A 112020-nucleotide genomic window follows, 5' to 3' on the forward strand; every position below is an offset into this window, starting at 1 on the left:
AACGCCCATTCCTCCTCGCTCGTGTCGGTCGGATAGCAATATCGCCGCAGCTCAGTACACATCCCATATATTTGGGATCAACTCGGTCCGTAACACGCTCTAGGGCGCTTCCCCTGGACACCGGTTCAGGGGAAGCGCCCTGGACTAGTGTTGTCAGAGCATCTTCACCCGATCAGGCGAGTCCAGCTGATCGGGATCTGCTCCAGACCGTGATCCGCTCACACGGCTTCGCGGATCATGGTCCAGGCCATCGTTTGGTCGCGTGATCCACGCCTTCGGTGGGTCCACCTCAAGCGATCACGCTTTAGGACGTTCCCCGCAAACCCGCTTCGCGGCTTTGCGGGGACCCCATGGGATCCCCTCGCCGGCCCGAGGCGCCGCTTCGCGTCAGGGCACGACCTCGATGCTGATGCCCTCGACGATGGTCACCTGCACCCGGTCGCCGGGCCGCAGCCGGCGGGCGAAGTCGCGCATCTTCTGGTCGCGCAGCGACACGGTCTGGGTCTGGCCCTGCGGCCCGGTGACGGTGACCGCGTTGTTGCGCCGGTCGACCGCGTTCACCGTGACCGGCAGGCGCAGGCTGCGCACATAGGTGGCGCCCGGCAGCGCCCCGGGCGGCGCGACGGCCGCGCCCTCGCCCGCCACGGGCGGCAGGCCCGGCGCATCGGGCGGGGTCAGCGCCACCGCCACGGATTGCGTCACCCGCGTCACCACCCGGTCGCCGGCCTTGACCTGCGGCAGGTTGCGCACGCGCTGGCCGAGGAAGAGCGTGGTGAGCGTGCCGTCCTCGCTGCGGAGGATGACCGACCGTTCGCGCTGGTCGACCGCCTCGATCACCGAGACCGCCTCGGCGGAGCGGGAGACGGCGGCCGGCGCAGGCGGCCGCTGCGCCGCCGCCGGCCCGGCCGGGACCGGCAGGGCGAGGACGGCAAGGGCCAAGGGGGCAAGGGCCAAGGATGGGCGCAGGATCGGCATGGGCTCTCCTCCTCGTTGCGGCCCACCGCGATCCCGGCAGCGCCAGGCGGCAATCTGGCAGCCCGCGGCGGGCGGCGCCATATCGTTCCGGCCGGACCGCCTGCCGACGGCCCCGCTTGACCCGCCCCGCCGCCGCCGCCAAGGCTCGGCGGCTCCCGCAAGGTCCCCCCATGCCCCGGCGCATCCTCGTCCTGCTCGCCCATCCGGCGCATCGCCGCTCCCGCGCCAATGCGGCGCTGCGCCGCGCCGCGGGCGAGGTGGAGGGCGCGACCCTGCACGACCTCTACGAGACCTATCCCGACTTCCTGATCGACGTGGACCGCGAGCAGGCGCTGCTGCGCGAGCACGACGTCATCGTCCTGCAACACCCGATCTACTGGTATTCCTGCCCCGCCATCCTGAAGGAATGGCTCGACCTCGTCCTCGAGCACGGCTTCGCCTATGGCCATGCCGGCACCGCCCTGGCCGGGAAGGCGCTGCTCTCGGCCGTCACCGCGGGCGGCACGGAGACGGCCTATGGGCCGGCCGGGCTGAACCGCCACAGCCTCGCCGATTTCCTGCGGCCCTTCGAGGCGACGGCGCATCTCTGCCGCATGCGCTGGCTGCCGCCCTTCATCGTGCATGGCACGCATCTGCTCGATGCCGCGGCGCTGGCCCGGCAGGCCGGTGCCTACCAGGCGCTGCTGCGGGAGCTGCGGGAGGCGCCGGCGGCGCCACGGCCGGCGCCCCCGGCGGCCGCGGCGGGGAGGGCCTGAGCGTGGACGGCGGCTTGCTCGCCCAGGCTTTCGTCTATCTCTGCGCCGCCGTGCTGGCGGTGCCGATCGCCAGGCGGCTCGGCCTCGGCGCGGTCCTCGGCTACCTGCTCGCCGGCGTCCTCATCGGGCCCTTCGGCCTGCGGCTGGCCGGCGACGCCGCCGCGGCGCTGCATTTCGCCGAGTTCGGCGTGGTGATGATGCTCTTCCTCGTCGGGCTCGAGCTGCAGCCCGCCCGGCTCTGGGCGCTGCGCGGGCCGGTGCTCGGCGCCGGCGGGCTGCAGGTGGGGCTGACGACGCTCGCCATCGCCGGACTCGGCCTCGCCCTCGGCGCGGAGTGGCGCGTGGCGCTGGCCGCCGGCCTCATCCTCGCCATGTCCTCGACCGCGATCGCGCTGCAGATCCTCGCCGAGCGCGGGCTGCTGCGCACGGCGGGCGGGGAGACCGCCTTCGCCGTGCTGCTCTTCCAGGACGTCGCGGTGATCCCGATCCTGACCGTGCTGCCGCTGCTTGCCACGCTGCCGGCGACCGCGGGCGCGGCGCCGCACGACGCGGCCTGGATCAGCGGCCTGCCGGGCTGGGGCCAGGCGCTCGCCGTGCTCGGCGCCGTCGCCTTCGTCGTCGGCGGCGGCCGGCTGCTGACCCGGCCGGCCTTCCGCCTGATCGCCGAGACGCGGCTGCGCGAGATCTTCACCGCCTCCGCCCTGCTGCTGGTGATCGGCATCGCGCTGCTGATGCAGGCGGTCGGGCTCTCCCCGGCGCTCGGCGCCTTCCTCGCCGGGGTGGTGCTGGCGGACAGCGAGTTCCAGCACGAGCTGGAGGGCGATATCGAGCCCTTCAAGGGGCTGCTGCTCGGCCTGTTCTTCCTCTCGGTCGGCGCCGGCATCGACTTCGCCCAGGTCGCCGCGGCGCCGTTCGCCGTCGCCGGGCTGGTGCTGCTGCTGGTGCTCGCCAAGGCGGCGGTGCTGGCCGGCCTGGGCCTCGCCGCGCGTCGGCCGCGGCCGGAGGTGCTGCTGGTGACGCTGCTGCTCGCCCAGGGCGGCGAGTTCGCCTTCGTGCTGCTGGCCTTCGCGGTGCAGAACGGCGTGCTGCCCGAGGCGGAGGCGGGCCTGCTGGTCGCGGTGGTCGCCCTCTCCATGCCGGTGACGCCGCTGCTGATGCTGGCCTATGGCCGGCTCGCCGACCGGCTGGCGGCGCGCGACCTGCCGCCCGAGCCGGATGCGATCGAGCCGCAGGGCAGCGTGGTCATCGCCGGCTTCGGCCGCTTCGGCCAGATCGTCGGGCGGCTGCTGCTGGCGCATGGCCATCCGGTGACGGTGCTCGACCACGACATGGACACGATCGAGCAGCTCCGCCGCTTCGGCTTCCGCGTCTTCTACGGCGATGCCACGCGGCTCGACCTGCTGCAGGCGGCGGGCGCGGCGGAGGCGGCGGTGATCGTGGTGGCGACCGATGCGCGCGAGGCGACGGATGCCATCCTCGACACGGCGCGGCGGCATTTCCCCCGGGCGCGGGTGCTGGCGCGGGCCTTCGACCGCGGCCATGCCTATGCGCTCATGGAGGCGGGCGCGCATCTGGTGGTGCGCGAGACCTTCGCCGCCGCGCTCGAGACCGGCGTCGAGGCGCTGCGCTGCCTCGGCATGCCGGCCTATGAGGCCGAGCGGGCCGGCCGGCTCTTCCGCCGCCACGACAGGCGGGCGATGGAGCGCCTGGCGCCGGTGCGCGACGATGCCCGGCGCTACGGCCTGGCGGTGCGCGAGGCCTCGCAGCGCCTCCTCGAGGTGCTGGAGCGCGACCGGGCGCGTGGCCAGGCGGCGCCGGACGAGGGCTGGGACGCCACCGCCCTGCGGGAGGAGGCGCGGCAGCAGGCGGGCGGGCAGGATGCGGCGACTTCGGGTTGAACTGGGACGGATCGCCATGCCGCTGATCTTTCATGCCCTTGAATGGTTTTGCGCCCTGCCTGATTTTGCAAGGTGAGTGCGCCACCAGGGATGCCCGGCATGAAGGCCTTCCCCGCTGCGGGATTGACACGAAACGACGAGATCGAGCCACGCATGACCGAGGCCCCCGCCGAGCGCCTGGCCGTTCTGCATCGCCATCGCCTGCCCGGAGCGGAGGAGGGGGAGTTGCATCGCCTGGCGGCCCTGGCCGCCGATGTGCTGGATGCCGGGATCGCGGTGATCGCCGTGCTGGAGGCCGAGCGGCAATGGCCGGTCGCCCGCGTCGGGCTGCGCGGCGAGGCCATGCCCTGGCCGGCGGTGGTCTCGGGCCTGGCGCTCGCGGCGGCGCCGGGCCAGGTGCTGGTCGTGCCCGATGCCGCGCGGGACCCGCGCTTCGCCGGCGAGGCGCCGGGCGAGGGCCTGCCGGCGATCCGCTTCCTCGCCGGCGTGCCGCTGCGCCCGCCGGGCGGCCCGGCCTTCGGCACGCTCTGCATCGCCGATGCGCGGCCACGGCCGGCCGGCCTCTCCGAGCCGGAGCGGCGGCGGCTGCTGGCGCTGGCCGCGCTGACGACGGATGCGATGGAGCTGCGGCTGCAGGCGCGCCGGGCGCAGGAGGCGGCCGAGGCGGAGGCGAGGCTGCGCCAGGCGCAGGAGGCGGCCGGGGTGGTGGCCTTCGAGGCGACCTCCGGCAGCAGCCCCACGCATGCCCCGCTCGGCGCGCTGCGGCGGCTGCTCGGCCTGAGCGAGACGGTGCCGCTCACGCTGCGCGGCGAGGCGGTGAGCGCGCATCCGGAGGAGCGGCCGCGGCTCGAGATGGTGGCCTCCCGGCTCGCCGCCGAGGGGGGCAGCCTGCTGGAGGAGTTCCGGGTGACCACCCGCGACGGCGCCACCCTCTGGGCGCAGGTGCAGGCCGAGACGCAATTCGGCGCGCAGGACGATCCCGCCGCCTGGCGCCTTTCCGGCCTGCTGCGCGACGTGACGGAGCGGCGCCGGGCGGATGAGCGGCAGCTCTTCATGACGCGGGAGCTCGACCATCGCGCCAAGAACGCGCTCGCCGTCGTGCTGGCGGCGCTGCGCCTGACCCCGGCGGCGGATCCCCGCAGCTACGCCGTCGCCGTCGAGGGCCGGGTCGCGGCGCTGGCCCGGGCGCACACGCTGCTGACCGAGAAGCGCTGGGCCGGGGTGGAGCTGCGCGACCTGGTCGCCGGCGAGCTGCGCGCCTTCCTCGGCCCGGTCGAGGCGGTGCCGCCGCCGCGGGCGGGCCTCGACGGGCCGCCGGTGCTGCTGCTGCCGCAGGCGGCGCAGCCCCTCTCCATGGCGCTGCATGAGCTGACGACCAATGCGGTCAAGCATGGCGCGCTCTCGGTCCCGGGCGGGCGCATCGCCGTCGGCTGGGCGCTGGAGCCGGGCCGCACCGGGGTGCGGCTGCTCTGGGTGGAGACCGGCGGCCCGCCGCTCGCCGGCCCGCCGTCGCGCCTGCGCTTCGGCTCGCGCGTCATGCGGGGCACGGTGATGGACCAGCTCGGCGGCCAGCTCCTGCTGCGCTGGCCGCAGAGCGGGCTGGTCTGCGAGATGGTGCTGCCCGCCGGGCGCGTCCTGGCGGAGCCGGGCGCGGCCGGGCGGCTGGGGCCCTGATCCCTGGTGCGCGAAGTCCCGACCTGCGGCCCGCGGGGCCGAGCGCCCGGATGGGCGCCGCGCGTCGCGCCGGACGGCGCGACGGCCCAGGCAAGCCGGAGGGTTGCGCCCGGCGTCTGAGGGGCGCGCCCTCAGGGCGGGATGTCGACCTCGAGCAGCGGCGCGTGCTGCTGCGCGCCGTAGACATCCGTGTCGCCGATCTCGCCCGCCGGCACCAGGCGCGGCAGCGTCGCCTTGAAGGCGCGGCCGGCGGGATAGGGGGTGAAGAGCACATCCGCCTCGGCGACGCCGTAGAGCCGGGCGAAGAGCGCCGGGCCGAGCACCCCGCTCGCCCGCACCCGCTCGAAGGTCGCGTCGTCGGCGAAGACCACGTCGATGGTCAGCTCGAAGGGCCCGGCATTCTTGCTCTTGCAGACCTGGGCGATGTCCCGGATCAGCGCCATGCCTTCCTCCCCTGCCCGGCCCTGCGCATCGCTACACCCGCTCGTGCTCGATCGGGAACAGCGCGCAGGGGTCCTCGGTCTCGATCACATGCGCCATGCTGAAGCGGTAGACCTCGCCGGCCATGAGGTCGCTCGGCGAGAAGGGGATCGCCATGTTGCCCTCCTTGCAGAGCCGACCGGGGAAGTCGCAATGCAGCATCGAGGTGCGGGCGAGCGCGATGACGGCGGCGGCGATCTCGGCATCCTCGCCGACCACGTCGATCAGGAAGCCGATCTCGTGGCCGGGGGCGTCGCGCCGCGGCTCGCGCGCGCCCATCACCCCGTCCAGCCCGTAGCGGTGGATGGTCAGGCGCCAGGCCTCGGGGCCGATCTCGAGATCCCGCGCCTTCTCGGCGACCAGCGCCCGCACCCGGTCGAGGAAGCCGGGCAGCTGGCCGATCAGCCCCGGGTCGCGCGTGCCGGCGAAGCTGACGGCGCGGTGGCCGAGCCGCTCCGCCGCCTCGAGCTTCACCGTATAGGTCGCGGCCGGCTGCCAGCGCATGCCGGTGACGAGCGTCGCCCGTGGCGAGACCGCCTCGAAGCGGCAGTCGCTGGTGTCGAGCACGCCGCCCGGCTCGACATGGCGGATCGGCGAGGCGTTCTCGTGCAGCGAATGGTTGGCGACCGAGAGCGGCGTGCAGGCGCGCTCGCCCATCGGCTCGCAGATGACGCCGTCCTCGCGCACCGTCACCATCAGGCAGTCCGGCCCCTTCGGCAGCGCCGGCGCGGCGCCGCATTCCAGCATCTTGCCGGCATACCAGGCCTGGGCCGGGGGAAGCTGCGCCCGCAGCGCATGCGCGGCGAAGGGCGCCGGGTCGGAGCTGCGGCCGCCGAGCACCACCTGCGCCCCCTCGTCGAGCGCCCGCATATAGGGCTCCGGCCCGCAGAGGCCGACGATGCGGGTGGCGCGCTCGATGGTCGCCGCGGCCAGCGGCGGCATGCGGCCGAGCGGCCGGATGCGGCCCTCGCGCCGGCCCGCCTCGATGCGCGCCTTCGGCTGCTCGCTGTGGATCAGCGCCATCGGGAAATGCAGCCCCTCCTCGCGCGCGATGTCGCGGACCATCTGCGCGACGAGCTGCAGATGCGGCTCGCCGCCGGCGCCGCCGCAGGTGCCGATCAGCATGGGCAGCCGGTGCGCCACGGCGGCGCGCAGCATCAGCCGCAGGTCGCGCTTCATGGCGCGCAGCGAGACGAAGGGCTGGCCGCTGCCGAGGTAGTAGGGGCCGGGATCGCTGCTGCCGCCGTCGCAGCCGAGCATGTCGACGCCGCGCGCCAGCGCCGCCTGCAGCGCCGCCTCGGGATAGCCGTAGCCGAGGATGCCGCTGACCGAGACCATGCGGGTTTCGCGCATCGCCGCGTCTCCTTCCCCTCCCGCCCCCCGGTCTGCCGCCGGGGCCGGCGGGCCAGGATGCGTCGCCCCAGGGGCGAGCGATAGCCCCTTCATTTCCTAGCTTCCTCATTATTCCCTCGCCCTCTAGACTCGCCCGATGCGGGACGGGTCCTCTCTCGCCCACGCCCAGTGGCGGCTGGGCATCCTCATTGCGCAGATCGCGCGGCGATGGCGCGCGCGGCTCGACCAGAGGATCGCCGAGTACGGGCTCACCGAGGCGCGCTGGCTGGCGCTGCTGGCGATCTCCCGCGACGGCGAGGGCATGACCCAGAAGGACCTCGCCGGCCGGCTGCTGATCGAGGGCCCCACCCTGGTCCGCACCCTCGACTGGCTGGAGGGCGAGGGGCTGGTCGAGCGCCGCGAGGCGCCGCATGACCGCCGCGCCAAGACCCTGCACCTGACCGCCGAGGCGCGGCCGCTGATCCACCGCATCGAGGCGGCGGCGACCGGGGTGCGGGCGGAGATCCTGGCCGGCATCCCGGAGGCGGACCTCGCCGCCTGCCTGCGGGTGCTGGAGCAGGTGGCCCAGGGCCTCGCCATCGCCAGCCCGCCGCCGCCGCCCGAGGCCCTGCCGGCCAGCCGGACCGCCTGATGCCCGCCGGCGTTGGGCGGCAGGCCGGATGACGATCGCCCGGCTGCGCCAGGCCTGGGCCGATCTGCGCGACGCCTTCTGGGTGCGGCCGGCGGCCATGACGCTCGCCGCCGCGCTGCTCGCCGGGCTGCTGGTGCGGGCCGAGGGGGCGCCGCTGCCCGACTGGATGGCGGGCCTGGTCTATACCGGCGGCGCGGCCGGGGCGCGCGACATGCTCGGCACGGTGGCGGCGGCGACGATCGGCGTGGCCGGCACCGTCTTCTCCATCACCGTCGCGGCGCTCACCCTCGCCTCCAACCAGATGGGCCCGCGGCTGCTGCGCAACTTCACCCGCAATGCCGGCAACCAGTATGCGCTCGGGGCGCTGCTCGCCACCTTCGCCTATGCCCTGGTCGTGCTGCGCTCGGTGCGGGACGTGGCGGAGGGCGCCTTCGTGCCGCAGCTCGCCATCTCCGGCGCCCTGCTGCTCGCCTTCCTCTGCATCGGGGTGCTGATCTGGTTCCTGCATCACGTCGCCACCTCGATCAATGTCGACCATGTCGTGGCGCTGGTGCAGGGCGATCTCTCGCGGGCCCTGGCGCGCCTGCCGCGCCGCGCGGCGGGGGAGGACCGCCCGCCGGACGAGGCGCCGCCGCCGCCGGCGGAAGCGGCGCCGCTGCTGGCGCCGGCGGGCGGCTATCTCCGCGTCCTCGACGACGCGGCGCTGGCCGAATGGGCGGCCGCGCGGGACGCGGTGCTGCACCTGCGCCTCAGGGCGGGCGATTTCATCTTCCCGGGCAGCACGGTCGGGCATGTCGCCCCGCCGGCGGCGCGGGAGGAGGCGCAGGCGGCGCTCGACCAGGCCCTTGCCATCGGCAACCGCCAGAGCGCCGAGCAGGACCTGGAATTCGTGGTGCGGCAGCTCGTCGAGATCGGGCTGCGGGCCCTCTCGCCGAGCACCAACGACCCCTTCACCGCCATCGCCGTCCTCGACCGGCTGGGCGCGGCGCTCTGCGAGCTGGTGGACCACACCCTGCCCTCCGGCTGCATCCGGCATGACGGGACGCCCCGGCTCTGGCGCCGCAGCACCGACTATCCCGGGCTGCTGGACGCCATGTTCCACCCGCTGCGGCAGGACGGCGCGGGCGCGGCGCCGGTGATGATCCGCCTGCTGGAGGTGCTGGCCGAGGTCGCCGCGGTGGAGGGCGACCCGGCGCGGCGGGCGGCGCTCGCCCGGCATGTCGAGCTGGCCCAGGCGGCGGCGAGTGCGGCCGCGGCGCCGGATGCGGCGGCCCGCGCGACGCTCGCGGATCGCCACCGCGCCGCCCGCGCGGCGCTGGCCTCGCCGCCGGGGCCCCGGCCCTCATCCCGGCCCTGACGGCGCGCCCAGCCTTGACGAGGCCGGGGCCGCGGCCCGATCTGGCGCCGCAACCCGGATGCCGCCATGACCGCCGACGCCGCCATCGCCCGCCTCGTCGCCCATCCCCGCTTCCGCGCGGCGGTCGCCACCCTGGCGCGCGAGCATGACCGCACCGTCGCCGACATCGTCACCCTGACCGAGATCCCCGCCCCGCCCTTCGGCGAGGCCGCGCGCGCCGCCGCCTATCTCGGGATGCTCCGCGCACATGGGCTGGAGGAGGTCGAGCAGGACGCGGTCGGCAACGTCATGGGCCGCCGCCGCGGCACCGGCAACGGCCGCGCCGTGGTGGTGGCGGCGCATCTCGACACCGTCTTCCCGGCCGGCACCGATGTGCGGGTGCGGCGGGAGGGGACGCGCCTCTTCGCGCCCGGGGTCGGGGACGACACCCGCAGCCTCGCCGTCAACCTCGCCTTCCTGCGCGCCATGGACGCCGCCGGGCTGCGCACCCGGGCCGACCTGCTCCTCCTCGGCGATGTCGGCGAGGAGGGCGCCGGCGACCTCCGCGGCGTGCGGCATTTCTTCACCGAGGGGCGGCACCGCGGCCAGGTGGACGCCTTCCTCACCGTCGACAGCCCGGAGGTCGACCGCATCGTCATCGGCGGCATCGGCAGCAAGCGCTGGCGCGTCGCCTTCCGCGGCCCCGGCGGCCACAGCTTCGGCGCCTTCGGCCTGGTCAACCCGAGCTATGCCCTGGCCCGGGCGGCGCTGGCCCTCGCCGCCCTGCCCGCCCCGGCCGGGTCCCAGACCACGCATTGCGTCAGCCGGATCGGCGGCGGCACCTCGGTGAACGCCATCCCCGACGAGGTCTGGATGGAGGTCGACCTGCGCAGCCGCTCGGCCGAGGCGCTGGCGCGGCTGGAGGCCGGCTTCCTCGACAGCCTGCAGGCGGCCGTGGCGGCCGAGAACGCGGCCCGCTCGACCCGCGAGGGCGGCATCACCCTCGCCCTGACGCCGATCGGCGACCGCCCGGCCGGCGAGACCCCGCCAGACGCCCCGATCGTCCGCCTCGCCACCGCCGCCGTCGCGGCGCAGGGCTTCGTCCCGCGGCACGAATATTCCTCGACCGATGCCAACATCCCGATGAGCCTCGGCATCCCGGCGATCAAGATCGGCTCCGGCGGCCGCGGCGGCCGGGCGCACTCGCTCGAGGAATGGATCGACGTGGAGCCGGGCGAGAGCCTGCGCGGCATGGCGGCCAGTCTCGCCACGATCCTCGCCGTGGCCGGCGTCGAGCTGGAGTGATACCGAGCCCCCGCACGGGCGCCACGGGCCATGCCGGAGGCATGCCCCCCCGCACGCCGTGGCGCGACGCCGGGCCGCGCCCGCCATCTTCCGGCCATCCCGGCGCGGCACACCCTGCCCCGCCCGAGGAGTAGAAGAGGAGCAGACCGCTTGGCCCCGGCCAGCCTGGACCCGCCCGACGCCCGCCCGCCCGACGCCCGCCTGCCCGCCGCCGAGCCCCCCACCGCCCGGGACTGGGCCGCGCTCGGCATCGCCATCCTCGCCTCCCAGGCCGGGCAGGTGCTGCTGAAACTCGGCGCCCTGGGCCTGCCGCCGCTGGAGGGGGCGCCGCTGGCCAGCCTTCTGGCGCAGATCCTGCGGGTGGAGACGCTGCTCGGCCTCGGCTGCTACGGCAGCGGCACGCTGTTCTACGTGGTGGCGCTGCGGCGCATCCCGATGTCGGTCGCCGCCCCCTGCACCGCCATCTCCTATGTCTCGGCGACGCTGTTCGGCGTGCTGCTGTTCGGCGAGGCGCTGTCGCCGCTGAAGCTCGGCGGGCTGGCCCTGGTCTGCCTCGGCGTCCTGCTGCTCGCCGATTTCGCCGCCCGGCGGCCGGCGCGGGCGGACCTCACCGCGCCAGCGCCAGCAGTCTCCGCATCGCGGTAGGCAGGGCGGCCTCGGCCTCGGCCAGCGGCCGCATCTCCATCCCCTCGGGGAGGGGCGCGGGCGCGGCCGCAGGCGGCAGGGTGGCGGCGAGCAGCGCCATCTCCAGCTCGAAATGCGTGAAGCCATGCCGGGCGAGGCCGGGCAGGCGGCGCCAGGCAAGGCCGGGCAGCGGCGCGAAGGGCAGCGCCTCCGCCGCCTCCCAGGTCGCCTCCCGCCAGGGAGTGCCGGGGATCTCCAGCATGCCGCCGAGCAGCCCGCGCGGCGGCCGGCGCCGCAGCAGCACCCGCCCCGCCGCATCGGCGAGCAGGAAATGCACCCCGTGCCGCAGGGGCCGCGCCCGCTTCGGCGCCTTGCGCGGCAGCGTCTCCTGCACCCCCTGGCGTTGCGCCGCGCAGGCGCCGCGCCAGGGGCAGAGGGCGCAGACCGGGCTGCGCGGCGTGCAGAGCGTGGCGCCGAGATCGAACAGCGCCTGGGCGAAGTCGCCGGGCCGGGCGCGGGCCGCGGCATCCGCCATGAAGCCCTCGGCCAGGGCGACGAGGCGCGGCTTCGCCGCCGGCAGCGGCGTCGCCTCGGCCGCCAGCCGCGCCACCACGCGCTCGACATTGCCATCCACCGGCACCACCGGCTGGTCGAAGGCGATGGCGGCGATCGCCGCGGCGGTATAGGCGCCGATCCCGGGCAGCTTCCGCAGCGCCGCCGCCTCGCCCGGGAAGCCGCCGCGGGCGGCGACGATCCGGGCGCAGGCGTGCAGGTTGCGAGCCCGGGCGTAGTAGCCGAGCCCGGCCCATTCCTCCATCACCGCCGCCTCGGGCGCCGCGGCCAGCGCCTCGACATCGGGGAAGCGGGCGAGGAAGCGGGCGAAGCGCGGCCCGACGGCGGCGACGGTGGTCTGCTGCAGCATCACCTCCGACAGCCAGACCTGATAGGGTTCGGGCCGGCCGCCCTCCGGCGCGCGGAAGGGCAGCAGGCGGCGATGGCGGTCGTACCAGGCGAGCAGCGGCGCGGCGGGCGCCAAAGGGGCGGAGGCCGCGGGGGCGGGGGATGCGGGCATATGGGGCAGGATAGAGCGGATCGCCGGAGGGCGGGCACGCCCGGAGGCGCGAAGCCGCTCGACCAAGGCACCGCGGATCGCCGGAGGGCGGGCACGCCCGGAGGCGCGAAGCCGCTCGACCAGGGCACCGCGGATCGCCGGAAGGCGGGCACGCCCGGAGGCGCGAAGCCGCCCGGCCAGGGCGCCGCGGATCGCCGGAAGGCGGGCGCGCCCGGGGGGGCGCAGCCGCCCGGCCAGGACGCCCCGGCGCCGCCCGGGGCGCCGGCGGCCAGGATGCCGGGCGACGGGGCGCGGCGCGATGCCTTCACCGCCGCCCGCTCCCCCTACGGGCCGCGGCCGCTCGGCGCCCTGATCCCGGCGCTGACCCGCCCGGCCTTCCGCAAGCGCAGCCCGGCCGGGGCGCAGCTCATGGCCGACTGGACCGAGGCGGTGGGCCCGGCGCTGGCGGCGGTGACCACCCCGCACCGCTTCGCCGCCGGCACGCTGACCATCGCCTGCGTCGGGCCGGTGGCGATGGAGCTGACGCATCTGGCGCCGCAGCTCGTGGCCCGCATCAACGCGCATCTCGGCCGGGTGCTGGTCGAGCGGCTGCGCTTCATCCAGCAGCAGCCGGCCGCGGGCCAGGCCGCCCGCCGGGCGCCCCCCGCCGCGCCGCTGCCCGCGGCGGTGGAACAGGCCGTCGCGGCGGTGCCGGGCGAGGAATTGCGCGCGGCGCTGGCAAAGCTCGGCCGGGGCGTTTATCGACATCGTCCCTGACCGCGCCTGCGGTCGGAGTCGAGACCGAACCGCCGCGTGATCGCCTGGGGCAGGACCGCCGCAGCGCGGGAATCACGCGACCGACCACTGACTTGGAGCATGGGCCGCGGGCCGCCGCGGACCCATGGGACCGGATCATGCTCCAGAACGGAGGCCGCATGCGCCTGCCCCGCCGAAGCCTGCTCGCCGCCACCGCGCTCGCGCCCCTCGCCGCCCGGGCCCAAGGGGGCAATCCGGGGGGCGACCCGCGCCTCGCCGACCGCGGCATCGGCCGGCCGGACGCCCCGGTGACGGTGATCGAGTTCTTCTCCCTCACCTGCAGCCATTGCGCCGCCTTCAGCCGCGAGACCTTCCCGCGGGTGAAGGCGGAGCTGATCGAGACCGGCGCCATCCGCATGGTCTGGCGCGACTTCCCGCTCGACCAGCTGGCGCTCGCCGCCGCCGCCGTCGCCCGCTCCCTGCCGGCCGAGCGCTACGAAGGCTTCGTCAGCGCCCTCTTCGCCACCCAGGACCGCTGGGCCTTCACCCGCGGCGACCCGCTGGCGGAGCTGGCCAAGATGGCGGCGCTGGCCGGCATGCCGCGCGCCCAGTTCGACCAGGCGGTGCAGGACGACCGGCTGAAGCGGGCGATCATGGAGGAGCGGGCGACGGCGGAGAAGGCGTTCAACGTCCAGGCCACGCCGAGCTTCTCCTTCCAGGGCAGGCGCACGGTGAACCAGTCGGGCAGCATGAGCTTCGAGCGCTTCCAGGATTTCGTGCGCGAGGTGAAGCCGGCGTGAGCGGGGAGAGCGGCGGCCCTTCCCCGGACGACGCGCCGGCCCCGGAGGGCGCCGCCGCGGGGGTGGCGCTGCGCGCGACGCTGGCCCGGCTGCGCATCGCTGGCTTCAAGAGCTTCGCCGAGCCGACCACGGTCGAGGTGCTGCCGGGGCTGACGGGCATCGTCGGGCCGAATGGCTGCGGCAAGTCGAACGTGGTCGAGGCGCTGCGCTGGGCGATGGGCGAGACCTCGGCCCGCTCGATGCGCGGCGGCGAGATGGAGGACGTCATCTTCGCCGGCACCGCGACCCGGCCGGGCCGCAACCTGGCCGAGGTGACGCTCTACCTGGAGGAGGCGACCGGCCTCGCCCCGCCGCCGAATGCCGAGGCCGAGGATCTCGAGATCATCCGCCGCATCGCCCGCGGCGAGGGCAGCTCCTTCCGGGTGAACGGCCGCGAGGTGCGGGCGCGCGACGTCCAGACCATGTTCGCCGATATCGGCTCCGGCGCCCGCGCCTCGGCCATGGTCAGCCAGGGCAAGGTCGCCGCCATGATCGGCGCCAAGCCGGAGGAACGCCGGCAGGTGCTGGAGGAGGCGGCCGGCATCAGCGGGCTGCGCGCCCGCCGGCACGAGGCCGAGCTGAAGCTGCGCCAGGCCGAGACCAACCTGACCCGCGCCGAGGACCTGCTCGGTCAGCTCGACACCCAGCGCAACGGGCTGCAGCGCCAGGCGCGGCAGGCCAATCGCTACCGCAACCTCTCCGGCCTGGTGCGCCAGGCCGAGGCGGAATGGCTGGCGCTGCTGGCCGCCCGCGCCGAGGCGGCGCTGGCGCATGCCCGGGCCGGATTCGAGACCGCCGCCGCGACCACCCGCCGCGCCGAGGCCGAGGCCGAGGCGGCGGCGATCCGCAGCTTCGAGGCGGAGAAGGCCCTGCCCGCGCCGCGCGAGGCCGAGGCGCTGGCGCGCACCGCGCTGGAGCGCCGCCGGGTCGAGAGCGAAGGGCTGGAGGCCGAGGAGCGCCGCGCCCGCGCCGGGCTGGAGGCGGCTGCGGCGCGGCTCGCCCAGATCGAGCGCGACCTGGCGCATGCCCGGGGCGTCGAGGCGGATGCCGCCGCCGCCGAGGCGCGGCTCGCTGCCGAGCGGGCGGCGCTGGACGATTCCGCCCGCACCCTGCCCGGCCGGCTCGCCGCGGCCGAAGCGGCCTTGCAGGAGGCCGCCGAGGCCGCTCGCGCCGCCGAGCGCAGCGCCAACCTCGCCACCGAGGAGGCGGCGGCGCTGGCCGCCCGGGTGAATGCCGCCGCCGCCGCCCTGGACGCGGCGGGGCAGCGCGCCCGGCGCCTCGGTGGCCAGCGCGAGGCGATCGCCGCCGAGCATGCCGCGGCGCTGGCTGCGCGGGTGGCGCCGGAGCGCCTCGCCGCCGCCCAGGCCGCGGTCACGGCCGCCGAGCAGGGCTTCGCCGCGGCGCGCGCGGCGCTCGCCGAGGCCGAGGCAGCGCGGGCCGCGGCGCAGGAGGCGCATGCCGCCGCCCGGCGCGACGCGGGCGCCGCCGAGGCCGAGGCCGGCCGGGCCCATGCCGCCCTCGCCGAGGCCGGGCAGCGGGCCGGCCGCATCGCCGCGCAGCACGCCGCCATCGCCCGCGACCATGCGGCGGCCGAGGCGGCGCTGGTCCCCGGCAGCCGGTTGCAGGCGGCCGAGGCGGCCGCCGCGGCGGCCGAGGCCGAGCTCGAGAGCCGTCGCGCCGCGCTGGAGGCGGCCGAGGCTGCCCGCGCCGCGGCGCAGGAGGCGCATGCCGCCGCCCGCCGCCGCATCGCCGATGCCGAGGCACTGCGCGAGCGCGCCGCCGCCGAGGCCGCCACCACGGCGCAGCGCGCCGCCCAGCTCCGCGAGCAGCATGCCCGCCTCGCCGAACAGCGCGAGGCCGCGCGGGCCGCCGGCATCCCGGCCGAGCGGGTCGCGGCGGCGCAGCAGGAGGCGCAGGCGGCCGAGGCGGCCCTCGCCGCGGCCCTGCAGGCGGTGACCGAGGCCGAGGCCGGCCGCGCCGCCGCCGCTGGGGCGCATGGCATGGCCCGCGCCGCCGCCGCCGAGGCGGAAGGCGCCGAGGCGCGGGCGCTCGCCGAGGCGCAGGCGCTCGGCGAGACGCTGGCCGCCAATGCCGCCGCCGGCAGCGCCGCGCCGCCGGTGCTCGATGCCATCCGCGTGCCGCCCGGGCTGGAAGCGGCGCTCGGCGCCGCGTTGGGCGAGGCGCTCGACAGCCCGCTCGACCCGGCCGCCGCCCGGCATTGGCGCGCCCTCGCCCCCTTCGCCGCGCCGCCCGCCCTGCCGGCAGGCCTGCAGCCCCTGGCCGCGATGGTCGAGGCGCCGCCGGCCCTGGCGCGCGCCCTGTCGCAGATCGGCCTGCTGCCGGAGGGCACGGCGGGGGAAGCGTTGCAGGTCGCCCTCGCCCCTGGCCAGGCGCTGGTCGCGCGCGACGGCGCGGTCTGGCGCTGGGACGGGCATACCGCCCGGGCCGATGCGCCGAATCCCGGCGCGACGCGCCTCGCCCTGCGCAACCGCCTGCACGCCGCCGAGGCCCGGCTGGCGGGCAGCCGCGCCGCCACCGAGGCTGCCCGCGCCGCCCGGCAGCGGGCCGAGCGGGAGGAGGCCGAGGCCACCGCCGCCGAGGCCGCGCAGCGCGAGACGCGCCGCGCCGCCGAGGCCCGCCTTGCCGCCGCGCGCGCCGAGGCGAGCCGCCTGGCCGCCGCCGCCGCCGAGGCGGAGAGCCGCCTCTCGGCGCTGGAGCCGCAGCTCGCCCGGCTGGCCGGCGAGCATGCCGAGGCCGAGGCCGCCGCCGAGATGGCCGCCGCCGCGCTCCGGGCCCTGCCCGCCCCCGAGGCGGCGATCGCCGAATACGACGCGGCCGCCCGCGCCGAGACCGCCGCCGCCGCCGCCGAGGCCGAGGCGCGCGATGCCCGGGCCGAGGCGGAGATGGGGTTGCAGCGCGCCCGCAGCGCCGCCGCTGCCCTCGCCGCCAGCGCCGCCCAGGCGGAAAGCCGGCGCGGCGCCCTGGCGCCGCAGCTCGAGCGGCTCGGCACCGAGGCTGCCGAGGCCGAGGCGGCGTTGCAGGCGGCCCAAGAGGCCCTCGCTGCCCTGCCCGAGCTAGCCGCGCTGCGCGCCGCCGCCGCCGCAACCGAGGCTGAGGATGCGGCGGCCATCGCCGCCGAGGCCGCGGCGCGCGAGGCCCGCACCGGCGCCGAGGCGGCGCTGGAGACGGCGCGCGAGGCGTCGGCGCGGCTCGTGGCCGAGGCCGCCCAGGCAGAAAGCCGCATCGAGGCGCTGGCGCCACAGCTCGCCCGCATCGCCGCCGAGGCCGAGGAGGCCGAGGCGGCACGGGCCGAGGCGGCGGCGAGCCAAGCCGCCCTACCGGCGCTGGAGGCGATCCGCGCCGGGGTGGAGGAGGCCCGCGGCGCGCTCTCCGCCGCCCGTGCCGGCGAGGTCGGCGCGCTCGAGGCGGTGGCCGGGCTGCGGGCGGAGCGCGACCGGATCGCTGCCCGTCGCACCGCCACCGAGGCCGAGCAGGCGGGCTGGACGACCCGGCGCGAGGATGCCGCGACCAGGCGCGAGGCGCTGGAGGCGCGCGCCGCCGAGGCGCGGGCCGAGCATGACGGCCTCGCCGCGCTGCCCGAGGCCGCCGCCGCCCGGCATCGCCAGGCCGGGACGGCGCTGGCCGAGGTGGAGGCGGCGCATGCCGCCGCCGCCGCCGCGCTGGCCGCCGCCGAGACCGAGCGGCGCGAGGCGGCCGAGGCACGGCGGACGGCGGATGCCGCCTTCGCCACGGCGCGCGAGGCGCAGCTCCGCGCCGAGGGCGCCGCCGAGCAGGCGGCGACCGCCGCCGAGGCGGTGCGCGAGCGGGTGATCGAGCGGCTCGGCGAGGATGCCGCCCTGCCGGAGCCCGGCGAGCTCTCGGATGCCGCCGAGGAGCGGGCGCGCCGCAAGCTGGAGCGGCTGGCGCGGGAGCGGGAGGAGATGGGCCCGGTCAACCTCCGCGCCGATGTGGAGATGGCCGAGATCGAGGGCCGGATCGGCGAGATCACCCGCGAGCGCGAGGAGATCGGCGCCGCCATCGCCAAGCTGCGCGGCTCGATCGGGCATATCAACCGCGAGGGCCGCGAGCGGCTGCGGACCATCTTCGACCGGGTGAACCGCGAGTTCATCGACCTCTTCACCCGGCTCTTCGGCGGCGGCAGGGCGCATCTGGCGCTGGTCGGGTCGGAGGACCCGCTGGAGGCGGGGCTCGAGATCTATGCCGAGCCGCCGGGCAAGCGGCTCGCCGCCCTCTCCCTGCTCTCGGGCGGCGAGCAGGCGCTGACCGCGCTCTCCCTCATCTTCGCCGTCTTCCGCTGCCATCCGGCGCCGGTCTGCGTGCTGGACGAGGTGGATGCGCCGCTCGACGACGCCAATGTCGAGCGGCTCTGCGACCTGCTCGACGGCATGGCGATCGAGAGCGGCACCCGCTTCCTGGTGGTGACGCACCATCCGCTGACCATGGCGCGCATGCACCGGCTCTACGGGGTGACGATGCAGGAGCGCGGGGTGAGCCGCTTGCTGAGCGTCGATCTCGGCCGGGCGGTGGAGATGGTGGACGGGGCGGCGCCCGGGGGCGCGCCGGGCGGGGCGGTGCAGGCGGCGGAGTGAGCGGCGGGCGCGGCCCGTCGCGGCATCGTCACCGCCCGCCCCTTGATCCCGGGCCGCTCCGGGCGATTGCTGCCTTATGCCAGTCCCAGGGCTCTTCCGACTCGTCGAACGCCTGATCGATCCCGTCGCCCCGCCCGGCACCCCAGCCGGGCGGCTGCTCGGCACGCCGGTGCCCGAGACGGCGCCGCCGCGCGCCCTGCTCGGCTTCTACTGGCATTTCCTGCGCCAGACCCGGGCATTGTTCCTCGCCCTCTTCGGCGCCGGGCTGCTGGTGGCGCTGCTGGATGCCGCCATCCCGACCATGATCGGCCGGCTGGTCGGGCTGCTGAGCACGCATCGGCCGGAGACGCTCTGGGCCGAGGCCGGGCCGATGCTGCTCGGCATGGCAGCGATCGTGCTGCTCGGCCGGCCGGCGGCCCTGCTGCTGCAGACGCTGATCACCCAGCAGGGCATCAACGGCAACGTCACCAGCCTGATCCGCTGGCAGAGCCACTGGCAGGTGGTGCGCCAGGGCCTGCCCTTCTTCCAGGAGGATTTCGCCGGCCGCATCGCCAACCGCGTCATGCAGGCCGGGCCGGCGCTGCGCGAGAGCGTGGTGCAGGTGATCAACGCCGTCTGGTACATCCTGGTCTACGGCACCGCGGCGCTGCTGCTGCTGGGCAGCGCCGACTGGCGCCTCGCCCTGCCGATCGCCGCCTGGTTCCCGCTCTACGCCCTGTTGCTGCGCTACCTGGTGCCGCGGATGCGCGAGCGCTCGCGCCGCGCCTCGGAGCAGCGCAGCCTGCTGACCGGGCGCATCGTCGACAGCTACACCAACATCCAGACGGTCAAGCTGTTCGCCCGGGCGCGGGAGGAGGACGCCTTCATCCGCGATGGCATCCTCGGCCTGAACCAGGCCTTCCAGCGGCAGATGCGCCTCGTCACCTTCAACGGCTTCGCCCTGGCCACGCTGAACGCCGCCATGATCACCGCCATGGCGGCGATCGCGGTCTGGCTCTGGACGCGCGGGGCGATCGAGGTGGCGGCCGTCGCCACGGCCCTGCCGATGGCCTGGCAGATCGCCAACATCTCGGGCTGGGTCGCCTTCAACGTCACCGCCATCTTCGAGAATCTCGGCGTGGTGCAGGAGAGCATGGGCTCGATCGCGGTGCCGCCCACCGCGCCCGACCCGCCCGGGGCGGTGCCGCTCCGCGTCCGGCGCGGCGAGATCCGCTTCGAGGGGGTGCGCTTCGCCTATGGGCGGGAGGCGGGGGTGATCCAGGGCCTCGACCTCCGCATCGCGCCGGGCGAGCGGGTCGGGCTGGTCGGGCATTCCGGCGCCGGCAAATCGACGCTGGTGAGCCTGCTGCTCGGCTTCTTCCGGCCGGAGGGGGGGCGCATCCTGGTGGACGGGCAGGACATCGCCGGCGTCACGCTGGAGAGCCTGCGGGCGGCGATCGGGGTGGTGACGCAGGACACCGCGCTGCTGCACCGCTCCATCCGCGACAACATCCGCTACGGCCGGCCGGAGGCGGACCAGGCGGCGGTGGAGGCGGCGGCGGCGCGGGCGCATGCCGATGGCTTCATCCGCGCCCTGCAGGACTGGCGCGGCCGCTCGGGCTACGAGGCGCATGCCGGCGAGCGCGGGGTGAAGCTCTCGGGCGGCCAGCGGCAGCGCATCGCCATCGCCCGGGTGCTGCTGAAGGACGCGCCGATCCTGGTGCTGGACGAGGCGACGAGCGCCCTCGATTCCGAGGTGGAGGCGGCGATCCAGGAGCAGCTCGACACGCTGATGCAGGGCAAGACGGTGCTCGCCATCGCGCACCGGCTCTCCACCCTCTCGCGCATGGACCGGCTGGTGGTGCTGGAGCATGGGCGGATCGTCGAGGAGGGCACCCATGCGGCGCTGCTGCGGCGCGACGGCACCTATGCCCGGCTGTGGCGACAGCAGAGCGGGGCCTTCGCGGGGGCGTAGGCGCCCTGCCCGGCAGCGGGCCGGGCCGGCAGCCGCCGCGCCGCGCGCGTTGCGCCGGCCGGCGGTTCCGCGCATTCTGCCGTAGCAACGACTTCGGGAGCAACCTCCAGGATGAACCGCCGCCGCCTGCTCGCACGCGGCGCCGCCGGCGCCGCCGGCGCCGCGACGCTTGCCACGCCCAACCTCGCCTCGGCGCAGCCGCGCCTGCGCTGGCGCTGCCCGGGCAGCTTCCCGAAATCCCTCGACACCCTCTGGGGCACCCAGGAATACATCGCCCGGCGCGTCTCGGAGATGACCGACGGCGCCTTCCAGATCCAGGCCTTCGGCCCGGGCGAGCTGGTGCCGGCGCTGCAGGTGCTGGACGCGGTCGGCGCCGGCACGGTCGAGTGCGGCTTCACCAGCGGCTACTACTACCTGGGCAAGGACCCCTCCCTCGCCATCGTCACCTGCATCCCCTTCGGCCTTTCCTCCCGCCAGCACTGGGCCTGGCTGACCCATGGCGGGGCGCGCGAGCTCTATGCCGAGGTCTATCGCGACCAGGGCGTGGTCGGCATCCCGGCCGGCAACACGGCGGCGCAGATGGGCGGCTGGTTCAGGAAGGAGATCAAGTCGGTCGAGGACCTGAAGGGGCTGAAATTCCGCATCGCCGGCTATGGCGGCAACGTGCTCGGCAAGCTCGGCGTCGTCACCCAGCAGATCGGCGGCCCGGACATCTACCCGGCGCTGGAGCGTGGGGTGATCGACGGCGCCGAATGGGTCGGGCCCTATGACGACGAGAAGCTCGGCTTCAACCGCGTCGCCCAGTTCTACTACTACCCCGGCTGGTGGGAGTACTCGCCCTCCATCGACATGATGGTGAACGCCAAGGCTTATGAGGAGCTGCCGGCGCAGTACAAGGCGGTGCTGAACGCCGCCTGCACCGAGAGCTGGCACTGGATGGCGGCGCGCTACGACGTGCTGAACCCGGCGGCGCTGCGGCGGCTGCTCGCCTCCGGCACCCAGCTTCGCGGCTTCCCGCGCGACGTGCTGCAGGCCTGCTACAAGGCGACGCAGGAGCTCTATGCCGAGCTCGGCGAGCAGAACCCGCGCTTCAAGCGGCTGCATGCGAAGTGGGACGCCTTCCGCATCGAGCAGACGCAGTGGCTGCGGGTGGCGGAGGACAGCCTCGGCAATTTCCTGGCGGTGCAGACGGCGCAGCGCTGAGCGCCCGATCCGGACCGGGGCGCGAACCTTGCGCCCCCCGCATGGATCGTGATCGACTTCGCGGGGCCGCCGGCAGAGCGGCCCGCCGAAGCCAGGGAGAGATCATTGTCCATGAACCGCCGCGGCCTGCTGGCCGCGGGCGCCGCCGGCACCGCGCTGGCCGCCCCCACCCTCGCCGCCGCCCAGCCGCAGGTGATGTGGCGCTGCGCCGGCAGCTTCCCGAAATCGACCGACGTGCTCTGGGGCGTGCAGGAGATGATCGCCCGCCGGGTCGGCGAGCTGACCGGCGGCGCCTTCCAGATCCGCCCCTTCGCCGCCGGCGAGCTGGTGCCGGCGCTGCAGGTGATGGATGCCGTCACCGCCGGCACCATCGAATGCGGCTACACCTCCGCCTACTACTATATCGGCAAGGACCCGACGCTCGGCTTCGGCACGGTCATGCCCTTCGGCATGAACACCCGCCAGCACCTGGCCTGGATCCAGCAGGGCGGTGGGCGCGAGCTGATGGAGGAGGTCTATCGCGACCAGAACGTCGTCTCCCTCCCCTGCAGCAACACCGGCGCCCAGATGGGCGGCTGGCTGCGCCGGGAGATCAAGTCGGTCGACGACCTGAAGGGGCTGAAATTCCGCATCGCCGGCCTCGCCGGCACGGTGCTGACGAAGCTCGGCGTCGTCGCGCAGCAGCTCGGCGCGGCCGATATCTACCCGGCGCTCGAGCGCGGCGTGGTGGACGGCGCCGAATGGGTCGGGCCGCATGACGACGAGAAGCTCGGCCTGCCGCGGGTGGCGCCCTACTATTACTATCCCGGCTGGTGGGAGCCTTCCGCCCAGGGCGAGATCATGGTCAACGCCCAGGCCTGGGAAGGGTTGCCGAAGCCCTACCGGCTGGCGCTGGAGGCGGCGACCGCCGAGACCCAGGTCTGGAGCACCGCCCGCTACGACACGCTGAACGTGCTGGCGCTGCGCCGCATGGTCGGCGGCGGGACGCAGCTCCGCGCCTATCCGCGGGACGTGCTGCAGGCCAGCTATAAGGCGACGCAGGACACCTATGCCGAGCTCGGCGAGCGGAATCCGCGCTTCCGCAAGGTGCATGCCGGCTGGGACCGCTTCCGCCGCGACACCCAGGCCTGGTTCCGCGTCGCCGAGGACAGCAGCGCCAATTTCCTGGCGCTGGTCGAGCGGGGCTGAGCCGCATGACACGGGCCCTGATGCGGAGACGCATCAGGGCAGCCGGCATCATTTATCCTTCAGCCGCGCATGCCGGAGCGCGAAGTAGTTGTCCGGCGTCTGCACCACCTCGGCAGTGTTGCGCGCCGCCCAGACGATCTGCTGCTGGTGCAGCGGCACGTAGAGCGCCTCGTCGCGCACGATGCGGCCGACCTCGTTGATCATGCCCTGGCGCTTCGCCGCATCGGTCTCGACCGCGATGAGGTCGGTCAGCGCGTCGATGCGGGCATTGGCGATGCCGCCGTTGTTGAAGTTGCCGCGCGACTTGCCGTCGCGCGAGGCGATGAGGTTGAAGATCGCGTTGTGCGCATCGCCGGTCGCCGGCGTCCAGCCCAGCAGGTAGAAGCTGGTGTTGAAGCGCGGCGCGTTGATCTCGGCGAAGTAGCGGGCGCGGGTCTGGGCGTTCAGGTTCACCCTCACCCCGATGCGGGCGAGCATGGAGACGATGGCGGTGCAGATCGCCTCGTCGTTCACGTAGCGGTCGTTGGGGCAGTCCATGGTCACGCCGAAGCCATCGGGATAGCCAGCCTCGGCGAGCAGCTTCTTCGCGCCCGCGGCGTCGAGCGGCAGGCGCGTGTCCTCGGCCTCGACATAGCCGTTGACGCCCGGGCCCCACATCAGCCCGGTCGGGTGCGACTGGCCGCGCATGACGGTGCGGTGGATGGCGTTGATGTCGATCGCCTGGTAGACGGCGCGGCGGACGCGGGCATCCTTGAAGGGGTTCTTGCCCTTCACGTCGCTCTTCAGCAGCTCGGGCCGCAGCTGGTCCATGCCGAGATAGATGGTCCGCAGCTCCGGCCCCTGGATGATGCGCACGCCCTGGCTGTTGCCGATGCGCGTCACGTCCTGCGGCGGCACGGTGTAGACGAAATCCACCTCGCCCGAGAGCAGCGCCGCGACGCGCGTCGCGTCGTTGGCGATGATGTTGAGCTCGGCGCGCTCGATGTTGTGGGTGGGCTTGTCCCACCAGGCGGGGTTGCGCTCCAGCACCGTCTTGCGGTCGGGCTCGCGGCTGACCAGGCGGAAGGGGCCGGTGCCCATGGCGTTGCGGGTGGCGAAATTCTCCTCCCGGCTCGTCAGGTCGGCGGGCTTGGTGGCGTTGTTCTTCTCCGCCCAGGCCTTCGACATGATCGCCCAGGTGGTGATCTCCTGCAGCAGGATCGGGTCCGGCGCCAGGGTCTCGATCTCGACCGTGTGGTCGTCGACTTTGCGCACCTCCTTCACCGACGAGAGGACGGCGGCGAGGTTGGAGCCCTGCGCCCGCACGCGCTCGGCGCTGAAGACCACGTCCTCGGCGGTGAAGGGCGTGCCGTCGGAGAATTTCACGCCCTGGCGCAGGTGGAAGCGCCAGAGGGTGGGCGAGGGCTGCTCCCAGCGCTCGGCCAGCGCCGGCTCGATGCCCATCTCCTTGTTCCGCCGCACCAGCGGCTCGTAGATATTGGCGTTGAAGGAGAGCAGGAAGGTCTCGTTGCGCCCGTAGGGGTCCATCGAGTTGACGTCGCCGTCATTGGCCCAGCGGAAGACCTGGGCGCCGGCCGGCGCGGGGATGGCGAGGGCGGTGCCGCAGAGCAGCGCGGCGGCGAGGGCGAGGCGGCGCATGTCGTCGAAGTCTCCCAGCGCGGTCGAGCGCGGGACGTTATAGCGACCGGCGCGAACCGGCAACGTCCGGTGGAGACACCTGCCAGGAACCCGGACGCGAAAAGGGGGCCTTGCGGCCCCCTCCCTGGCGCATGCCCTTGCGGGGCGCCGTCATGCCGGAATGCGAGCCGGGCCGCGGCGGCCCGGCGCCGCGTCTCAGGCCCGCAGCGCCCGCGGCAGATCGGCGACCGCGCTGTCGATCAGCTTCGCATCGGCCTCGGCCGTCATCCGCTCGGCGATCACCCGGCGCGCCGCGGCGGTGGCGATCTCGGCCGCCGCCTCGCGCACCTCGGCAACCGCGCCGGCCTCGGCCGCCGCGATGCGGTCCATCGCCATGCGCTCGCGCCGCTTCGCCGAGGCCTCGGCCTCCACGGCGGCGGTCTCCGCCACCCGCTCCGCCTCGGCCCGGGCCCGGGAGAGCAGGGCCTCCGCCTCCTTCAGCGCCGCGGCGCGATCCGCCTCGGCCTGCTTCAGCATGGCCTCGGCCTCCTCGCGCAGGCGCGCCGCCTCGGAGAGCTCGGCACGGACCCGCTCGGCCCGGGCATCGAGCATCGCGGTGAGCTGCGCCCAGGCCTTCCGGCCGACCAGCAGCACGAAGATGATGAAGCTGACCGCGACCCAGAAGCGCGGGTCCAGCCAGAAATGCTCGGCGTGATGCATCAGGCCCGCCCCCGCGCTGCCAGTTCCGCCCCGACCGCCTGGTCGATCGCGGCATGGTCGGCGCCACCGGTCAGCTTGGCGACCAGCGCCGCGGCCGTGTCGGTGGCGACGCCGCGCAGCGCCGCCATGGCCGAATCGCGCGAGGCCGCGATCCGCTGCTCCGCCGCCTCGATCTGGGCGCCCAGCCGGGCATTGAGCGCCTCGGCCTTCTCCGCCGCGGCGGCCTGGGCGTGCTGCGTCGCGGTGGTCACCGCGGCCTGCGCCTCGGCGCGGGCCCGGCCGGTGGCGGCCTCATGCTCCGCCAGGGCGGCGTCGGCGCGCTGCTTCGCGGCCTGGGCCTGCTCGAGGTCGCCCTCGATGCGGGCGCGCCGCGTCTCCAGCACCTGCGCCACGCCCGGCAACGCATAGGTCGCCATGACGTAGTAGAGGATGCCGAAGATGATGAAGAGCCAGACGATGCTGGCGATCAGGAAACGCCCCTGCTCGGGATGCCCGAAGGCCAGCTGCGGCATGCCGGGGACCGGCTCGGCCAAATGCGGTTCGGCCGCCAGGGCGAGGCAGGGCGCAAAGGCCAGCATCGCCACGGCGAGCAGGAGCCAAGGCTTCATGGCCCGAGGCTTCACGGGAAATCTCCTCACCTGGATGGACGCGGATGCGCGCCCGCCGGGATCGGCGGGCGCGCCGGGCGGCCTCAGGTGAACAGGATGAGGAAGGCGATCAGCAGGGCGAAGAGCGCGACCGCCTCGGTCAGCGCGAAGCCCAGGATGCCGATCGGGAAGACCGCATCGCGCGCGCCGGGGTTGCGGGCGACGGAGGAGACCATCGCCGAGAAGATGTTGCCGATGCCGACGCCGACGCCGGCGAGAGCGATGACGGCGAGGCCGGCCCCGAGGGCCTTCGCGGCGAGAACGTCCATGGGGGTCTTTCCTTGTCCTTGGTAGGTAGAGAGGGTGGTGGAGATGGCCCGCCGGTGGCGGCGCCCCGAACCAGGGCCCTGGGGCCTAGTGCAGGTGCACCGCGTCGTGCAGGTAGATGCTGGTGAGGATGGCGAAGACATAGGCCTGCAGGAAGGCCACCAGCAATTCGAAGCCGACCAGCGCCACGTTCACCGCCAGCGGCAGGGTGGCGCCGAGGATGCCGAGCACCCCGGCCGCGCTGCCGATCATCACCACGAAGGCGGCGAAGACCTCGAGCATGACGTGGCCGGCGACCATGTTGGCGAAGAGACGCACCGAGAGGCTGACCGGCCGCGAGAGGTAGGAGATGATCTCGATCGGGATGATCAGCGGCGCCAGCGCCTTGGGCGCGCCCTCGGGGAAGAAGTAGCTGAAGAAATGCGTCCCGTGGATCGACAGCGCCACGATGGTGACGATGACGAAGACCAGCGCCGCCAGGCCGAAGGTGACGGCGATGTGGCTGGTGAAGGCGAAGCCGTAGGGCAGCAGGCCGAGCAGGTTGCCCAGCAGGATGAACATGAAGAGCGAGAAGATGAAGGGGAAGTAGCGCTTGCCCTCGTCGCCGATCTGCCCGACCGCGAGGTCGTGCACGAACTCATAGGCGCTCTCGGCCATCGCCTGCAGCCGGCCCGGCACGATGGCGCGGTTCGACATGCCCCAGATCATCAGCAGCGTCACCACGCCGACGGCGAGCAGCATATGCGCGGTGGACTGGGTGAAGCCCACGGAGTTGCCGACCGCGCCCAGCACGGGCGTCAGCGAGAACTGGCTGAGCGCGTCGATCGAATTGCCTTCGGCGGCCACTGTCAGCTCCCAAGCCCCTATGCCCTGCGACCGGGATCAGGCCCCGGGCACGGCGTTCATCGACCGGCACCACGGCGCGGGTTGAACAGCCGATAGACGTTCAGGACCCCGGCGGCGCCGCCCAGGACGAAGAACAGCAGGAAGAGCCACGGCCAGGTCCCGAGCCAGCGGTCCAGCATGATGCCGAGGAAGACGCCGACCCCGAGGGCCGCCACCACCTCCACACCGGCCCGGAAACCGATGCCCCAGGGTCCCGAGGGAGGCGCGCCTCGGCCAGGTCGCGGCGTGTCCAGCCCTCGTCGGGCCCTGGCCTCGCGCAACCGCTCCTCGAACCCGTCTCGCTCGCTCACCGCGCTCCTCCGTCGGCTCCCCGTCGGAAGGCAGGTGGCTGCTACGGCACCCCCCGCTGGCTGTCAAGCAAGCGCGGGCCGCAACGACCGGCCTTCCGCGGCGCATGGGACGACAAAGCCGGCCCGCCGCAAAGCGTTCCGCGCATCCGGCCCGGGCACCGGATCGCACACATCGCATCGGGGCCATCGGAGGCAGGAATATCGGACTCGGGGATATCGGATGCGGGGCGTTGACCTGCCGCCGCGGCGCGGCGATCTCTCGCCGCATGGCGAAGGATCCTGCCCCTCCCCGCAAGCCGCCGCCGCCCGGTCCGGCGGCGACGCCGCAGGCCGAGCGCGAGGCGCGCCTCGCCGCGGCGCTGCGCGCCAATCTCCGCCGCCGCAAGGCTCAGGCCCGGGCGCGCGAGGCGGCGCCCGGCAAGCCGGAGCGCGAGGGCTGAGCCGCCCGGCCGCGCGGACGCATCCGGTTGCCGCTGCCGGGAGGCTGGGCTAAGGGGCCGCGATGCCCGGGGCGGCCGCGATCCGGCCGTCCCGCCGGGGCCGCCCGGCCGGGACCGCCCGGCGGGGCGCCGCGGCCCCCGGGTCGCTGCCCCCCTCTGCCGACCGGAAGGCGCGCCATGGCCATCATGCCCGATCACTGGATCCGCCGGATGGCGGCCGAGCACGGCATGATCGAGCCCTTCGTCGAGGCGCAGCGGCGCGAGGGCACCATCTCCTACGGCCTCTCCTCCTACGGCTACGACGCCCGCGTCGCCGACGAGTTCAAGGTCTTCACCAATGTCGACAACGCGCTGGTGGACCCGAAGCATTTCGCCGAGGACAGCTTCGTCACTCGCCGCGGCGCCACCTGCATCGTCCCGCCCAACAGCTTCGCCCTCGCCCATACGGTCGAGTATTTCCGCATCCCGCGCGACGTTCTGGTCATCTGCCTCGGCAAGAGTACCTATGCGCGGTGCGGCCTCATCGTGAACGTCACCCCGCTCGAGCCGGAATGGGAAGGCCAGGTGACCATCGAGATCAGCAACACCACCCCCCTGCCCGCCCGCATCTACGCCAATGAGGGGATCTGCCAGTTCCTCTTCCTGCAGGGCGCCGGCGCGCCCGATGTCAGCTATGCCGACCGGGCGGGGAAATACATGCACCAGCGCGGCGTCGCGCTGCCCCGGCTCTAGGAACCGCCCGATGGACCGCATCCGCATCCGCGGCGGCACGCCGCTCGAGGGCCGCATCCCGATCAGCGGCGCCAAGAACGCCGCCCTGCCGCTGATGGCCGCCGGCCTGCTGACCGACGGGCCGCTCCGGCTGCTGAACGCCCCCGACCTGGCCGACATCGCCACCATGGCCGGGCTGCTCCGCCAGCACGGGCTCACGGTCGAGCACGACAAGCAGGCGCGCAGCATCACCCTCTCCGGCGCGGCGCGGAACCTCGAGGCGCCCTACGACCTGGTGCGCAAGATGCGCGCCTCGGTCCTGGTGCTCGGGCCCCTGGTCGCCCGCTTCGGCGAGGCCAAGGTCTCCCTGCCCGGCGGCTGCGCCATCGGCACGCGCCCGATCGACCTCCACCTCAAGGGGCTGGAGCAGATGGGGGCGGAGATCGAGATCGAGGCCGGCTACGTCCTCGCCCGCGCCCCGCGCGGCCTGAAGGGCGCCCGCATCCTCTTCCCGCAGGTCTCGGTCGGCGCCACCGAGAACCTGCTGATGGCCGCCTGCCTCGCCGAGGGCGAGACCGAGCTGGTCAATGCCGCGCGCGAGCCGGAGATCTCCGACCTCGCCGAATGCCTCATGCGCATGGGGGCGCGGATCGAGGGCATCGGCACCGACCGGCTGCGGGTCGAGGGCACCGGCAGCCTCGCCGGCGCCACTCACCGGGTGGTGCCGGACCGCATCGAGGCCGGCACCTTCGCCATCGCCGCCGCCATCACCGGCGGGCGGGTGCTGCTCGAAGGGGCGCGGCTCGACCATCTCGGCGCCACGGCGCGCATCCTGCGCGAGGCCGGCGTCGAGGTGGCGGAGCGGCCGGAGGGGCTGCGGGTCTCGCGCATGAACGGGCTCTCCGGCGTCGATGTCATGACCGAGCCCTTCCCGGGCTTCGCGACGGACATGCAGGCGCAGTTCATGGCCCTGATGTGCGTCGCCGAGGGCGCCTCGATGATCACCGAGACGATCTTCGAGAACCGCTTCATGCATGTGCCCGAGCTCATGCGCATGGGGGCGCGGATCAACTACCACGGCCATTCCGCCATCGTCCGCGGGGTGCCGAAGCTCTCTGGCGCGCCGGTGATGGCGACCGACCTCCGGGCCTCGGTCTCCCTCATCCTCGCCGGGCTGGCCGCGGAGGGGGAGACCATCGTGAACCGGGTCTACCACCTCGACCGCGGCTATGAGCGGGTGGAGGCGAAGCTCGCCGCCGTCGGCGCCGAGATCGAGCGGATCGGCGGCTGAGATGCCCCGCCCCGCCACCCTCCCGCCTGGCCTCGCCCCGCTTGGCCCTGCCCCGCACGCTCCGGCCCGCCAGGGGCCGGGCTGACATGAAATCGTCTCGCCTCCGGGCCCCTGACAAGTGCTAGTCTCCTCCATGGACCTGCCCATCACCGAACCCGCCGCAACGGCCCAGGCGGATGCCGGGCCGCTGATCCTCGCGGTCCCCAAGGGCCGCATCCTCACCGAGCTCGGCCCCGTCTTCGCCCGCGCCGGCGTCACCCCGGCGCAGGATCTGGTGGACGAGGACAGCCGCCGCCTGCGCTTCGAGAGCTCCGATCCCGGCCTCGACATGGTCCGGGTGCGGCCCTTCGACGTCGCCACCTTCGTCGCCTTCGGCGCCGCCCATATCGGCATCTGCGGCGCCGACGTGCTGATGGAGTTCGACTACGACCAGATCTACGCCCCGCTCGACCTCGGCATCGCCCGCTGCCGCGTCTCGGTGGCCGAGCCGGCGGCGACCGCCGGCACCGACGACCCGAGCCGCTGGTCGCGCATCACCGTGGCGACGAAATACCCGAACATCACCCGCCGGCATTTCGCCGCCCGCGGCGTGCAGGCGGAGATCGTCTCCCTCTCGGGCGCCATGGAGCTCGCCCCCTCCCTCGGCCTGTCGCGGGTGATCGTGGACCTGGTCGCCACCGGCAGCACGCTGAAGGCGAACGGGCTGGTCGAGACCGAGGTGATCGCACCGGTGACATCGCGCCTCATCGTCAACCGCACCGCCCTGAAGACCCAGCCGGAGCGGATCGGCGCCTGGATCGCCCGCTTCCGCGCCGCGCTGGACGCCGCGGCATGACGCGGCTCGATACGCGCGACCCGGGCTTCGCCGCGGGTTTCGCGGCGCTGCTCGACACCGCGCGGGAGACCACCGCCCGGGTGGATGCCGCCGTCGCCGGCATCATCGGCGAGATCCGGGCGGAGGGCGACGCCGCCCTGCTGCGGCTGACCGCCCGCTTCGATGGCTGGCAGCCCGCCGGCGCCGCGGCGCTCCGGGTCACGCCCGAGGAAATCGAGGCGGCGCTCGCCGGGATCGCGCCGGAACTGCTCGCGGCGCTCGACCTGGCCGCGACGCGGATCGAGCAGTTCCACCGGGCCCAGATGCCGCGCGACCTGGAGCTGCCGGACCCGGCCGGGCTGACGCTCGGCCTGCGCTGGACGCCGCTCGATGCCGTCGGCCTCTACGTGCCGGGCGGCAAGGCGGCCTATCCCTCCTCGGTGCTGATGAACGCGCTGCCGGCGCGGGTCGCCGGGGTCGGGCGCATCGCCATGGCGGTGCCGGCGCCGGGCGGGCAGCTCAACCCGCTGGTCCTCGCCGCGGCGCGGCGGGCCGGCGTCGCCGAGGTCTACCGCATCGGCGGCGCCCAGGCGGTCGCGGCCCTGGCCTGGGGGACGGCGACGATCGCCCCGGTCGATCGCATCGTCGGCCCCGGCAATGCCTATGTGGCCGAGGCCAAGCGCCAGGTCTTCGGCCGGGTCGGCATCGATTCCATCGCCGGCCCCTCCGAGGTGGTGGTGATCGCCGATGCCAGCAACGATCCCCGCCATGTGGCGGTCGATCTCCTGGCCCAGGCCGAGCATGACGAGGCGGCGCAGGCGATCCTGATCACCGACTCCGCCGGCTTCGCCGATGCGGTGGCGGCGGCGGTGGCGGCGGAGCTCGAGAGCCTGCCGCGCGCCGCCATCGCCGGCGAGAGCTGGCGGCGGCATGGCGCCATCATCCTGGTGCGGGACTGGGAGGAGGCCTTCGGGCTGGCCAGCCGCCTGGCGCCGGAGCACCTGCAGCTCATGCTGCCCGAGCCGCGCGCCGCCATGGCGCGGGTGCGGCATGCCGGTGCCGCCTTCCTCGGCCGCTACTGCCCGGAGGCGATCGGCGACTATGTCGCCGGGCCGAACCATGTGCTGCCGACCGGCCGCACCGCCCGCTTCGCCTCGGGCCTCTCGGTCTTCGACTTCCTCAAGCGCACCACCTGGGTGGAGGCGAGCCCGGCGGGCCTGGCCGCCATCGGCCCCGCCGCGGTGGCGCTGGCCGAGGCCGAGGGCCTGCAGGCGCATGGCCGGAGCGTGGCGCTCAGGCTGGGGTAGATCCCCACGCCGTCGCTGCGGGGGGGGGTTCACGCCTGGGGCCTGGGCCCCGGGGCGGGCGCCGCATGGCGGGGTTGCCTTGACCCGCCCTCCCCCCGCCATCATGTTGCCGGCCGCCCGTCAATTCCCCGGGGCGCGTCCCGCCGGCCTCCCGCCCCGCTGCTCGCGGCATTGCAGGTCGACGCGGCGGGCCACGTCGCGCGCAGATAAGGTTTCGGATGTCAAAAGAGGATATGATCGAGTTCAGCGGCACCGTGGTGGAGCTGCTGCCCAACGCGATGTTCCGCGTCAAACTCGACAACGAGCACATGGTGCTCGCCCATACCAGCGGGAAGATGCGCAAGAACCGCATCCGCGTCCTCGCCGGCGACCGGGTGAATGTCGAGATGACGCCCTACGACCTCACCAAGGGCCGCATCACCTTCCGCTTCAAGTAGGCGCCCTTGCCCGCTGAGCGGCCGCCCCTGGTGCTGGCCTCGGCCAGTCCGCGGCGGCGTGACCTGCTGGCCCGGATCGGCATCGTCCCGGACCGCATCCTGCCCACCGAGACCGACGAGACGCCCCGCAGGGAGGAGCTGCCGCGCCAGCTCGCCGCGCGCCTGGCTGCCGAGAAGGCCGCCGCCGCCGCCGCCCACGCCCCCGGCGCGCTGGTGCTCGCGGCGGATACCGTGGTCGGCGTCGGCCGCCGCATCCTGCCCAAGGCGGAGACCGAGGCCGAGGCCAGGCGCTGCCTGGAGCTGCTCTCCGGCCGCCGGCACCATGTCTATACCGGCGTCGCGCTGCGGCGGCCGGATGGCGGCTGCGGCACCCGGCTGGTCGATACCGTGGTCGCCTTCCAGCGCCTGACCGAGGCGCAGATCGCCGCCTATCTCGCCGGCGGCGAGTGGCAGGGCAAGGCGGGCGGCTACGCCATCCAGGGCGGGGCGGAGATGTTCGTGCGCTTCCTCTCGGGCTCGCATTCCAACGTCATCGGCCTGCCGCTCTTCGAGACGGCGCAGCTGCTGCGGGGCGCCGGGTGGCTGCGGCCCTAGACCATGATCCGCTCCCTCGGGTTCGCGGATCATGGTCCAGGCCCTTGTTCGACCGCGTGAGTCGCGCCTTCGGTGAGTCCAGCCCGGGCGATCGCGCTCCAGACCAGTCGCCCCAGGGGCGGCCGTGACGCTGATCCTGCTGTCCGCCTCGCCGGGCGAATGGCGCACCGCTTTGCTCGATGAGGACGAGCGGCTGGCCGCCTTCCATCTCGAGCGGCCCGGCCGTCCCGATGGGCTCGGCGACCTGCATCGGGCGCGCGTCACCGCCCTCGCCCCGGCGATGGCCGGCGCCTTCCTCGCCATGGCCGGGGGCGAGACCGGCTTCCTGCCGGAATCGGCCGTCGGCGCCGCGAAGCAGCCGATCGCCCGCGCCATCAGCGAGGGGCAATACCTGGCCGTGCGCGTCACCCGCGCCGCGCAGGGGGGCAAGGGGCCACGCCTGACCGCGCGGCTGACGCCGGCCGAGGCGGCCCGGGTGGCCGCGGCCCCCGCCGGCGGCCCGGCGCTGATCGCCCGCGGACCGGTGGCGGCGCTGCGCCTGGCCCGCGCCCATCCGGAGGCCATGCTCCGCACCGACAGCGCCCCGCTCGCCGCCCGGCTGCGCGCGGCGCTCGGCCCGGCGCGCGTGGCGCTGAGCCATGCGCCGGTCTTCGATGAGGCAATCGAGGCCGAGCTCGATCTGCTCGCCGGGCCGGAGGTGCCACTGCCCGGCGGCGGCCGGCTGCTGATCCACCCGACGCCGGCGCTCACCGCCATCGATGTCGATGCCGGCAGCATCGCCGGCACCCGCGACCCGGAGGCGCAGCTCCGCCTGAACGGGGCGGCGGTGGCCGAGGCGGCGCGGCAGATCCGCCTGCGCAGCCTCGCCGGGGCGATCCTGCTGGATGTGGCGGGGCTGACGGCGAAGCGGCGCGCGACGCTGGCCGGGCCGCTCGCCGCGGCGCTCGCGCCCGATCCGCTGGCGCGGCTGCTCGGTCTCGGCCCGCTCGGCCTGTTCGAGATCCAGCGCCAGCGCATCCATCCGCCGCTGCACGAGCTGCTCGGCTGGCCGCTTTCGCCGCTGAGCCAGGGGCTGGCGGCGCTGCGCCGGGCGGCGCGCGAGGCCGCGGCGCGGCCCGGACGGCGTTGGGCGCTGCGGGCGGCGCCCGCCGTGCTGACCGCCCTCGCCGATCTGCCGGGCGCGCTGGAGGAGGCGGCGGCGGCGCTCGGCACGCCCTTGCAGCTTCTCGTCGAGCCGGGGCGTTCGGGGGCCGAGATCGAGGAGCGTCCGCATGGCTGAGCCCGCCACCCCGCCGCCGCGCCCCGCCCGCCCCTGCCCGGTCTGCGGCAAGTCGGTGGCGCCGGAGAGCCGCGTCCGGCCCTTCTGCTCGGCGCGCTGCCGGCAGGTGGATCTGGGGCGCTGGCTGACGGGCAATTACGCCATCCCCGGCGAGCCGCCGGAGAGCGGGCCGGACGAGGGCGACTGAGGCCGAGACGGGCGCGAATTCGCTGCGCGGCGGGTGGACAGCCCCCGGGGCTTCCGCTATCTCCCGCCTCCTCTGCCGGCGGCCCCCAGACGGGGCCGGATGCTTGGGCCCAGGTAGCTCAGTTGGTAGAGCATGCGACTGAAAATCGCAGTGTCGGTGGTTCGATTCCGCCCCTGGGCACCATCCCTTTTCCCGGTCCGTCGAGTCTCCCCAGGCGCTTGAAAGGCGCCGAGATGGCGGCGGCCCGATCGGTCTCGCCGGCCCTCGCGCGCGGATTGCCGCGGCAGCAGGCGCGCCCCGCATCGACGCCTTCGGCATCTCCAATCCCCTGATCCATTGTTCATGGGCTGCGATCGCCGCGGCGCCGGCCGCGTTCACGCTGCGGTCGAGGGGCCACCGCGCGCCCTGCACCCGCGCGCAGGCAAGCGTCGCGTCCCCGAGATCACGGAGCATCCGGGCAGGTGTGCAGCCGCGCTGCGGCTGGCGCGGACCCAGACGACCGTCAGCGATAACCGCCTTATCGAGGATCCTGACCGCACGCCATCGGCCGCTGCCGCACCAGTCCTCCGGTCACACCCCGCGCGCGGCGCCACGCCGCCAACAGCACGACAGGATCATCCCATGAATTGGACGAGTATGTTTTTTCAAAACTGGGAAGGGATCGTACGGACGCTCATCGTCGGCGCGCTGGCCTATACCTTATTAGTTCTGTTCCTGCGCATTTCGGGCAAACGTACGCTCGCCAAGCTGAACGCCTTTGATCTTGTCGTCACCGTCGCGCTTGGGTCCACGCTGTCCGCCATCTTGTTGCAGGAGTCCGTTGCCTTAGCTGAAGGGATGGTTGCCCTAACCCTGCTGATCCTCCTGCAATATGCCGTTGCCTATACCTCCGTCCGCTTCCCCGCCTTCGCAAAGGCAGTCCGATCGGAACCAAGCCTGCTGGCGCGCGACGGCGCGTATTGTGAAGCAGCCATGAGGCGCGAAAGGATCACCCATGGCGAGGCCTTGAGCGCCGTGCGCTCCGCGGGTGGGCGAGACATCGAAGACGTCGCCTTTCTTATCCTGGAAAGCGACGGCACCCTCAGCGCGGGTTTAAAATCGAATTGAAGGCCGGGTGCTTGGCCAAGCCGCGGAACGCTCTCCGCGGCTCGCCTGGCTTGCCGTCGCCCTATTTCACGGCGAAGTCTGCCCGGCTCTGGCCCTCGGCTTCCAATGCCTGGAGCCATTTGGACATCCTGCCGCGCCCGCTCCAGGTTTCGCCGTTCGGGCCGCGGAATTTCACCGGCACAGGCGCCCCGGCGTCCCGGCGCGTCCGCCGGGAAGACTCGGCGGGCGACTGCGCGACCTTGGGGAAGACGGATTCGAAGGACAGGCCAAGCTGCTCGATTTCCGCCCTGGCGCGCTCGATGACAGCGGTCTTGGCATCCTCCAGCTTCTCCAGCCGCTTCGCCTCCGCGGCGTCGCGAAGCGCCGTAAGCTCGGCAACGCTCATCCCGTCCAGGTCGAAGCTGCGCCGGGGGCTGTTATTATTCGCCATGCTGATGACCCTTCGTTCTTTCCAAAGGCCATAGCAGAGCCGAGGCGAAACGGGAAACCCGCCGCTACCACGGTCTCGACGATCAATGCTGTCAAATATGACATTGTTCGGCGCGATCAGGGTTTTGGTCACGGCATGGTGGAATTGGCGCCATCGCGCGGGACATTTGGGCATCGCGCGCCTCCCAAAAGAGGCCGAAGGGCGGCATCGGCCCCTCGAAAGCCGGCGCTGGCCTGACCCTGGCAGGATTCAAGCCTTCCGGGATGGCCAAGGGATGATGGCCGATGACCGATCACGAGGATTATGTCCGGGCCGTCCCGGCCGTTTTCGGATAGGCGGCATGCCGATAATCTGAAGATCGCTTTGTGCGGGCGCGGCCGCCCTGCTGGCTGAGATGCGGCATTTCGAGTGCCAGTGTGCCAGAGGGGGGCACCAGAGGGGGGCGCCGGCGGGCGAGAGCGGCGCGGACCGGCTTCGCCCCGGCACGCCCTGGCCCTCCCGTCCCGCCCCCGTCTAGGATCGGCCCTGCGTCCAAACGAAAACAGCGCCGCAGGACGGCGCCGGGGGAAACGTGCCGTGGAGACGACCAGACGATCGCTGCTGCAGGCCGGCGCCGCCGCCGCCACCGCCACCGCCACCGCGGGCCTGCCCTGGCGCCCGGCTCGCGCCCAGGCGGCCGGCCCCATCCGCATCGGCGTGCTGACCGACATGGCGGGGCCCTATCGCGACATCAACGGCCCCGTCTCCGTCGCCTGCACCCGCCTCGCGGCGCAGGAGGCGGCCCGCCTCGGCCTGCAGGTGGAGGTGCTGGTGGCGGACAACCAGAACCGCCCGGACGTCGCGCTGAACATCACGCGGCAATGGTACGACCGCGACGGCGTCGATGCCGTCGTCAACATCACCTCCTCCGCCGCCGCCCTCGCCGTCGCCGAGCTGTCGCGGGAGAAGAACAAGGTGATGCTCGCCACCTCGCCCGCGACCTCCGACCTCACCGGCCGCGCCTGCACGCCGAACACCGTGCACTGGGTCTACGACACCTACATGCTCGCCAACTCCACCGGCGGCGCCACGGTGAAGGCGGGCGGCACGAGCTGGTTCTTCATCACCGCCGACTACGCCTTCGGCCATTCGCTGGAGCGCGACACCACGCGCTTCGTGCAGGCGAATGGCGGCAAGGTGCTGGGCGCGGTCCGCACGCCCTTCCCGGGCACGACGGATTTCTCCTCCTTCCTGCTGCAGGCCCAGGCCTCGGGCGCCAAGGTGATCGGCCTCGCCAATGCCGGCACGGATACGGTGAACTGCATCAAGCAGGCGGCGGAGTTCGGCATGACCCGGCGCGGCATCAAGGTGGCGTCGTTGCTGATGTTCCTGCCGGATGTGCATGCGCTCGGCCTGCCGGTGGCGCAGGGGCTGGTCTGCACCGAGACCTTCTACTGGGACCTCAACGACCGCACCCGCGCCTTCGCCCAGCGCGCCCGCGCGCTCGCCGGCCAGGTCCCCATCAGCATGATCCAGGCCGGCGAGTATTCGGCGACGCTGCATTACCTGAAGGCGGCCGCCGATCTCGGCCTGGCGGCGGCCAAGGCCGATGGCGCGGCCACCGTGGCCCGCATGAAGGCGATGCCCTGCGACGACGACGCCTTCGGCCCCGGCCGCATCCGCGAGGACGGGCGGAAGCTCCACCCGGCCTATCTCTTCGAGGTGAAGAAGCCCGAGGAGAGCCGCGGCCCCTTCGACTACTACAAGCTGCTGCAGACCACCGAGGCGGAGCAGGCCTTCCGCCCGCTCGGCGAAGGCGGCTGCCCCCTCATCCGCGCCTGACCGGGCGCGGCGCCTATTCCCCCGGCGCCGGCACCATCGCCGCGCGCCGGCGGGCGACGCGGGACCGCGCGGATTGCTTGCGCCACCAGATCAGCACGCCCGTGGCGCTGACCACGGCGACGACGACGCCCATGACGGAGATGAGGATCCGCCCCGGCAGGCCGAGGATGCGCCCGGAATGCAGCGGGAATTGCGCCTGGACGAAGATGTCGGCGGCGGTGCCGACCCAGGGCTCCTGCCGCCCGAGGATGCGGCCATCCTGCCCGTCGAGGTAGAGCAGCGGCGGCCCCACCCCGGCCGCGCCATGCTCGTCGCCCGGCTGGAAGAAGCGGAGGCCGTAGAGGCCGAAGCCCGGCGCGTAGAACAGGCTGCCGGCCGGCTCGGCCCAGCCGCGCCGCGAGGCCTCCGCCTGGCCGAGCGCCACGGCCTCCTCGCGCGTGATGCGCGGCGCGATGGGGGCGTGCAGCGGCGCCGGGGCGCGTTCCATGAAGGGCGTCGGGCTGAGTTGCGAGACCTGCGACATCAGCGGCAGGAAGACCTCGCGGTAGAGGTTGAGCGAGAAGCCGGTGAAGGCGAGCGTCAGCAGCAGCGCCCAGGTCCAGAGGCTGACGGCGCGATGGATGTCGAAGGTGATGCGGTAGCTGCTGCCGGAGCGCTTGATCATCCAGGCCGGCTTCCAGCGCGCCCAGGTGCCGCGGGAGAGTTGCCGCGTCACCGCCGCCGGGCGGTCGCGCCGCGGCGCTGGCCGCGGCGGCAGGGTCAGGTAGAAGCCGATGAAGCAGTCGATCGTCCAGAGGATGGCGATGCCGCCGAGCAGCCAGATGCCCCAGCGGTCGATGCCCCAGACCTCTGGCATGTGCAGGCTGAAATGCAGCTTGTAGAGGAAGGAGACCAGCGTCTCGCGGCTGATCGGCCAGGCTTGGCCCCATTCGCGGCGGCCGAGCTCCTCCCCGGTCGCGGGGTCGAGGAAGACCTGGTTGTAGCCAGGCTCGTACAGCCGGCCGGTCGCCGGATCGACCGCCGGCTGCACGAAGATCGCCAGGGATTCCCCAGGCTCGACGGAGAGCGGGACGAAGGTGGCGCGCACCCGCGGGTCGCGCGCCTCGACGGCCCGCGCCAGTTCGAGCGGCGGCAAGGCCGGGCCAGGGACGCGGGCCTCGGTCAGATGCGGGTTCAGCCACTCGTCCAGCTCGTGGTCCCAGGAGATGACCGCACCGGTGAGGCCGGTGACGATCAGGAAGCCGGCGATGAACAGCCCGACCCAGCGATGCAACAGCCCGGCAGCCTGGCGCATGATTTGCCCTCGTTCCGTCTTGCAGCGCGTGGGAGGCGGCACCCTATGGACGCGGGGCGGCCCCGCCGGCAAGCGCGATGCGCCCCGGGCCGCGGCCAGGACGCAGCGGGGCGAGCAGCCCAGGGTGGTCCGGAGGGGGAGGCAGGATCGCTGGTGCCGACACCCAGGATTGAACTGGGGACCTACTGATTACGAATCAGTTGCTCTACCGCTGAGCTATGTCGGCGTTCCAGGCGGCGGGGAGATACACGCGCCGCCCGCAAAGGGCAACGCCCCCTGCGCAATTCTCTTCCGCGGGCAGGCCGCCGCGGCCCCCCGGCTCAGGCCGCGCTCGCCGCCGGCATCGCGGGGCGCGCGGGGGAGGTCCAGGCGATCTGCCCGACCGTGCCGCAGCTCGTGCAGACCGGCGTCCAGCGCGGCTGCTCCGTGCCGCAATGCGCGCAGCGCCAGGCCGGCTCCGGCGACGCCGCGGCGGCCTGGCGCAGCCAGCGGGCCTGCGCCGCCCGCGCCTCGGCGGTCTCGCCATGCTCGGCCTCCTCGAGCTCGGCCAGCAGCAGATAGGCCCGCCGATCCGCCTCGCCCGAGGCCACCAGCGCATCCAGCGCCGCCCGTGCCCGCCCGGTCAGCCCGGCGGCCAAGGCGATGCGGGCCAGCAGCAGCCGGCTCTCGGCCGCCTCCGGGTTGCGGCGGATGAGCTGCTCCACCGCCTTCACCCGCATCAGCACGTCCGGCTCGTCCACCAGATAGGCCTCGGCGAGGTCGGGATGCGGCGCCGCGGCCCAGGCCTCCTCCAGCACCGCCCGCGCCCGCCGCGGGCTGCCGCCCTCGCGCAGCCGCTGCGCATGCGCGATCGCCGCCGGCGCGAAGCCCTTGTCGAGCTGGAAGGCCTGCCGCTCCAGCTCGGCCGCCTTGGTCGCATCCGGCTCCTGCGCCGCCGCCGCCAGGGCCAGCACCGGCTTCGGCGTCTCGGGCGCCGAGAGGGCGAGCGCCTCGCGCCAGTCATGGGTGCGGAGCGCCAGCTCCGCCCGCTCCTCGCGCAGCCAGGCGGCGCCGGGCTGGATCGTCTCGGCCTCCCGCGCCAGGGCCTGCGCCGCCTCCCAGTCGCCCCGCTGCATCGCCTGCCGCAGCAGGCCGCGCAGGCCGAGGAAGCGGGCATCCTCGCGCTCGGCCAGGGTGCGGAACGCCTCGGCCGCCGCATCCTCGCGGCCGGACAGCCGCTCGGCCTCGGCCGCCAGCAACAGGGTCTGCGGCGTGTCGCCGAGATGCTGGCGGGCCTTGCGCACCTCGAGCCGCGCCGCCTCCGCGGTGCCGGCCGCGAGCGCGATCAGCGCCCGCGTCACCGCGGCGTCGCCATCCGCCCGCCGGCGCAGCGCCCGCTTCTCGCGCAGCCGTCGCGGCAGCCGCCGCAGCGCGCCGATCGCCACCAGGATGCCGTGCAGCACCAGAAAGCCGAGGGCCAGCAGCAGCAACGCGATGGGGAAGCTGGTGCCGATCCAGGCATCGCCCACCTGGATCTGCACGGTGCCGCCGAGCTCGGCCAGGTACATCGCCGCGGCGACGCCGATGACCAGCAGCAGCAGGACTGCGATCGCAGCGCGCATCGGCTCAGCCCGCCGCCAGCTGGCGCAGCGCGGCGCGCGCCGCGAGCAGCGCCCGCGCCTGGTCGGCCCAGCCCTGCATCGCCTGCCGCGCGGGCGGCGGCAGCCGGTCGATGTGCTGCAGGCTCATCTCGACATCCCCGGCCTCGAGGGCGCGGCGGGCGCGCTCGATCTCCGCCTCCGCCGCATCGCCCCAGACCACCTGGTCGCCGCGGCGGATGGTGACGAGGCCGCCGAGCCGGGTCAGCGCGCTGTCCATCACGCCCGGCTTGCTGCCATCGGGCTGCATCGCCGCGTCCGAGGCGGCGCGCGCCGCCTTGGCCGCGTCCTCGAAGGAGAGGCGGAGCGCGGCCTCGGTCGGCGGCGCCGCCTGGGCGAAGCGGGCGAGGGCCTGCGGCGGCTGGTCGATGCGGGCGAGCGCCTCGCCGAGCGGCTGGCCGGCGCCGAGCGCGCCGCGCAGCCTGTCGATGGCGGCGAGCCGCGCGGTGCGGCTCTCCAGCGCCTGCATCTGCTTCTGCGCCTGCTCCAGCGCCGCGACGCGCTGGCCGAGCGCCGCGTCGAGCGCGCCGAGCTTCTGCTGCGTCGTCTGCTCCAGCGTCTGCAGCCGCTGCTGCGCCGCCTGGTCGCGCTGCTCATCGGCGCGGGCCGCCTCCTGCAGCTTCTGCGTCAGCGCCTGCTGCGCCGCCTGCTCGCGCTGCTCGTCGGCGCGCTGCGCCTCCTGCAGACGCCGTGTGAGATCGGCATCGAGCTGCTGCAGCCGCGTCGCCTGCGCCTCCACCCGCGTGCCCAGCGCATCGAAGGCGGCGCGCGGCGCGACGGCGGCGGGATCGAAGGCCGGCTTCGCCTCCAGCGCCTGCAGCCGGCGCTCATTGGCGGCGGCGCGGTCGGTCGCCTGCGCCGCGCCGCGCTCGGCCACCGCCGCGCGCTCGGCGAGCGAGGCCACCTGCCCCTCCAGCGGCCGCAGGTCCGGCATCTGCGGCGGCGGCTTGTTCTCGAGCGCCTGCACCCGGCCTTCCAGCGGCGCCAGCGCCTGCAGCCGGCCGCCGAGCGTGCCGAGCTCGCCGCGCACCCCCTCCAGCGCGCCGAGCCGCTGCTCGAGCTGCGCCACGCGCGCCGGGTCGACGCCGGCCTCGTTCGTCGAGCGCGGCGTCTTCAGCAGCCACCACAGGGCGAGCAGGAGCACGACGCCGCCAAGGACGATCATCACCGCCGCCGGGTCGAGGCGCTTCGGCGCGGGCGGGTCCAGCGGCGAGTTGCGGGGCGTCGGCGACGGGGTGGTGCCAGGGGTGCCACCACCAGGGGTGCCGGCGGGTGTCTCGGGAGTCTCGCTCATGGGTGCAGCCTACCTGGGACCGAGCAAAGCCAACAATGAGTCCTGGTCGGGCCGACCGGCGACTCGCACCGCGCGCCAAGCCAGGGGTGCGAGGGCCCGGACCGCCGCCTCGGCAACTCTCGGGCTGATGACCAACGCCTCCATCGACGCCGCGGTTGCGGCATGGCCGGAGGCCTTGAGGAGGGAGATGGCACGCCGCGCCGAACGGGGCGAGAAGAACAGGGCGGCAACAACCTCACCATCCCGTTGCAAGGCGGCGAGCGCCGTCTCGGGCAGCGCGGCGGCCGGCCGCGCCGCATAGGCGACGCGGCGCAGCACGCGAAAGCCGTGCGCGCGCAGCCCGGCCGCGAGCTCGGCGCCGTAGCCCTCGCCCACGGCCAGCAGCAGCGGCCCGGCCGCCGGGTCGAGGCTGCGGGCCGCCAGCGCCGCCAGCGCCGCGGCATCGCCCGCCGCCGCCGCCACCCGGGCGAAGCCGCGGGCCCGCGCCTCGGTGGCCGTCGCCTCGCCCACCGCCAGCACCGGCAGGTCGCCCAGCCGGTCCTCCAGGCCCTCGCCCAGCGGCAGGGCGCGGGCGGCGGCCCGGCTGGTCAGCAGCAGGGCCTGGGCCGGCGGCAGGGCGAAGGGGCGCGCGGCCAGGACCAGGGCGGGGGCGAGGACCGGCCGCCAGCCGAGGCCGGCCACCCGATGCGCCGTCTCCGCCCCGCCGGGCTCCGGGCGGGTGACCAGCACGCCGGGCGGCGTCGCGGGCGACGCCATGGCGTCAGGCGAAGAGGTCGGCGGGGCTGTCCGCGCGCAGGCTGCGGCCCAGCTCGGCGCCCAGCTCCCGCGCCTGCTTCACCAGGCCGGTCAGGGCGCGCTTCAGCAGGAAGGAGCCGTCCGGCCGCGCCACCAGCCCGGTCAGGTGCAGCTGGCCATCCGGCAGCAGCCGCGCATGGCCGCCGATCGGCGTGCGGCAGGAGCCGTCGAGCGCGGCGAGGAAGGCGCGCTCGGCCCGGCTGACGGCCGCCGCCTCGCGGTCCTCGATGGCCGAGAGCAGCTCGCACAGCTCCTCGTTCGATTCGCGGACGGTGATGCCGACGATCCCCTGCCCGGCGGCCGGCACCATCGCCTCCGGGTCGAGGACGATCGCCGCCTGCTCGGCCATGCCGAGGCGCTTCAGCCCGGCGAGCGCCAGCAGGCTGGCGGTGAACTCGCCGCTGCGCACCCGGCCGAGCCGGGTCTGCACATTGCCCCGGATGACGCCGCAGCGGAGATCCGGGCGGGCGAAGAGGATCTGGCTCTGCCGGCGGACCGAGGCGGTGCCGACCAGGGCGCCGGCCGGCAGGCAGGCATAGGGATCGGCGGCGTCGGGCACGCCGCAGCCCTCGCCCAGCACGATCGCATCCCGCGCATCCTCGCGCTTCAGGGTGCAGGCGAGGACGATGCCGGGGGGCAGCTCGGTCTCCAGGTCCTTCAGGCTGTGGACCGCGAAATCGATCCGGCGGTCGAGCAGCGCCTCGTGGATCTCCTTGGCGAAGAGGCCCTTGCCGCCAATATCGGCGAGGCGCCGGTCGAGGATGCGGTCACCCGAGGTGGCGATGACATGCTCCTCGAAGGCCTGCGCCGCGCGCAGGACCGGGCAGAGATCGCTGATGATGGCGAGGAAGTGCCGGGTCTGCCACAAGGCGAGCGGCGAGCCGCGCGTGCCGACGCGCAGCGGCAGGGCACTGCCGTGGCGCGGAACCTCGGACAGGGGATGGCCGGCGGACATGGGCGCCCTCATAGGGCCGCGGCCATGGATGGGAAAGTGGGATGGACGATCGGGCGGCGGTGCTGGGGCTGGAATCGAGCTGCGACGAGACCGCGGCGGCGATTCTCCGCGCGGATGGCACGATCCTGGCCGAGGCGGTGCTGAGCCAGCTGGCGGAGCACGCCCCCTATGGCGGCGTGGTGCCGGAGATCGCGGCGCGGGCGCATCTCGATGCGCTGCCGCAACTGGTCGGACAGGTGATGCGGCAGGCCGGGCTCGGCTATGCCGATCTCGCCGGCGTTGCCGCCACCTCCGGCCCCGGGCTGATCGGCGGGCTCATCGTCGGCGCGACGCTCGGCAAGGGCATCGCGCTCGCGCATGACCTGCCCTTCGTCGCGGTGAACCATCTCGAGGCGCATGCCCTGACCGCCACCCTGCCCGGCCTCGCCGCCGGGCCGGTGCGTTTCCCCTATCTGCTGCTGCTGCTCTCGGGCGGCCATTGCCAATGCGTCGAGGTCGCCGGGGTCGGCCGCTACCGTCGGCTCGGCACGACGCTCGACGACGCCGTGGGCGAGGCCTTCGACAAGGCGGCCAAGCTGCTCGGCCTGCCCTGGCCGGGCGGGCCGGCGCTGGAGCGCCTGGCGGCCAGCGGCGATCCGGCCCGCATCCCGCTGCCGCGGCCGCTGCTCGGCCGGCCGGGCTGCGACTTCTCCTGGTCCGGCCTCAAGACCGCGGTGGCGCATGCCCTGGCGCGGCTGCCCGGCGCGACGGAGCAGGACCGCGCCGATCTCGCCGCCGGCTTCCAGGCCGCCGTCGCCGCGGTGCTGGCGGACCGGGCGCGCCACGCCCTGGCCCTGGTGCCGGCGGCCAGCGCGCTGGTGGTGGCGGGCGGGGTCGCCGCCAATGCCGCGGTGCGGGCGGCGCTGGCGGGGGCGGCCGCTGCCGCCGGGCTGCCGCTGGTGGCGCCGCCGATCCGCCTCTGCACCGACAATGCCGTCATGGTGGCCTGGGCCGGGGTGCAGCGGCTGCGCCGCGGCTTGCCGGACGAGCTCGGCCACGCGCCCCGGCCGCGCTGGCCGCTGGAGGGGCTGGCGGCCTGACGCGGCCGGCGCCGGGCCGATTTCCCTGGCGAAATCTGGCTGAATTGTTACGATCCCTCCATCCTGGGCACCGAAGGACCCGGGAGGATGGGAGGCTTCCATGGATCGATCGAGGGACGGCGCCGCGCTGGCGCTGCTGTTCGGCGGGGTGGCGCTGGCGGTGGTCACCGCCTTCTTCCTGCCCGTGCTGCATGTCCGCGGCGCCGACCGCGCGCTGCTCGGCCTCTCGGCCTGGCAGGCGGTGCCGCTGATGACCCTGCTGAAGCTCGCCGTGCTGGCGCTCGCCCTCGCCGCCGGGCTGCTGCCGCACCTCCGCCCACTGCGCCTGCCGATCGCCGCCGCGGCGGGGGTGATGATGTTCCTGCCGGCGCTCGGCGCGCTCATCGCGGCGGTCACGCATTGGAGCGGGCTGCGGGCCGCCATCGAGGCGATGAGCGGCTCGCGCACCCCCTGGATCGATCCCGGCTGGGGCCTGGTCGCCCTGCTCGCCGCGGCGCTGATGCTGGTCGGCGGCCTGCGCCGCATCGACCGCGCCGAGGCCAGCACCGCCTGACGCGGCCTAGGCGGTGATGCCGCCATCCACATGCAGCACCTGGCCGGTGACGTAGCCGGCGGCCGGCGAGGCCAGGAAGGCGATCGCCGCCGCCACCTCCGCCGGCTCGCCGAGGCGGCGCAGCGGGATGCGGGCGATCCGTTCCTCGAAGGCCGCGGGGCTGAGCGCGGCATGCGCGCCGGCATCCTTGCGGGTGAAGCCGGGGGCGACGGCATTCACCGTGATGCCCGGCGCCCATTCGATGGCCAGCGCCCGGACCAGCGCCTCCAGCCCCGCCTTGGCGGCGGCCGAGGCGGGAAAGAGCGGCTGCTCCAGCCGGAAGACATGCGCGACGAAGGAGGAGACGGCGACCAGGCGCGGCTGCGTGCCCGCCGCCAGATGCGGCTGCGCCGCGCGGGCGAGGCGGAGCAGGGCCAGGGTGATGGCGTCGTGGCTCGCGGTGAAGGCCGCGTCGCTCAGCGCCGCGACCGGGGTGCGGTCGGCGAAGCCGGCATTGGCGACCACCACGTCGAGGCCGCCGAGCGCCGCCGCCGCGGCCTCCACCGCCCGCTCCGGCGCCCCGGCCTCGGCGAGGTCGCCGAGCAGCGCCTCCGCCCGGCCGCCCGCCGCCCGCACCGCCTCGGCCACCTGCTCCACCCCCGCGCGGTTCTTCCGCGTGTGCAGGGCGATCGCCACGCCGGGACCGGCGAGCAGCCGGCAGAGCGCGGCGCCGATGCCGCTCGCCGCGCCGGTGATCAGGTATCTGCGCTCCGCCATCGCCATGCTCCGCTTGCCGCGCGATCATGCGGCGCCGCCCCGGCCCCGGGAAGCGGCCGCACCGCCGCCCGCCTGCCCCCCCCGCTTGTCGTCCCCCCGCCTGTCGTCCCCTGCTTGTCCTCCCCTTGGCCGGCCCGCATCCTGGCCGGACCATGCTGCGAGGAGGATGCGCGTGACGCTGACGGTGCTCGAGCCCGAGGGGCTCTATCCCGATACCAGGCTCGAGCAGGAGATCCTCGGCCCGGGCGTGCGCATCCTGCAGGGCAACGCCAAGGCGAGCCTCGCCGAGCTGCCGGAGTCGCTGCTCGCCGAGGTGGATGGGCTGATGACCCTGCGCATGGCGGTGCCGGCCGAGCAGATCGCCCGCTTCCCGCGCCTCAAGGTGGTGGTGCGCATGGGCGTCGGCTATGACCGCGTCGACCGCGCCGCCTGCGCCGCGCGCGGCATCCTGGTCGCCAACGTGCCGGATTACGGCACGATGGAGGTCGCCGAATTCGCCGTGCTGCTCGCCCTCTCGCTGCGCCGCGGCCTGCTGCTGTATCACGACACCCAGCGCGGCGAGGCGCCGGCCCCTTGGGCGGTGCTGCCCTCGCCCTTGCACCGGCGGCAGGAGGTGCAGCGCTTCGGCATCCTCGGCCTCGGGCGCATCGGCAGCGCCGCGGCGCTGCGGGCCAAGGCGCTCGGCTACCAGGTGGTGTTCCATGATCCCTACCAGCCGAATGGCTGGGACCGGGCGCTCGGCATCGCCCGCGCCCGCACGCTGGACGAGCTGCTGGCCCAATCCGACGTGCTCTCCATCCATTGCCCGCTGACGCGCACCACGCGCGGGCTGATCGGCGAGCGGGAGCTGCGGCTGCTGCCGCGCAACGCCGTGGTGGTGAACACGGCGCGCGGCCCGATCCTCGACATCGACGCGCTGGAGCGCTGCCTGCGGGACGGCCACATCGCCGGCGCCGGCCTCGACGTGATCCCCGAGGAGCCGCCGCGCGAGCCGCTGCCCTCGCTGCTCCGCGCCTATCGGGCGCGCGAGCCCTGGCTGACGGGGCGGCTGGCGATCACGCCGCATATCGCCTTCCACACGCCCGAGGCCTGGGACGACATCCGGCGCAAGAGCATCGAGACGATGCGCGACGTGCTGGTGGACGGGCTGCGGAGCAACGTCATCCCGCCGGAGAGCGATTGAGACCTCCACGGCGTCGCTGCGCGTCGCCGTCGGGGCCCCGTGATTCACCTCGAGCCTGAGGCAGGTCGCAGCCTGCCGCGGCGTCGCCGCGGCAGGGCAAGGGGCCGCGTCCTGCGCGCCGGCCTCAGTTGCTGCAGACGGGCATTGGGTTGCGGCCGTAATGCACGCAATTGGTGCCGACCGGGCTCGGCTTCACATGGTCGCAGGCGGCCAGCAGGCCGAGCAGCAGGAGGGCGGCGACTCGCATGGGCGGTCCTTCGGTGGCGCGGCCGCCTATGCCCGCGCCCGCGCCCACCGGTCCAGTGAAGCCTTGGACAGGCGGCGCCGCCCCGGGGCCCGGGCCCCGGCAGGGTCGGGCGAGGCGAAGCGCCGCGCTCCCGGTCCTCCGGCCATGCGCCACGGCGGGTATCCAGGGCCCCTCCAAGGCAGCGGCCCCCAGGCCGGCGGCCCGCCCCCGCCGACCGGCCCCCGCCGACCAGCCCCGGCGCCGGCCGGCGCGCCATCGCCGCGCCGCGGGAGGACCAGCCGGACTTTCCCGCCCCGCCGCGATCTGCTCTAGGCTGGTGGCTAAGCAAATCCCGGAGAGACGTCATGCATCGGCGCGCCCTGCTCTCGGTCCCGCTCGCCACCCCCTTGCTGCTGCCCGCCGCGGCCGAGGCGCAGGCCCCGGCGCTGGCGACGGAGGAGTTCTCGGTGCCGACGAAGGATGCCGGCATCGAGCTGTTCCTGCGCAACAAGCGGCCGGAGGGCGCCGCCGCGCCGCGCCCGGATCGCACCCTGCTCTTCGTCCATGGCGCCACCTATCCGGCGAGCACCACCTTCGACCTGCCGCTCGGCGGCCTGTCCTGGATGGATTACATCGCCGGCCGCGGCTTCGATGTGTGGTGCATGGACCTGCGCGGCTATGGCCGCAGCACGCGGCCGCCGGAGATGGCGCGGCCGGCGGCGGAGAGCCCGCCCGTCGAGCGGGGCGAGCAGGCCGTCGCCGACATCGCCGCCGTCGCCGAGTTCATCCGCCAGCGCCGCGGCCTGCCGAAGATCACCGTCATGGGCTGGTCCTGGGGCACCTCGCTGATGGCGCGCTACGCCGCCGACAACCCGGCGCTGGTCGAGCGCGTGGTGCTCTACGCGCCGCTCTGGACCCTGCAGGGGCCGCCGCCGATCGGGCCGAATGGCGGCACGCTCGGCGCCTACCGCACGGTGACGCAGGCGGCGGCGAAGCAGCGCTGGCTGAACGGCGTGCCGGCCGAGAAGGCCGCCGCCCTGATCCCGCCCGGCTGGTTCGAGCACTGGGCCGGCGTGACCTGGGCGACCGATCCCGAGGGGCAGCGGCAGAGCCCGCCGGTGCTGCGGGCGCCGAACGGCGTGCTGCAGGACCTGGCGGATTACTGGGCGCCCGGCCGGGAGCCCTTCTACGACCCGGCCAAGATCCGCGCCCCGGTGCTGCTGGTGGTGGCGGAATGGGACCGCGACACGCCGCCGGCCATGGCGGCGACGATCTTCCCGCTGCTGACCGCGAGCCCGGGCAAGCGGCTGGTGATGCTGGCCGAGGGCACCCACAGCATCGCCATGGAGCGCAACCGCGGCGCCCTGTTCCAGGCGGTGCAGGTCTTCCTCGAGGAGGCGATGGGCTGACCCCTGGCACCAGCGGCGCGGCGGCCCCGGGGTGTTCCACCCCGGGGCACGGCAGGCTAGAGCGTGATCGCCTGAGGTGGACTCACCGAAGGCGTGAATCACACGACCAAACAAGGCCCTGGACCATGGTCCGCGAACCGCAGTGAGCGGATCATGGCCTAGGGCGTGATCGCCTGAGGTGGGCGCACCGAAGGCGTGAATCACACGACCAAACAACGCGCTGGACCATGGTCCGCGAACCCGAGTGAGCGGATCGTGGTCCAGCTTCGCCCCCCGCGGGAGAGATCGCCATGGCCGGCTCCGACCAGACCAAGAAGTCCTTCAAGCTGCGCAGCCAACGCTGGTTCGACGACCCGGAGGACCCGGGCATGACGGCGCTCTACACCGAGCGCTACCTCAATTTCGGCCTGACGCGGGGCGAGCTGCAATCGGGCAAGCCGATCATCGGCATCGCCCAGACCGGCAGCGACCTCGCCCCCTGCAACCGCCACCATCTCGACCTGGCGAAGCGGGTGCGGGACGGCATCATCGCCGCCGGCGGCATCCCGCTGGAGTTTCCCATCCACCCGATCCAGGAGACGGGCAAGCGGCCGACCGCGGCGCTCGACCGCAACCTCGCCTATCTCTCCCTGGTCGAGGTGCTGCACGGCTATCCGCTCGACGGCGTGGTGCTGACCACCGGCTGCGACAAGACGACGCCCGCCTGCCTGATGGGCGCGGCGACGGTGAACATCCCGGCCATCGTGCTCTCCGGCGGGCCGATGCTGGACGGGCATTTCCGCGGCCAGCTCACCGGCTCGGGCACCATCGTCTGGGCGGCGCGCAAGCAGCTCGCGGCCGGCGAGATCGACTACGAGCGCTTCATGGAGCTGGTCGCCTCCAGCGCCACCAGCGTCGGCCATTGCAACACCATGGGCACGGCGCTGTCGATGAACTCCCTGGCCGAGGCGCTGGGGATGTCCCTGCCCGGCTGCGCCGCCATCCCCGCCCCCTTCCGGGAGCGCGGGCAGATGGCCTATGCCACCGGGCGGCGCATCGTCGAGATGGTGCACGAGAACCTGCGCCCCTCCGACATCCTGACGCGCCAGGCCTTCGAGAACGCCATCGTCGCCGCCTCGGCCATCGGCGCCTCCACCAACTGCCCGCCGCACATCATCGCCATCGCCCGGCACATGGGCGTCGCGCTGACGATCGAGGACTGGGACCGCATCGGCCACGACATCCCGCTGCTGGTGGATTGCCAGCCCGCCGGCCGCTTCCTCGGCGAGGCCTTCCACCGCGCCGGCGGCGTGCCGGCGGTGATGCGGGAGCTGCTGCAGGCCGGCAAGCTCCATGGCGACGCCATGACCGTGACCGGCCGCAGCTACGCCTCCAACCTCGAGAGGCTGGAGGAGCCGGACCGCGAGGTGATCCGCGCCTATGGCAGCCCGATGAAGCAGCATGCCGGCTTCGCCATCCTCTCGGGCAACATCTTCGACAATGCGGTGATGAAGATCTCGGTCATCGACGAGAGCTTCCGGCGCCGCTTCCTCGCCGATCCGCCGAACGTCTTCGAGGGCAAGGTCGTGGTCTTCGAGGGGCCGGAGGACTACCACGACCGCATCGAGGACCCCTCGCTCGGCATCGACGAGCGCACCGTGCTGGTGATCCGCAATTGCGGCCCGGTCGGCTATCCCGGCAGCGCCGAGGTGGTGAACATGCAGCCCCCCGCGGCGCTGATCAAAGCCGGCATCGACACGCTGCCGACCATGGGGGATGGGCGGCAGAGCGGCACCTCCGGCAGCCCCTCCATCCTCAACATCTCGCCCGAGGCGGCGGTCGGCGGCGGCCTCGCCCTGATGAAGTCGGGCGACCCGATCCGCATCGACCTCAACACCCGCAAGGTGGACCTGCTGATCCCGGAGGCCGAGCTGGCCGCGCGGCGCGCCGCCTGGCAGCCGCCGAAGCTGCCGAACAAGACGCCCTGGGAGGAGATCCAGCGCAGCATGGTCGGACAGCTCGGCACCGGCGCTTGCCTGGAGCCGGCGACGCTGTATCTCAACGTGCTGGAGAGCAGGGGCGAGAGTCGCCACAACCACTGATCTTCAAACGGGGGCGATTTGCGCGACGAATGACCCCCATCGACACTTCGCATTGGCAGCGCCGGGGAAATTCCCCAAATCTGGGTGTAATCGGGCGGCTATCGGGCCGCCCTCTCCCTTGAGGTCGATGTCCATGTCGCGCATTTCGCTTGCCGCAGGTCTGCTGCTCGGCCTGGCCGCGGCCCCTGCCCTCGCCCAGGGCAGCGATGCCCTGCCGGGAACCCTGACGTCGCGCACCTTGCAGCAGAACCAGCGTGCCTTCCTCCCGGCGCCCCCGACGACGCAGGTGGTGCAAGGCGCCAAGCCGGCGGTGGCGAAGGACCGCCAGGCGCAGTCCGGACCGGCCGCCCGCCCTGGGCGGCGCGTGGTCCTGGCCGAGCGCTCGGCGCGATAGCACCACGCGATCCGTCCACCCGCTGACGCCGCGGCCCGCCTGGGCCGCGGCGTTCTGCTGTCCGGCCCCCGGAGCCACCGGGAGCGGAGACCGCGCCCAGCCCCATTGACGCGCCGGGCGCCGCCGCGATGATGGCCGCCGATTCAAGGGCGGGGCGCACACCATGGCGGGCAGGCTGCAGGGCAGGCGGTGCTTCGTGACGGCCGCGGGCCAGGGGATCGGCCGTGCCGCCACCCTGGCCTATGCCGCGGAGGGCGCGAGCGTACTCGCCACCGACCGCGATGCCGGCAAGCTGGCCGGGCTGGAGGCGGCCGGCATCGAGACCCAGGCGCTCGACGTGCTGGACGATGCCGCCGTCGCCGCGGCCATCGCCGGCGCCGGGCCGCTCGACATCCTGTTCAACTGCGCCGGCTTCGTGCACCAGAACACGGTCGAGAGCTGCACCGATGGCGACTGGGACTTCGCCTTCGCCCTCAATGTGCGGGCGATGTGGCAGACCATCCGCGCCGCCCTGCCGGGCATGCTCGAGAAAGGCGGCGGCGCCATCGTCAACATGGCCTCCGCCTGCTCCTCGGTGAAGGGCGCGCCGAACCGCTTCCTCTACGGCACCACCAAGGCCGCCGTGATCGGGCTGACCAAGTCGGTGGCGACCGACTACGTCACCCGCGGCATCCGCTGCAACGCGGTCTGCCCCGGCACGGTGGACACGCCGAGCCTCGGCGAGCGCATCGCCGCCAATGCCGCGGCGGCGGGCGGGCTGGAGCAGGCGCGCGGCGCCTTCGTCGCCCGCCAGGCCATGGGGCGGCTTGCCACCGCCGAGGAGATCGCGGCGCTCGTCCTCTACCTCTCCACCCCGGAGAGCACCTTCGTCACCGGCCAGGCCGTCGTCATCGACGGCGGCTGGACGCTGTAGCTTGCGCGCCGGCGTAAGGCCGCCACACCAACCCTTTGCGCCGGCGCGAGACATCGCAAGGAGACTGCAATGAAACTGCTGCGCTACGGGCCCGCCGGCCAGGAGAAGCCGGGGCTGCTCGACGCCTCGGGCACCATCCGCGACCTCTCGGGCATCGTCCCGGACCTCGCGGGCGAGGCGCTGTCGCCGGCCGGGCTGGCGAAGCTCGCGGCCCTCGACCCGGCCAGCCTGCCCGCCGTGCCCGGCACGCCGCGCCTCGGGCCGCCCATCAGCGGCATGAAGAACCTGGTCTGCATCGGGCTGAACTATGCCGACCATGCCGCCGAGACCGGCGCGCCGGTGCCGAAGGAGCCGATCGTCTTCCTGAAGTCGCTCGGCGCCCTCTGCGGCCCGAATGACGACGTCATCATCCCGAAGAACAGCGTGAAGACCGACTGGGAGGTCGAGCTCTGCATCGTCATCGGCAGCCGCGCCAAATGCGTCGCCGAGGAGCAGGCTCTGGAGCATGTCGCGGGCTATGCCGTCGGCAACGACGTCTCCGAGCGCGAATGGCAGATCGAGCGCGGCGGCTCCTGGGACAAGGGCAAGGGCTGCGACACCTTCGGCCCGGTCGGCCCCTGGCTGGTGACGAAGGACGAGGTGCCGGACCCGCAGAACCTCTCGATGTTCCTCGATATCGACGGCAAGCGGATGCAGAACGGCTCGACGCGGACGATGATCTTCGGGGTGAAGACCGTCGTCAGCTATGTCTCGCACATGATCACGCTGCATCCGGGCGACGTCATCTTCACCGGCACGCCGCCCGGCGTCGGCCTCGGCATGAAGCCGCCGGTCTTCCTGAAGGCGGGGCAGACCATGACGCTCGGCATCGAGGGGCTGGGCGAGCAGATGCAGAAGACGGTCGCCTACCAGGGCTGACCGCGGCGGAGCGGGTCGCCGCCCGTTGCCCTGCCGAGGCTTCGCCTCGGCAGGCTGCGACGCACCCCGGGCCAGAAGGGAACCACGGGGCCCCCGCGACGGCGCGCAGCGACGTCGTGGGGATCACGATTACATCGTCGCGCCGAGGACCCAGGGGGCGAATTCGGCGGCGCCGAAATCGAAGCTCTCGCTCTTGGTGCGCCGGCCGCCCGCGGTCTCCAGCATCAGCCGGAAGATGCGCTCGCCCACCTGCTGCACCGTCTCCTCGCCGGTGACGATGGTGCCGCAATTGACGTCCATGTCCTCCTCCATCCGCTCATACATCGGCGTGTTGGTCGCCAGCTTGATGGAGGGGGTAGGCTTGCAGCCGAAGACGCTGCCGCGGCCGGTGGTGAAGCAGAGCAGGTTGGCCCCGCCCGCCACCTGGCCGGTGGCGCCGACCGGGTCGTAGCCGGGCGTGTCCATGAAGACGAAGCCCTTCTTCGTCACCGGCTCGGCATAGCGCACGACATCGACGAGGTTGGTGCTGCCCGCCTTGGCCATGGCGCCGAGCGATTTCTCGAGGATGGTGGTCAGCCCGCCGAGCTTGTTGCCGGGCGAGGGGTTGGCATCCATCTCGGCGCCCTCGCGGCGCGTGTACTCCTCCCACCAGTGCATGACATCGACCAGCTTCTGCCCCACCTCGGGGGAGACGGCGCGACGGGTGAAGAGGTGCTCGGCGCCGTAGGTCTCGGGCGATTCGCTCAGGATCACCGTGCCGCCATGGCGCACGACGAGGTCGGAAGCGGCGCCGAGGGCGGGGTTGGCGGTGATGCCGGAATAGCCGTCCGAGCCGCCGCATTGCAGGGCGACGCAGAGCTCGCTCGCCGGCACCGTCTCGCGCCGCACGGCATTGGCCTCGCCCAGCACCTCGCGGACGAAGTCGATCCCCGCCTGCACGGTCTTGCGGGTGCCGCCCATCTCCTGGATCGCCATGTTGCGCAGCCGTCCGGCGAGCTTCTGCTCCTCCAGCAGCCCGCCGATCTGGTTCACCTCGCAGCCGAGGCCGATGGCGATGACATGGCTGAAATTGGCGTGCCGCGCGAAGCCGCCGAGGGTGCGGCGCAGCAGCGTCAGGGGCTCGCCCTGGGTCATGCCACAGCCGGTCTTGTGGGTGAGCGCCACCACCCCGTCCACATTCGGCCAGGCCGCCAGCGGGTCCTCGCCGGTGAGCGGGTTGCGGCGGAAGGCCAACGCGATGAGCTCGGCCGCATGCGCCGAGCAGTTCACGCTGGTGATGATGCCGATGTAGTTGCGCGTCGCCACCCGCCCATCGGCGCGGCGGATGCCCTGGAAGGTGGCGGGCACCGGCACCGGCTCGGTCGGCCGGGCATCCTGGCCGAAGGCGTAGTCGCGGGCGAAGTCACCCATGGCGAGGTTGTGGGTATGCACCCATTGGCCGGGCGCGATGGCCTCGGTGGCGAAGCCGATGATCTGGCCGTAGCGCCGCACCGGCTCGCCCTTGGCATGCGGCCGCACCGCGATCTTGTGGCCGGCCGGGATCCGCACCGCGGTTGCGACGCCGCCCCCGACCGGCGTGCCCGGGGGCAGGACCTGGCGGGCGATGACGACGCCATCCTCGGGGTTGAGTCGGATGACCGGCGGCTGGGTAACAGCGTCCATGGCGGGCTCTCCCTTGCGGGCGTCACTCTAGAGCAGATCCCGATCAGGTGGCCTCACCTGATCGGGTGAAGATGCTCTGAAAACAATAGTCTAGGGCACCTCCCCTGAACCGGTGTTCAGGGGAGGTGCCCTAGAGTGGATCGGGCAGGGCTGCGAACGGCCCCGAGCGCCGCCGCCCCTCTCGGATGCCCTTCCCCGGGACCGTCGCCACCCGTGGCCCTGGCACGGCTTTGCCGCGCCGGGAGCGAGTCCTGACCCGCGGCGGCGCGCAGCGACGCCGTGGCGAGGTCTCAGGCGCCTTCCGGCAGCTCGTTCTCCACCAGGCCGGGATCGGCGGCCAGCCGGCTCGACAGCAGCTCGCCGCGCCGCTCCAGCAGCGGATGCGCCACCAGGGCGAAATGCGCGCCGACGCGGCGGAGGTCCCGCACCGCATCCAGCAGCAGCCCGGCGGCGCTGCCCTCGCCCTCGGAGAGTCGCCGCGCCGCCTCCCGCTCCGCCTCGCGCAGCCCCTCCTTGCCGCGCACCAGGGCGCGGGCCGCCTCGGCATCCTCCAGCATGAAGACCGCAATCGCCAGGCGGAGCTGCTCCTGCAACGTTGCGTGCAGCGTCAGCACCTCCTGCAGCGCCTCGCCCTCCAGCGCGCCGTCGCGCCGCTGCCGCTTGGCGGCGTGGCGCAGCAGGTCGCGCTCGATCACGTCGGCGGCGTGCTCGAGCGCGATGGCGAAGGCCTGCACCTCCTGCAGCCGCCGCGATTCCTCCTCGCCCAGCGCCTCGCGCGGGATGCGGCCGAGATAGGCATGCACCGCGCGGTGCAGCCGGTCGATCACGTCGTCCAGCCGCGCCGCCGCCTTGGCCGCGTCGCGGTCGGTGTCGCGGAAGGCTTCCGACGAGCCGCGCAGCATCGCCTCCACCTGGTCGGCCATCCGCAGCACCTCGCGCGCCGCATTCGCCAGCGCCACCGAGGGGGTGCGGAGCGCCGCCTCGTCCAGGTAGCGTGGCGCCGCCGGATCGGCGGCGGTGCGGTCGGGCAGCAGGCGCCGCAGCAGCCGCGCCAGGGCCGGCAGCAGCGGCAGGGTCAGCAGGGCGGTCGCCAGGTTGAAGCCGAGATGCGCATTGGCCACCAGCCGCGCTGGCGCCGGATCGAGCAGCCGCAGCAGGGCGACGGCCTGCGGCAGCAAGGCGAGGCCGATCGCCACGCCGGCCAGCCGGTTCAGCAGGTTGCCCATCGGCACCCGCAGCCGCGCCGGGTCCTCGCGGTCGCCCCCGGCCTCCAGCAGCGGGTTCAGCGCGCTGCCGAGATTGGCGCCCAGCACCATGGCGACCGCCGCCTCGGGCGAGGCGACGCCGCTGCCGGCGAGCGAGGCGACGAAGAGCACGCCGGCGACGCTGGAATGCGCCGCCCAGGAGATCACCGCCGCCAGCAGCAGGTTGGGCAGCGGCTGGTCGGCCAGGGCGGTGAGCAGCATGCGCAGCGTCGGCGAGGCCTCGACCGGCGCCATGCTGGCCAGCATCAGGCGCAGCGAGAGCAGCATCAGCCCGAGGCCGATGGCGACCCGGCCGAGATCGCGCGTCCGGGTGCGCTGGCCGCGGCGGAAGGCGACCACGCCGACCAGCACCAGCGCCGGAAAGACCGCCGAGACGTCGAAGGAGAGAAGCTGGACGATGAGCGCGGTGCCGACATTGGCGCCCAGCATCGCCCCCAGCGCCGACGCCAGCGCCACCGCCCCGGCGGCGGCGAAGGAGCCGACCATCAGGGCCGTGGCGGTGCTGCTCTGCAACACGGCGGTGACGCCGAGGCCGGCGAGGAAGGCGCGCAGCGGGTTGCCGAGCGCCAGGCCGAGGGCGTGGCGCAGCCGGCTGCCGAAGGCGCGCTGCACGCCGCTCTGCACCATGTGCAGGCCCCAGAGCAGCAGCGCCGCCTCGCCCGCCAGTTCCACGAGCAGCCTGGCCTCGTGCATCGTCGCCCGTTACCTCCTACCGCAGGACTCTTCATCCTAGCGGTTGTGCGGCCGGCGTCGCCTCAAGGCTTCCGGCGCGGGGTCAGGCCGTCCCGGCCACGGTGGTCCGGAACATCAGCCGCTGGTAGCGGGTGTGGTCGAAGAGGCTGGCGGTGTGCAGCGTCGCCAGGTTGTCCCAGATCACCAGGTCGCCCACCCGCCAGCGATGCCGGTAGACATAGCGCTCCTGCGCCGCATGCCGCATCAGCGCCGCGATCAGCGCCTCGCCCTCGGCCTGCGACAGCCCCTCGACACGGCTGATGACCGCCGGGCAGAGAAGCAGGGAGCGGCGGCCGGTCACCGGATGCACCCGCACCAGCGGCTGCGAGACCGGCGGGAAGCGCCGCCGCGTCTCCTCCGAGAGCGGCGCCTTGCCCGGGGTGTGCCGGCGGTTCCATTCCGCGAGGGTGTTGAGGTCGTGCACCGCCCGCAGCCCCTCGATGCGCGCCTGCATGGCCGCCGGCAGCTCCTCATAGGCGGTGCTGGCATCGAGCAGCCAGGTCTCGCCGCCCTCGGGCGGCACGATGGCGGCGTAGAAGAGCGAGGCCCGGCTCGGCACGGCGCGGTAGCTGCTGTCGGCATGCCATTGCTCGACGCCGGTGGCGAAATTCGCCTTCAGCCCGCCCGGCTCCTCGACATTGCCGACGCAGAAGATCTCCGGGTGCTCGGGATGGGTATGGGCGGAGGCGGAATGCAGCTCCAGCGCGCCGAGGCGGCGGCTGAAGGCCACCTGCGCCGCCGGGTCCCGCGGCAGGTTGCGCAGCAGCAGCACGCCATGCGCGTGCAGCGCGTCGAGGACGGCATCGATCTCCGCCTGCGGCAGGTCGCCGGCGATGCGGACATCGGTGAGCTCGGCGCCGAAGGTGGCACCGAGGGGGCGCGCCGCGAGCGGGGCGGCGAGATCGAGAAGCGGGCCGGCGCTCATGGCGGGTCTCCGTGGGGTCTGAGCCGGCCGGGTGACTGCGTTCCTTGGGCGCTGCCGCGCCGCGGGGGAGGATGCCGCCAAGGGGCGCCGCGCGCCAGGGGGGGACGGCTGGTTGACGCGCCGGAGGGCAGGCCCGATGCACGCCCTCCGGCGCCATCGCCGCCCGCGGGCGCGCAAGGGGAGACTGACGAGGATGCATCGCCGCTCGCTGCTGGCCGCCGCCCTGGCGCCGGCCTTCGCCAGCCCTGTGCTCGCCAGCCCCGCGCTCGCCGGCCCGGCGCTGGCCCAGGGCGCCCGCGCGCGGGTGCTGCGCTTCATGCCGCAGGCGGCGCCGGCGGTGCTGGACCCGATCTTCAACCCCACCACCATCGCCACCACGCATGGCTACTGCGTCTTCGACACCCTCTATGGCTGCGATTCGCGCTTCCGGCCGCAGCGGCAGATGGCCGAGGGCGAGGCGGTCGAGGCGGATGGGCTGCGCTGGCGCATCCGCCTGCGCGAGGGGCTGCGCTTCCATGACGGCACGCCGGTGCGGGCGGCGGATTGCATCGCCTCGCTGCAGCGCTGGGCGGTGCGGGACGGCTTCGGCCAAGTGCTGGCCCGCGCCGTCGCCGCCTGGGAGGCGCCGGCGGACCGCGAGCTGGTGATCCGCCTGCACCGCCCCTTCCCCGCCCTGCTCGATGCCCTGGCCAAGCCCGCCGCCAGCCCCGCCTTCATCATGCCCGAGCGCCTGGCCCGGCTGCCGGCCGACCGGCCGATCGGCGCCGGCGAGATGATCGGCAGCGGCCCCTGGCGCTTCCTGGCCGGCGAGTTCGTCCAGGGCAGCCGCGCCGCCTATGCCCGGAACGACGACTACCAGCCCCGCGCGGAGCCGGCCGAGGCGGCCTCCGGCGGCAAGCGGGTGCATTTCGACCGGCTGGAGCTGGTCTGGATCCCCGATGGCGGCACCGCCGCCGCGGCGCTGCGCACCGGCGAGATCGACTGGATCGAGTATCCCCTGCCCGACCTGGTGCCGGTGCTGGAGCGCGACCGGGCGCTCCGCACCCAGATCTACGACCCGAACGGCTTCCTCGGCTTCCTGCGCTTCAACCAGCTGCACCCGCCCTTCGACGACGTGGCGGTGCGCCGCGCCATCCGCGACGCCCTGGCGCAGCCGGACTACATGGCCGCCGTCGCCCTGCCGGGCGACTGGCAGGAATGCCACGCCGTCTTCCCCTGCGGCCTGCCCGGCGTGACGGAATTCCCGGCGCCCCCGGCCGGCGAAGCGGCGCTGCAACGGGCCCGGGAGGCGCTGCGGGCGGCGGGGTATCGCGGCGAGCCGGTGGTGCTGATCAACCCGAGCGACTTCCCCGCCGTCACCCAGCAGGGCCGGGTCACCGCCGACCTCATGCGCCGGCTCGGCGTGGCGATCGAGCTGGTGGAGAGCGACTGGGCCACCATCATCGCCCGCCGCGCCAACCGGGCGCCGCCGACCCAGGGCGGCTGGAACCTGCACAACACGAACTTCCCGGCGGCCGCCATCGCCAACCCGGCGGTCAGCCCGATCATCCGCGGCCATGGCGAGCGCGCCTGGTTCGGCTGGCCGAGCGACCCGGCCAGCGAGGCGGCGGTGGAGGCCTGGATCGCCGCGCCCGACGCCGCCGGCCAGGCCGCGGCCATGGCGACGCTGCAACAGGCGGCCTGGGCCAGCGTGCCCTTCGCCCCGACCGGGCTGTTCCGCCTGCGCACCGCCTTCCGCGCCGACCTCACCGGCGTGCTGCAGGGACCGAACCCCTTCCTGTGGAACCTGCGGCGCGGCTGAGGCGCGGGCGCGGCCTCATGCCAGGCGCAGGACGTTCCGACCTGCCGCCCGCCCCTCGTATGGCGCGGCCCGGCCGCTGGAAGCGGCGCCGGCGCCGAGGGGTCTGAGCATGGGGGCCGTTGCTGCGTCGACACCAACGGCCGCGAGGATCAGGCGGCGCCGATCAGCTTGATCCGACGCCCATCCACGCCGAGCGCCAGCCGGCCGGATTTCAGCGCCAGCGCCGCCTCGCCGAAGACCTCGCGCCGCCAGCCATGCAGGGCCGGCAGGTCGGGCTGCGCCTCGGCCGCCAGCCGGTCGAGATCCTCGGAGCTGGCCAGCAGCTTCGGCGCCACATGGTGCTGCTCCGACTTGGCGGCGAGCAGCACCTTCAGCAGCGCCACCAGGGCCGGCGAGGGCGAGGGCCCGTGCCGGTCCTTCGGCGGCTCCGGCAGGGCGCTCTCCGGCAGGGAGCGCGCCTCCTTGATGGCGGCGAGCAGCCCGGCGCCGCTGCGGCCCTTGGCGAAGCCCTCCGAGATGCCGCGCGCCCGGGCCAGCTCGGCCGGGCTGTCCGGGGTGGTGGCGGCGAGCTCCAGCAGGGTCTCGTCCTTCACCAGGCGCTGGCGGGGGATGTTGATCCGCTGCGCCTCCCGCTCCCGCCAGGCGGCGATCGCCCGCAGCATGCCGAGGAAGCGGCGGTTGCTGGTGCGGGGCTTCAGCCGCTCCCAGGCATTCTCCGGCTCGGTGCGGTAGGTGGCGGGCTCGGCGAGCACCGCCATCTCCTCGGCCACCCAGTCGAGCCGCCCTTCCCGCTCCAGCCGCTCCTTCAGCGCCACGTAGATGCGGCGCAGATGCGTCACGTCGGCCGCGGCATAGGCGATCTGCGAGTCCGAGAGCGGCCGGGCCGACCAGTCGGAGAAGCGGTGCGCCTTGTCGATCTGCGCCCCGGCCAGGGCCCGCGCCAGGCCGTCATAGCTCACCTGGTCGCCGAAGCCGGCCACCATGGCGGCGACCTGGGTGTCGAAGAGCGGGGTCGGCACGGCGCCGAATTTCAGCAGGAAGATCTCCACATCCTGCCGCGCCGCATGGAAGACCTTGACGATGCCGGGATCGGCGAGGAGGGCGCCGAGCGGGGCGAGGTCGATCCCCTCGGCCAGCGCATCCACCACCGCGACCTCGCTGGCCCCGCCGAGCTGGACCACGCAGAGCTCGGGCCAATAGGTCCGCTCCCGCATGAACTCGGTATCGACCGTCACGAACTCCTCGCCGCGAAGCCGCTCGCACAGGGCGGCAAGGTCGGCGCTGGTGGAGATCAGGGCTGGAATTTCGGCGGGTGGACGACGGCTCATGGCATGGCTTCTACCGCCGGGGGAAGCCGCGGGAAAGCCATGCGGCTTGACAGGAGCCCCCCGGCCCCCTCTTACCCGCGGCATCCAGCAAGGCCAGGTCGACCGCCCCATGCACGCCTACCGCACCCATGACTGCGGCGCGCTCCGCGCCACCGATGCCGGCCGCACGGCGCGCCTCTCGGGCTGGGTGCACCGGAAGCGGGACCATGGCGGGCTGCTGTTCATCGACCTGCGCGATCATTACGGCATCACGCAATGCGTCGTCGCGCAGGGCTCGCCGGTCTTCGCCGCCGCCGACCGGCTGCGGCCGGAGAGCGTCGTCACCCTGACCGGCGAGGTGGTGCCGCGCGAGCCCGGCACCGTGAACCCGCGGCTGCCGACCGGCGAGATCGAGCTGCGGGTGCGCGAGCTCGCGGTGCAGTCCGAGGCCGGGGTGCTGCCGATCCAGGTGGCGGGCGAGGCGGAATTCCCCGAGGACCTGCGGCTCCGCTACCGCTTCCTCGACCTGCGGCGGGAGAAGCAGCACCGCAACATCCTGCTGCGCAGCCAGGTCATCACCTCGATCCGCCGCCGGATGATCGAGCAGGGCTTCACCGAGTTCCAGACGCCGATCCTGACCGCCAGCAGCCCGGAAGGCGCGCGCGACTACCTGGTGCCCTCCCGCCTGCATCCCGGCACCTTCTATGCCCTGCCGCAGGCGCCGCAGCAGTTCAAGCAGCTCGCCATGGTGGCGGGCTTCGACCGCTACTTCCAGATCGCCCCCTGCTTCCGCGACGAGGCCAGCCGCGCCGACCGCTCGCCCGGCGAGTTCTACCAGCTCGATTTCGAGATGAGCTTCGTCACGCAGGAGGACGTCTTCGCCGCCATCGAGCCGGTGCTGGCCGGCGTCTTCGAGGAATTTTCCGGGTTCACCGGCACCGCGCGGAAGGTCACGCCGGCGCCCTTCCCGCGCATTCCCTTCGATACCGCGATGCTGGAATTCGGCTCCGACAAGCCGGATCTGCGCAACCCGCTGCGCATCCGCGACGTGACCGAGCAGTTCCGCGGCGGCGCCTTCGGCCTGTTCGCGCGCACCATCGAGAAGGGCGCGGTGGTGCGCGCCATCCCGGCGCCCGGCGCCGGCGGCAACCCGCGCAGCTTCTTCGACAAGCTGAACGACTGGGCGCGCGAGAGCGGCGCCGGCGGGCTCGGCTACATCACCTTCGCCCATGGCGAGGCGCAGGGCCCGATCGCCCGCAACCTCGAGCGCGAGCGGGCGATCGCGATCCGCGACGCGCTCGGCCTCAAGGATGGCGACGCGGTCTTCTTCGCCTGCGACAAGGAGGCGGCGGCGGCCAAATTCGCCGGCCAGGTCCGCACCCGGCTCGGCAACGAGCTCGGCCTGATCGAGAAGGACGCCTACCGCTTCTGCTGGGTCACCGACTTCCCGATGTACGAGCTGAACGAGGAGACCGGGCAGATCGACTTCAGCCACAACCCCTTCTCCATGCCGCAGGGGGAGCTGGAGGCGCTGAACAGCCAGGACCCGCTGACCATCAAGGCCTATCAGTACGACATCGTCTGCAACGGCATCGAGCTCTCCTCGGGCGCCATCCGCAACCACCGGCCGGACATCATGATCCGCGCCTTCGAGATCGCGGGCTACTCGGCCGAGGTGGTGGAGCAGCGCTTCGGCGGCATGCTGAACGCCTTCCGCTACGGCGCGCCGCCGCATGGCGGCTCGGCGCCGGGCATCGACCGCATCGTCATGCTGCTGGCCGACGAGCCGAACATCCGCGAGGTCATCCTCTTCCCGATGAACCAGCAGGCCGAGGACCTGATGATGGGCGCCCCGGCGCCGGTCGAGCCGGCCCGGCTGAAGGAGCTGCACATCCGCCTCGACCTGCCGCCGGCCAAGGGCGCCGGCGAAAAGGGCAGCGGCGAGAAGGGCGGTGGCGAAAAGGCCACGGAGAAGGGTGCGGCGCCGGCCAAGGCGCCCTAGATGCCCTGAATGCACCGAAGGACCCGCCCGATGCCGTTGCGTCGCCCCCTGATCGCTGCCCTGGTCGCGCTCGGCGCGGCGGTCGCGCTGCCCGGACGGGCGGCGGAGCCGGGCGTGGAGGCCATGGCCGGCCACCGCGCCGCCTATCGCCTCACCCTCGACAAGGTGCGCGACAACTCCGACATCGCCCGGGCCGAGGGCGTGATGCTCTACGAGGTGGTGGATTCCTGCGACGGCTGGGCGACGCGCCAGCGCTTCCAGCTCCGCCTGACGGACCGCGACGGGCAGGATGTGGAGACCGCCTCGGACTATTCGACCTTCGAGACGAAGGACGGGAAGCGCATCCGCTTCAGCCTCACCCAGACCAGCCAGGGCGCCGTCTCGCAGCGCGTGGCGGGCGAGGCCGAGGTAACGCCCGATGGCGGCCTGGTGAAGTACACCGAGCCGGAGGCGAAGGAGGAGCCGCTGCCCAAGGGCACGCTGCTGCCGATGCTGCACACCATCCGCAGCCTCGCCGCGGCGCGGGCCGGGACGCGGCTGATGGTGGTGCCGCTCTTCGACGGCACCAGCGCCGATGGCGCCCAGGACACGACGACGGTGATCTCCGCCTGGACGCCGCCGCAGCCGAATGGCCGCTTTCCCGGCCTGGCCAAGCTCGGCAGCGCCCGGATGCGCGTCGCCTTCTTCGACCGCAAGGATGACGGCTCGGGCGGCGGGGCCAGCGCGCCGGATTACGAGGTGGGGCTGCGCTACTTCGAGAACGGCGTGGCCGACGAGATGTCCATGGATTTCGGCGAGTTCAGCGTGAACGGCGCGCTGCAGGAGCTGTCGATCCTGCCCAATCCCTGCTGAGCGCCGCCCCCCTGAGCGCTGCCCTGGACGCCCTCCTGCCGGGTCCCGGCGCGGTTTGACGCGCCGCCGCATTGCTGGTTACCTGACCGTCAGGAACGCCGACGCCATGCGGGGACAAAGCCAGACCCGTGCAGGAGACCCGCCATGGCCGCGGCAGCCGCGAACGCGCCCACCATTCCCGTCCTCGATCTCGGCCCCTACCTGGCCGGGGCGCCGGGCGCCGCCGAGGCCACCGCCGCGCAGCTTCGCCATATCTGCGAGACCATCGGCTTCCTCTTCATCGTGAATCACGGCGTGCCGGCCGGGCTGGTCGCCGAGACCTTCGAGGCCGCCGCGCGCTTCCACGCCCTGCCGCTGGAGCGGAAGCTGGCGGTGAAGGTGAACCCGGTGTTGCAAGGCTACATGCCGCTGCGCGGCAGCACCACCCGCACCTCCAATCTCAGCACCGGCAACAAGCCGAACGAGAACGAGGCCTTCTTCATCAAGCGGCGCGGCGAGGATGCCGGCGCGGCTGACCGCTGGCCGGAGGACCTGCCGGGCTTCCGCGCCACGGCGCTGCGCTACTACGACGCCATGGACGCGCTGGCGCAGCGCCTGCTGCCGCTCTACGCCGCCGCGCTCGACCTGCCCGCCGACTATTTCGCGCCGCTCTGCGACGACCCGCTCACCGGCCTCCGGCTGACCCACTACCCGCCCGCCGCCTATGGCGCGAACGAGTACGGCATCGCCCCGCATTCCGATTCCAGCTTCATCACCCTGCTGGCGCAGAACAAGGTGCCGGGTCTGCAGGTGCGCACGCCGGAGGGCGCCTGGATCGACGCGCCGGTGGTGCCGGACAGCTTCGTCGTCAACACCGGCGACATCCTGCATCGCTGGAGCAATGGCCGCTTCATCTCCACGCCCCACCGCGCCTTCAACACCTCCGGCGGCCCGCGCTACGCCATTCCCTACTTCTTCCACCCCAACCCCGACACGCTGATCGACTGCCTGCCGAGCTGCGCCGTCTTCGGCGAGGCCCCGCGCTACGAGGCGATGACGGTGGAGCAGTACATGGCCTGGTTCCGCGGCCAGAATTACGACCATGTCCGCAAGGCGAATGCGGCCTGAGGCGGCGGGACCGCCGATGCGCCGCCTGCGCCCGCTCCTCCTCGCCGCCGCCGCCGCCCTCGCCCCGCTCGCCCTCCGGGCCGAGGAGAAGCCGCTCCGCGTCTCGCTGAACACCGAGTTGCAGGTGCTGGACCCGATCGTCACCAGCATCAACGCGACCCGCGTCTTCGCCTACATGGTCTATGACACGCTGGTCGGCATCGACAGCGCCGGCCGCTACCACCCGCAGATGCTGGAAGGCTGGGAGGTGAGCGAGGACCGCCTCACCTGGCGCTTCCGCCTGCGCGAGGGGCTGGAATTCTCCGACGGCACGCCGGTGACGGCGGAGGATTGCGTCGCCTCCATCCGGCGCTGGGCGAAGCGCGAGGCGCTGGGGCGGCTGATGCTCGACGCCGCCGAGGGCTTCGAGGTGGTGGATGCGCGGAGCTTCGTGCTGAAGCTGAACCGCCCCTTCGCCTTCGTCGCCGAGGCGCTGGGCAAGCCGGGCCATACCATCCCCGTCATCATGCCGGCGCGGCTGGCCAACCTGCCGGCCGACAAGGCGGTGCCGGAGGTGGTCGGCTCCGGCCCGCTGCTGTTCCGCCAGGCGAGCTGGCGCCCGGGCGACCGGGCGGTGTTCGAGCGCAACCCGCGCTACCGGCCGCGGGCCGAGCCGGCGGATGGGCTGGCCGGCGGCAAGGCGATGAAGCTCGACCGCATCGAGCTGATCAGCATGCCCGACCAGGCGACGCGGGTGGCGGCGCTGCAGGCCGGCGAGCTGGACATGCTGGAGATCGTGCCCTTCCACTTCATCCCGCTGCTCCAGCGCAACCGCGGCATCACCATCGCCAGCCAGCGCGGGGTGGAGCAGATGGTCTCCATCCTCAACATCAACCACCTGCAGCCGCCCTTCAACGACATCCGGATGCGTCGCGCCCTGCAGGCGGCGATCGAGCAGCCCGATGTCATGGCCGCGCTCGGCCTGCCCGCCGGCATGTCGATGGAGTGCCGCTCGATCTACATGTGCGACGCGCCGCTCAGCAGCGACGCCGGCACCGAGCTGTACAAGGGCAGCGGCATCGAGCGCGCCCGGGCGCTGCTGAAGGAGGGCGGCTACAAGGGCGAGCCGGTGGTCTTCCTGCATGCGGAAAGCTCGGCGCTGCTCAACCCGATCGGCCTCGTCATGGCCGACCAGCTCAAGCGCGCCGGCTTCAACGTCGATCTCCGCACCTCGGACTACGCCACGGTGGCGCAGAAGCGGCTGAGCCGGGCACCGACCGAGGCCGGCGGCTGGAGCGTGGTGCCCATCGTCTGGAACGGCATCGACCTCATCAACCCGCTGGCCAATCCGGGCGTGTCCTACAATTGCTCGGACTTCAATCCCGGCTGGTATTGCGACGGGGAGTCGAAGGCGCTGCTGGCGCAGGTGGCCGAGACCGCCGATCCGGCGGCGCAGAAGGCGATCGCGGCGAAGCTCCAGGCCGCCTTCCACCGCAATGTCAATTACGTGCTGGGCGGCCAGTTCTCCGCCCCGGCCGCCTATCGGTCGGAGCTTTCGGGCGTGGTGCCCTTCGCCTTCCCGATCTTCTGGAACATCGCGCGGAAATAGGGCCGGCCATCGATGCGGGCCGGTCTCAGCCCGGCTCGACCTCGACCACCGCCTCGAGGCCGAGCGCCGCGCCCAGCGCCTCCACCCGGCGCAGAACGCTGTCGCCGGCGAAGACGCCGCTGCCCTCGTCGAGCCGCAGCACCAGCCGCCCGCCCTCCCGCCGCAGCGCGGTGCCGGCGAGCAGCGCCGGCGTGCCGCCGCAGAGCGTGTAGGCGAGGCGCAACGCCGCCGCGAGCGCCTCGGCCCGGCGGATCGCCGGCATGTCCAGCAGCACCTGCGTCGGCGCCATGAAGGGCGCGTTCGGCGGCGCCTCGTAGCGCAGCGCCGCCACCAGGGCGAGGAAGGCGCGGGCATGGTGGTCGAGCCCGACGCCGTTCTGCCGCAGCACGCGCAGGAAGGCCTGCTCGGCCCGGTATTCCGGATGGTCGTGGCTGCCGATGTCGGAGAGCCAGCAGGCCGCCTCCCGCAGCATGCGCGCGGCGCTGTCCTGCTCGGCGAAGACCGGGTCGATCCAGGCGAGCAGCGCCGGCGGCAGGCCGGGCTCGCGCCCCCAGCGCAGCGCCAGCTCCCGCGCCGCGGCCAGCAGCGGGTCCTCCGCGCGCGTCGCCGGGTCGAGCAGCCGTGCGTACCAGCCCTCGCGCAGGCCGTTGGCCGAGAAGACCACGCGCCCGGCGCCGGTCGCCCGCAGCAAGCGGCGCAGCGCGACGGCCGCGAAGGGCAGGTCGCCCAGCCGCTTCTGCGGCGCGCCCGGCATGCGCTCGAGCGTCCGGCGGGAGGCCGCCATGACCACGCCGGCGAGGTCGCGCGCCTCCTCCCGCCGCAGCACGTAGTGGTGGACGATGGCCAGCGGATAGCCGGTCTGGGCGATATGCATCCGCGCCAGGGCCCGCCAGGCGCCGCCGACGAGGTAGAGGTCCCGCCCCGCCCCCTCGGCGAGCCAGGGCACCTCGGCCAGCCCCTGCTCGGTCACCGCCCGGGCCCGCACCACATCGCCCCCGGAGCGTTCGGCCAGGCGGATCACGCCGAGCGGCAGGGAGGCGGCACGGATCGCGCGGCCCTCGTCCAGCCGCACCACCTCGAGGCTGCCGCCGCCGATATCGCCGAGGATGCCATCCGCGCCGGGAAAGCCGAGCAGCACGCCATCGGCCGAGAGGCCGGCCTCCTGCTCGCCGGGCAGGATGCGGATCGGCACGCCGGGCAGCCGCTCCTGCAGCGCCGTGACGAAATCGGGGCCGTTGCTCGCATCGCGCACCGCGGCGGTGGCCAGCACCTCCAGTGGATCGGCGTTCATGGCGCGCGCGACGGCGTGGTAGCGCGCGAGCACGGTCAGCGCCTGGGTGATCGCCTCCTCGTTCAGCCTGCCGCTCGCCTGCAGCCCGCGGCCGAGGCCGAGCACGGCCTTCTCGTTGAAGATGGCGAGCGGGTTGCGCCCGGTCCCCTCGAAGATGACGAGGCGCACGGAGTTGGAGCCGAGATCGACGACGCCGCTGCGGCTGGGGCTGCCGGCGGCGGGCATGCCGCCCGGGCGGGAGGGGGCCATGGTGTCCAAGCGGATCAGTCCTGTGCCACGCGGTCCTGCCGGGCGCGGCGGCTGCCCTGCGTCGTGGTCCGCCGCAGGGCGCTGCCCCTGCCCGACAGCGAGGGGTTGGTCATGAAATACTCATGCGCCGAGACCGGGTTCGCGCCGGGATCGACGCGCCTCCACTCGCCGCCCGGCTGCAGCTGCCAGCTCTGCGCCGTGTCCTTCAGATTGACCACCATGATCTGGTCGAGAACCTGCGCATGGACGGTCGGGTTCTCGACCGGCACCAGCGTTTCCACGCGCCAGTCCATGTTGCGGGCCATCCAGTCGGCCGAGGAGATATAGACCCGGGCGCGGCGCGAGGGGAGACGGTGGCCGTTGCCGAAGGCGATGATGCGCGAATGTTCCAGGAAGCGGCCGACGATCGACTTCACCCGGATGTGCTCGGAGAGCCCCGGCACGCCCGGCCGCAGGCAGCAGATGCCGCGCACCACGCACTCCACCTTCACCCCGGCCTGGCTCGCCCGGTAGAGCGCGTCGATCAACTGCATGTCGACCAGGCTGTTCATCTTCAGCCAGATCCCCGCCGGCTTGCCCTCGCGCGCGAAGCGGATCTCCTGCTCGATCAGGCCGAGCAGGGTCGGGCGCGTGGTCAGCGGCGAGAAGGCGAGCGCCTCCATCGTCTCCGGCCGGGCATAGCCGGTCATGTAGTTGAACAGCTTCTGCGCATCCCGCGTCAGCGCCGGATCGGCGGTGAAGAAGGAGAGGTCGGTGTAGATGCGCGCGGTGACCGGGTGGTAATTGCCGGTGCCGAAATGCGCGTAGGAGCGCATCGCCACGCCCTCGCGCCGCACCACCAGGCTGACCTTGGCGTGCGTCTTCAGCTCGACGAAGCCGAAGACCACCTGCACCCCGGCCGCCTCCAGCTCGCGCGAGAGGGCGATGTTGCGCTCCTCGTCGAAGCGCGCCTTCAGCTCGACCATGGCGGTCACGCTCTTGCCGGATTCCGAGGCCTCGATCAGCGCCCGGGCGATCGGGCTGTCGCGGCTGGTGCGGTAGAGCGTCTGCTTGATGGCGACCACGTTCGGGTCGCGCGCCGCCTGACGCAGGAATTGCACCACCACGTCGAAGCTCTCATAGGGGTGGTGGACGATGATGTCCTTGGCGCGGATGGCGGCGAAGCAATCGCCGCCGAAATCGAGGATCCGCTCCGGGAAGCGCGGCGTGTAGGGGGTGAAGAGCAGGTCGGGGCGGTCGTCGACGATGAGCTGCTTCAGGTCGGCGATGCCGAGCAGCCCATCGACCACCACGACGCTGCCGGGCGAGGCGTCGAGCTCCTCGACCACGAACTCGACCATGTCGGCCGGGGTCGCGGCGGTGACGGTCAGATGGATCGGCCGGCCGCGGCGGCGCCGCTTCAGCGCCGTCTCGTAGGACCGCACGAGGTCCTCCGCCTCCTCCTCGAACTCCACATCGGTGTCGCGGATCAGCCGGAACAGCCCGTGCTCGGCAGGGATGAAGCCGGGGAAGAGCCGGCTGAGGGAGAGGGTGATCGCGTCCTCGAGCAGCAGGAAGCGGATCGCCTTCTCGCCCTCGGCCGTGGGCAGGCGGATGAAGCGGTCGATCTGCGGCGGCAGCGGCAGCAGCGCCCGCATGGTGCCGCCATCCTCCTCCCGCACCAGCTTCAGCACCATGCAGAGCGCGAGGTTGGTGATGAAGGGGAAGGGATGCGCCGGATCGACCGCGAGCGGCGTGAGGACCGGGAAGACCCGCTCCATGAACCAGTTGGAGAGCCAGTCCCGGTCGGCCTCGCTCAACGCCTCCGGCGTCGCCAGCACCAGCCCGGCCGCCGCCAGCAGGCCGCGCAGCTCGCGCCATTCCTGCTGCTGGCCGTCGATCAGTTCCTTCGCCCGCGCCAGGGTCTCGGCGAGCTGCTGCGAGGGCGTGCGGCCATCCGGCGAGAGGGTGGCGATGCCGGCCCGCTCCTGCCCGATCAGCCCGGCGACGCGGACCGAGTAGAACTCGTCGAGGTTGGAGGCCGAGATCGCCACGAAGCGCAGCCGCTCGAGCAGCGGGTGGTGCGGGTTCGCCGCCTCCTCCAGCACCCGGGTGTTGAAGTCGAGCCAGGACAGCTCCCGGTTGATGAAGCGCGCCGGCTGCTCGAGGGTGATGGCGGGCTCGGCCTCGGCCGGCGGCAGCACTTCGGCGAGCGACATCGGGCAGAGCCTCCGACAGCAGTCCGGCGAATCCTACAGCAGGGTCGGGGTGGACGGCCAATCGGCTTCCCGGATCGCCATCGAATCGTCATCCTCGACGGCGTCGCCGAGCTCCGGCCAGTCCGCCAGCACCGCCCGCGCCAGGGCCCGGGTGACGCGGCCGCCGGCGGCGAGGGCGGCGCGGTCGAGCCGGGCCGCCGCCTCGGCCATCGCCGCCGCCTCGCGCGGCAGCCGGGCCAGCAGCCAGTCCTGCACCCCACGCTCGACCCGGAGCTGGCGCAGCCGGAAATGCCGCCGCAGCAGGGCGGCGAGCAGCGCATCGCTCGGCGGATGCACGGCGACGGCGGTCATCGCCCGCAACCGGCTGCGCAGATCGGGCAGGGCGACCCGCCAGCGCGCCGGCGCCTCCCGCCCGACGAGCAACAGGCGCTGGTCGCGCTCGGCACAGAGGTTGAGGAGGTGCAGCAGCGCTTCCTCCTCTGGCGCGCAATCCGCGTCGTCGAGGACGAGGCCGGCCCCGGCCGGCACCTCGGGCAGGCCGCGCAGCGCGAGGCCGTCCAGCGCCGGCCAGCGCCGCGCCGCGGCCAGGCCGCGCAGCATATGCGTCTTGCCCGTCGCCGCCGGGCCGAAGAGGCCGAGCCGGCCGCCCGGCCAGCGGTCCGGCCGCTGCAGCCAGGCCAGCGCCTCGACATTCGAGGCATCCTCCAGCAGCTCCTCCTCGGCCCAGGAGGCGGCGACGGGCAGCGGCAGGGCGAGCTGGCGCGGCGCGGGCGGCGGGATCGGCGGGCGGCCCTCCGGCGGCATCAGAGCCCCGTGCGCGGCGGATCGAGATAGAGCGGGCTCTCGAGGTAGCGCCGCAGCCAGTAGCGGGCGATGACGCCGGCCACCGCCGCGATCGGCACGGCGAGCAGCACGCCGAGGAAGCCGAAGGCGACGCCGCCGGCGAAGAGGGCGAAGATCACCCAGACCGCATGCAGCTCCACCCGGTCGCCGAGCAGGCGCGGATAGATGATGTAGCCCTCGACCACCTGCCCGGTGAGGAAGATGGCGAGCACCGTCAGCACCCCGTTCCAGGTGCCGAATTGCGCCAGCGCCAGGCCGAGCGCGGTGAGCAGCCCGGTGATGGAGCCGATATAGGGGATGAAGGAGAGGATGCCCGACAGCAGCCCGACGGTGAGCCCGAGCTCGAGCCCGATCGCCGAGAGCGCCGCGGCGTAATAGACGGCGAGCAGCGCGCAGCAAAGGAGTTGCCCGCGCAGCCAGGCGGAGAGCAGCCGGTCGGTGTCGCGCGCCAATTGCCGCAGCGTCGAGGCGGAGCGCCGCGGCAGCCAGGCATCCATGCGCAGCACCATGCGCGGCCAGTCGCGCAGCAGGTAGAAGGCGACCACCGGCGTCACGGTGACCAGGGTGAAGACGTTGAACAGGGCGACGCCGCCGCCGAGCAGCCGCGCCACCGAGGTGCCGAGCCAGGAGATGATCGCCCCGGCCTGTCCCACCGCGAGGTCCTGCAGCCTGGTGTCGAAGACATCCGGGCCGAGCCGGGCCGAGAGCACGATCAGCGCGTCCCGCACCGCCTGGCCGACGCCGAGCACGTAGCTCGGCAGGCGCTGCAGCAGCACCGTGACCTGCGAGATCAGCAGCGGATAGAGCAGCAGCAGGCCGAGCAGCGCGACCGCCACCATGCCGAGCACGAGCAGCAGCGCGGCCAGGCCGCGCGGCAGGCCGACCCGGCTCAGCCGGGTCGCCACCGGGTCGAGGAAATAGGCGATCACCGCCGCCAGGACGAAGGGCGTCAGGATCTGCGAGAACAGCCAGAGGGCGAGCAGCAGGGCGCCGCCGAGGCCGGCGAAGAGGGCGATGCGCTGCCCGCGGGTGGAGACGCGGGCGGCCCCGGCCGGCCGCGGCGGCTCCGCCCGGGCCCGGGCGGGCGGCTCGGCCGCGGGGGCGGCGGCCGGGGTGGTTGTCGGGGTGGTCGCCGGGGCGGCCAGCGGGCCGGTTGCGGGGGGCCGCGGCGCGCCGCGCCCGGCTGGCAGCAGCGTCATCCCCGCCTCACGACGCATCGGGCGTCGCGCGCGGACGCCGCAGGGTGGCGACGACGTAGATGGCGCCCGAGGCCAGGGTGGAGAGCGCGACCGCCCAGATCAGCAGCGTGAGCAGCCCATCCGCCGAAAGCCCGAAGCCGGCGAGCAGCAGGGCGAGCGCGGCGAGGCCGATCTGCAGCGCCGTGTTGACCTTCGAGAGGATGAGCGGCCGGATCGCCGGCGGCTGGCCGAGCACCCAGAGCACCAGCACGCCGCCGACGATCAGCAGGTCGCGGAAGACGACCAGGATCGCCAGCCAGTCCGGCAGCACGCCGATGGCGGCCAGGGTGACATAGACCGAGACCAGCAGCGCCTTGTCGGCCACCGGGTCGAGCAGGGCGCCGAGCGCGCTGCGGGCGTTCCGCACCCGCGCCAGCCAGCCATCGACGGCGTCCGAGAGGCCGGCGCCGACGAAGAGCAGGAAGGCGAGGTCGAGCCGGTGCTGCAGGATCAGCCAGACGGTGGCCGGCACGGCGCAGAGCCGCGCCAGGGTGATGAGGTTGGGCAGGGTGACGAGCACGGCGGGCGCCGCGCCGTCCGCTCCCCTGCCCTCCCGCCCGGGCTCAAGGCCCGCCGGCAAGGACCAGGCGCCAGGCTTCGCCCGGACGCGTCCCGACGGCAGGGGCGAGTTGCAGGCCGAGCCCGCCGAGATCGCCGGCCACGCTCTCCACCGGCGCGCGCAGCCCGAGCCGGACCCGGGCCGCGTCCACGGCGATGGCGCGCAGTTCCACCGAGGCCACCGGCCCCGCCCCCTTCAGCCGGCGCAGCATCTCCAGCCATTCGCCCATGGAGTGATAGATGGCGACGGCATCCACCCAGTTCGAGGCCGGGCCGCCGGGCGTGGCCGTCGCCCCGCCCGCAGCCGCGGCCGGCGGCGCCAGCCCCGGCACCCGGCCGGCCAACGCGCCACGCACCCGGTTGCCGTTGAAATTCACGGTGATCCGGCCGGCATAGCGGGTCGGCGAGGTGCGCTCCTGCTCGATGACGATCGAGCTCACCATGTTGTCGATCTGCGAATCGGACAGGTTGGGCGCGGTGGTGCCGGCCTCGGTGGCGAGCCGCTCCCAGGCGGTGCGGCGGCCGGCGGCGAGCGCCCGCTCCCGCGCCAGCACGCCGTTCTCGGCGCTGGCCTCGGCCGGGATGCCGCGCTGCACGAGGTTCAGCACCGGGCCGGCGGCCTCGGGGCCAATGGCGGGCGCGGCGGCCGGCTCGGCGGCGGGCGTCTGCGCCGCGGCGGGCCACGCGATGCCGAGCGCGATCGCCAGCGGAATCGCCGCCCGGACCCTCATGCCCATCCCCTTGCCCCTGCGGATCCCCGCCATCGGCCCTCCTGCCCGGGGATCGTCCCGGCCGCTGCCTGTTCCCGGCGATGGTCCCGCGCCCGGCCGGGACCGCCCCGTGGTTCCTCTGGACCCCGAGCGGCCGGTGCGGCCAAGCTGGCCGCGCCGGCCGATGCCGGTCCGGGCCCGCGGTCCGCATCCGAACCCTCTCTGGACTCCGGCGCGCGGCGCGCCTAGGGCGCGGCGACACGGCCGTGCCGCCGCCTTGACTCCCCTTAGCCGATTGGAGGCCGCCCTGACCAGTTCCCGCAATGTCACGTCCGGTACGACTGCCGCCGGCAGCCTGACCTATCGCGAGGCCGGGGTGGACATCGAGGCCGGCGACACGCTGGTCGAGGCGATCAAGCCGCTGGCGAAGCTGACCGCCCGCAGCGGCACCATGGGCGGCCTCGGCGGCTTCGGCGCACTCTTCGACCTCAAGGCGGCGGGCTTCACCGATCCGGTCCTGGTCTCCTCGACCGATGGCGTCGGCACCAAGCTGCGCCTGGCGATCGAGGCCGGGCAGCATGCGACGGTCGGCATCGACCTCGTCGCCATGTGCGTCAACGACCTCGTCGTGCAGGGGGCCGAGCCGCTCTTCTTCCTCGACTACTTCGCCACCGGCCGGCTGCGGCCGGCCCAGGCGCACGACGTCATCGCCGGCATCGCCGCCGGCTGCCGCGAGGCCAATTGCGCCCTGGTCGGCGGCGAGACGGCGGAGATGCCAGGCATGTATGCCGAGGGCGACTACGACCTCGCCGGCTTCGCCGTCGGCGCGGCGGAGCGCGGGGCGCTGCTGCCGCGGGCGGTGGGTGCGGGCGACGTGCTGCTCGGCCTGGCCAGCAGCGGCGTGCATTCCAACGGCTTCTCCCTGGTGCGGCGGGTGGTCGCGGCGGCCGGGGCGGCGCTCGCCGACCCGGCCCCCTTCGCCCCCGGCCAGAGCCTGGCCGAGGCGCTGCTGGCGCCGACGCGGCTCTATGTGCGGTCGCTGCTCGCCTTGCACCGCGCCGGCCTGCTGAAGGCGGCGGCGCATATCACCGGCGGCGGCCTGCCGGGCAACCTGCCGCGGGTGCTGCCGGAGGGCGTGACGGCGGTGATCGATGCCGCCGCCTGGCCGGTGCCGCCGGTCTTCGCCTGGCTCGCCCGCAGCGGCAATGTCGCGGCGGACGAGATGCTGCGGGTCTTCAATTGCGGGATCGGCATGGTCGCCGTGGTCGCGGCCGGCGAGGCCGAGGCGGCGGCGCGGCAACTCACCGCGGCCGGGGAGCAGGTCTTCCGCATCGGCGCGCTGGAGGCGGCGCCGGGCCCGGCCGGGCTGCGCATCGAGAACCTGCCCGCCGCCTGGCCGCGCTGAGATGCCGCGCCTGCGCACCGCCGTCCTGATCTCCGGCCGCGGCTCCAACATGGCGGCGCTGCTCTCCGCCGCGCGCGACCCGGCCTATCCGGCCGAGATCGCCCTGGTGCTGTCGAACCGCGCCGATGCCGCCGGCCTCGAGCGCGCGGCGGCGGCGGGGGTGCCGACCGCGGTGGTGGAGAGCCGCGGCTTCCGCGGCGACCGCGCCGGCTTCGAGGCGGCGATGCAGGCCGAGCTGGCCCGGCACGGCATCGGCCTCGTCGCGCTGGCCGGCTTCATGCGGGTGCTGACCCCGGCCTTCGTCGAGCATTGGGCCGGCCGGCTGGTGAACATCCACCCCTCGCTGCTGCCGGCCTTCCCGGGGCTCGAGACGCATGAGCGGGCGCTCGCCGCCGGCGTGCGGCTGCATGGCTGCACCGTGCACCTCGTCAGCGCCGGGGTGGATGAGGGGCCGATCCTGGCGCAGGCGGCGGTGCCGGTGCTGCCGGGCGACACGCCCGCCGCGCTCGCCGCCCGGGTGCTGGCGGAGGAGCACCGGATCTATCCGGCGGCGCTCGCCTGGCTGGCGGCGGGGCGGGTGCGGGTGGAGGCGGGACGCGCCCTGGTGACGGAGGCCGCGGCCCCGGCCGCCAGCCTGATCAACCCCTTGCCGGAATCTGCGGCGCTTCCTACACCGTCGCACCGGATCGGATGAGGGACGCGGCCGTGGCTGAGCAGCAGAGCTACGATTTTTCGGCGGTCGAGGCGAGGGACATCCTCGCGGACCGGCAGCGCGGCTGGGTGGGCTTCACCAAATTCCTGACCTGGGCGATCGCCCTCACCGTCCTGGTGCTGCTGGGCCTGTTCCTCTTCGTCGCCTGAGGCGGTCGGGGCCGCGATCGGCCCCGCACCGGCTCTAATCGACATAGGCGCCGGTGGCCCGGACCACCTCGCCCCAGGCCTGCCGCTCGCGCCGGCCGAGCGCCGCCAGTTCCTCCGGCGTCGAGGGCTGCGGCACGGCGCCCTGCTGCCGCACCACCTCGATGAAGGCCGGCGCCCGCATCGCCTCCCGCACCGCCCCGTTCAGCCGGTCGAGGATCGGCTGCGGCGTCCGCGCCGGGGCGTAGATCGCCTTCCACAGCCCCGAGGTGAGATCGACCCCGAAGCCGCTGACCGGCGGCGCGCCGGGGAGGATCGCGAGCGGCCTCTCGGCGATCACCGCGACCGCCCGGGTCCGGCCGTCCCGCGTCAGGCTCTCCGCCCCGCCGGCCGGCAGCGCCATGCAGTCCACCTGTCCCGCCATGATCGCCTGCATCGCCGGCGACTGGCTGGTGAAGGGGATGTGCAGCATCTCCACCCCCTTGGCCCGCAAGATGCGCTCCATCGCCAGGTGCGAGGTGCTGGCGACGCCCCAGGAGGCGAAGGTGAGCTGGCCCGGGGCCGCCATGCCGGCCGCGATCAGCGCCGGGAAGTCGCGCAGGCCGGCCTGCGAAGGGCCGACCACCACGGCGAAGGGGAAATGCGCGACCAGGCTGATCGGCGCGAAGTCGCGCTCGGGATCGTATTGCAGGGAGCGGTAGGAGCTCGGGTTGATCGCCTGGGTGTCGACGATGCCCATCCAGAGCGTGCTGCCGTCCGGCGCCGCCCGGGCCGCCGCCGCGGCGCCGACGCCACCCCCGGCCCCGGGGCGGTTCTCCACCACCACGGGCTGGCCGAGGACCGGGCCGAGCGCCTGCGCCATGGCGCGGCTGACGATGTCGTTCAAGCCGCCCGGCGCGAAGCCCGAGACGATGCGCACCGGTCGGTCGGGATAGGCGGCCAGGGCCGGGTGCAGAAGGGCCGGGCGCAGGATGGCCGGCGCGGCCAGCGGCAGGCCGAGGCCCGCGCCGAGCAGGGCGCGGCGGGAGAGAGGGGGCATGGCGTCTCCAGCATCAGGGCCGGGACCGGCATTCCCCCTTGCCCGCCAGCCTGCCGCGCCCCCTGCCGCGGATCAAGGGGCGGGCGGCGCGGCAGCGGGGCTCAGCCGACGATCTCGATGCCCGAGAAGAAGAAGGCCACCTCGGTCGCGGCATTCTCGGCGCTGTCGGAGCCATGCACGCTGTTCGCCTCGATGCTCTCGGCGAATTCCTTGCGGATGGTGCCGGGGGCGGCGTTGGCCGGGTTGGTGGCGCCCATGATCTCGCGGTTCTTCGCGACGGCGTTCTCGCCCTCCAGCACCTGCGCCACCACCGGGCCGGAGGTCATGAAGGCGACGAGGTCCTTGTAGAAGGGCCGCTCCTTGTGGACGGCGTAGAAGGCGCCGGCCTGCGCCTCGGAGAGGTGCAGCCGCTTCTGGGCGACGATGCGCAGCCCCGCCTCCTCGAATTTGGCGTTGATCTTGCCGGTCAGGTTCCGGCGCGTCGCGTCCGGCTTCAGGATGGAGAGGGTGCGCTCGACGGCCATGGGCTGTTCCTTCGGGTTCCGGGGAGTCGGGCCGCCCGATAGGCGGGGTTCCCGATGGATGCAAGCCCAACCGGGCGCGCCCGGGCGCGTTGAGGCGGGATGAGCGACGACCGGCATGCCCAGGACCCGCAGCCCCGCCAGGGCTATATCCCCCGCCCGCCGAGCCAGGCCGATCTCGACCTGGTCAGCGGCCAGCAGGCACTGATCGAGGATGAGTGGAGCGGCGAGCCGCCGAAGCCCGCGGCCCGGCCGATGCCCGACAGCGAGCCCCCACCGGGCTGACGGGTCGCTGGGCCCGGGGCGCGAGGCGGCCCAGGCCCCGGTGAACCGGAGGTACGAACCCCGCGTCTGGCGGCGCCGTCGCCGTGTCACCACCTGGGCCGCCCCAATCAGGCAATTCGGTCGAGCCTGCCGCCGGTCGAGGCCGCTCCGGGCTGATCGGTCGCGGTGCCGTTGCTCGCGGCCTGGGTGGCCGTTCCCTGATCCTTCGCCGCGGGAAACCAGACCAGGGTGACCCGCGTGCCGTCGCCGAGGGACAGGCGGGCATGGTCGATGCCACCCGTTCCGGAGGCGGTCGCCGTGTCCTCCGCCGCATCCTCCTCCCCTTTCTTCTGCAGGTCGCGGAGCTGCCGCACCAGCGCCGAGCCGAGCTCATCCTCCCCCGCCATGGCGGCGAGGCCGTCCTTGCCAGCCGCCGCCTCCATGGCGCGCTTCACCAGGCCGACCACGGATTGCCCATTCACCGTGCCGCCGAAATCATCCGGCAGATCGCCACGCATCAGACGCCGCATCTCGCCCGGCGACATGGCGAGGGTGACCAATCCCCCGCCCGGAATTTCGATGGAGACGGCGAAGGCGCCCCCGCCCGTCGTAGCCTGCTTCGCCGCCACCTCGCCGGCAATGGCCTCGACCCCCTGGGCACGGTTGCCGGTCGCGTCGAACAGCGCGCCGAACTGCGCCTCCACCGCCGCCCGCCTCGCGTCCTGGCCCGAGCGGATGTCGAGCAGGGAGGCCGGCCCCCGGTCCTTCGCCGGGTCCGCGGCGGTCCCGGGCGATGCCGCAGCCGATGGCAGGGTCAGCATCGTCGATGCCAGGCGTACTGCGTCCAGACTGAGCATGCGCGACCTCCCCGGCCCCGGAACACTCTCATGCCAACGCATTGATATCGACCATCAATGCCCTTGGTCGCCGGCCGCGGGCCAGGATTCAGGCGAGCCGGCATCCCCAGCCGTAACGAAATGTCGTTAAGAACCCGTGCCCTCCGCCCTGCCGGATTGCCGCTCAATTTTCGTCGCGATCCGCTGTAGAAGCGCCGGCCATGACCGTCCTCGCCATCCGTGACCTGACGCTCCGCATCGCCGGCCGCGCCCTGCTGGAAGGCGCCGATCTCGGCGTCGATCCCGGCCGCAAGATTGGCCTCGTCGGGCGCAACGGCGCCGGCAAGTCCACCCTGCTGCGCGCCATCATCGGCGAGATCCAGCCCGATGGCGGGGAGATCCGCCTCGCCGCCCGCGCCCGGCTCGGCCATGTGGCGCAGGAGGCGCCGGGCGGCCCGGCCAGCCTGCTGGAGACGGTGCTGGCCGCCGATACTGAGCGGGCGGCGCTGCTGGCCGAGGCCGAAACCCAGACCGAGCCGCACCGGCTCGGCGAGATCCACGAACGCCTGATCGCCATCGGCGCCGAGAGCGCGCCGGCCCGGGCCGCGACCGTCCTGGCCGGGCTCGGTTTCGACGCCGCGGCGCAGGCGCGGCCGATCGCCGAGTTCTCCGGCGGCTGGCGGATGCGCGTGGCGCTGGCCCGCGCCCTCTTCCTCGAGCCCGACCTGCTGCTGCTGGACGAGCCGACCAACCATCTCGACCTCGAGGCGACGCTGTGGCTGGAGGGCTGGCTGCAGCGCTTCCCGGGCGCCGCCGTCGTCGTCAGCCACGACCGCGGCCTGCTCGACCGCTGCGTCGACGCCATCGCACATCTCGACCGCGGCAAGATCACCTTCTACCCCGGCGGCTTCGAGAATTTCGTCCGCGTCCGCGCCGAACGGCAGGCGCAGCAACTGGCGCAGAACGAGAAGCTCACCGCCGAGCGGGCCCGCATCCAGACCTTCGTCGATCGCTTCCGCGCCAAGGCCACCAAGGCGCGGCAGGCGCAGTCCCGCCTGAAGGCGCTGGAGCGCATGCCGGCGATCGAGGCGGTGGTCGAGGACACGGTGACGCGCTTCGCCTTCCCCGAGCCCACCGCCCTGCCGCCGCCGGTGCTCGCCATCAGCCGCGGCGGCGCCGGCTATGACGGGCGCGCCGTGCTGCAGGGGCTGAACCTGCGGCTCGACCAGGAGGACCGGATCGCGCTGCTCGGCGCCAACGGCAACGGCAAGTCCACCCTGGCGAAGGTGCTGGCCGGGCGGCTGGCGCTGCTGGAGGGCGAGATGCACCGGGCGCCGAAGCTGCGCGTCGGCTATTTCGCGCAGCACCAGGCGGAGGAGCTCGATCCGCGCGGCACGCCGCTCTCGCACATGCAGGCGGCGCTGCCGCGGGCGACGGAGACGCAGTGCCGCAGCCAGCTCGCCCGCTTCGGCCTCGATGCCGACCGCGCGGAGACGCTGATCGCCGCCTGCTCGGGCGGCGAGAAGGCGCGGCTGCTGCTCGCCCTCTGCACGCGCGAGGCGCCGCATCTGCTCATCCTCGACGAGCCGACCAACCATCTCGACATCGACGCCCGCGAGGCGCTGGTGAAGGCGCTCGCCGAATATGGCGGCGCGGTGGTGCTCATCACCCATGATCCGCATCTGGTCGAGCTGGTGGCGGACCGGCTCTGGCTGGTCGCCGACGGCACGGTGCGCGCCTTCGAGGGCGATCTCGACGAGTACCGCGCCCTGCTGGCCGAGCGCGCGCGCGGGCCGGCGAAGCTCGAGGCCGCGCCGACGCGGCGCGACGAGCGGCGCGAGCGGGCCGAGGCGCGCACCGCCCTGGCGCCGCTGCGCGACCGGCTGAAGCGCGTCGAGGCGCAGCTCGCCAAATTGCAGGGCGAGGCGGCGAGCATCGATGCCGCGCTGAACGATCCGCGGCTCTACGCCAACAACAATGCCGAGCTGATCACCCGCGCGACGGCGCGCCGCGCCGTCATCGCGCGCGAGGTGGAGGCGCTGGAGACGGAGTGACTGGAGCTGCAGGAGAAGCTCGAGCTCGCCTGAGCGCCGCGGGGCCTACAGCCGCTCGACGGCCGTCAGCAGGCAGCCCGGCCGGGCGGTGTGGATGTTGATCCAGCGGGCCCGTGGATCGGCCAGCGCGCGCCCGAGATGGGGCGCGACCGCGCGGCCCTCGCTGACCGCGCCGAGATCGTAGAGGCACAGCGCCGCCGCGTCATAGGCGCGCACCGAGACCAGCGGGTTGGCCAGCACGATCGGCGCGATCTCGTCCTGCGCCGCGTAGCGCGCGCAATCCCGCGCATGCAGGAAGACCGGGCTCGGTGTCCAGTAGACGCCCTGCGGATGCGGCAGGTGGTAGCTGCCGAGCAGCATCGCCTCGCCCGCGGCGCCGAGTTGCAGGCAATGCCGGCAGGGAAAGCCGGGGCCACCGACCAGCCGGTGATGCAGCGCGAGCCCGCGATCGTCGCGGCCGATGGCGCGCCAGCGCCGCGCCGTCTCGGCCGGCATGGGCGTGCAGCGGAATCCAGGCATCGGCGGCGACCTTTCCTACGGTCCCGCATTGCATCCAATCCGGTGCGGCGCCGCCATCCGCCGGTTGCGCCGGTCCGTCCCGGCCCTCACCTTGCTGCGATCTTGCCGATGCCGCGTGGATCGCGCGCCATCCCCTGCATGGCGCGCACCCCTGCCATGTCATCAACCTGGCAAATCATCGGCATCCACGATCAGCATTGGGATGATGGAGGAATAGGGCGCATCTCATGCAGCGAAAGGGCGGCGCGACCGCCCCGACACTGTGAAGGACGTTTCTTATCATGTTTCGCACCATGCTTCTCGCCTCCTCCCTCGCGCTGGGCCTGACGGGCGCCGCGCTGGCCCAGGGTGGACCGCGGATGGTGGGTGGCGGCCCGGATGCCCAGGTGGTCTACGACGCGCCGGTCGGGAACGTGGTCGGCGGCGGTGCCGCGACCATCGTCGGCGGCGCCAACGACCAGCGCCTGGTTTATGGCGGTGCTCTGACGACGGTTGCGCCGAATGGCATGGTCGCCGAGATCACCGGCGAGGCCGGCAACCGGCACATCGTCTACCGGCCGGTGGACCAGGCCAATGAGGCCGGCCTCTATGCCGGCAGCGCCCGCGGCCATCGCGGCTAAGGCTCCCGCTCCCCCACCCCCCGCGCCGCCCCCCCCCGGCGCGCCAGGGCCCGGAGCATGAGCCGCGAAGGCGGCCCCCGCCCCGAGCCCCCGAAGCCCCTGCCGCCCTGCGGCAGGGGCTTTCGCCGTTCCTGCGGCGGGACATCGGCCCTGACCCCCGATCCCCGGCGGTTGATCGCCGCGATCCCGGCCGGCCGGGCGCATCGGACAGGATCGGCACGCCCCCGATACGCCCCTCAACAGGGCCGGGCGGCGGGCGTCAGTTCAGCTTCAGGCCCAGCCGCTCGATCATCGCCCGGTCCTCGGCCACCTGCTGGCGGACGAAGGCGGCATACTCCTCCGGCCCCTTGTACATCACCGGCATGTCGAAGCGCTCGAGCACCGCCAGATGCGCCGGATCCTCCAGCGCCGGACGGAAGAGGTCGTGCACCGCCCGCACCTGGGCAGGGTCCATGTTCTTCGGCCCGGCGATGCCGTAGGGCGACGCGCTGACGATGTCGATGCCGACCTCGCGCAGGGTCGGCGTCTCCGGGAAGCGCTTGGCCCGCTGCTCGCCCCAGGTGACCAGCAGCCGCGCCCGGCCATCCTCGACCAGCTGCGACCAGCCGCTGCTGTCGGCCAGCGCGTCGATCTGGCCGCCGAGCAGGGCATTCATGTTCTCGGCGAAGCCGCGGAAGGGGACATGCGTCCAGTCGATGCCCCGCTCGGCGGCGATGCGCTCCATCGTCAGGTGCAGCGAGGTGCCGATGCCGGGCGAGCCGTAATTCAGCTTGCCGGGATTGGCCTTCGCGTAGTCGAGGAATTCCGGGAAGGTCTTCCAGGGCGTGTCGGCGCGGACGACGACGCCGAAGAGATAGCCGCAGAGATGGATGATGTAGGTGAAATCGTTCACCGGATCGTACATCGGCCGGGTCGACATCAGCGGCGTGCGCCAGACCGTGACCGGCATCTGGCCGAGCGTGTAGCCGTCCGGCTTCTCGTTCAGCATGGCCTGGGCGCCGAGGATGCCGCCGGCTCCGGACTTGTTCTCGACCACCACCGGCTGGCCGGCGCGGCGGGCGGCGGCGTCGCAGAGGGCACGCATCTGCACGTCGGTGGTGCCGCCGGGCGCCCAGGGCACGAACATCCGGACCGGCCGGGCGGGAAAGCCGGCCTGGGCGCGGTCGAGGCCCGGCGTGGCGAGGGTGGCGGCGCCGAGCGCCAGCGCGGCACGACGGCCGAGACGGGGGGACATGGAGAGATTCTCCCGGTGCAGGCGGCGCCGGGGCATGCGGCAGGCGGCCGGCGGCAGGGCCGGCCGCGGGACCCCGCGCCGCGATGGCGGCGCCGCGACGGATTGGCGTCCAGGGCGGAACGCCGCGTCGCTGTAGAACAGCCCCCGGCCCCCGGCAATGCCCGGCCGGCGCGCCGGCCCGGCCGGCGGCTCAGGCGGCCGGCCGCGCCGCCTCGGCGCCGGCCTGCGGCGGCAGCTGTTGCAGGTGCACCCCGGGCTGCCGCGCCGCCAGGGCGGCGATATGGTCGTGATGGGTGAAGAGGATCACCTGCACCCGCTCGCCCAGCCGCGCCAGCAGGGCGAGCGCCGCCGCCGCCCGGGCATCGTCGAAATGCACCAGCAGGTCGTCGGCGACGAAGGGCAGCGGCTCGGCATGCGCCGCCTGGTGCTCGATCCAGGCGACCCGCAACGCCAGGTAGAGCTGGTCCCGTGTGCCCTCGCTCAGCGCCTCGACGGCGCAGTCGCTGCCGTCGCCGCGCACCGCCCGCAGCAGCACCCGGCCCTTCTCGCCCTCCTCGGCGGCGAGCTGCGCGTAGCGGCCGCCGGTCAGCAGGGCGAAATGCGCCCCGGCGGCGCGCAGCAGCGGCGTCTGCCGCTCGGCGCGGAAGCGCTCGATGCCGGCCTGCAGCAGCCGCCGCGCCAGGTGCAGCCGGCCATAGCGCTCGGCGGCGCCGCGCGCCTCGGCCAGGGCCTGCTCGGCGGCCTGGGCATGCGCCGCGGCGTCGCGGCCACGCTGCATCCCGGCCAGCCGCTCCTCGGCGGTCACCTGCTCGCCGCCCAGCCGGCGCAGCCGTTCGGCCAGCGCCACCTGCTCGCCCTCGATGGCGGCGAGCCGGGCCTGCGCGGCATCGGCATCGAGGCTGGCCGCCTCGGCCCGCAGCGCCGGCTCGGCGAGGCCATCCCCCTGCTCGGCGAGCAGCCGCTCCAGCCGCTCCAGCTCGGCGTCCAGTGCGTCCCGGCGCCGCGCCTCGCCGATCGCCGCCTCCAGCGCCGCCTCGTCGGCCAGGCCGGCCGCGTCCAGCAACGCCGCGATCCCGGCCGCGGCCGCGGCCTCGCGCCGCCCGGCCGCCGCCGCCTCGGCCGCATGGGCGGCGATGCGGGCCTCCAGCGCCTTCGCCTCCGCCGCCGCCTGCCGGGCCGCCTCCAGGCGCCGCGCCAGCCCGGCGGCCAGGGCGTGATCGCTCGAAGTGGACTCGCCGGACGCGTGACTCACGCGATCAAACAAGGGCCTGGAGGATGATCCGCGAAGCTGGGTGAGCGGATCATCCTCCAGCACCGCCGGCGCCGCCTTGGGCAGGCGCTCCAGCACCGCGCGCAGCCCCGCCTCGAAGCCGGCGACCACCGCCTCCAGCCCGGCGATGCGCCCCTCCGCCACGCGCCAGGCCTGCGCCGCCTCGGCGATCCGCGCCCAGGCGGCGAGCGCCGCCTCCACCGTCCCGGCCGCGGCATCGGGCGGCAGGCCGAGCCCCGCCAGGGCCTCGGCCCAGTCGGCCTCCAGCGCCCGCAGCGCCCCGGTCGCGGCGGCCGCCTCCTCGCGCCGGCCTGGCAGCCGCGCCTCCTCGGCGGCCAGCGCCTCCGCCCGGCTGCGATGCGCCAGCAGCGCCGCCTCGGCCTCGCGGCAGGCCGCATCCGCCGCGGCCAGCAGCGGCGCCAGCGCCTCGGGGTCATCCCCGGCGAGGGGCGGCAGCAGGGCGACCAGGGCGCGCCGGGCCGCCTCCCGCCGCGCCGCCAGCGCGGCCCGGGCCTGCCGGGCCTCGGCCTCGGCCGCGGCGCGGGCCAGCACGGCCTCGCGGGCGCGCCGCCATTCCGCCATGGCCTCCGGCGCACGGGGCTGGAGCCCGGCGGGGGCCCAGAGCGCCCCCCAGCCGGCCTCGGCCGCAGCCAGCGCCGCCTCGGCCGAGCCCCGCGCCGCCATCGCCGCGTCCTGCCGGCGTTGCAGCTGCGCCAGGCGGGCCTGCCGCAGCGCATAGTCGGCGACCCGCTGCGCCTCCTCGGCCCGCCGGTCGGCCAAGCGGTCGGCGGCGTCGGCCAGCGCCTCGAAGGCGCCGGTGGCCTCCGGGCCGGCGGCGAGGCCATCTTCCAGCCCGCGCCGCAGCCGCCGCCAGGCGGCGTCGCGCGCCTCGCGCGCGGCCACCACCGCCTCGCGCGTCGGCACCGCGCCATCGGCGGCGAGGGCGGTGGCCAGCGCGGCCTGCTCGGCCTCCAGCGCCGCGATCTCGGTCGCCAGCCCCGCGGCCTCCGCCGCCGCCCGGTCGCGGGCCTGCGCCGCCGCGGCGAGGTGGCGCGCCGCCGCCGCCTCCTCGGCCGCCAAGGGCAGCTTGCAGGCGGCCAGCGACGCGGCATCGCCCTGCCAGAGCGGCAGCGCCGCCAGCGCCGCGCGGGCCTCCGCCGTCGCGCGGTCCAGCACCTGTCCGGCGCGATCCAGCTCCCGGTCCAGGGGCCCCTCGCCCCGCGCCGCCTCGATCGCCCGGCGCAGCGGGGCCGGGGCGGGCGGCGGCGGCAGGGCGGCGAGCGCCGCCGCCGCGGCATCGCGCTGCCGCTCCGCCTCGTCGAGCGCCTGCAAGGCGGCGGCCTGCCGGGCGAGCCGCCTCGCCCGCTCGGTCAGCAGGCCCTGGACGCGGCGGCGGTCCGCCTCCGGCGGCACCCGCTCGCGCAGGGCCTCGAGCGGCTCCGTGGCCCCGAGCTCGCGCGCCGCCGCCTCGGCCGCGGCGCGATAGTCGTGGCGTTCGGCCCGCAGCCGGGGCAGCTCCGCCACGGCCTGCAGCAGCAGCGGCCGCCGCGCCGCCAGGGCATCGATCTCGTCCTGCGCCGCGAGGATCGCGGGGTCCTCGGCCAGGCCAGCGCGCGCCGCGTCCAGCCGCCGCACCGCCTCGGCCTCGCGCGCCGCATCCTGCTGCGCCGCGCGCCGCGCCTCGACGGCCTGGCGCAGCCGCTCCTCCGTGCCAAGCGGCAGGCGGGGCGCCGAGGCCACCGCCGCCAGCGCCTCGCGCAACCGGTCGAGCTCGGCGAGGCGCGGCCGCACCCGGCGGATGCGCTGCAGCCGGCTGGCCTCGGCGGCGAGGGCGCGGGTATCCGCCGCCGCCGCCGCCAGCGCCGCCAGGATGGCGGCCTGCGCCGCCACCGCCTCCTCCCAGTCGCGCGGGCGGATCGCCGCCTCCTCGGCGGCGCGGCGCGCCTGCTGCCAGGCCTCCATCGCCGCGGCGAAGCGGCGCGTCGTGCGGCGGTCGCCGACCAGCGACTTCGCCTCCTCCTCCAGCCGGGCGAGCGCCTTGTGGAGCTGCGGCAGCCCCATGCCGGCGAGCAGGCTCTCCCCGGCCTCGCCGCCGCTCTCGAGCAGGCTGCGGCCGCCCTGGCGCAGCCGCTCGCCATCGAGGCCGAAGCCGCGCTCGAAGAGCTCGCGGCCGGCGCCGCCGAGGAAGCGGCGCAGCGCCTCCTCCGGCAGCGGCGCCTCGGCGGCGTCGAGCAGCGTGTTCTGCCGGCCCTTGCGGCGCTGGAAGCTGGCCTGCCGCCCCGCCGCATCGGCCAGGGTGAAGCCGATGCGCAGCGCCCTGGCCTCGTGCAGGAAGTCGCGGCCCGTGTGGTGGCGGAAGCCGAAGAGCGCGTCGGCGATGGCCTCCAGCGCGGTGGATTTCCCCGCCTCGTTGGCGCCGTGCACCAGGTGCAGCGCGGCGCCGGGCGGGAATTCCAGCGTCAGGTCGGTCAGGTGGCCATAGCGCAGCAGGTCGAGCCGCAGCAGCCTCATGGCGTCTCCGCCGCCTCCAGGGCGCGGGCGACCTCGGCCCAGGCATCCTCGGCCAGCGCCCGCAGCGCCGCCGCATCCGCCGGCAGGTCGAGCCCCTCGCGCGCCGCGACGGGCAGCTTCTGCCGCAGCGCCTCGAATTCCGCCAGCACATCGCCGGTCAGGCCGGGATCCGCCAGCCCGGCCTCGAAGGCCTCGCGCAGGGGCTGCAGCGTGCCCACGGCCTCGGCGCGCAGCGGCCGGGTGCGCAGCTTCACCGCCTCCACCCAGAACTCGCCGCCGGCCTGGATGGCGGCGTTGCGGCACTCGGCGGCGATCTGGTCGGCATCGCCGAGCAGCGCGGCGTGCAGCGGCGTGGTGCCGCGGAGCGTGACCCGGGCCAGCAACGGCTTGCCATCGGCCTCCGAGAGGGCCGCCCGCACCCCCTCGCCGATCCGGGCGTGCAGGGCGAGGAGGTCGGCCCCCTCGGCATCCACCTCCACCGCCGCCCAGCGCAGCAGGTCGACCGCCCGGTGCTCCACCGCGACGACGCGGCCCGCCTCGACGGTGACGAGGCTGCAGCCCTTGGCGCCGGTCTCCTTCGGGTGGCGGCCCTGGATGTTGCCGGGGAAGACCACCCAGGGCTGCTCGCAGAGCACGCGGCGGGCATGGATATGGCCGAGCGCCCAGTAGTCGTAGCCCTTCAGCCGCAGGGCGCCGAGCGCGCAGGGGGCGTAGGTCTCGTGCTCGCCCGGCTCCTCGCCCGAGGTGTGCAGCACGCCGATGTTGACGAGGCCCGGCAGCGGCGCCCGGTAGCCGGCCGAGAGGTCCTCCGGCACCGCCCGGTTGGGGAAGGAATGGCCGTGCAGGACGATGCCGAGCTCGGGCAGCGGGAAGCTCTCGCAGGTGCGGGAGGAGAATTCCCGCACATTCTCCGGCGCCTTCAGCGAGCGGGTGATGATCGAGCGGGCATCGTGGTTGCCGCGCAGCAGGAAGCAGGGGCGGCGCAGCCGCGCCATCTGCTCGGCGAAGAAGAGGCCGGTCGAGAAATCCTTCCAGTCGCCGTCGTAGAGATCGCCGGCGATGACGACGAAGGCGACGTCCTCGGCGATCGCCAGGTCGATCAGGGCGGCGAAGGCGCGCCGGGTGACGTCGCGCAGCAGCGCGGCCGGCAGGTCCGCCCGCGCCTGCAGCCCGGCCAGCGGGCTGTCGAGATGGATATCGGCGGCGTGCAGGAACTTCATGCGGGGACGCCGCCCCCTCCCGGGGCCTCAGTACATGGCGAAGATCCGGGCAATCTCTGCCGGATCGCGCGTCACCGTCAAGGCGAGCGCGAGCAGGATGCGGGCCTTTTGCGGGTTCAGGTTGTCCCCCGGGATGAAGCCCATGGCGGCCAGCTTGGTGCTGGGGAAGACGCGGCCGCTGCCGGCGCGGGTGGATTGCACCACCGTCACCCCCCTGGCGCGGGCCTCGGCCAGCGCCGCGGCATCGCCCGGGGTGACGAAGCCGGGGGCGAAGCCGGCGGCGACGATCCCCTCGGCCCCGGCGGCGAGGAAGGCGCGGATGGCGGTGCCGTCGGCGCCGGCATGGCTGTAGGCGATATCGACCCGCGGCAGCGACTCGCGGCGGCGGATGTCGAACTCCGTCTCCGGCGCCAGCCGGCGCAGCGGCCGCCGGTACCAGGCCAGCCGGTCGCCATCGGCATGGCCGAGCACGCCGACATCCGGGCTGCGGAAGGTCTGCATGCGGCCGGTCGAGGTCTTGGTCACCTCCCGCGCCGCCTGGATCTCGTCGTTCAGCAGCACCAGCGCGCCGAGGCCGCGCGCCTCCTCGCTGGCGGCGACCCGCACCGCGTTGACGAGGTTCAGCCCGGCATCGGTCGAGAGGGCGGAGGCCGGGCGCTGCGAGCCCACCACCACCACGGGCACCGGCACCTTGAGGGTGAGGGAGAGGAAATAGGCGGTTTCCTCCAGCGAGGCGGTGCCATGGCCGATGACGATGCCGGCGAGGCCGGGCGTCTCAGCCACCACCTTGTCGCAGAGCAGGACCAGCTCCTTCCACTCCGGCCAGCCGATCTGCGGCGAGGGCACGTTGCGGTAGGGCACCGCGATCACCTCGGCGACCTGCTGCACCTCGGGGAAGCGGTCGAGGATGCCGTCCGCCTGCAGCATGACGCCGTTGGCGCCGTAATCGACGGTGTCGAGCGGCCCCTTGCCGATCGAGGCGATGGTGCCGCCGGTGCCGATGAAGGCGACCTTCCTCATGCTGCGTCCCTCGTGGTGGCTGCGGCGAAGCCGGCCGCTTCTCCCACGCCAGCAAAGCCGGCGATGCACTCGTCCACCGTCAGCACGTCGCCGAATTGCAGGTAGAAGGCGATCAGGCTCGCCGCATGCTCGGCATCCGTCACCGCGGCGCAGCCGTCGCTGACCATCACGGTGCGGAAGTTGAGCATCATGGCGTCGCGGGCGGTGCTCTCGCAGCAGACATTCGTCACCGTGCCGGTGATCAGCACCGTGTCGATCCCCCGCGCGCGCAGCCGCGCCGGCAGGTCGGAGCCGCCCTGGATGAAGGCGCTGTAGCGGTATTTCCGCACCACCTCGTCGCCCGGCCGCACATCGAGCCCCGGCCAGAGCGCATTGCCCTCCGTCCCCTCGCTCATCGCCGCGGCGCGGCGGGCGCGGGCGGCCGGCGTCGCCATGTCCTGCATCACCGACCATTCGGTCTCGCAGCGCGCGTCGAAGGTGTTCTGGATCCAGTAGACGGCGCCGCCGGCCTGGCGCAGCGCCGCGGCGAGCTGGTTCACCTTCGGCACGACATGCTCGGCCATCGGGCACCAGGCATGCGCCAGGTCCTCGCGCATGAAGCCGTTCTGCAGGTCAACGACGACCAGCGCCGTCCGCCCCGGATCGAGCCGGGCGAAGGGGTGCGGCGTGCCGCAGCGGGCGACGACCCGAGCCTGGATGCTCTCGGGCAGGGTGAAGGGGTGCATGCTGACGCTCCCGGCATGGTGCGGCCGGCGCGGCGATCCTCGGTCCGGCTCTGACGGCCGGCCCTGCCAGACTAGCCCGGCGGGGAGGAGGGGAAAACTCCCCGGCAGGCCCGATTCCTGCTAGGCGATGGCCCGGCCCCGCCGCCGGCTAGGCGGGGCCGCGCCCCCGCCCCCGGAGCCTCCGCATGCCCGCCTTCGTCCCGCCCGGCGTCATCGGCCACAACCGCAGCCTCTTCGCCCGCAACTACGCCATCCTGCCGCCGGAGGGCATGTTCCCCAGCCTGCTCCCCGGGCTGCGCGACGCGCAGGTCTACTACCAGGCGACGCCGCAGATGGGCGCCCGCTTCGCCCAGGGGGTGCTGGAGGTCTTCCCCGGTGGCGGCACGCGGGAGCCGCGCGAGGACGGGCTGGAGCATTTCCTCTATTTGCTCTCCGGCACCCTCTCCGTCGCCGCCGGGCGGGAGAGCGCCGCCCTCGCCCCGGGCGGCTTCGCCTATGTGCCGGCCGGCACCGGCTTCTCCTTCCGCAACCGGGGCGAGGAGACGGTGCGCGCGGTCTGGATCAAGCGGCGCTACCGGCCGGCGCCGGGCTGCGACGCGCCGGCACTCCGCTTCGGCAGCCGCGAGACGGTGCCGCGCACCACCGTCGACGAGAGCGGCCGCTGGCGGCAATACCTGCTTGGCACCGCCGACATGACGATGGATTTCGAGATGAACGTCATGGGCTTCGCGCCGGGGACGCATTTCCACTGCGTCGAGACGCATGTCTTCGAGCATGGGCTGGTGATGCTGGAGGGCCAGGGGCTGCAGCTGCTCGACCGCGACTGGCACGAGCTCTGGACCGGCGACTTCGTCTGGATGGCCAGCTTCGTGCCGCAGCAATTCTACTGCACCGGCTGGGAGGGCGCCGCCTACCTTCTCTACAAGGACGTCAACCGCGACGTGGAGCTATAGGAATGAGCGCTACGAGCATGGAGGCCCCCGGCGCCGCCGAGATGAAGGCCCTCGCCACCCGCTCCGACGCGGCCGGGCTGCGGCAGACGGCGATCCATGCGGCGCTGCTGCTGGCGACCGGCGCGCTCGTGGCGCTGGCGCCGGGCTGGTGGGTGGTGCCGGCCATGCTGCTGCTCGGCCTGGTGCAGGTGGCGCTGTTCGCGCCCTTCCACGAGACCTCACACTACACCGCCTTCGCCAGCCGCCGGCTGAACGCCGTGGTCGGCTGGCTCTCCGGCCTGCCGGCCTTGTACAATTGGCATTTCTACCAGCTCTACCACACCGCGCATCACCGCTTCACCCAGGACCCGGAGCGCGACCCGGAGCTGGCGACGCCGCCGCCCGAGACGCGCGGCGGCTATCTGCTGCGCGTGCTCTCCCTGCCCTATTGGCGCTTCCGCCTCGCCGTGCTGCGGGACGGGCTGCGCGGCGACCTCTCCGCCTATCCCTATATCGGCGCGGCGGCGGCGCCCCGGGTGATCCGCAGCCTCCGCGCCGAGGTGGCGGTGCTGGCCGGCGGCACCCTCCTCGCCGGCCTCGCCTTCGACTGGCAGGCGCCGCTGCTCTACTGGCTGGGGCCGCAGCTCCTGGCGCAGCCCTTCCTGCGGCTCTACCTGCTGGCCGAGCACACCGGCTGCAGCACCGACCGCAACGGGCTGACCAACACCCGGACGGTGCTGACCACGCCGGCGCTGCGGCTGCTGATGTGGAACATGCCCTACCACGCCGAGCACCACCTCTACCCCTTCATCCCCTTCCACCGGCTGGCCGAGGCGCATGCCACGCTGCGGGAGAGGCTGGCGCATCTGCAGCCGGGCTATGCCCGCTTCCATGCCGACTTGGTGCGGAGCCTGCAGCCATGAGCTGGCCGCAGGCGGAGGGCGTCTTCCGGCTCGGCGACCTCGCCCTGCATCGCGGCGGCGTGCTGCCCGATGCGCGACTGGTCTGGAAGACGCATGGCACGCTGGCGCCGGGGCGCGACAACGTGGTGCTCTACCCGACCAGCTACGGCGCGCAGCATCCGGACCTCGAATGGCTGATCGGGCCGGAGGGCATCCTCGACCCGACCCGCTGGTTCATCGTCATCCCGAACATGTTCACGGGCGGCCTCTCCTCCTCGCCCTCCAACACGCCGGACTGGCCGGCGCTGGTGACAACCTGGGATAATGTCGCGGCGCAGCGCCGGCTGCTGCGCGAGGCCTGGGGGATCGAGCGCCTGCAGGCCGTCTATGGCTGGTCGATGGGGGCGCAGCAGGCCTATCACTGGGCCGCCGCGCATCCGGCCGAGGTGGCGCGCATCGTGGTCAATTGCGGCAGCGCCCGCACCGCGGTGCACAACCGCGTCTTCCTCGCCGGGCTGATGGCGACGCTGGAGGCGGCGCCGGAATACGACGGCGCCGTGCGGTTCCGCGCGGCGCCGGCCAAGGCGCTGCGGGCCTTCGGGCGGATCTATGCCGGCTGGGCGCTGAGCCAGGATTTCTATCGCGCCGGGCTGCATCTCTCGGCCCTCGGCGCGCCGGATCTGGACACCTTCCTGGTGCGGGACTGGGAGCAGCGCTTCGCCCGCCGCGACGCTGCCGACCTGCTGGCGCAGCTCCGCACCTGGGAGGCCGGCGACATCGCCGACCACCCGCGCTACGGCGGCGAATTGGCGCGGGCGCTGGCCGCGATCGAGGCGCGGGTGCTGCTGATGCCCGGGGAGACCGACCTCTATTTCCGGGTCGCCGACAATGCGGCGGAGCTGCCGCATCTCCGGCATGGCCGGCTGCTGCCCATCCCGAGCATCTGGGGACATCGCGCCGGCAACCCGCAGCCGAACCCGCCGGATGCGGCCTTCATCCGCGCCGCGGTGCGGGACTGGCTGGAGGGCTGAGGCCGGGCCGCCGCGCGGCGGGGTCCGTCAATGCGCCAGCCGGTCGAGCGGCACCTCGAGCCGCAGCGTCAGCCCCTCCGGCGCCCAGTCATGGGCGACGCTGCCGCCGAGCTGGGTGATGGCGCCACGCTCCGCCAGCACCGTGCCGAAGCCGCGGCGGCTGGGCGCGCCCGCCACCGGCGGCCCGCCGCGCTCGCACCAGGTCAGGGCGAACTGCTCCCCCTGTCGCGTGCCGGTGATGGTCACCTGTCCCTCATCGGTGGTGAGCGCGCCGTATTTGGCGGCATTGGTCGCCAGCTCGTGCAGGATCAGGGCGAGCGAGGTCGCCGCCTTCACGCCGATCGGCGCATCGTCGCCGAGCAGGCGGACCCGCTCCCGGCCCGGCTCCTCATAGGGGGCGAGCAGCTTGCCGAGCAGGCCATGCAGCGTGGTCGCGGTCTCGACGGGCCGGGAGTCCGGGCTGTGCGGACGGACATACTCATGCGCCGCCGCCAGGGCGTTGAGGCGCCGGCGCAGGACCGTGGCGAAGCGCGACACCTCGGGCGCGGCGCGCATCGCCGAGAGCGAGACCATGCTGCCCACCACGGTGAAGATGTTCTTGATACGGTGCGAGAGCTCGCGCGCCAGCAGCTCCTTCGCCTCCTCGGCCGCGCGGCGCTCGGTCACGTCCATCACCACGCCGGGAAAGCGGGTGGGACGGCCCGCCGCGTCGTGCTCGCAGCGGCCGCGCGCCGCCACCCAGCGGAGGCTGCCATCGGCGAGTACCACCCGGTACTCGGCCTCGAAGGCGCCCCCCGCCTCGCCCGCCAGGGCCGCCTGGATCAGCGCCTCGGCCGATGCCCGGTCCTCGGGATGGATGGCCGGCAGCAGTCGCTCGATCGGCAGGCCCTCGGCCATCGCCACCGCCGGCACCGAGAAGAGCCGGGCATAGCCGGGATCGGCCGTGATGCGGTCGCGGGGCACGTCCCAGACCCAGGTGCCGACCATCTCGGCGGCGCTCAGCGCCAGCCGCAGCCGCTCCTCGCTGAGCCGCAGCCGCTCCTCGGTCTGCTTCTGCTCCTCGATATCGGTGCAGGTGCCGAACCAGCGGATGATGCGGCCCTTGCCGTCGCGCACCGGCAGGGCCCGGCCGAGCGCCCAGCGATAGGCGCCATCGGCGCGGCGCAGCCGGTATTCCACCTCATAGGCCTGGCCGCTGCGCAGCGCCTCCTGCCAACGGGCGTCGGTGCGGTCCTGGTCCTCGGGGTGGATGAGGGTCCGCCAGCCATCCCCGAGGCTCGCGGCGGCCGCCTCGCCGAAGAACTCGTGCCAGCGGCGGTTGTAGTAGTCGACCCGGCCATCCGGCCGGGCGGCCCAGATCATCTGCGGCATGCTGTCGGCGAGGATGCGGAATTGCCGCTCGCCCTCGGCCAGCTTCGCTGCATCGGCCGCCCGCGCCTTCAGCGCCCGCCGCAGGTCGAGCTGCGACATCACCTGCTTCGCCAGCACCTCCAGCGCGAAGCCCTGCTGCTCCGTCAGCCCCTCCGGCCGCGGCACGTAGTCGAGCACGCACAGCGTGCCGAGGGGCAGCCCTTCCGCGGTCTGCAGCAGCGCCCCGGCATAGAAGCGGAGATGCGGCGCGCCGGTGACCAGCGGGTTCTCGGCGAAACGCGGATCCAGTGTCGTGTCCGGGACGACGAAGAGGCCCGGCTGCAGGATGGCATGCGCGCAGATCGAGACGTCGAGCGGCGTCTCCCGCACACCGAGGCCGATCTCGGCCTTGAAGAACTGCCGTTCCTCGGCGACCAGATTGACCACCGCGATCGGCGCCTGGCAGATCTGCGCGGCGAGCCGCACCACGTCGTCGAAGGCCTGCTCCGGCGGCGTGTCCAGGACGGCATAGCTGTCGAGCGCCGCCAGCCGGGCCTGTTCGTCCCAACCCGCCGGCCTTGCGCAGAACTCTCCGGGCTCGAAGCCGGCCGGGCTCATGGACCTGCCTTTCCTCGCCCCGCCCCCCGCCTCGATCGGGCGATGGGCCGGTTGTCCGACCGGGATGTCTAGCATGCCCGCCCCCCTCTGCCCACTCAGGGAGCGGAGCCGCCCCGCGCCGCCAGACGATCCAGATAGGTGCGCTCGATCTCCTGCGGGTCATAGGGCTTGGGCAGGAAGGGGGCCTCGCGCAGCACCGCCGGCACCTCCTCGCGCCGGGCCCCGGAGACGAAGGCGAAGGGCGTGCCCTGGTCCGCAAGGTGTCGGGCCAGGTCGAAGGTCTTGCCATCCAGGACGTCGATGTCGAGGAAGGCGGCATCGAAGCTGCGCTCGCCGAGCGCGCGGCGGGCCTCCCGCACCGAACTCGCCACCGCGATCTCGGCATCCGCCGCGCTCAGCACGATCGTCTCGATATCGATCGCGACCAGGGGATCGTCCTCGACGATCAGTACACGCTGTCTCCGCATCACCACTTCCGCTGCCGGTCCAGGGTCCGCCCCGGCCGGGATGGGCCCGCCGGGAACGATTCGAATCGCGCCAACGCCGGCCATGGCGGCGCGTTCGCCAGTGCCGCTGAACGTGACCCCCCATCCTGCCACCGCCGGTGTCGCGCGCCGGAGCGTTCCTTGACGCCGCCGGCGTCTCCAGTGTGTCATCCGGGCCTCAAGGGGAGGCAATACCCGCGTGAGTGAGGACCCGCCGCGCATCGTCATCGCCGGTGCCGGCCATGCCGGCGGCTCGGCCGCCGCCTTCCTGCGGCAATATGGCTGGAAGGGCGGCATCGCGCTGGTGGGCGAGGAGGCGCACCCCCCCTATCAGCGGCCGCCCCTCTCCAAGGCCTGGCTGAAGGGCGAGGCCAGCGCCGAGAGCCTGGCCCTGCGCCCGGCCCGCTTCTACGCGCAGCAGCGGATCGACCTGCATCTCGGCATCCGCGTCACCGGCATCGACCGCGCGGCGCGCCAGGTCCAGCTCTCGGATGGGCGCGCGCTGGGCTATCACCGCCTCATCCTCGCCCTCGGCGCCCGGCCGCGCAGCCTGGCCCTGCCGGGCGCCGGGCTGGCCGGAGTGCTGGCGCTGCGCGGCACCGCCGATGCCGATGCGTTGCAGGCGGCGCTCGGGCCCGGCCGGCGGCTGGCGGTGATCGGCGGCGGCTATATCGGGCTCGAGGTCGCCGCCTCCGCCCGGGCGCTCGGGGCCGAGGCCGTGGTGCTGGAGCGCGAGGCGCGTGTGCTGGCGCGGGTCGCCGGCACGGCGCTCTCCCGCTTCCTCGAGGCGCAGCACCGGGCGCAGGGCGTCGAGGTGCTGACCGGAGTCGAGGTCGAGGCGATCGAGGGCGAGGCGGGGTCCGTCCGCGCGGTGCGGCTGCGGGACGGGCGGCGCATCGCCTGCGACACGGTCCTCGTCGGCGTCGGCGCGGTGCCGAACACCGAGCTCGCCGAGGCGGCGGGGCTCGACTGCGCCGGCGGCATCGTGGTCGACCTCGCCGCCCGGACCAGCGATCCGGCGATCCATGCCATCGGCGACTGCACGCAGCGCCCGCTGCCGCTCTATGGCCGCAGCGGACGTCTGGAGAGCGTGCCGAACGCGATCGAGCAGGCGAAGCAGGCCGCCGCCGATCTCTGCGGCCGGCCGCCGCCGCAGCCCGAGGTGCCCTGGTTCTGGTCCGACCAGTTCGAGCTGCGCCTGCAGATGGCGGGCCTCGCCTTCGACGCGCATGAGGCGGTGATCCGCGGCGATGCGGAAGCGGGCGGCTTCACCGTCTTCCACCTCGATCCGGAGCAGCGGGTGCTCGCCGTGGAGGCGGTGAACGCGCCGGCGGATTTCATGGCCGGCCGCCTCCTGGTGGCGAAGCAGGCCCGGGTCGCGCCCGAGCTCCTGCGCGACCCGGCGCGATCCCTCCGCGACCTCGCCGCCTGACACCCCAGCCGACAGGGACAAGCCCATGCCACAGGTGACCTATATCGAGCATGACGGGACCGAGCACCCGATCGAGGTGGAGGAGGGTCTTTCCGTCATGCGCGGGGCGGTCGACAACGGCCTGCCCGGGATCGACGGCGATTGCGGCGGCGAATGCGCCTGCGCCACCTGCCATGTCTTCGTCGACGAGGCCTGGCTGGCGAAGACCGGCCTGCCGGGCGAGCAGGAGGCGAGCATGCTGAGCTTCGCCGCCACGGCGCAGCCGAATTCGCGCCTGTCCTGCCAGATCGTCATGACGCCGGCCCTCGACGGGCTGGTCGTGCGGATGCCGGAGGCGCAGCACTAGAGCAGATCCCGATCGGGTGGACTCACCTGATCGGGTGAAGATGCTCGCAAGAACAAATACCTAGAGCATTGCAGGTGAACGGAAGTTCGCAGGACATGCTCTGGAGCGGAACGCCTGAGGCAGACTTCACCGAAGGCGCGCCTCGGGCGACCAGGCAATGCGCCAGACCATGGCCCGCGAACCCAGGCGCAGGGCACACAGCCCAGGGGCCTGATCGCGGAGGGACGTGACGACCCGCCGCCCTCGCCGGGCCCAATGCCGGAGACGTCCAGGGAGACAGAGCATGAATGCGCCCGTGTCCATCGATGCCGCCTCCGAGGCCTGGACGACGCCGCTCGACCAGCTCGACCCCAGCCATCCCCGCCGCTTCCAGGACGACACGATGTGGCCGTTCTTCGAGCGGCTGCGGCGCGACGCGCCGGTGCATTACAGCACCACCAGCCCCCTCTTCGGCCCCTATTGGTCGGTGACGACCTACAAGGACATCATGGCCGTCGAGGTGAACCACAAGGCCTTCAGCTCCGAGAGCGGCCTCGGCGGCATCTCCATCCGCGATCGGCCGAAGGATCTGCGGCTGCCGATGTTCATCGCCATGGACCCGCCGCGGCACGATGCGCAGCGCAAGGTGGTGCAGCCCATCGTCGCGCCGGCCAACCTGGCGAAGCTGGAGCACGCCATCCGCGAGCGGGCCGGCCGCATCCTGGACGGCTTGCCACGCGGCGAGACCTTCAACTGGGTGGAGCATGTCTCCATCGAGCTGACGGTGCAGATGCTGGCGACCCTCTTCGACTTCCCCTTCGCGGACCGGCGCAAGCTGAGCTTCTGGTCGGATTGCGCGACCGCCGTGCCGGAGGCCGGCGGCTTCATCGACAGCGAGGAGAAGCGCGAGGCGGTCTTCGCCGAATGCCTGGCCTATTTCACCGGGCTGTGGAACCAGCGGGTGAATGCCGAGCCGCGGCCGGACCTGATCTCCATGCTCGCCCATGGCGAGGCGACGCGGGACATGACGCCGCGCGAGTTCCTCGGCAACCTGATCCTGCTCATCGTCGGCGGCAACGACACCACGCGCAACTCGATCAGCGGCGGGTTGCTGTTCCTGAACGAGAACCCGGCGGAATACGCCAAGCTGCGCGCCAACCCGGCGCTGATCGAGAGCATGGTGCCGGAGATCATCCGCTACCAGACGCCGCTCGCCCATATGCGCCGCACCGCGCTGCAGGATGTCGAGCTCGGCGGCCAGCGCATCCGCGCCGGCGACAAGGTGGTGATGTGGTACATCTCGGGCAACCGCGACCCGGCGGCGATCGAGCAGCCGGAGCGCTTCCTCATCGACCGCAAGCGGCCGCGCCAGCACCTCTCCTTCGGCTTCGGCATCCATCGCTGCGTCGGCAACCGGCTGGCCGAGATGCAGCTCCGCATCCTGTGGGAGGAGATCCTGGCGCGCTTCGAGCGGATCGAGGTGGTCGGGCCACCGAAGCGCGTCTACTCCTCCTTCGTCCACGGCATCACCGAGCTGCCGGTGCGCATCCCGGCCTGAACGGCGGGCCGGGCGGTCCCGCCCGCCCGGCTCCCCCGCTCAGCCCTTGGCGCCGCGCACCAGCCGGCCGGGCAGCGCCCCGGTCGCCTCGCCGTCGCGATAGGTGACGGCGCCGCTGACCACGGTGGCGACATAGCCATCCGCCTTCTGCACCAGCCGCTTGCCGCCGGCGGGCAGGTCGTACTGCATCACCGGCACGCGCACCTGCAGCTTGTCGTAGTCGATGACGTTGAGATCGGCCTTCTTGCCCTCGGCGACCAGGCCGCGATCGGCGAGGCCGAGCGCCAGCGCATTGTCGCGCGAGAGGCGCTTCACCGCGAATTCCAGCGGCAGCTTCGGCCCGCGCGTGCGGTCGCGGGTCCAGTAGGCGATCATATGGGTGGTGGCGGAGTTGTCGCAGATGAAGCCGACATGCGCGCCGCCGTCGCCGAGGCCCATCAGCGTCTGCGGGTGCCGCACCATGGTGCGCACCGCCTCCAGGTCGCGGTCGGCATAGTTGATGCTCGGGCGGTTGAGGATGGCGCGGCCATCCTTCTCCATCATCCAGTCCCAGGCGAGCTCGCTCGGGTCGATCCCGCGCGCCCGGGCGGTGGCGCCGAGGCTGGTCTCCGGCAGCGGCTCGTAATCCGGCGGGTCGCCGAGCTTGAAGATCATGTCCCAGGTGTTGAGCCGCGCCCGCAGCGCCGGGTCCTCGATCTCCTCGGCGATCAGCCGCGCCTTCAGCGCCGGATCGCGCAGCGCCTGCATCCGCGCCTCGAAGGGCAGATGCGCGATCGGCTGCCAGGAGGGGCGGGCGACGAAGGGGTGCTGCGACATCTCGAAGCCGAACATCAGCCCGATCGGCCGCCCCATCACCTGGCCGAACATCCGCGCCCCGGCGGCATTCGCCGCCTCGATCTTCTCCAGCAGGAACTGCCAGAGCCAGGGCCGGCTCTCCCGCTGCAGCAGGGAGAAGGTCATCGGCCGGCCGGAGGCGGTGCAGATGCGCTGCAGCCGGGCGAACTCATCCTCCGGATCGTCGAAATCCGAGATCACCTGCAGCCAGGAGGCGCCCGCCCGGCCGACCGAGCGGCCGATCGCCTCCAGCTCCGCCTCCGGCGTGCCGAGAGTCGGGATATGCCGGCCGTCCAGCGTCTTGTGGGCGATGGCGCGGGAGGTGGAGAAGCCGAGCGCGCCGGCCTGGATGCCCTCGGCGGCGAGGCGCGCCATCTCGGCGATCTCGGCCTCGGTCGCCACCGCATGCGCCTCGGCCCGCTCGCCCATCACATGCAGGCGCAGCGGCGCGTGGCAGACCTGGGCGGCGATGTCGGTGTCGAAGCGGCGGGCATCGAGCGTGTCCATGAACTCGCCGAAGCTCTCCCAGGTCCAGGGGAGGCCCTCGGTCAGCACCACCTCCGGCAGGTCCTCGACGCCCTCCATCAGCTTCACCAGCGCCTCGCGCCGATCGGGGCGGCAGGGGGCGAAGCCGACGCCGCAATTGCCGATCAGCGCCGTGGTGACGCCGTTGTAGGAGGCGCTGTCGATCCGGCTGCTCCAGGTGGCCTGGGCATCGTAATGGGTGTGGATGTCGACGAAGCCCGGGGTGACGATCTTGCCCTTGGCGTCGATCTCCTCGGCGCCGCGGCCCGCGACCTTGCCGATCGTGGCGATGCGGCCGCCGGCGATGCCGATATCGGCCTCGAAGGGCGCGCCGCCGCTGCCATCCACCACCGTGCCGCCACGGATCACCAGATCGAGATCGGGCATGGAACTTCCTCCAGCTTTGCCGGAAGCATGCCCCGGGGGGCGGGGCTGTCAACCACAACTTGGTCGGACGACCGGTTGGCAGCCCCGCCCCCGCATGCTCTGCTGCGCCGCAGCAGCGCGGAGACGGAGCATGAGCCACGGCATCGCCGATCCCGGCATCCTCGGCCAGGAGGGCCGCATCCCCGTCCTCGACATCGCCCCCGCCCTGGCAGGCGCGCCCGGCGCCGCGGCGGCGCTGGCCGAGCGCATCGCCCGGAGCTGCGAGGATACCGGCTTCCTGGTGCTGGCCGGCCACGGCATCGACCCGGCCCTGCCCGCCGGCTGCTTCGAGGCGGCGGCGCGCTTCTTCGCCCTGCCGGAGGAGGAGAAGCTCGCCCTCCGGGTCGGCGCGCTGAACATCGGCTTCCTGCCCACCGGGGCGCAGGTGATCCGCACCTCCAAGGTCGCCGAGGTGAAGAAGCCGAACCTGAACGAGAGCTTCTACATCATCCGCGACCGCGCCCCGGACGATCCGGACATCCTCGCCGGCAAGCCCTTCGTCGGGCTGAACCGCTGGCCGCCCAACCTGCCCGGCTTCCGCGAGGCGACCATGGCCTATTTCACCGCCATGGAGGCGCTGGCGCTGCGCCTGCTGCCGGTCTTCACCATGGCGCTCGGCATGGAGCCCGGCTACCTCGCCGGCGACTTCCGCGACCCGAGCTGCACGCTCCGCCTCATCCGCTACCAGCCGCAGCCCGAGCCGGAGGCGGGCCGCTTCGGCTTCGCCCCGCATATCGACACCAATTTCATCACCTTCCTGGCGCAATCCGCCCTGCCGGGCCTCGAGGTGCGGACGCGCGAGGGGGAATGGCTGCGGCCACCCGCCATCCCGGGCACCTTCGTCGTCAACACCGCCGAGATGCTCGGGCGCTATTCCAACGACCGCTTCGCCCCGACGCCGCACCGGGTGGTGAACCAGACCAACGCGATGCGCTACGCCATCCCCTTCTTCTTCGGCCCCGACAACGACGCGGTGATCCGCCCGGTGCCGAGCTGCGTCACGCCGGAGACTCCCAGCCGCTACGAGCCGCTGCGCTACGAGGACCACCGGCGCAAGCTGAACGTCACCAATTTCTCCCATCGCCAGCCCGCCGCGGCGGGCTGAGGGGGCTTCGCGGGTGCCGCCGGCCGGGTCTACTCTGCCGGCAACAGACCTAGCGAGGAAACGGGCCATGGACGGCTTCGATATCGGCGGCATTCCGGCACTGGCCGAGGAGCACCGGATGGTGCGCGACCTCGTGGTCAAGTTCGTCGAGCGCGACCTGATGCCGCTCGAGCCGGCGGTGCTGAAGCGGGAATCCGAGGGCCAGCGCTATGGGTTGACGCCGGAGGAAGAGGCGCCGCTGCTCGCCAAGTGCAAGGAGCTCGGCCTCTGGGGCCTCGACGTGCCGGAGGAGTTCGGCGGCGCCGACCTGCCGCTCTCGGCGCTGATGGCGGTCGAGGAGGAGATGGGCCGGACCGTCACCCCCTTCCTCTTCCCGCCCGACAGCCCGAACCTGCACATGCTGAAGCTGGCGGCGAATGCCGAGCAGCGGCGGAAATACCTCGAGCCCTATGCACGGGGCGAGGCGCGCTCCTCCATCGCCATCTCCGAGCCTGGCGCCGGCGGCGACCCGGCGGGCATGACCACCCGCGCCGTCAAGGATGGCGGCGACTGGGTGATCAACGGCCGCAAGATCTGGGTGAGCGGCGTGCCGCGGGCCGATTTCATCATCCTCATGGCCCGCACCGGCGAGGGCAAGCGGCAGGAGGGCGTCACCGCCTTCATCGTCGAGCGCGGCACGCCGGGCTTCATCATCGAGCGCGAGATCCCGATGATCGGCGGCCGCCGCACCTACGAGCTGGTCTTCGAGGATTGCCGGGTGCCGGAGAGCCAGGTGCTCGGCAAGCTCGGCGAGGGCTATGCGCCGATGCAGCTCCGGCTGAACGTCCGCCGGCTGCAGATGGGCGCGCGCTGCACCGGCATGGCGCGGCGGGCGCTCGAGATGCTCTGCGAGCAGGCGAAGAACCGCACCACCTTCGGCGTCAAGCTCGCCGACCGGCAGGCGATCCAGTGGTGGATCGCCGAGGCGGCGACCAAGATCCATGCCTGCCGCCTGATGGTGCGCGACGCCGCCGCCAAGCTCGGCGCCGGCGAGCAGATCCGCAACGAGGCCTCGATGGTCAAGGTCTTCGCCACCGAGATGGCGCAGGAGGTGCTCGACAACGCCATGCAGACCTTCGGCGCCATGGGCATGACCAAGGAGCTGCCCTTGCAGCTCATGGCCAGCCAGGTGCGGGTGCAGCGCATCTATGAGGGGCCGAGCGAGGTGCACCGCATGGCGATCGCCCGGCGGATCCTGAAGAACGGATTGTAGTCTTCCCCACGACGTCGCTGCGCGCCGCCGCGGGGGCCCCTCTGATCATCCCCACGACGTCGCTACGCGCCGCCGTGGGGGCCCCGGATTCGCTCGGCGGCCAAGGGGCGTCACAGCCTGCCGCGGCAGAGCCGCGTCAGGGCAACGGGCAGCGACGGTTCGAAGGGGCGTTCCTGATCCCGGCCTGCGGGACGGGGCAGTTTCGGGAGGAAACACGATGGCGGACAGCGCCTACAATGTCGGCGACCTGGTGGCGGAATTCCTCGCCCGGATCGGCGTCACCACCTGCTTCGGCATCGTCTCGGTGCACAACATCCCGATGCTGGACGGCATCGGCCGGCGCAATGCCATCCGCTACGTCATGGCGCGCGGCGAGATGGGCGGGGCGCATATGGCCGATGCCTATGCCCGGGTCTCCGGCCGGCTCGGGGTGATGGTCTCCTCGACCGGGCCGGGCGCCGCCAACACCGTGCCCGGCCTGGCCGAGGCGCAATTCGCCGGCTCGCCGGTGCTGCACATCACCGGCCAGACGCCGACCAAGTTCATCGACCGCGACATGGGCACGGTGCACGACCTGCCCGGCCAGACGGCGATGCTCGGCGCCGTCTGCAAGGCGGCCTTCCGCATCCGCTCGGCGCAGGAGGCGCTCGGCCTGCTGACCCGGGCCGCGGCGCTCGCCCTCACCCCGCCCATGGGCCCGGTCAGCATCGAGCTGCCGATCGACGTCCAGCGCACCCCGATCGCCCGCCCCGCCGCGCTCGACAGCCTGGTCCTGCCGGTGCCGCCGCCGCTGCCGCCGGCCGAGGCGGCGCTTGACGAGGCGGCGGAGATCCTGGCGCGGGCGAAGCGGCCCATGCTCTGGCTCGGCAACGGCGCCAAGGCGGCCGGCGCCGAGGCGCTGGCGCTGCTCGAGCTCGGCTTCGGCGCCGTCTCCTCCTGGAACGGCCGCGGCATCATCCCCGAGGACCATCCGATGACCCTCGGCGGGCTGCAGGGCAACGGTTCGCCATTGGTGCAGGAATTCTACCGCGGCTGCGACGCGATGCTCGTCGTCGGCTCGAAGCTTCGCGGCCATGAGACGATGGAATTCGCCCTGCCCCTGCCCCAGCCCCTCGTGCAGGTGGATGTCGATCCGCGCGCCAATGGCCGCACCTACCCAAGCGCCGGCTTCGTCTGCGGCGATGCCGGCCTCGCCATGGCGGGCCTTGCCCGTCGCCTGCGGGGGCGGCTGCAGGTCGATCCCGGCTTCGCCGACGACTTCGCCGCGATGAAGCGCCGCGCCACCGCCGCCTACCGCGAGACGCTCGGCCCCTATGCGGCGTTTCCGGCGGCGCTGCGCGAGGTCATGCCGCGCGACGCGCTCTGGGTGCGCGACGTCACCATCAGCAACTCCTCCTGGGGCAACCGCATCTTCCCGGTCTATGGGCCGCGCGACGCGGTGCATCCGGTGAGCGCCGCCATCGGGCCGGGCCTGCCGCTCGGCATCGGCGCCGCCATGGCCGGGATCGAGGGCGGCAAGCCCCGCAAGACCATCGCCATGGTCGGCGATGGCGGCTTCGCCATGAACCAGACCGAGCTCTGGACGGCGGTGCAGGAGCGGGCCGAGCTGGTGATCCTGGTGATGAACGACCGCGGCTACGGCGTGATCAAGCACATCCAGGGCGCGCTGCAGGATGGCCGCTTCTTCTATGCCGATCCGGTGGGGCCGGACCTGCAGAAGCTCGCCGCCGTCGCCGGCCTGCCCGGCTTCAAGGTGGACCGCGCCGAGGCGCTGGGCGAGGTTATGGCGCAGGCCATCGCCACGCCGGGACCGAGCCTGGTGGAGGTGGACATGGCGGCGATCGGCGCCTTCCCGCCCTATGCGCCCTACAATTCCATGGGCATCTACGCCAAGCGCGCAGCGCAATAGCCCCCGCCGCGCCCCGCCTGCCGCCCTGCTGTGCGGCAGGCTGTGATGTCGCTGGCCCCGAGGGCGAAGCATGGGCCCCCGCGACGGCGCTGCGCGCCGCCGCGGGGAAGTTCAGAACCGGCCCCCGCCGCCGCCGCCGGGACCGCCGCCGCGCGGCGAGCCGAGCCGGTCGCTGCGGTCCATCTCCTGTTGCGCGAGGGTCGCGGCGAAGCCCGCATTCGGCAGGCTCGGCATGGCGGAGAGACGCTGCAGGGTCGCCGCGCCGCCGGCGGTGAAGACCGGTGGGGACAGGGCGCGCTCGGCCGCGGCGACGTCGCCGGCCTGCAAGGCGCGCGAGGCGGCGAAAAGCCCGTTCACCACCTGCTGCGTCGGCGCGTTCGGCGCGATGCCGAAGGCGGCCTGCACCTCGGGATAGGCCGACTGGAGCTGCACCCCGGCGGTCGGGTTCCAACCGACCCAGCGCGGGCCGAAGGGGATCTCGGAGGTGAGGAAGGCATAATTCGCCACCGCCCGCGCCGCCTCCGCCGGGCGGCCGGCGACGCTGCCCGGGTTGTTGAAGACGAAGGCGGTGTTGATGACGGCGGCGCGAACCGGGTCGCCCGCGCCGGCCACCGCGTCGCTGGGCAGGCTCGCCCAGCCGAGCGGCGGCTGTTGCGGCGCGAAGCCGGCGCAGGCGGCCAGCAGCGGCAGGCAGAGCCAGGCGGCGTGCTGGGCGAGGCCGGCGCGGCGTCGGGACTGGGCCATGGCAGCGGGTCTCCTCCTCGATGCGCCGCACCACCCCTGCGGGCCGGCGGCGGAGCGGGTTCGCAATCCCGATCGATACCCACCTGCGACGCTCCCCCCTGTCGCGTCAAGGCCCCGACCCGGCTTTCCGCCCGCGCGCAAGGGTGCATAATCGCCGCAACGAACGGGGAACGCGGATGAGCGGCAGCAGCACGGGCGATACGGGCAAGCCAACTGGCTGGGGCGCCGGGGCGACGGAGACGCCCGCGGCACGGCTGCGCCGGCGCTTCCCAACCTTCGAGGACATGAACCGGCGGGCCCGCCTGCGGGTGGCGCGCTTCGCCTATGATTTCGTCGCCGGCGGCGTCGGCCAGGGCGCGCCCAACGTGGCCCACAACCGCGCCGCCATGGATGCGGTGCGGATCGTGCCGCGCTACGCCCTCGATCTCTCGGACGTCCGCATCGCCACCCGGCTCTTCGGCCGCGACTATGCCGCGCCGGTCGGCGTCGCGCCGATGGGCAATACCGGCCTGGTCTGGCCGCGCACGGATGCCATCCTCGCCGCCGCGGCGCAGGCGGCGCGCATCCCCTACGTCTCCTCGACCGTCGCCAATGTCGGCATGGAGGAGCTGGCGCGGATCGCCCCGGACAGCCTGTGGTTCCAGCTCTACGGCCTGCCGGCGGACAACCACCGGCTCTCGCTCGACCTGATCCGGCGGGTGGAGGCGGTGGGGGTACATGCCCTGGTCGTCACCCTCGACGTGCCGATGCGCCAGAAGCGGGTGCATGACGTGCGCAACGGGCTGGTGGTGCCCTTCCGCTACCGGCCGCGCACGGTCTTCGACATCGCCCGCGCCCCGCTCTGGGCGATGGAGATGTTGCGCAAGGGCCAGCCGCGCTTCGAGAACATGAAGAAATACGTGGGCGAGACCGCCTCGGTGGGCGAGCTCGCCGCCTTCGTGCAGCGCAACATGACCACCGGCGTCACCTGGGACGACATCGCCCGCTTCCGCGAGGCCTGGCCGCGCGCCCTGGTGCTGAAGGGCATCCAGCACCCGGCGGATGCCGAGCGCGCCGTTGCGCTCGGCGTCGACGGCATCTGGGTCTCGAACCATGGCGGGCGGCAATTCGATGCCGCGCCCGCCTCGATCGACACGGTGCCGGCCGTCGCCGCCGCGGTCGGCGGCCGGGCGAAGATCCTCTATGACGGCTCCATCCGCTCCGGGCTCGACGTGCTGCGGGCGCTCGCGGTGGGGGCGGATTTCTGCTTCGCCGGCCGCGCCTTCCTGCTGCCCGTCGCGGCGATCGGCGAGGCCGGCGGCGGCCATGCCACCGCCTCCTTCATGGAGGAGATCCGCAGCACCTTCGGCCAGGCCGGCCTCCGCAGCGTCGAGGAGGCGCAGCAGGCGCCGGTGCTGCACCCGAATGCGGTGCGCTTCGAGCCGGAGGGCAATGCCGCCGGGGTGGAGGCGCCGCGCCGGCGCGCCGGGTAGGCGCTACCATGGAGCGGACCGGGTCCTGACCGGTCCAAGGCCCCGCAGCCTATTCTGCGGAGCCAGGCAAACCGGAGGTGTGCGCCCGGCGACTGAGGGCGACCGCCATCAGCCGCCGTCGCGCAGCAGGTCGCCGATCACCCGCTCGAGCTGGTCGAGCGTGCTGCACATCGCCACCACCCGGCAATGCGGCGCGTAGCGGGGCATGTCGGAATCGCCGGTGCCCCACAGCGTGCGGTATTCCGGGTTCAGCCAGACCACCTGCTTGGCCCGCTCCGCCATGGTGGCGAGGATGTCCGCCCGCGGCTCGGTGCGGTTGCCGCGGCCATCGCCGAGGATGACGACGGTGGTGTGGCTGTCGAGCAACGCCAGGTGCTCGCGGGCGAAATCGCCGAGCGCCATGCCGTAGTTGGAGGAGCCATAGCCGGCGCGCTCCATCACCGCCGGGATCGCCGCCTCGATCGGCTGCGATTCCAGAATGTCCGAGACCTCGACCAGGTTGCCGCAGAAGGCGAAAGCGTGCAGCCCGGCCAGCGCCTCGTTCAGCGAGTAGAGGAAGAGCAGCAGGAATTGCGCGACGGCGGCGACCGAGCCGCTGACATCGCAAAGCACCACCAGCTTCGGCTTCTCGATCCGCTCCTGCTTCCAGATGACGTGGAAGGGGATGCCTTCCCAGCCCATGTTGCGCCGCAGCGTGCGGCGCACGTCCAGCACGCCGCGACGGTCGCGCTTGCGGTTGCGGCCATATTGCGTCGCCAGCCGCCGCGCCATGGCGCGCACCAGCCGGCGCATGCGTTCCTGGTCGCGGCGCTCAATGGCGGCGAGGCGGGTCTGGCGCAGCAGGCGCTCGCGGAAGGCCTCGGTCTCGCCGCGGGCATAGAGCTGCAGCGCCTGCTCGACGAAGCCGCGCACCTGCTCGCGCAGCCGCTCCCGCCCCGCGCGCAGGCGCTGGCCGCGCTCGCTCTCCGGCGCGGCGGCGATGGCGCGGTCGAGCGCCTGCAGCCCCATGCGCTCGAGGATGCGGCGGGTGAAGAGGTTCACCTGGGTGAAGAGGGCGATGTTGCCGAGCCCGGCCTCCTGCGCCGCCCGCTCCACCGCCGCGGCCAGCGCCGCCTGGTCGTTGGCGAGCAGCATCCGCGCCAGGTCGCCGCCGCTGCCGGCGCCGCCGCCCTCGCCGCCCCCACCGCCACCCTGGCCTTCCCCGCCTTGGCCCTCCCCGCCTTGGCCCTCGCCCGGCTGCGCCGCCTCCGGCCGGTCGGCGGCCGGCGCGTCGCCCGCGCCCGCCGCGCCGTAGTCGCCGCGGCGGAAGAACAGGTCGAAGACCTCGGCGAAGGCCTGCTTCTCCTCGGCGGTCTTGGCCAGCACCAGGGAGAGCGTGTCCTTCAGCCGCGCCCGGTCGGCGAAGCCCACCACCTGCACCGCCCGGGTCGCGTCGATGCTCTCGGCCGGCGAGATGCGCAGCCCGGCGCCGCGCGCGGCCCGGAAGAAATCGAGCAGCGGCCCCTCGGTCATGGCGCGGCCAGGCCCGGCGATCCCAGGCTCATCGCACGGGCACCGCCTCCCGCTTCGCCCGCAGCAGCAGCTCGGCGATCTGCGGCTCGACCGCCTCGATGTCGCTCTCGAATTTCAGCAGCACGTTCAGCGTCTCGCGCACCAGCGCGTGGTCGAGCTGCGACGCGTGCAGCAGCACCAGCACCCGCGCCCAGTCGATGGTCTCGCTGACCGAGGGCAGCTTCTTCAGGTCGAGGGTGCGGAGCTGCTGCACGAAGGCGACGAGCTGGCGGCGCAGGTCCTCGGCCGCGTCCGGCACCCGGCCGGCGATGATCCGCGCCTCCAGCCGGGCGTCCGGCAGGCCGATATGCAGGTGCAGGCAGCGCCGCTTCAGCGCGTCGCCGAGGTCGCGCATGGAGTTCGAGGTCAGCAGCACGATCGGCGCCACCTCCGCCTGCACCGTGCCGATCTCGGGGATGCTCACCTGGTAGTCGGAGAGCAGCTCGAGCAGGAAGGCCTCGAATTCCTGATCGGCCTTGTCCACCTCGTCGATCAGCAGCACCGCCCCGCCGGGCTCGCGCAGCGCCCGCAGCAGCGGCCGCGGCTCGAGGAATTCCTCGGAGAAGAACAGGTCGCTGACGCCGTGCAGCCGGCGCATCGCCGCCTCCAGCCCCGGCTCCTCGCCCAGCGCGCTGCCCATCCGGTCCTTCAGGATCTGGGTGTAGAGGAGCTGCTTGCCGTATTTCCACTCATAGAGGGCCTTCGATTCGTCCAGCCCCTCGTAGCACTGCATGCGGATCAGGCTGAGGCCGAGCCAGGCGGAGACGGCCTTGGCCAGCTCGGTCTTGCCGACGCCGGCCGGGCCTTCGACCAGGATCGGCTTGCGGAGGTGGTGGGCGAGATAGACGGCGGTGGAGATCGGGCGGCTGGCGATGTAGCCGGCCGATTGCAGCCCGGCCTCGGTGGCTTCGATCGATCCGAGCAGCCCATGCCAGGCGATGCTCATGCGGCGGCAAAACTCATGCGGGACGTCTCCGACCTTGCTGCGGATGCTTCGCCGCGATCATGGACCGGGCGGCGACGGGGCACAAACCCGCCCCCGGCCGGTCCCGGCGGCGTTTCCGACCGCAGGCGTCTGTTCTAGACTGGGCGACAGGGAAACAGGTCCAGGGGGTCTCGGTGCATCTGTCCGACCGGGTGACGGGCGGGGTCCTCGTGGCCCTCGGCGCCGCCGCCGCCATCGCCGGCTCCCGCCTGCCGGCCGTGCCCGGCCAGGAGGTGGGGCCGGCCGCCTTCCCCCTGCTCATCGGCAGCGGCCTGGTGATCTGCGGCGCCCTCATCGCCTTCGGCATCGGCCGCAGCTTCGAGGTGCCGGAGGAGGAGGAGGCGCCCCCTGGCCCCTGGCGGCTCGGCGGGCTGCGCGCCCTGGTGCCGCCGGCCCTGCTGCTGTTCTACGTGCTGGCCGCCGACCGGCTCGGCTTCCTGCTCACCGGCGCGGTCATGGTCTTCGTCGCCGCCTTCGCCCTCGGCGCCCGGCCGCGCCTCGCCCTGCCGCTCGCCATCGTCGCGCCGCTGCTGGTGCACCTCGCCTTCTACAAGCTGCTGCGGGTGCCCTTGCCCGAGGGGCTGCTGGCGGCGCCGTGGTGACCGGCCGATGATGGATCTCCTCGAAGCGGTCCGCCTGGTCGCCGCGCCGGACGTGCTGATCGCGATCTTCGCCTCGGCGGTCTACGGCCTCGTCGTCGGCTCGCTGCCCGGCCTCTCCGCTACCATGGCGACGGCGCTGCTGGTGCCCGTCACCTTCTGGCTCTCGCCCATCGCCGCGGTGGCCACCATCATCACCGCCTCGGCCATGGCGATCTTCTCGGGCGACATCCCGGGCTGCCTGCTGCGCATCCCCGGCACGCCCGCCTCGGCCGCCTATACCGACGAGGCCTATGCGCTCACCCGCAAGGGCCAGGCGGAGCTTGCACTCGGCGCCGGCCTCTGGTTCAGCGCCATCGGCGGCATCGTCGGCACCCTCTCCCTGGTGCTGATGGCGCCGCTGCTGGCCGAGATGGCGCTCTCCTTCTCGACCTTCGAGTATTTCTGGCTCGCCTTCCTCGGCCTGATGTGCGCGACGCTGGTCGCCCGTTCCTCGCCGATCAAGGCCATCGCCTCCATGCTGCTCGGCCTGCTGGTCTCCTGCATCGGCATGGAGAACCCGGCCGGCACGCCGCGCTTCACCTTCGGCATCACCGACCTGCTCGGCGGCATCGAGCCGATCCCGGCACTGGTCGGCGTCTTCGCGGTGAGCGAGGTGATGCGGGCCATGGTGACGCCGGAGCCGCCGCCCCTGCCGCGGCGGAAATTCGGCTCCATCCTGGCCAATCAGTGGATGCTGACCAAGAAGTACCAATGGCCGATGTGGCGCGGCAACGTCGTCGGCATCATCATCGGCGTGCTGCCCGGGGCGGGCGCCGACATGGCCGCCTGGGTCAGCTACGCCATGAGCAAGCGCTTCTCCAAGGAGCCGGAGAAATTCGGCACCGGCCATCCGGAAGGGCTGGTCGAGGCCGGCGCCTCCAACAACGCCTCCCTCGCCTCGGGCTGGGTGCCCTCGCTGCTCTTCGGCATCCCGGGCGACACCATCACGGCGATCGCCATCGGCGTGCTCTACATGAAGGGGCTGAACCCCGGCCCGACGCTGTTCACCGAGCGCGCCTCCTCGATGTACGCGCTCTACCTCATCTTCATCCTCGCCAACATCATCATGATCCCGCTCGGCATCGTCATGATCCGCTTGGCGGCGACCGTGCTGCGGGCGCCGCGGGCGGCGGTGATGCCGGTGATCATGCTGCTCTGCGCGGTCGGCGCCTTCGCCACCGGCAGCAACCTCTTCTCGGTGCTGCTGGTCGGCGTCTTCGGCTGCCTCGGCTTCGTCATGGAGCGCAACGGCTACCCGGTGGCGGCGCTGGTGCTCGGCATCGTCATGGGGACGATGGTGGAGCAGAATTTCATCACCTCGCTCATCAAGTCGGATGGCGACATCCTGCCCTTCTTCGAGCGGCCGGTCTCCGGCGTGCTGGCGGCCATGACCTTCGGCGCGCTGCTCTGGCCGCTCGGCATCTGGGTCTGGAACCGGCTGCGGGGACGACGGATGGCGGCGGGCGGCGCGGCGGAGTAGCCGCGCAGGCGCCGCCGCTTGCACTCCGCCACCGCCTGCCGCACGCTCCGGAAACGCAATGAAGCGCCCCGCCGGGAGGGGCGCGACAGGAGGAACGAGACCATGACCGCCCCTACCCGCCGCATCCTGCTCGGCAGCGGCGCCGCCCTGCTCGCGGCCCCCGCCATCTCCCCGGCCCTGGGCCAGCCGAAATACCCCGCGCGGCCGGTGCAGCTCCTCTGCCCCTGGGCGGCCGGCGGCGGCACGGATGCGGTGGCCCGCATCGTCGCCGCCCTGCTGGAGAAGGAGCTCGGCCAGCCCGTCAACGTGGTGAACCGCACCGGCGGCTCCGGCGTGGTCGGCCATGCCGCCATCGCCGCGTCGCCGCCGGATGGCTACACGCTCGGGATCATCACCTCCGAGATCTGCATGCTCCATTGGCAGGGGCTGACGGACGTCACCTACCGGAACTTCGCCCCGCTCGGCCTGATGAACAACGACCCGCCGGGCATCCAGGTGAACGTCGCCTCGCCCTACAAGGATGCGAAGCAGCTCGCCGAGGCGATCAAGGCGAGCACGCCCGGCAAGTTCAAGGCGAGCGGCACCGGCCAGGGCGGCATCTGGCACCTGGCCCTGGCCGGCTGGCTCAATGCCCTCGGGCTGAAGGCCGACCATGTGCGATGGGTGCCGTCCAACGGCGCCGCACCGGCGATGCAGGACCTGGCGGCGGGCGGGCTCGACTTCACCACCTGCTCGGTGCCGGAGGCCCGCGCCATGCTCGATGCCGGGCGCTGCCGCAGCCTCGCCGTGATGGCGCCGAAGCGGCTCGACGCCTTCCCCAGCATCCCGACCCTGCAGGAGGCGATGGGCATCGGTTTCACCACCGGCGCCATGCGGGTGATCGTCGGCCCGTCCAACCTGCCGGAGGCGGTGAAGGCGGCGGTCGAGCCGGCGCTCGGACGCATCTACCAGTCGAAGGACTACCAGGACTTCCTGGCGGCCCGTGGCTTTGGCGGCGTCTATGCCGATGCGGCGGGGGCCGGCAAGGCGCTGGCCGAGGCAGATGCCTCGCTCGG

General features: G+C 73.7%; 99 protein-coding genes and 2 tRNA genes (1 of these 101 only partly in view). 57 read left to right on the forward strand and 44 right to left on the reverse strand.

Features of this window, described 5'->3' with window-relative positions:
- Positions 1-387: 387 nt before the first annotated feature.
- Complete coding sequence (locus DOO78_RS18615) at positions 388-939, reverse strand: hypothetical protein (RefSeq protein WP_128080091.1); 552 nt, start codon at positions 937-939, stop codon at positions 388-390.
- Positions 940-1145: 206 nt separating this feature from the next.
- Here DOO78_RS18615 and kefF point away from each other — a divergent pair, with 206 nt between their 5' ends.
- From kefF to DOO78_RS18630, 3 genes are all read left to right on the forward strand, one after another.
- Positions 1146-1730 (forward strand): glutathione-regulated potassium-efflux system oxidoreductase KefF, encoded by a 585-nt coding sequence (gene kefF, locus DOO78_RS18620; protein WP_111471378.1) that lies wholly within the window; start codon positions 1146-1148, stop codon positions 1728-1730.
- A gap of 2 nt (positions 1731-1732) precedes the next feature.
- A complete protein-coding gene (locus tag DOO78_RS18625; RefSeq protein WP_111471379.1) occupies positions 1733-3628 on the forward strand; it encodes a monovalent cation:proton antiporter-2 (CPA2) family protein in 1896 nt (631 codons plus the stop codon).
- Positions 3629-3781: 153 nt separating this feature from the next.
- On the forward strand, positions 3782-5302 hold the full coding sequence (locus DOO78_RS18630) for an HWE histidine kinase domain-containing protein (protein ID WP_165838973.1): 1521 nt from the start codon (positions 3782-3784) through the stop codon (positions 5300-5302).
- 131 nt (positions 5303-5433) lie between these two features.
- Here DOO78_RS18630 and DOO78_RS18635 read toward each other — a convergent pair whose 3' ends face one another.
- The gene (locus DOO78_RS18635; protein WP_111471381.1) at positions 5434-5745 is read right to left on the reverse strand and encodes a DUF4387 domain-containing protein; all 312 of its coding nucleotides are present in this window, start codon (positions 5743-5745) and stop codon (positions 5434-5436) included.
- Between the two features lie 31 nt (positions 5746-5776).
- Positions 5777-7135 (reverse strand): acyclic terpene utilization AtuA family protein, encoded by a 1359-nt coding sequence (locus DOO78_RS18640; RefSeq protein WP_243634602.1) that lies wholly within the window; start codon positions 7133-7135, stop codon positions 5777-5779.
- A 136-nt stretch (positions 7136-7271) separates the two neighbouring features.
- Here DOO78_RS18640 and DOO78_RS18645 point away from each other — a divergent pair, with 136 nt between their 5' ends.
- The 4 genes from DOO78_RS18645 to DOO78_RS28455 all read left to right on the forward strand — a co-directional run bounded on the left by DOO78_RS18645 (position 7272) and on the right by DOO78_RS28455 (position 11052).
- Positions 7272-7766, forward strand: coding sequence for a MarR family transcriptional regulator (locus tag DOO78_RS18645; RefSeq protein WP_111471382.1), 495 nt, complete (start codon positions 7272-7274; stop codon positions 7764-7766).
- Positions 7767-7794: 28 nt separating this feature from the next.
- Positions 7795-9123: a DUF2254 domain-containing protein gene (locus tag DOO78_RS18650; protein ID WP_111471383.1), complete on the forward strand. Its 1329-nt coding sequence runs from the start codon at positions 7795-7797 to the stop codon at positions 9121-9123.
- 66 nt (positions 9124-9189) lie between these two features.
- A complete protein-coding gene (locus DOO78_RS18655) occupies positions 9190-10407 on the forward strand; it encodes a M20/M25/M40 family metallo-hydrolase (protein ID WP_111471384.1) in 1218 nt (405 codons plus the stop codon).
- Positions 10408-10557: 150 nt separating this feature from the next.
- The gene (locus DOO78_RS28455; protein ID WP_279387810.1) at positions 10558-11052 is read left to right on the forward strand and encodes a DMT family transporter; all 495 of its coding nucleotides are present in this window, start codon (positions 10558-10560) and stop codon (positions 11050-11052) included.
- Here DOO78_RS28455 and DOO78_RS18665 read toward each other — a convergent pair.
- The gene (locus tag DOO78_RS18665) at positions 11015-12103 is read right to left on the reverse strand and encodes an A/G-specific adenine glycosylase (protein ID WP_111471386.1); all 1089 of its coding nucleotides are present in this window, start codon (positions 12101-12103) and stop codon (positions 11015-11017) included. The genes DOO78_RS28455 and DOO78_RS18665 overlap by 38 nt on opposite strands.
- Positions 12104-12376: 273 nt before the next feature.
- Between DOO78_RS18665 and DOO78_RS18670 the strand changes: the two genes are divergently transcribed.
- The 6 genes from DOO78_RS18670 to DOO78_RS18695 all read left to right on the forward strand — a co-directional run bounded on the left by DOO78_RS18670 (position 12377) and on the right by DOO78_RS18695 (position 22632).
- The gene (locus DOO78_RS18670) at positions 12377-12859 is read left to right on the forward strand and encodes a DUF721 domain-containing protein (protein WP_111471465.1); all 483 of its coding nucleotides are present in this window, start codon (positions 12377-12379) and stop codon (positions 12857-12859) included.
- A 158-nt stretch (positions 12860-13017) separates the two neighbouring features.
- The gene (locus DOO78_RS18675) at positions 13018-13638 is read left to right on the forward strand and encodes a thioredoxin domain-containing protein (RefSeq protein WP_111471466.1); all 621 of its coding nucleotides are present in this window, start codon (positions 13018-13020) and stop codon (positions 13636-13638) included.
- Positions 13635-18287 carry an AAA family ATPase gene (locus DOO78_RS18680; RefSeq protein ID WP_111471387.1) on the forward strand — a complete coding sequence of 1551 codons (4653 nt, stop codon included), beginning with the start codon at positions 13635-13637 and terminating at the stop codon, positions 18285-18287. The genes DOO78_RS18675 and DOO78_RS18680 overlap by 4 nt, the downstream gene beginning before the upstream one ends.
- A 76-nt stretch (positions 18288-18363) precedes the next feature.
- On the forward strand, positions 18364-20241 hold the full coding sequence (locus tag DOO78_RS18685; protein ID WP_111471388.1) for an ABC transporter ATP-binding protein: 1878 nt from the start codon (positions 18364-18366) through the stop codon (positions 20239-20241).
- Between the two features lie 111 nt (positions 20242-20352).
- Positions 20353-21444, forward strand: coding sequence for a TRAP transporter substrate-binding protein (locus DOO78_RS18690; RefSeq protein WP_111471389.1), 1092 nt, complete (start codon positions 20353-20355; stop codon positions 21442-21444).
- Positions 21445-21555: 111 nt separating this feature from the next.
- Positions 21556-22632, forward strand: coding sequence for a TRAP transporter substrate-binding protein (locus DOO78_RS18695; RefSeq protein ID WP_111471390.1), 1077 nt, complete (start codon positions 21556-21558; stop codon positions 22630-22632).
- Between the two features lie 48 nt (positions 22633-22680).
- Here the strand turns inward: DOO78_RS18695 and DOO78_RS18700 are convergent, their stop codons facing one another.
- From DOO78_RS18700 to DOO78_RS28215, 6 genes are all read right to left on the reverse strand, one after another.
- Complete coding sequence (locus DOO78_RS18700; protein ID WP_111471391.1) at positions 22681-24270, reverse strand: ABC transporter substrate-binding protein; 1590 nt, start codon at positions 24268-24270, stop codon at positions 22681-22683.
- A gap of 195 nt (positions 24271-24465) precedes the next feature.
- A complete protein-coding gene (locus DOO78_RS18705) occupies positions 24466-24969 on the reverse strand; it encodes a F0F1 ATP synthase subunit B family protein (RefSeq protein ID WP_111471392.1) in 504 nt (167 codons plus the stop codon).
- The gene (locus DOO78_RS18710; protein ID WP_111471393.1) at positions 24969-25577 is read right to left on the reverse strand and encodes a F0F1 ATP synthase subunit B family protein; all 609 of its coding nucleotides are present in this window, start codon (positions 25575-25577) and stop codon (positions 24969-24971) included. The genes DOO78_RS18705 and DOO78_RS18710 overlap by 1 nt, the downstream gene beginning before the upstream one ends.
- Positions 25578-25660: 83 nt before the next feature.
- Positions 25661-25885, reverse strand: coding sequence for an ATP synthase subunit C family protein (locus tag DOO78_RS18715; protein ID WP_111471394.1), 225 nt, complete (start codon positions 25883-25885; stop codon positions 25661-25663).
- Between the two features lie 85 nt (positions 25886-25970).
- A complete protein-coding gene (locus tag DOO78_RS18720) occupies positions 25971-26729 on the reverse strand; it encodes a F0F1 ATP synthase subunit A (protein ID WP_111471395.1) in 759 nt (252 codons plus the stop codon).
- Between the two features lie 56 nt (positions 26730-26785).
- Entirely contained in the window at positions 26786-27079 is a 294-nt protein-coding gene (locus tag DOO78_RS28215) for an AtpZ/AtpI family protein (RefSeq protein ID WP_111471396.1), read from the reverse strand.
- A 266-nt stretch (positions 27080-27345) separates the two neighbouring features.
- Here DOO78_RS28215 and DOO78_RS27625 point away from each other — a divergent pair, with 266 nt between their 5' ends.
- The 11 genes from DOO78_RS27625 (at position 27346) to DOO78_RS18780 (ending at position 35246) form a co-directional block, all read left to right on the forward strand.
- Positions 27346-27519, forward strand: a complete 174-nt coding sequence (locus DOO78_RS27625; RefSeq protein WP_165838974.1) for a hypothetical protein — start codon at positions 27346-27348, stop codon at positions 27517-27519.
- Positions 27520-27696: 177 nt separating this feature from the next.
- Entirely contained in the window at positions 27697-28251 is a 555-nt protein-coding gene (gene dcd, locus DOO78_RS18735; protein WP_111471398.1) for a dCTP deaminase, read from the forward strand.
- Positions 28252-28261: 10 nt separating this feature from the next.
- Positions 28262-29521, forward strand: a complete 1260-nt coding sequence (gene murA / locus DOO78_RS18740; protein WP_111471399.1) for a UDP-N-acetylglucosamine 1-carboxyvinyltransferase — start codon at positions 28262-28264, stop codon at positions 29519-29521.
- Positions 29522-29654: 133 nt separating this feature from the next.
- Positions 29655-30356 (forward strand): ATP phosphoribosyltransferase, encoded by a 702-nt coding sequence (gene hisG / locus DOO78_RS18745; protein ID WP_111471400.1) that lies wholly within the window; start codon positions 29655-29657, stop codon positions 30354-30356.
- Entirely contained in the window at positions 30353-31642 is a 1290-nt protein-coding gene (gene hisD / locus DOO78_RS18750) for a histidinol dehydrogenase (RefSeq protein ID WP_111471401.1), read from the forward strand. Before hisG ends, hisD begins: the two co-directional genes overlap by 4 nt.
- Positions 31643-31860: 218 nt before the next feature.
- Positions 31861-32079, forward strand: a complete 219-nt coding sequence (gene infA, locus DOO78_RS18755; RefSeq protein WP_111471402.1) for a translation initiation factor IF-1 — start codon at positions 31861-31863, stop codon at positions 32077-32079.
- Between the two features lie 6 nt (positions 32080-32085).
- Positions 32086-32673: a Maf family protein gene (locus tag DOO78_RS18760; protein WP_111471403.1), complete on the forward strand. Its 588-nt coding sequence runs from the start codon at positions 32086-32088 to the stop codon at positions 32671-32673.
- Positions 32674-32797: 124 nt separating this feature from the next.
- Entirely contained in the window at positions 32798-33952 is a 1155-nt protein-coding gene (locus DOO78_RS18765; protein WP_111471404.1) for a ribonuclease E/G, read from the forward strand.
- Positions 33945-34139 (forward strand): DNA gyrase inhibitor YacG, encoded by a 195-nt coding sequence (locus tag DOO78_RS18770; RefSeq protein ID WP_111471405.1) that lies wholly within the window; start codon positions 33945-33947, stop codon positions 34137-34139. Before DOO78_RS18765 ends, DOO78_RS18770 begins: the two co-directional genes overlap by 8 nt.
- A 107-nt stretch (positions 34140-34246) precedes the next feature.
- A tRNA-Phe gene (locus DOO78_RS18775) sits at positions 34247-34322 on the forward strand.
- A gap of 438 nt (positions 34323-34760) precedes the next feature.
- A complete protein-coding gene (locus tag DOO78_RS18780; RefSeq protein ID WP_111471406.1) occupies positions 34761-35246 on the forward strand; it encodes a DUF421 domain-containing protein in 486 nt (161 codons plus the stop codon).
- 61 nt (positions 35247-35307) lie between these two features.
- Here the strand turns inward: DOO78_RS18780 and DOO78_RS26995 are convergent, their stop codons facing one another.
- The gene (locus tag DOO78_RS26995) at positions 35308-35808 is read right to left on the reverse strand and encodes an H-NS histone family protein (RefSeq protein WP_165838975.1); all 501 of its coding nucleotides are present in this window, start codon (positions 35806-35808) and stop codon (positions 35308-35310) included.
- Positions 35809-36252: 444 nt separating this feature from the next.
- On the opposite strand from DOO78_RS26995, the gene DOO78_RS18790 reads away from it, so the two are divergent.
- Positions 36253-37497, forward strand: coding sequence for an ABC transporter substrate-binding protein (locus DOO78_RS18790; RefSeq protein WP_111471407.1), 1245 nt, complete (start codon positions 36253-36255; stop codon positions 37495-37497).
- Positions 37498-37510: 13 nt separating this feature from the next.
- Here DOO78_RS18790 and DOO78_RS18795 read toward each other — a convergent pair whose 3' ends face one another.
- The 6 genes from DOO78_RS18795 to hemC all read right to left on the reverse strand — a co-directional run bounded on the left by DOO78_RS18795 (position 37511) and on the right by hemC (position 43472).
- Entirely contained in the window at positions 37511-38791 is a 1281-nt protein-coding gene (locus DOO78_RS18795) for a PepSY-associated TM helix domain-containing protein (protein ID WP_111471408.1), read from the reverse strand.
- A gap of 151 nt (positions 38792-38942) precedes the next feature.
- Positions 38943-39017 (reverse strand) — tRNA-Thr (locus DOO78_RS18800).
- A 94-nt stretch (positions 39018-39111) separates the two neighbouring features.
- A complete protein-coding gene (locus DOO78_RS18805; RefSeq protein WP_111471409.1) occupies positions 39112-40392 on the reverse strand; it encodes a heme biosynthesis HemY N-terminal domain-containing protein in 1281 nt (426 codons plus the stop codon).
- 4 nt (positions 40393-40396) lie between these two features.
- Positions 40397-41722, reverse strand: coding sequence for a hypothetical protein (locus DOO78_RS18810; protein ID WP_128080092.1), 1326 nt, complete (start codon positions 41720-41722; stop codon positions 40397-40399).
- Positions 41723-41731: 9 nt separating this feature from the next.
- Positions 41732-42478 carry a uroporphyrinogen-III synthase gene (locus tag DOO78_RS18815; RefSeq protein ID WP_111471411.1) on the reverse strand — a complete coding sequence of 249 codons (747 nt, stop codon included), beginning with the start codon at positions 42476-42478 and terminating at the stop codon, positions 41732-41734.
- Positions 42479-42482: 4 nt separating this feature from the next.
- Positions 42483-43472 carry a hydroxymethylbilane synthase gene (hemC, locus tag DOO78_RS18820; RefSeq protein WP_243634604.1) on the reverse strand — a complete coding sequence of 330 codons (990 nt, stop codon included), beginning with the start codon at positions 43470-43472 and terminating at the stop codon, positions 42483-42485.
- Between the two features lie 41 nt (positions 43473-43513).
- On the opposite strand from hemC, the gene tsaD reads away from it, so the two are divergent.
- Together tsaD and DOO78_RS18830 are read left to right on the forward strand one after the other, a co-directional pair.
- Entirely contained in the window at positions 43514-44551 is a 1038-nt protein-coding gene (gene tsaD / locus DOO78_RS18825) for a tRNA (adenosine(37)-N6)-threonylcarbamoyltransferase complex transferase subunit TsaD (protein ID WP_111471413.1), read from the forward strand.
- A 100-nt stretch (positions 44552-44651) separates the two neighbouring features.
- Positions 44652-45104, forward strand: a complete 453-nt coding sequence (locus tag DOO78_RS18830; protein ID WP_111471414.1) for a hypothetical protein — start codon at positions 44652-44654, stop codon at positions 45102-45104.
- Between the two features lie 6 nt (positions 45105-45110).
- Here DOO78_RS18830 and DOO78_RS18835 read toward each other — a convergent pair whose 3' ends face one another.
- Positions 45111-45860, reverse strand: coding sequence for an SDR family NAD(P)-dependent oxidoreductase (locus tag DOO78_RS18835; protein WP_111471468.1), 750 nt, complete (start codon positions 45858-45860; stop codon positions 45111-45113).
- A 172-nt stretch (positions 45861-46032) separates the two neighbouring features.
- Between DOO78_RS18835 and DOO78_RS18840 the strand changes: the two genes are divergently transcribed.
- The gene (locus DOO78_RS18840) at positions 46033-47043 is read left to right on the forward strand and encodes a C-terminal binding protein (protein ID WP_243634605.1); all 1011 of its coding nucleotides are present in this window, start codon (positions 46033-46035) and stop codon (positions 47041-47043) included.
- 124 nt (positions 47044-47167) lie between these two features.
- Here the strand turns inward: DOO78_RS18840 and DOO78_RS28460 are convergent, their stop codons facing one another.
- Positions 47168-47290 (reverse strand): hypothetical protein, encoded by a 123-nt coding sequence (locus DOO78_RS28460; RefSeq protein ID WP_279387811.1) that lies wholly within the window; start codon positions 47288-47290, stop codon positions 47168-47170.
- Positions 47291-47634: 344 nt separating this feature from the next.
- On the opposite strand from DOO78_RS28460, the gene DOO78_RS18845 reads away from it, so the two are divergent.
- The 5 genes from DOO78_RS18845 (at position 47635) to DOO78_RS18865 (ending at position 52984) form a co-directional block, all read left to right on the forward strand.
- A complete protein-coding gene (locus DOO78_RS18845) occupies positions 47635-48678 on the forward strand; it encodes an alpha/beta hydrolase (protein WP_111471416.1) in 1044 nt (347 codons plus the stop codon).
- 290 nt (positions 48679-48968) lie between these two features.
- Entirely contained in the window at positions 48969-50759 is a 1791-nt protein-coding gene (locus DOO78_RS18850) for an IlvD/Edd family dehydratase (protein WP_111471417.1), read from the forward strand.
- A 133-nt stretch (positions 50760-50892) separates the two neighbouring features.
- Positions 50893-51153 (forward strand): hypothetical protein, encoded by a 261-nt coding sequence (locus tag DOO78_RS18855; RefSeq protein ID WP_128080093.1) that lies wholly within the window; start codon positions 50893-50895, stop codon positions 51151-51153.
- A gap of 163 nt (positions 51154-51316) precedes the next feature.
- On the forward strand, positions 51317-52066 hold the full coding sequence (locus DOO78_RS18860; RefSeq protein ID WP_111471419.1) for an SDR family oxidoreductase: 750 nt from the start codon (positions 51317-51319) through the stop codon (positions 52064-52066).
- Between the two features lie 69 nt (positions 52067-52135).
- A complete protein-coding gene (locus DOO78_RS18865) occupies positions 52136-52984 on the forward strand; it encodes a fumarylacetoacetate hydrolase family protein (RefSeq protein ID WP_111471420.1) in 849 nt (282 codons plus the stop codon).
- 129 nt (positions 52985-53113) lie between these two features.
- Here the strand turns inward: DOO78_RS18865 and DOO78_RS18870 are convergent, their stop codons facing one another.
- The 3 genes from DOO78_RS18870 to DOO78_RS18880 form a co-directional block, all read right to left on the reverse strand.
- The gene (locus DOO78_RS18870) at positions 53114-54646 is read right to left on the reverse strand and encodes a UxaA family hydrolase (protein ID WP_111471421.1); all 1533 of its coding nucleotides are present in this window, start codon (positions 54644-54646) and stop codon (positions 53114-53116) included.
- A 290-nt stretch (positions 54647-54936) separates the two neighbouring features.
- Positions 54937-56604 carry a Na/Pi cotransporter family protein gene (locus tag DOO78_RS18875; RefSeq protein ID WP_111471422.1) on the reverse strand — a complete coding sequence of 556 codons (1668 nt, stop codon included), beginning with the start codon at positions 56602-56604 and terminating at the stop codon, positions 54937-54939.
- Positions 56605-56686: 82 nt separating this feature from the next.
- Positions 56687-57568: a TauD/TfdA dioxygenase family protein gene (locus DOO78_RS18880; RefSeq protein WP_111471423.1), complete on the reverse strand. Its 882-nt coding sequence runs from the start codon at positions 57566-57568 to the stop codon at positions 56687-56689.
- 193 nt (positions 57569-57761) lie between these two features.
- Between DOO78_RS18880 and DOO78_RS18885 the strand changes: the two genes are divergently transcribed.
- Positions 57762-59369, forward strand: a complete 1608-nt coding sequence (locus DOO78_RS18885) for an ABC transporter substrate-binding protein (RefSeq protein ID WP_111471424.1) — start codon at positions 57762-57764, stop codon at positions 59367-59369.
- A gap of 149 nt (positions 59370-59518) precedes the next feature.
- Here DOO78_RS18885 and rnd read toward each other — a convergent pair whose 3' ends face one another.
- Positions 59519-60697: a ribonuclease D gene (gene rnd, locus DOO78_RS18890; protein WP_111471425.1), complete on the reverse strand. Its 1179-nt coding sequence runs from the start codon at positions 60695-60697 to the stop codon at positions 59519-59521.
- Between the two features lie 109 nt (positions 60698-60806).
- Between rnd and aspS the strand changes: the two genes are divergently transcribed.
- From aspS to DOO78_RS18910, 4 genes are all read left to right on the forward strand, one after another.
- Positions 60807-62678 (forward strand): aspartate--tRNA ligase, encoded by a 1872-nt coding sequence (aspS, locus tag DOO78_RS18895; protein ID WP_111471426.1) that lies wholly within the window; start codon positions 60807-60809, stop codon positions 62676-62678.
- Positions 62679-62708: 30 nt separating this feature from the next.
- Positions 62709-63530, forward strand: a complete 822-nt coding sequence (locus DOO78_RS18900) for a cell envelope integrity EipB family protein (RefSeq protein ID WP_243634606.1) — start codon at positions 62709-62711, stop codon at positions 63528-63530.
- A 144-nt stretch (positions 63531-63674) separates the two neighbouring features.
- Positions 63675-64637, forward strand: a complete 963-nt coding sequence (locus DOO78_RS18905) for an isopenicillin N synthase family dioxygenase (protein ID WP_111471427.1) — start codon at positions 63675-63677, stop codon at positions 64635-64637.
- A gap of 16 nt (positions 64638-64653) precedes the next feature.
- Positions 64654-66225 carry an ABC transporter substrate-binding protein gene (locus DOO78_RS18910; protein ID WP_243634607.1) on the forward strand — a complete coding sequence of 524 codons (1572 nt, stop codon included), beginning with the start codon at positions 64654-64656 and terminating at the stop codon, positions 66223-66225.
- 25 nt (positions 66226-66250) lie between these two features.
- Here DOO78_RS18910 and DOO78_RS18915 read toward each other — a convergent pair whose 3' ends face one another.
- Genes DOO78_RS18915 through DOO78_RS27000 form a run of 6 tightly spaced genes read right to left on the reverse strand, consistent with a single transcriptional unit; the run spans position 66251 to position 73333 of the window.
- Complete coding sequence (locus DOO78_RS18915; protein WP_243634610.1) at positions 66251-67765, reverse strand: Ppx/GppA family phosphatase; 1515 nt, start codon at positions 67763-67765, stop codon at positions 66251-66253.
- A gap of 14 nt (positions 67766-67779) precedes the next feature.
- A complete protein-coding gene (locus DOO78_RS18920; protein ID WP_111471429.1) occupies positions 67780-69963 on the reverse strand; it encodes an RNA degradosome polyphosphate kinase in 2184 nt (727 codons plus the stop codon).
- 33 nt (positions 69964-69996) lie between these two features.
- On the reverse strand, positions 69997-70767 hold the full coding sequence (locus DOO78_RS18925) for an HdaA/DnaA family protein (RefSeq protein WP_111471430.1): 771 nt from the start codon (positions 70765-70767) through the stop codon (positions 69997-69999).
- Complete coding sequence (locus tag DOO78_RS18930; RefSeq protein WP_111471431.1) at positions 70767-72005, reverse strand: AI-2E family transporter; 1239 nt, start codon at positions 72003-72005, stop codon at positions 70767-70769. Before DOO78_RS18930 ends, DOO78_RS18925 begins: the two co-directional genes overlap by 1 nt.
- Before the next feature lie 7 nt (positions 72006-72012).
- Positions 72013-72624: a CDP-alcohol phosphatidyltransferase family protein gene (locus tag DOO78_RS18935; RefSeq protein WP_111471432.1), complete on the reverse strand. Its 612-nt coding sequence runs from the start codon at positions 72622-72624 to the stop codon at positions 72013-72015.
- Positions 72608-73333, reverse strand: coding sequence for a hypothetical protein (locus DOO78_RS27000; RefSeq protein WP_128080094.1), 726 nt, complete (start codon positions 73331-73333; stop codon positions 72608-72610). Before DOO78_RS27000 ends, DOO78_RS18935 begins: the two co-directional genes overlap by 17 nt.
- A gap of 286 nt (positions 73334-73619) precedes the next feature.
- Between DOO78_RS27000 and purM the strand changes: the two genes are divergently transcribed.
- From purM to DOO78_RS27630, 3 genes are read left to right on the forward strand one after another with little or no spacing between them, the layout of a single operon-like run.
- Positions 73620-74717, forward strand: coding sequence for a phosphoribosylformylglycinamidine cyclo-ligase (purM, locus tag DOO78_RS18945; RefSeq protein ID WP_243634611.1), 1098 nt, complete (start codon positions 73620-73622; stop codon positions 74715-74717).
- Between the two features lies 1 nt (position 74718).
- Positions 74719-75411, forward strand: coding sequence for a phosphoribosylglycinamide formyltransferase (gene purN / locus DOO78_RS18950; RefSeq protein WP_111471434.1), 693 nt, complete (start codon positions 74719-74721; stop codon positions 75409-75411).
- Between the two features lie 11 nt (positions 75412-75422).
- On the forward strand, positions 75423-75578 hold the full coding sequence (locus DOO78_RS27630) for a hypothetical protein (RefSeq protein ID WP_165838976.1): 156 nt from the start codon (positions 75423-75425) through the stop codon (positions 75576-75578).
- A gap of 34 nt (positions 75579-75612) precedes the next feature.
- On the opposite strand, the gene DOO78_RS18955 is transcribed toward DOO78_RS27630, so the two are convergent.
- A complete protein-coding gene (locus tag DOO78_RS18955) occupies positions 75613-76614 on the reverse strand; it encodes a Bug family tripartite tricarboxylate transporter substrate binding protein (protein WP_111471435.1) in 1002 nt (333 codons plus the stop codon).
- A gap of 101 nt (positions 76615-76715) precedes the next feature.
- Positions 76716-77138 carry a nucleoside-diphosphate kinase gene (ndk, locus tag DOO78_RS18960; RefSeq protein ID WP_111471436.1) on the reverse strand — a complete coding sequence of 141 codons (423 nt, stop codon included), beginning with the start codon at positions 77136-77138 and terminating at the stop codon, positions 76716-76718.
- A 99-nt stretch (positions 77139-77237) separates the two neighbouring features.
- On the opposite strand from ndk, the gene DOO78_RS18965 reads away from it, so the two are divergent.
- Positions 77238-77420, forward strand: a complete 183-nt coding sequence (locus DOO78_RS18965) for a hypothetical protein (protein WP_111471437.1) — start codon at positions 77238-77240, stop codon at positions 77418-77420.
- Between the two features lie 107 nt (positions 77421-77527).
- Here the strand turns inward: DOO78_RS18965 and DOO78_RS18970 are convergent, their stop codons facing one another.
- A complete protein-coding gene (locus DOO78_RS18970; RefSeq protein WP_128080095.1) occupies positions 77528-78256 on the reverse strand; it encodes a hypothetical protein in 729 nt (242 codons plus the stop codon).
- 200 nt (positions 78257-78456) lie between these two features.
- On the opposite strand from DOO78_RS18970, the gene DOO78_RS18975 reads away from it, so the two are divergent.
- The gene (locus tag DOO78_RS18975; protein ID WP_111471439.1) at positions 78457-80289 is read left to right on the forward strand and encodes an ABC-F family ATP-binding cassette domain-containing protein; all 1833 of its coding nucleotides are present in this window, start codon (positions 78457-78459) and stop codon (positions 80287-80289) included.
- A 45-nt stretch (positions 80290-80334) separates the two neighbouring features.
- On the opposite strand, the gene DOO78_RS18980 is transcribed toward DOO78_RS18975, so the two are convergent.
- Positions 80335-80808, reverse strand: coding sequence for a DUF1203 domain-containing protein (locus DOO78_RS18980; RefSeq protein ID WP_111471440.1), 474 nt, complete (start codon positions 80806-80808; stop codon positions 80335-80337).
- Between the two features lie 281 nt (positions 80809-81089).
- Here DOO78_RS18980 and DOO78_RS18985 point away from each other — a divergent pair, with 281 nt between their 5' ends.
- Positions 81090-81428 carry a hypothetical protein gene (locus DOO78_RS18985; RefSeq protein ID WP_128080096.1) on the forward strand — a complete coding sequence of 113 codons (339 nt, stop codon included), beginning with the start codon at positions 81090-81092 and terminating at the stop codon, positions 81426-81428.
- A 259-nt stretch (positions 81429-81687) separates the two neighbouring features.
- Here DOO78_RS18985 and DOO78_RS18990 read toward each other — a convergent pair whose 3' ends face one another.
- The 5 genes from DOO78_RS18990 to DOO78_RS19010 form a co-directional block, all read right to left on the reverse strand.
- Positions 81688-82698 (reverse strand): tripartite tricarboxylate transporter substrate binding protein, encoded by a 1011-nt coding sequence (locus tag DOO78_RS18990; RefSeq protein WP_243634608.1) that lies wholly within the window; start codon positions 82696-82698, stop codon positions 81688-81690.
- 154 nt (positions 82699-82852) lie between these two features.
- Positions 82853-86443 carry a YhaN family protein gene (locus DOO78_RS18995; protein WP_111471443.1) on the reverse strand — a complete coding sequence of 1197 codons (3591 nt, stop codon included), beginning with the start codon at positions 86441-86443 and terminating at the stop codon, positions 82853-82855.
- Positions 86440-87663, reverse strand: coding sequence for a metallophosphoesterase family protein (locus DOO78_RS19000; protein WP_111471444.1), 1224 nt, complete (start codon positions 87661-87663; stop codon positions 86440-86442). The genes DOO78_RS18995 and DOO78_RS19000 overlap by 4 nt, the downstream gene beginning before the upstream one ends.
- A 27-nt stretch (positions 87664-87690) precedes the next feature.
- Positions 87691-88683 carry an asparaginase gene (locus DOO78_RS19005; RefSeq protein ID WP_111471445.1) on the reverse strand — a complete coding sequence of 331 codons (993 nt, stop codon included), beginning with the start codon at positions 88681-88683 and terminating at the stop codon, positions 87691-87693.
- Positions 88680-89408, reverse strand: coding sequence for an isochorismatase family protein (locus DOO78_RS19010; RefSeq protein WP_111471446.1), 729 nt, complete (start codon positions 89406-89408; stop codon positions 88680-88682). Before DOO78_RS19010 ends, DOO78_RS19005 begins: the two co-directional genes overlap by 4 nt.
- 185 nt (positions 89409-89593) lie before the next feature.
- On the opposite strand from DOO78_RS19010, the gene allE reads away from it, so the two are divergent.
- Genes allE through DOO78_RS19025 form a run of 3 tightly spaced genes read left to right on the forward strand, consistent with a single transcriptional unit; the run spans position 89594 to position 92273 of the window.
- The gene (gene allE / locus DOO78_RS19015; RefSeq protein WP_111471447.1) at positions 89594-90361 is read left to right on the forward strand and encodes a (S)-ureidoglycine aminohydrolase; all 768 of its coding nucleotides are present in this window, start codon (positions 89594-89596) and stop codon (positions 90359-90361) included.
- Positions 90362-90363: 2 nt separating this feature from the next.
- Positions 90364-91263 (forward strand): fatty acid desaturase, encoded by a 900-nt coding sequence (locus tag DOO78_RS19020; RefSeq protein ID WP_111471448.1) that lies wholly within the window; start codon positions 90364-90366, stop codon positions 91261-91263.
- Positions 91260-92273, forward strand: coding sequence for an alpha/beta fold hydrolase (locus DOO78_RS19025; RefSeq protein WP_111471449.1), 1014 nt, complete (start codon positions 91260-91262; stop codon positions 92271-92273). Before DOO78_RS19020 ends, DOO78_RS19025 begins: the two co-directional genes overlap by 4 nt.
- Before the next feature lie 27 nt (positions 92274-92300).
- Here the strand turns inward: DOO78_RS19025 and DOO78_RS19030 are convergent, their stop codons facing one another.
- Complete coding sequence (locus DOO78_RS19030) at positions 92301-94241, reverse strand: PAS domain-containing protein (RefSeq protein WP_165838977.1); 1941 nt, start codon at positions 94239-94241, stop codon at positions 92301-92303.
- Positions 94242-94336: 95 nt separating this feature from the next.
- Complete coding sequence (locus tag DOO78_RS27635; protein ID WP_165838978.1) at positions 94337-94708, reverse strand: response regulator; 372 nt, start codon at positions 94706-94708, stop codon at positions 94337-94339.
- Positions 94709-94925: 217 nt separating this feature from the next.
- On the opposite strand from DOO78_RS27635, the gene DOO78_RS19040 reads away from it, so the two are divergent.
- The 3 genes from DOO78_RS19040 to DOO78_RS19050 all read left to right on the forward strand — a co-directional run bounded on the left by DOO78_RS19040 (position 94926) and on the right by DOO78_RS19050 (position 98041).
- The gene (locus DOO78_RS19040; RefSeq protein WP_111471451.1) at positions 94926-96158 is read left to right on the forward strand and encodes an NAD(P)/FAD-dependent oxidoreductase; all 1233 of its coding nucleotides are present in this window, start codon (positions 94926-94928) and stop codon (positions 96156-96158) included.
- Positions 96159-96183: 25 nt separating this feature from the next.
- A complete protein-coding gene (locus DOO78_RS19045) occupies positions 96184-96504 on the forward strand; it encodes a 2Fe-2S iron-sulfur cluster-binding protein (RefSeq protein ID WP_111471452.1) in 321 nt (106 codons plus the stop codon).
- Positions 96505-96787: 283 nt separating this feature from the next.
- A complete protein-coding gene (locus DOO78_RS19050; protein WP_111471453.1) occupies positions 96788-98041 on the forward strand; it encodes a cytochrome P450 in 1254 nt (417 codons plus the stop codon).
- Between the two features lie 39 nt (positions 98042-98080).
- Here the strand turns inward: DOO78_RS19050 and DOO78_RS19055 are convergent, their stop codons facing one another.
- Positions 98081-99787 carry an N-acyl-D-amino-acid deacylase family protein gene (locus DOO78_RS19055; protein ID WP_111471454.1) on the reverse strand — a complete coding sequence of 569 codons (1707 nt, stop codon included), beginning with the start codon at positions 99785-99787 and terminating at the stop codon, positions 98081-98083.
- A gap of 130 nt (positions 99788-99917) precedes the next feature.
- Here DOO78_RS19055 and DOO78_RS27130 point away from each other — a divergent pair, with 130 nt between their 5' ends.
- The 3 genes from DOO78_RS27130 to DOO78_RS19075 all read left to right on the forward strand — a co-directional run bounded on the left by DOO78_RS27130 (position 99918) and on the right by DOO78_RS19075 (position 104092).
- A complete protein-coding gene (locus DOO78_RS27130) occupies positions 99918-100931 on the forward strand; it encodes an isopenicillin N synthase family dioxygenase (RefSeq protein WP_165838979.1) in 1014 nt (337 codons plus the stop codon).
- 67 nt (positions 100932-100998) lie between these two features.
- The gene (locus DOO78_RS19070; protein ID WP_111471455.1) at positions 100999-102183 is read left to right on the forward strand and encodes an acyl-CoA dehydrogenase family protein; all 1185 of its coding nucleotides are present in this window, start codon (positions 100999-101001) and stop codon (positions 102181-102183) included.
- A gap of 217 nt (positions 102184-102400) precedes the next feature.
- Positions 102401-104092: a thiamine pyrophosphate-binding protein gene (locus tag DOO78_RS19075; RefSeq protein WP_111471456.1), complete on the forward strand. Its 1692-nt coding sequence runs from the start codon at positions 102401-102403 to the stop codon at positions 104090-104092.
- A 111-nt stretch (positions 104093-104203) separates the two neighbouring features.
- Here DOO78_RS19075 and DOO78_RS19080 read toward each other — a convergent pair whose 3' ends face one another.
- Positions 104204-104836: a hypothetical protein gene (locus DOO78_RS19080; RefSeq protein ID WP_111471457.1), complete on the reverse strand. Its 633-nt coding sequence runs from the start codon at positions 104834-104836 to the stop codon at positions 104204-104206.
- A 176-nt stretch (positions 104837-105012) separates the two neighbouring features.
- Here DOO78_RS19080 and DOO78_RS19085 point away from each other — a divergent pair, with 176 nt between their 5' ends.
- On the forward strand, positions 105013-106308 hold the full coding sequence (locus tag DOO78_RS19085; protein WP_111471458.1) for an alpha-hydroxy acid oxidase: 1296 nt from the start codon (positions 105013-105015) through the stop codon (positions 106306-106308).
- A 108-nt stretch (positions 106309-106416) separates the two neighbouring features.
- Here the strand turns inward: DOO78_RS19085 and DOO78_RS19090 are convergent, their stop codons facing one another.
- Together DOO78_RS19090 and DOO78_RS19095 are read right to left on the reverse strand one after the other, a co-directional pair.
- The gene (locus DOO78_RS19090) at positions 106417-107820 is read right to left on the reverse strand and encodes a VWA domain-containing protein (protein WP_111471459.1); all 1404 of its coding nucleotides are present in this window, start codon (positions 107818-107820) and stop codon (positions 106417-106419) included.
- A gap of 28 nt (positions 107821-107848) precedes the next feature.
- A complete protein-coding gene (locus tag DOO78_RS19095; protein ID WP_111471460.1) occupies positions 107849-108805 on the reverse strand; it encodes an AAA family ATPase in 957 nt (318 codons plus the stop codon).
- 173 nt (positions 108806-108978) lie between these two features.
- Between DOO78_RS19095 and DOO78_RS19100 the strand changes: the two genes are divergently transcribed.
- From DOO78_RS19100 to DOO78_RS19110, 3 genes are all read left to right on the forward strand, one after another.
- Positions 108979-109446 (forward strand): tripartite tricarboxylate transporter TctB family protein, encoded by a 468-nt coding sequence (locus tag DOO78_RS19100; RefSeq protein ID WP_111471461.1) that lies wholly within the window; start codon positions 108979-108981, stop codon positions 109444-109446.
- Between the two features lie 7 nt (positions 109447-109453).
- Positions 109454-110965, forward strand: coding sequence for a tripartite tricarboxylate transporter permease (locus DOO78_RS19105; protein ID WP_111471462.1), 1512 nt, complete (start codon positions 109454-109456; stop codon positions 110963-110965).
- 102 nt (positions 110966-111067) lie between these two features.
- Positions 111068-112020: the 5' portion of a Bug family tripartite tricarboxylate transporter substrate binding protein gene (locus DOO78_RS19110; RefSeq protein WP_111471463.1), read on the forward strand. The gene runs 37 nt beyond the window's last position; only the first 953 of its 990 coding nucleotides appear in the window; it begins with the start codon at positions 111068-111070; the stop codon falls past the right edge of the window.

This window comes from Roseicella frigidaeris, assembly GCF_003258945.1.
GTDB lineage: Bacteria > Pseudomonadota > Alphaproteobacteria > Acetobacterales > Acetobacteraceae > Paracraurococcus > Paracraurococcus frigidaeris.

Coding starts and splice junctions, on each gene's coding strand:
- kefF (WP_111471378.1), top strand. CDS start 1,146: ATGCCCCGGCGCATCCTCGTCCTGCTCGCCCATCCGGCGCATCGCCGC.
- DOO78_RS18630 (WP_165838973.1), top strand. CDS start 3,782: ATGACCGAGGCCCCCGCCGAGCGCCTGGCCGTTCTGCATCGCCATCGC.
- DOO78_RS18635 (WP_111471381.1), bottom strand. CDS start 5,745: ATGGCGCTGATCCGGGACATCGCCCAGGTCTGCAAGAGCAAGAATGCC.
- DOO78_RS18640 (WP_243634602.1), bottom strand. CDS start 7,135: ATGCGCGAAACCCGCATGGTCTCGGTCAGCGGCATCCTCGGCTACGGC.
- DOO78_RS18645 (WP_111471382.1), top strand. CDS start 7,272: ATGCGGGACGGGTCCTCTCTCGCCCACGCCCAGTGGCGGCTGGGCATC.
- DOO78_RS18650 (WP_111471383.1), top strand. CDS start 7,795: ATGACGATCGCCCGGCTGCGCCAGGCCTGGGCCGATCTGCGCGACGCC.
- DOO78_RS18655 (WP_111471384.1), top strand. CDS start 9,190: ATGACCGCCGACGCCGCCATCGCCCGCCTCGTCGCCCATCCCCGCTTC.
- DOO78_RS18665 (WP_111471386.1), bottom strand. CDS start 12,103: ATGCCCGCATCCCCCGCCCCCGCGGCCTCCGCCCCTTTGGCGCCCGCC.
- DOO78_RS18670 (WP_111471465.1), top strand. CDS start 12,377: ATGCCGGGCGACGGGGCGCGGCGCGATGCCTTCACCGCCGCCCGCTCC.
- DOO78_RS18675 (WP_111471466.1), top strand. CDS start 13,018: ATGCGCCTGCCCCGCCGAAGCCTGCTCGCCGCCACCGCGCTCGCGCCC.
- DOO78_RS18685 (WP_111471388.1), top strand. CDS start 18,364: ATGCCAGTCCCAGGGCTCTTCCGACTCGTCGAACGCCTGATCGATCCC.
- DOO78_RS18690 (WP_111471389.1), top strand. CDS start 20,353: ATGAACCGCCGCCGCCTGCTCGCACGCGGCGCCGCCGGCGCCGCCGGC.
- DOO78_RS18695 (WP_111471390.1), top strand. CDS start 21,556: ATGAACCGCCGCGGCCTGCTGGCCGCGGGCGCCGCCGGCACCGCGCTG.
- DOO78_RS18700 (WP_111471391.1), bottom strand. CDS start 24,270: ATGCGCCGCCTCGCCCTCGCCGCCGCGCTGCTCTGCGGCACCGCCCTC.
- DOO78_RS18705 (WP_111471392.1), bottom strand. CDS start 24,969: ATGCATCACGCCGAGCATTTCTGGCTGGACCCGCGCTTCTGGGTCGCG.
- DOO78_RS18710 (WP_111471393.1), bottom strand. CDS start 25,577: ATGAAGCCTTGGCTCCTGCTCGCCGTGGCGATGCTGGCCTTTGCGCCC.
- DOO78_RS18715 (WP_111471394.1), bottom strand. CDS start 25,885: ATGGACGTTCTCGCCGCGAAGGCCCTCGGGGCCGGCCTCGCCGTCATC.
- DOO78_RS27625 (WP_165838974.1), top strand. CDS start 27,346: ATGGCGAAGGATCCTGCCCCTCCCCGCAAGCCGCCGCCGCCCGGTCCG.
- dcd (WP_111471398.1), top strand. CDS start 27,697: ATGGCCATCATGCCCGATCACTGGATCCGCCGGATGGCGGCCGAGCAC.
- murA (WP_111471399.1), top strand. CDS start 28,262: ATGGACCGCATCCGCATCCGCGGCGGCACGCCGCTCGAGGGCCGCATC.
- hisG (WP_111471400.1), top strand. CDS start 29,655: ATGGACCTGCCCATCACCGAACCCGCCGCAACGGCCCAGGCGGATGCC.
- hisD (WP_111471401.1), top strand. CDS start 30,353: ATGACGCGGCTCGATACGCGCGACCCGGGCTTCGCCGCGGGTTTCGCG.
- infA (WP_111471402.1), top strand. CDS start 31,861: ATGTCAAAAGAGGATATGATCGAGTTCAGCGGCACCGTGGTGGAGCTG.
- DOO78_RS18770 (WP_111471405.1), top strand. CDS start 33,945: ATGGCTGAGCCCGCCACCCCGCCGCCGCGCCCCGCCCGCCCCTGCCCG.
- DOO78_RS18780 (WP_111471406.1), top strand. CDS start 34,761: ATGAATTGGACGAGTATGTTTTTTCAAAACTGGGAAGGGATCGTACGG.
- DOO78_RS18795 (WP_111471408.1), bottom strand. CDS start 38,791: ATGCGCCAGGCTGCCGGGCTGTTGCATCGCTGGGTCGGGCTGTTCATC.
- DOO78_RS18805 (WP_111471409.1), bottom strand. CDS start 40,392: ATGCGCGCTGCGATCGCAGTCCTGCTGCTGCTGGTCATCGGCGTCGCC.
- DOO78_RS18810 (WP_128080092.1), bottom strand. CDS start 41,722: ATGAGCGAGACTCCCGAGACACCCGCCGGCACCCCTGGTGGTGGCACC.
- DOO78_RS18815 (WP_111471411.1), bottom strand. CDS start 42,478: ATGGCGTCGCCCGCGACGCCGCCCGGCGTGCTGGTCACCCGCCCGGAG.
- hemC (WP_243634604.1), bottom strand. CDS start 43,472: ATGTCCGCCGGCCATCCCCTGTCCGAGGTTCCGCGCCACGGCAGTGCC.
- tsaD (WP_111471413.1), top strand. CDS start 43,514: ATGGACGATCGGGCGGCGGTGCTGGGGCTGGAATCGAGCTGCGACGAG.
- DOO78_RS18830 (WP_111471414.1), top strand. CDS start 44,652: ATGGATCGATCGAGGGACGGCGCCGCGCTGGCGCTGCTGTTCGGCGGG.
- DOO78_RS18835 (WP_111471468.1), bottom strand. CDS start 45,860: ATGGCGGAGCGCAGATACCTGATCACCGGCGCGGCGAGCGGCATCGGC.
- DOO78_RS28460 (WP_279387811.1), bottom strand. CDS start 47,290: ATGCGAGTCGCCGCCCTCCTGCTGCTCGGCCTGCTGGCCGCCTGCGAC.
- DOO78_RS18845 (WP_111471416.1), top strand. CDS start 47,635: ATGCATCGGCGCGCCCTGCTCTCGGTCCCGCTCGCCACCCCCTTGCTG.
- DOO78_RS18850 (WP_111471417.1), top strand. CDS start 48,969: ATGGCCGGCTCCGACCAGACCAAGAAGTCCTTCAAGCTGCGCAGCCAA.
- DOO78_RS18855 (WP_128080093.1), top strand. CDS start 50,893: ATGTCGCGCATTTCGCTTGCCGCAGGTCTGCTGCTCGGCCTGGCCGCG.
- DOO78_RS18860 (WP_111471419.1), top strand. CDS start 51,317: ATGGCGGGCAGGCTGCAGGGCAGGCGGTGCTTCGTGACGGCCGCGGGC.
- DOO78_RS18865 (WP_111471420.1), top strand. CDS start 52,136: ATGAAACTGCTGCGCTACGGGCCCGCCGGCCAGGAGAAGCCGGGGCTG.
- DOO78_RS18870 (WP_111471421.1), bottom strand. CDS start 54,646: ATGGACGCTGTTACCCAGCCGCCGGTCATCCGACTCAACCCCGAGGAT.
- DOO78_RS18875 (WP_111471422.1), bottom strand. CDS start 56,604: ATGCACGAGGCCAGGCTGCTCGTGGAACTGGCGGGCGAGGCGGCGCTG.
- DOO78_RS18880 (WP_111471423.1), bottom strand. CDS start 57,568: ATGAGCGCCGGCCCGCTTCTCGATCTCGCCGCCCCGCTCGCGGCGCGC.
- DOO78_RS18885 (WP_111471424.1), top strand. CDS start 57,762: ATGCATCGCCGCTCGCTGCTGGCCGCCGCCCTGGCGCCGGCCTTCGCC.
- rnd (WP_111471425.1), bottom strand. CDS start 60,697: ATGAGCCGTCGTCCACCCGCCGAAATTCCAGCCCTGATCTCCACCAGC.
- aspS (WP_111471426.1), top strand. CDS start 60,807: ATGCACGCCTACCGCACCCATGACTGCGGCGCGCTCCGCGCCACCGAT.
- DOO78_RS18900 (WP_243634606.1), top strand. CDS start 62,709: ATGCCGTTGCGTCGCCCCCTGATCGCTGCCCTGGTCGCGCTCGGCGCG.
- DOO78_RS18905 (WP_111471427.1), top strand. CDS start 63,675: ATGGCCGCGGCAGCCGCGAACGCGCCCACCATTCCCGTCCTCGATCTC.
- DOO78_RS18910 (WP_243634607.1), top strand. CDS start 64,654: ATGCGCCGCCTGCGCCCGCTCCTCCTCGCCGCCGCCGCCGCCCTCGCC.
- DOO78_RS18915 (WP_243634610.1), bottom strand. CDS start 67,765: ATGGCCCCCTCCCGCCCGGGCGGCATGCCCGCCGCCGGCAGCCCCAGC.
- DOO78_RS18920 (WP_111471429.1), bottom strand. CDS start 69,963: ATGTCGCTCGCCGAAGTGCTGCCGCCGGCCGAGGCCGAGCCCGCCATC.
- DOO78_RS18925 (WP_111471430.1), bottom strand. CDS start 70,767: ATGCCGCCGGAGGGCCGCCCGCCGATCCCGCCGCCCGCGCCGCGCCAG.
- DOO78_RS18930 (WP_111471431.1), bottom strand. CDS start 72,005: ATGACGCTGCTGCCAGCCGGGCGCGGCGCGCCGCGGCCCCCCGCAACC.
- DOO78_RS27000 (WP_128080094.1), bottom strand. CDS start 73,333: ATGAGGGTCCGGGCGGCGATTCCGCTGGCGATCGCGCTCGGCATCGCG.
- purN (WP_111471434.1), top strand. CDS start 74,719: ATGCCGCGCCTGCGCACCGCCGTCCTGATCTCCGGCCGCGGCTCCAAC.
- DOO78_RS18955 (WP_111471435.1), bottom strand. CDS start 76,614: ATGCCCCCTCTCTCCCGCCGCGCCCTGCTCGGCGCGGGCCTCGGCCTG.
- ndk (WP_111471436.1), bottom strand. CDS start 77,138: ATGGCCGTCGAGCGCACCCTCTCCATCCTGAAGCCGGACGCGACGCGC.
- DOO78_RS18965 (WP_111471437.1), top strand. CDS start 77,238: ATGAGCGACGACCGGCATGCCCAGGACCCGCAGCCCCGCCAGGGCTAT.
- DOO78_RS18970 (WP_128080095.1), bottom strand. CDS start 78,256: ATGCTCAGTCTGGACGCAGTACGCCTGGCATCGACGATGCTGACCCTG.
- DOO78_RS18975 (WP_111471439.1), top strand. CDS start 78,457: ATGACCGTCCTCGCCATCCGTGACCTGACGCTCCGCATCGCCGGCCGC.
- DOO78_RS18980 (WP_111471440.1), bottom strand. CDS start 80,808: ATGCCTGGATTCCGCTGCACGCCCATGCCGGCCGAGACGGCGCGGCGC.
- DOO78_RS18985 (WP_128080096.1), top strand. CDS start 81,090: ATGTTTCGCACCATGCTTCTCGCCTCCTCCCTCGCGCTGGGCCTGACG.
- DOO78_RS18990 (WP_243634608.1), bottom strand. CDS start 82,698: ATGCCCCGGCGCCGCCTGCACCGGGAGAATCTCTCCATGTCCCCCCGT.
- DOO78_RS18995 (WP_111471443.1), bottom strand. CDS start 86,443: ATGAGGCTGCTGCGGCTCGACCTGCTGCGCTATGGCCACCTGACCGAC.
- DOO78_RS19000 (WP_111471444.1), bottom strand. CDS start 87,663: ATGAAGTTCCTGCACGCCGCCGATATCCATCTCGACAGCCCGCTGGCC.
- DOO78_RS19005 (WP_111471445.1), bottom strand. CDS start 88,683: ATGAGGAAGGTCGCCTTCATCGGCACCGGCGGCACCATCGCCTCGATC.
- DOO78_RS19010 (WP_111471446.1), bottom strand. CDS start 89,408: ATGCACCCCTTCACCCTGCCCGAGAGCATCCAGGCTCGGGTCGTCGCC.
- allE (WP_111471447.1), top strand. CDS start 89,594: ATGCCCGCCTTCGTCCCGCCCGGCGTCATCGGCCACAACCGCAGCCTC.
- DOO78_RS19020 (WP_111471448.1), top strand. CDS start 90,364: ATGAGCGCTACGAGCATGGAGGCCCCCGGCGCCGCCGAGATGAAGGCC.
- DOO78_RS19025 (WP_111471449.1), top strand. CDS start 91,260: ATGAGCTGGCCGCAGGCGGAGGGCGTCTTCCGGCTCGGCGACCTCGCC.
- DOO78_RS19030 (WP_165838977.1), bottom strand. CDS start 94,241: ATGAGCCCGGCCGGCTTCGAGCCCGGAGAGTTCTGCGCAAGGCCGGCG.
- DOO78_RS27635 (WP_165838978.1), bottom strand. CDS start 94,708: ATGCGGAGACAGCGTGTACTGATCGTCGAGGACGATCCCCTGGTCGCG.
- DOO78_RS19045 (WP_111471452.1), top strand. CDS start 96,184: ATGCCACAGGTGACCTATATCGAGCATGACGGGACCGAGCACCCGATC.
- DOO78_RS19050 (WP_111471453.1), top strand. CDS start 96,788: ATGAATGCGCCCGTGTCCATCGATGCCGCCTCCGAGGCCTGGACGACG.
- DOO78_RS19055 (WP_111471454.1), bottom strand. CDS start 99,787: ATGCCCGATCTCGATCTGGTGATCCGTGGCGGCACGGTGGTGGATGGC.
- DOO78_RS27130 (WP_165838979.1), top strand. CDS start 99,918: ATGAGCCACGGCATCGCCGATCCCGGCATCCTCGGCCAGGAGGGCCGC.
- DOO78_RS19070 (WP_111471455.1), top strand. CDS start 100,999: ATGGACGGCTTCGATATCGGCGGCATTCCGGCACTGGCCGAGGAGCAC.
- DOO78_RS19075 (WP_111471456.1), top strand. CDS start 102,401: ATGGCGGACAGCGCCTACAATGTCGGCGACCTGGTGGCGGAATTCCTC.
- DOO78_RS19080 (WP_111471457.1), bottom strand. CDS start 104,836: ATGGCCCAGTCCCGACGCCGCGCCGGCCTCGCCCAGCACGCCGCCTGG.
- DOO78_RS19085 (WP_111471458.1), top strand. CDS start 105,013: ATGAGCGGCAGCAGCACGGGCGATACGGGCAAGCCAACTGGCTGGGGC.
- DOO78_RS19090 (WP_111471459.1), bottom strand. CDS start 107,820: ATGACCGAGGGGCCGCTGCTCGATTTCTTCCGGGCCGCGCGCGGCGCC.
- DOO78_RS19095 (WP_111471460.1), bottom strand. CDS start 108,805: ATGAGCATCGCCTGGCATGGGCTGCTCGGATCGATCGAAGCCACCGAG.
- DOO78_RS19105 (WP_111471462.1), top strand. CDS start 109,454: ATGATGGATCTCCTCGAAGCGGTCCGCCTGGTCGCCGCGCCGGACGTG.